The 112,136-nt window shown below is 71.6% G+C and carries 103 protein-coding genes and 1 pseudogene (1 of these 104 running past the window's edge); 40 read left to right on the top strand and 64 right to left on the bottom strand.

The window, feature by feature from the left end; genetic code table 11:
- Positions 1-1,035, bottom strand: the 5' portion of a protein-coding gene (locus ACIBK5_RS05290; RefSeq protein ID WP_399016439.1) for a glycoside hydrolase family 6 protein. The gene continues 687 nt to the left of window position 1, outside the view; only the first 1,035 of its 1,722 coding nucleotides appear in the window; the start codon lies at positions 1,033-1,035; its stop codon lies beyond the left edge, outside the window.
- A 415-nt stretch (positions 1,036-1,450) separates the two neighbouring features.
- Here ACIBK5_RS05290 and ACIBK5_RS05285 point away from each other — a divergent pair, with 415 nt between their 5' ends.
- Positions 1,451-4,369 carry a glycoside hydrolase family 48 protein gene (locus ACIBK5_RS05285; RefSeq protein WP_399016437.1) on the top strand — a complete coding sequence of 973 codons (2,919 nt, stop codon included), beginning with the start codon at positions 1,451-1,453 and terminating at the stop codon, positions 4,367-4,369.
- 211 nt (positions 4,370-4,580) lie between these two features.
- A complete protein-coding gene (locus ACIBK5_RS05280; protein ID WP_399016435.1) occupies positions 4,581-7,235 on the top strand; it encodes a cellulose binding domain-containing protein in 2,655 nt (884 codons plus the stop codon).
- 61 nt (positions 7,236-7,296) lie between these two features.
- On the opposite strand, the gene ACIBK5_RS05275 is transcribed toward ACIBK5_RS05280, so the two are convergent.
- Entirely contained in the window at positions 7,297-9,171 is a 1,875-nt protein-coding gene (locus ACIBK5_RS05275) for a rhamnogalacturonan lyase (RefSeq protein ID WP_399016433.1), read from the bottom strand.
- Positions 9,172-9,209: 38 nt separating this feature from the next.
- On the bottom strand, positions 9,210-10,178 hold the full coding sequence (locus ACIBK5_RS05270; RefSeq protein WP_399016431.1) for a helix-turn-helix transcriptional regulator: 969 nt from the start codon (positions 10,176-10,178) through the stop codon (positions 9,210-9,212).
- A 39-nt stretch (positions 10,179-10,217) separates the two neighbouring features.
- Between ACIBK5_RS05270 and ACIBK5_RS05265 the strand changes: the two genes are divergently transcribed.
- Together ACIBK5_RS05265 and ACIBK5_RS05260 are read left to right on the top strand one after the other, a co-directional pair.
- A complete protein-coding gene (locus ACIBK5_RS05265; RefSeq protein WP_399016429.1) occupies positions 10,218-10,697 on the top strand; it encodes a hypothetical protein in 480 nt (159 codons plus the stop codon).
- Positions 10,694-11,170, top strand: coding sequence for a hypothetical protein (locus tag ACIBK5_RS05260; protein WP_399016427.1), 477 nt, complete (start codon positions 10,694-10,696; stop codon positions 11,168-11,170). Before ACIBK5_RS05265 ends, ACIBK5_RS05260 begins: the two co-directional genes overlap by 4 nt.
- Here ACIBK5_RS05260 and ACIBK5_RS05255 read toward each other — a convergent pair.
- Positions 11,139-11,882, bottom strand: a complete 744-nt coding sequence (locus ACIBK5_RS05255; protein WP_399016425.1) for a class I SAM-dependent methyltransferase — start codon at positions 11,880-11,882, stop codon at positions 11,139-11,141. The two genes, ACIBK5_RS05260 and ACIBK5_RS05255, sit on opposite strands and share 32 nt — an antisense overlap.
- A 4-nt stretch (positions 11,883-11,886) precedes the next feature.
- Entirely contained in the window at positions 11,887-12,192 is a 306-nt protein-coding gene (locus ACIBK5_RS05250) for a 4a-hydroxytetrahydrobiopterin dehydratase (protein WP_399016424.1), read from the bottom strand.
- A gap of 127 nt (positions 12,193-12,319) precedes the next feature.
- Between ACIBK5_RS05250 and ACIBK5_RS05245 the strand changes: the two genes are divergently transcribed.
- Positions 12,320-13,135 (top strand): helix-turn-helix domain-containing protein, encoded by an 816-nt coding sequence (locus ACIBK5_RS05245; protein ID WP_399016422.1) that lies wholly within the window; start codon positions 12,320-12,322, stop codon positions 13,133-13,135.
- Here the strand turns inward: ACIBK5_RS05245 and ACIBK5_RS05240 are convergent.
- Entirely contained in the window at positions 13,117-13,542 is a 426-nt protein-coding gene (locus ACIBK5_RS05240) for a hypothetical protein (RefSeq protein WP_399016420.1), read from the bottom strand. The two genes, ACIBK5_RS05245 and ACIBK5_RS05240, sit on opposite strands and share 19 nt — an antisense overlap.
- A gap of 236 nt (positions 13,543-13,778) precedes the next feature.
- Here ACIBK5_RS05240 and ACIBK5_RS05235 point away from each other — a divergent pair, with 236 nt between their 5' ends.
- A complete protein-coding gene (locus ACIBK5_RS05235; protein WP_399016418.1) occupies positions 13,779-14,642 on the top strand; it encodes a helix-turn-helix domain-containing protein in 864 nt (287 codons plus the stop codon).
- A 93-nt stretch (positions 14,643-14,735) separates the two neighbouring features.
- Positions 14,736-15,203 (top strand): nitrate reductase molybdenum cofactor assembly chaperone, encoded by a 468-nt coding sequence (locus tag ACIBK5_RS05230; RefSeq protein WP_399016416.1) that lies wholly within the window; start codon positions 14,736-14,738, stop codon positions 15,201-15,203.
- 21 nt (positions 15,204-15,224) lie between these two features.
- Here the strand turns inward: ACIBK5_RS05230 and dnaK are convergent, their stop codons facing one another.
- The 6 genes from dnaK to ACIBK5_RS05200 all read right to left on the bottom strand — a co-directional run bounded on the left by dnaK (position 15,225) and on the right by ACIBK5_RS05200 (position 22,630).
- Positions 15,225-17,090 (bottom strand): molecular chaperone DnaK, encoded by a 1,866-nt coding sequence (gene dnaK / locus ACIBK5_RS05225; RefSeq protein ID WP_399016414.1) that lies wholly within the window; start codon positions 17,088-17,090, stop codon positions 15,225-15,227.
- 72 nt (positions 17,091-17,162) lie between these two features.
- On the bottom strand, positions 17,163-17,903 hold the full coding sequence (locus ACIBK5_RS05220) for a glycerophosphodiester phosphodiesterase family protein (RefSeq protein WP_399016412.1): 741 nt from the start codon (positions 17,901-17,903) through the stop codon (positions 17,163-17,165).
- Positions 17,900-19,282 (bottom strand): hypothetical protein, encoded by a 1,383-nt coding sequence (locus ACIBK5_RS05215; protein ID WP_399016410.1) that lies wholly within the window; start codon positions 19,280-19,282, stop codon positions 17,900-17,902. Before ACIBK5_RS05215 ends, ACIBK5_RS05220 begins: the two co-directional genes overlap by 4 nt.
- A 213-nt stretch (positions 19,283-19,495) precedes the next feature.
- Complete coding sequence (locus tag ACIBK5_RS05210) at positions 19,496-19,924, bottom strand: OsmC family peroxiredoxin (RefSeq protein ID WP_399016408.1); 429 nt, start codon at positions 19,922-19,924, stop codon at positions 19,496-19,498.
- A gap of 102 nt (positions 19,925-20,026) precedes the next feature.
- Complete coding sequence (locus ACIBK5_RS05205; RefSeq protein ID WP_399016407.1) at positions 20,027-22,099, bottom strand: phage holin family protein; 2,073 nt, start codon at positions 22,097-22,099, stop codon at positions 20,027-20,029.
- A 129-nt stretch (positions 22,100-22,228) separates the two neighbouring features.
- Positions 22,229-22,630 carry a hypothetical protein gene (locus ACIBK5_RS05200; RefSeq protein ID WP_399016405.1) on the bottom strand — a complete coding sequence of 134 codons (402 nt, stop codon included), beginning with the start codon at positions 22,628-22,630 and terminating at the stop codon, positions 22,229-22,231.
- Positions 22,631-22,713: 83 nt separating this feature from the next.
- Here ACIBK5_RS05200 and ACIBK5_RS05195 point away from each other — a divergent pair, with 83 nt between their 5' ends.
- Positions 22,714-23,487 carry an MBL fold metallo-hydrolase gene (locus tag ACIBK5_RS05195; RefSeq protein ID WP_399016403.1) on the top strand — a complete coding sequence of 258 codons (774 nt, stop codon included), beginning with the start codon at positions 22,714-22,716 and terminating at the stop codon, positions 23,485-23,487.
- Between the two features lie 29 nt (positions 23,488-23,516).
- Positions 23,517-24,137: a DedA family protein gene (locus ACIBK5_RS05190; RefSeq protein ID WP_399017272.1), complete on the top strand. Its 621-nt coding sequence runs from the start codon at positions 23,517-23,519 to the stop codon at positions 24,135-24,137.
- Between the two features lie 75 nt (positions 24,138-24,212).
- Here the strand turns inward: ACIBK5_RS05190 and ACIBK5_RS05185 are convergent, their stop codons facing one another.
- The 5 genes from ACIBK5_RS05185 to ACIBK5_RS05165 all read right to left on the bottom strand — a co-directional run bounded on the left by ACIBK5_RS05185 (position 24,213) and on the right by ACIBK5_RS05165 (position 28,795).
- Positions 24,213-25,274 (bottom strand): MBL fold metallo-hydrolase, encoded by a 1,062-nt coding sequence (locus ACIBK5_RS05185; RefSeq protein ID WP_399016401.1) that lies wholly within the window; start codon positions 25,272-25,274, stop codon positions 24,213-24,215.
- Positions 25,271-26,518, bottom strand: coding sequence for an aminotransferase class I/II-fold pyridoxal phosphate-dependent enzyme (locus tag ACIBK5_RS05180; RefSeq protein WP_399016399.1), 1,248 nt, complete (start codon positions 26,516-26,518; stop codon positions 25,271-25,273). The genes ACIBK5_RS05185 and ACIBK5_RS05180 overlap by 4 nt, the downstream gene beginning before the upstream one ends.
- A 192-nt stretch (positions 26,519-26,710) precedes the next feature.
- Positions 26,711-27,382 (bottom strand): hypothetical protein, encoded by a 672-nt coding sequence (locus ACIBK5_RS05175; protein WP_399016397.1) that lies wholly within the window; start codon positions 27,380-27,382, stop codon positions 26,711-26,713.
- Positions 27,383-27,574: 192 nt separating this feature from the next.
- Positions 27,575-28,369 carry an RNA polymerase sigma factor SigF gene (locus ACIBK5_RS05170; RefSeq protein ID WP_399016395.1) on the bottom strand — a complete coding sequence of 265 codons (795 nt, stop codon included), beginning with the start codon at positions 28,367-28,369 and terminating at the stop codon, positions 27,575-27,577.
- A 234-nt stretch (positions 28,370-28,603) separates the two neighbouring features.
- Entirely contained in the window at positions 28,604-28,795 is a 192-nt protein-coding gene (locus ACIBK5_RS05165; protein ID WP_399016394.1) for a hypothetical protein, read from the bottom strand.
- Between the two features lie 158 nt (positions 28,796-28,953).
- Here ACIBK5_RS05165 and ACIBK5_RS05160 point away from each other — a divergent pair, with 158 nt between their 5' ends.
- From ACIBK5_RS05160 to ACIBK5_RS05150, 3 genes are all read left to right on the top strand, one after another.
- The gene (locus tag ACIBK5_RS05160) at positions 28,954-29,355 is read left to right on the top strand and encodes a DUF2795 domain-containing protein (protein ID WP_399016392.1); all 402 of its coding nucleotides are present in this window, start codon (positions 28,954-28,956) and stop codon (positions 29,353-29,355) included.
- Between the two features lie 84 nt (positions 29,356-29,439).
- Positions 29,440-29,871 (top strand): CBS domain-containing protein, encoded by a 432-nt coding sequence (locus ACIBK5_RS05155; protein WP_382595881.1) that lies wholly within the window; start codon positions 29,440-29,442, stop codon positions 29,869-29,871.
- A gap of 76 nt (positions 29,872-29,947) precedes the next feature.
- Positions 29,948-30,490 carry a type 1 glutamine amidotransferase domain-containing protein gene (locus tag ACIBK5_RS05150; RefSeq protein ID WP_399016390.1) on the top strand — a complete coding sequence of 181 codons (543 nt, stop codon included), beginning with the start codon at positions 29,948-29,950 and terminating at the stop codon, positions 30,488-30,490.
- A 24-nt stretch (positions 30,491-30,514) separates the two neighbouring features.
- On the opposite strand, the gene ACIBK5_RS05145 is transcribed toward ACIBK5_RS05150, so the two are convergent.
- A complete protein-coding gene (locus ACIBK5_RS05145; protein ID WP_382486735.1) occupies positions 30,515-30,772 on the bottom strand; it encodes a DUF6158 family protein in 258 nt (85 codons plus the stop codon).
- A 93-nt stretch (positions 30,773-30,865) separates the two neighbouring features.
- On the opposite strand from ACIBK5_RS05145, the gene ACIBK5_RS05140 reads away from it, so the two are divergent.
- Positions 30,866-31,966: a Vms1/Ankzf1 family peptidyl-tRNA hydrolase gene (locus ACIBK5_RS05140; RefSeq protein ID WP_399016388.1), complete on the top strand. Its 1,101-nt coding sequence runs from the start codon at positions 30,866-30,868 to the stop codon at positions 31,964-31,966.
- A gap of 131 nt (positions 31,967-32,097) precedes the next feature.
- Here the strand turns inward: ACIBK5_RS05140 and ACIBK5_RS05135 are convergent, their stop codons facing one another.
- Positions 32,098-33,717 (bottom strand): ABC-F family ATP-binding cassette domain-containing protein, encoded by a 1,620-nt coding sequence (locus tag ACIBK5_RS05135; protein WP_399016386.1) that lies wholly within the window; start codon positions 33,715-33,717, stop codon positions 32,098-32,100.
- Between the two features lie 112 nt (positions 33,718-33,829).
- Here ACIBK5_RS05135 and ACIBK5_RS05130 point away from each other — a divergent pair, with 112 nt between their 5' ends.
- From ACIBK5_RS05130 to ACIBK5_RS05120, 3 genes are all read left to right on the top strand, one after another.
- Positions 33,830-35,326 carry a bifunctional phosphatase PAP2/diacylglycerol kinase family protein gene (locus ACIBK5_RS05130; RefSeq protein WP_399016385.1) on the top strand — a complete coding sequence of 499 codons (1,497 nt, stop codon included), beginning with the start codon at positions 33,830-33,832 and terminating at the stop codon, positions 35,324-35,326.
- Between the two features lie 106 nt (positions 35,327-35,432).
- Positions 35,433-36,254 (top strand): class I SAM-dependent methyltransferase, encoded by an 822-nt coding sequence (locus ACIBK5_RS05125; protein ID WP_399017271.1) that lies wholly within the window; start codon positions 35,433-35,435, stop codon positions 36,252-36,254.
- 41 nt (positions 36,255-36,295) lie between these two features.
- Positions 36,296-36,466: a hydrophobic protein gene (locus ACIBK5_RS05120; RefSeq protein WP_382486744.1), complete on the top strand. Its 171-nt coding sequence runs from the start codon at positions 36,296-36,298 to the stop codon at positions 36,464-36,466.
- Between the two features lie 27 nt (positions 36,467-36,493).
- Here the strand turns inward: ACIBK5_RS05120 and ACIBK5_RS05115 are convergent, their stop codons facing one another.
- From ACIBK5_RS05115 to ACIBK5_RS05055, 13 genes are all read right to left on the bottom strand, one after another.
- Positions 36,494-36,763: a gas vesicle protein K gene (locus ACIBK5_RS05115; RefSeq protein ID WP_229873118.1), complete on the bottom strand. Its 270-nt coding sequence runs from the start codon at positions 36,761-36,763 to the stop codon at positions 36,494-36,496.
- A 59-nt stretch (positions 36,764-36,822) separates the two neighbouring features.
- Positions 36,823-37,011, bottom strand: coding sequence for a gas vesicle protein (locus tag ACIBK5_RS05110; protein WP_184588487.1), 189 nt, complete (start codon positions 37,009-37,011; stop codon positions 36,823-36,825).
- 16 nt (positions 37,012-37,027) lie between these two features.
- The gene (locus ACIBK5_RS05105) at positions 37,028-37,783 is read right to left on the bottom strand and encodes a GvpL/GvpF family gas vesicle protein (protein WP_399016382.1); all 756 of its coding nucleotides are present in this window, start codon (positions 37,781-37,783) and stop codon (positions 37,028-37,030) included.
- Positions 37,780-38,121: a gas vesicle protein gene (locus tag ACIBK5_RS05100; protein WP_215117553.1), complete on the bottom strand. Its 342-nt coding sequence runs from the start codon at positions 38,119-38,121 to the stop codon at positions 37,780-37,782. Before ACIBK5_RS05100 ends, ACIBK5_RS05105 begins: the two co-directional genes overlap by 4 nt.
- Positions 38,118-39,221, bottom strand: a complete 1,104-nt coding sequence (locus ACIBK5_RS05095) for an SRPBCC family protein (RefSeq protein WP_399016380.1) — start codon at positions 39,219-39,221, stop codon at positions 38,118-38,120. The genes ACIBK5_RS05100 and ACIBK5_RS05095 overlap by 4 nt, the downstream gene beginning before the upstream one ends.
- Positions 39,218-39,862, bottom strand: a complete 645-nt coding sequence (locus tag ACIBK5_RS05090; RefSeq protein WP_399016379.1) for a DNA primase — start codon at positions 39,860-39,862, stop codon at positions 39,218-39,220. The genes ACIBK5_RS05095 and ACIBK5_RS05090 overlap by 4 nt, the downstream gene beginning before the upstream one ends.
- Entirely contained in the window at positions 39,859-40,125 is a 267-nt protein-coding gene (locus tag ACIBK5_RS05085; RefSeq protein WP_399016378.1) for a gas vesicle protein GvpG, read from the bottom strand. Before ACIBK5_RS05085 ends, ACIBK5_RS05090 begins: the two co-directional genes overlap by 4 nt.
- A 4-nt stretch (positions 40,126-40,129) precedes the next feature.
- Positions 40,130-40,906, bottom strand: coding sequence for a GvpL/GvpF family gas vesicle protein (locus tag ACIBK5_RS05080; protein WP_399016376.1), 777 nt, complete (start codon positions 40,904-40,906; stop codon positions 40,130-40,132).
- Positions 40,903-41,337 (bottom strand): gas vesicle structural protein GvpA, encoded by a 435-nt coding sequence (locus ACIBK5_RS05075; protein ID WP_399016375.1) that lies wholly within the window; start codon positions 41,335-41,337, stop codon positions 40,903-40,905. The genes ACIBK5_RS05080 and ACIBK5_RS05075 overlap by 4 nt, the downstream gene beginning before the upstream one ends.
- A gap of 46 nt (positions 41,338-41,383) precedes the next feature.
- Positions 41,384-41,785, bottom strand: a complete 402-nt coding sequence (locus ACIBK5_RS05070; protein WP_399016373.1) for a gas vesicle protein — start codon at positions 41,783-41,785, stop codon at positions 41,384-41,386.
- 91 nt (positions 41,786-41,876) lie between these two features.
- Positions 41,877-42,806, bottom strand: coding sequence for a non-homologous end-joining DNA ligase (gene ligD, locus ACIBK5_RS05065; protein ID WP_399016371.1), 930 nt, complete (start codon positions 42,804-42,806; stop codon positions 41,877-41,879).
- Positions 42,803-44,650: a transketolase gene (locus tag ACIBK5_RS05060; RefSeq protein WP_399016370.1), complete on the bottom strand. Its 1,848-nt coding sequence runs from the start codon at positions 44,648-44,650 to the stop codon at positions 42,803-42,805. The genes ligD and ACIBK5_RS05060 overlap by 4 nt, the downstream gene beginning before the upstream one ends.
- Positions 44,647-46,548, bottom strand: a complete 1,902-nt coding sequence (locus ACIBK5_RS05055; RefSeq protein ID WP_399016368.1) for an FAD-dependent oxidoreductase — start codon at positions 46,546-46,548, stop codon at positions 44,647-44,649. The genes ACIBK5_RS05060 and ACIBK5_RS05055 overlap by 4 nt, the downstream gene beginning before the upstream one ends.
- A 167-nt stretch (positions 46,549-46,715) precedes the next feature.
- On the opposite strand from ACIBK5_RS05055, the gene ACIBK5_RS05050 reads away from it, so the two are divergent.
- Positions 46,716-47,672: an LLM class F420-dependent oxidoreductase gene (locus tag ACIBK5_RS05050; RefSeq protein ID WP_399016366.1), complete on the top strand. Its 957-nt coding sequence runs from the start codon at positions 46,716-46,718 to the stop codon at positions 47,670-47,672.
- Positions 47,673-47,775: 103 nt separating this feature from the next.
- Here the strand turns inward: ACIBK5_RS05050 and ACIBK5_RS05045 are convergent.
- Together ACIBK5_RS05045 and ACIBK5_RS05040 are read right to left on the bottom strand one after the other, a co-directional pair.
- Positions 47,776-48,384 (bottom strand): annotated as a pseudogene (locus ACIBK5_RS05045) (SDR family oxidoreductase); the annotation flags it as partial.
- A 47-nt stretch (positions 48,385-48,431) separates the two neighbouring features.
- Positions 48,432-48,905, bottom strand: a complete 474-nt coding sequence (locus ACIBK5_RS05040) for a phage holin family protein (protein WP_399016364.1) — start codon at positions 48,903-48,905, stop codon at positions 48,432-48,434.
- Positions 48,906-48,953: 48 nt separating this feature from the next.
- Here ACIBK5_RS05040 and ACIBK5_RS05035 point away from each other — a divergent pair, with 48 nt between their 5' ends.
- Complete coding sequence (locus tag ACIBK5_RS05035; protein ID WP_399016363.1) at positions 48,954-49,304, top strand: VOC family protein; 351 nt, start codon at positions 48,954-48,956, stop codon at positions 49,302-49,304.
- Between the two features lie 16 nt (positions 49,305-49,320).
- On the opposite strand, the gene ACIBK5_RS05030 is transcribed toward ACIBK5_RS05035, so the two are convergent.
- From ACIBK5_RS05030 to ACIBK5_RS04960, 15 genes are all read right to left on the bottom strand, one after another.
- Positions 49,321-49,899, bottom strand: a complete 579-nt coding sequence (locus ACIBK5_RS05030) for a GNAT family N-acetyltransferase (protein ID WP_399016361.1) — start codon at positions 49,897-49,899, stop codon at positions 49,321-49,323.
- Positions 49,900-49,924: 25 nt separating this feature from the next.
- Entirely contained in the window at positions 49,925-51,706 is a 1,782-nt protein-coding gene (locus tag ACIBK5_RS05025; protein ID WP_399016359.1) for a CocE/NonD family hydrolase, read from the bottom strand.
- Positions 51,707-51,839: 133 nt separating this feature from the next.
- A complete protein-coding gene (locus tag ACIBK5_RS05020; protein WP_399016358.1) occupies positions 51,840-52,772 on the bottom strand; it encodes an LD-carboxypeptidase in 933 nt (310 codons plus the stop codon).
- On the bottom strand, positions 52,769-54,733 hold the full coding sequence (locus tag ACIBK5_RS05015; RefSeq protein WP_399016357.1) for a S9 family peptidase: 1,965 nt from the start codon (positions 54,731-54,733) through the stop codon (positions 52,769-52,771). The genes ACIBK5_RS05020 and ACIBK5_RS05015 overlap by 4 nt, the downstream gene beginning before the upstream one ends.
- A gap of 4 nt (positions 54,734-54,737) precedes the next feature.
- Positions 54,738-56,051 carry a M20/M25/M40 family metallo-hydrolase gene (locus ACIBK5_RS05010; RefSeq protein WP_399016355.1) on the bottom strand — a complete coding sequence of 438 codons (1,314 nt, stop codon included), beginning with the start codon at positions 56,049-56,051 and terminating at the stop codon, positions 54,738-54,740.
- On the bottom strand, positions 56,044-56,877 hold the full coding sequence (locus ACIBK5_RS05005; RefSeq protein ID WP_399016353.1) for a M55 family metallopeptidase: 834 nt from the start codon (positions 56,875-56,877) through the stop codon (positions 56,044-56,046). Before ACIBK5_RS05005 ends, ACIBK5_RS05010 begins: the two co-directional genes overlap by 8 nt.
- A gap of 71 nt (positions 56,878-56,948) precedes the next feature.
- Complete coding sequence (locus ACIBK5_RS05000; RefSeq protein WP_399016351.1) at positions 56,949-58,043, bottom strand: GDSL-type esterase/lipase family protein; 1,095 nt, start codon at positions 58,041-58,043, stop codon at positions 56,949-56,951.
- A 54-nt stretch (positions 58,044-58,097) separates the two neighbouring features.
- Complete coding sequence (locus tag ACIBK5_RS04995; RefSeq protein WP_399016349.1) at positions 58,098-60,680, bottom strand: FtsX-like permease family protein; 2,583 nt, start codon at positions 60,678-60,680, stop codon at positions 58,098-58,100.
- Positions 60,677-61,357, bottom strand: coding sequence for an ABC transporter ATP-binding protein (locus ACIBK5_RS04990; RefSeq protein ID WP_399016347.1), 681 nt, complete (start codon positions 61,355-61,357; stop codon positions 60,677-60,679). The genes ACIBK5_RS04995 and ACIBK5_RS04990 overlap by 4 nt, the downstream gene beginning before the upstream one ends.
- A gap of 115 nt (positions 61,358-61,472) precedes the next feature.
- Positions 61,473-61,784 carry a hypothetical protein gene (locus tag ACIBK5_RS04985; RefSeq protein WP_399016345.1) on the bottom strand — a complete coding sequence of 104 codons (312 nt, stop codon included), beginning with the start codon at positions 61,782-61,784 and terminating at the stop codon, positions 61,473-61,475.
- A 106-nt stretch (positions 61,785-61,890) separates the two neighbouring features.
- Positions 61,891-62,139, bottom strand: a complete 249-nt coding sequence (locus ACIBK5_RS04980) for a response regulator transcription factor (RefSeq protein WP_399016344.1) — start codon at positions 62,137-62,139, stop codon at positions 61,891-61,893.
- Positions 62,140-62,295: 156 nt separating this feature from the next.
- The gene (locus ACIBK5_RS04975) at positions 62,296-63,021 is read right to left on the bottom strand and encodes a class I SAM-dependent methyltransferase (RefSeq protein ID WP_399016342.1); all 726 of its coding nucleotides are present in this window, start codon (positions 63,019-63,021) and stop codon (positions 62,296-62,298) included.
- 127 nt (positions 63,022-63,148) lie between these two features.
- A complete protein-coding gene (locus ACIBK5_RS04970; RefSeq protein WP_399016340.1) occupies positions 63,149-65,569 on the bottom strand; it encodes a SpoIIE family protein phosphatase in 2,421 nt (806 codons plus the stop codon).
- Positions 65,570-65,713: 144 nt separating this feature from the next.
- On the bottom strand, positions 65,714-68,104 hold the full coding sequence (locus ACIBK5_RS04965) for an MFS transporter (RefSeq protein WP_399016338.1): 2,391 nt from the start codon (positions 68,102-68,104) through the stop codon (positions 65,714-65,716).
- Between the two features lie 163 nt (positions 68,105-68,267).
- Positions 68,268-68,711: an SRPBCC family protein gene (locus ACIBK5_RS04960; protein ID WP_399016336.1), complete on the bottom strand. Its 444-nt coding sequence runs from the start codon at positions 68,709-68,711 to the stop codon at positions 68,268-68,270.
- Between the two features lie 170 nt (positions 68,712-68,881).
- On the opposite strand from ACIBK5_RS04960, the gene ACIBK5_RS04955 reads away from it, so the two are divergent.
- From ACIBK5_RS04955 to ACIBK5_RS04945, 3 genes are all read left to right on the top strand, one after another.
- Complete coding sequence (locus ACIBK5_RS04955) at positions 68,882-69,919, top strand: Rv2578c family radical SAM protein (protein ID WP_399016335.1); 1,038 nt, start codon at positions 68,882-68,884, stop codon at positions 69,917-69,919.
- Positions 69,920-70,055: 136 nt separating this feature from the next.
- On the top strand, positions 70,056-71,633 hold the full coding sequence (locus ACIBK5_RS04950; protein WP_399016333.1) for an alpha/beta hydrolase: 1,578 nt from the start codon (positions 70,056-70,058) through the stop codon (positions 71,631-71,633).
- A 55-nt stretch (positions 71,634-71,688) separates the two neighbouring features.
- Positions 71,689-72,225 (top strand): GNAT family N-acetyltransferase, encoded by a 537-nt coding sequence (locus tag ACIBK5_RS04945; protein WP_399016331.1) that lies wholly within the window; start codon positions 71,689-71,691, stop codon positions 72,223-72,225.
- A 2-nt stretch (positions 72,226-72,227) separates the two neighbouring features.
- Here the strand turns inward: ACIBK5_RS04945 and ACIBK5_RS04940 are convergent, their stop codons facing one another.
- On the bottom strand, positions 72,228-72,803 hold the full coding sequence (locus ACIBK5_RS04940; protein WP_399016329.1) for an adenylosuccinate lyase: 576 nt from the start codon (positions 72,801-72,803) through the stop codon (positions 72,228-72,230).
- Between the two features lie 332 nt (positions 72,804-73,135).
- On the opposite strand from ACIBK5_RS04940, the gene ACIBK5_RS04935 reads away from it, so the two are divergent.
- The 9 genes from ACIBK5_RS04935 to pssA all read left to right on the top strand — a co-directional run bounded on the left by ACIBK5_RS04935 (position 73,136) and on the right by pssA (position 84,048).
- Positions 73,136-74,941 carry a 3-hydroxyacyl-CoA dehydrogenase family protein gene (locus tag ACIBK5_RS04935; RefSeq protein WP_399016328.1) on the top strand — a complete coding sequence of 602 codons (1,806 nt, stop codon included), beginning with the start codon at positions 73,136-73,138 and terminating at the stop codon, positions 74,939-74,941.
- 115 nt (positions 74,942-75,056) lie between these two features.
- Positions 75,057-75,866: a TetR family transcriptional regulator gene (locus tag ACIBK5_RS04930; RefSeq protein ID WP_399016326.1), complete on the top strand. Its 810-nt coding sequence runs from the start codon at positions 75,057-75,059 to the stop codon at positions 75,864-75,866.
- 407 nt (positions 75,867-76,273) lie between these two features.
- Positions 76,274-77,611 (top strand): crotonyl-CoA carboxylase/reductase, encoded by a 1,338-nt coding sequence (ccrA, locus tag ACIBK5_RS04925; protein ID WP_399017269.1) that lies wholly within the window; start codon positions 76,274-76,276, stop codon positions 77,609-77,611.
- Between the two features lie 8 nt (positions 77,612-77,619).
- Positions 77,620-79,647: a protein meaA gene (locus ACIBK5_RS04920; RefSeq protein WP_399016324.1), complete on the top strand. Its 2,028-nt coding sequence runs from the start codon at positions 77,620-77,622 to the stop codon at positions 79,645-79,647.
- Positions 79,644-80,660: an HpcH/HpaI aldolase/citrate lyase family protein gene (locus ACIBK5_RS04915; RefSeq protein ID WP_399016323.1), complete on the top strand. Its 1,017-nt coding sequence runs from the start codon at positions 79,644-79,646 to the stop codon at positions 80,658-80,660. The genes ACIBK5_RS04920 and ACIBK5_RS04915 overlap by 4 nt, the downstream gene beginning before the upstream one ends.
- A gap of 5 nt (positions 80,661-80,665) precedes the next feature.
- Entirely contained in the window at positions 80,666-81,178 is a 513-nt protein-coding gene (locus ACIBK5_RS04910) for a MaoC family dehydratase (protein ID WP_215117585.1), read from the top strand.
- A 2-nt stretch (positions 81,179-81,180) separates the two neighbouring features.
- Positions 81,181-82,386 (top strand): acyl-CoA dehydrogenase family protein, encoded by a 1,206-nt coding sequence (locus ACIBK5_RS04905; protein WP_399016321.1) that lies wholly within the window; start codon positions 81,181-81,183, stop codon positions 82,384-82,386.
- Positions 82,387-82,556: 170 nt separating this feature from the next.
- Positions 82,557-83,213 carry a phosphatidylserine decarboxylase gene (locus ACIBK5_RS04900; protein WP_003994082.1) on the top strand — a complete coding sequence of 219 codons (657 nt, stop codon included), beginning with the start codon at positions 82,557-82,559 and terminating at the stop codon, positions 83,211-83,213.
- Between the two features lie 58 nt (positions 83,214-83,271).
- Entirely contained in the window at positions 83,272-84,048 is a 777-nt protein-coding gene (gene pssA, locus ACIBK5_RS04895; RefSeq protein WP_399017266.1) for a CDP-diacylglycerol--serine O-phosphatidyltransferase, read from the top strand.
- A gap of 217 nt (positions 84,049-84,265) precedes the next feature.
- Here the strand turns inward: pssA and ACIBK5_RS04890 are convergent, their stop codons facing one another.
- Positions 84,266-85,384 carry a glycerate kinase gene (locus ACIBK5_RS04890; protein WP_399017264.1) on the bottom strand — a complete coding sequence of 373 codons (1,119 nt, stop codon included), beginning with the start codon at positions 85,382-85,384 and terminating at the stop codon, positions 84,266-84,268.
- A 201-nt stretch (positions 85,385-85,585) separates the two neighbouring features.
- Between ACIBK5_RS04890 and ACIBK5_RS04885 the strand changes: the two genes are divergently transcribed.
- The 4 genes from ACIBK5_RS04885 to ACIBK5_RS04870 all read left to right on the top strand — a co-directional run bounded on the left by ACIBK5_RS04885 (position 85,586) and on the right by ACIBK5_RS04870 (position 88,791).
- Positions 85,586-86,656, top strand: coding sequence for an ADP-ribosylglycohydrolase family protein (locus ACIBK5_RS04885; RefSeq protein WP_399016319.1), 1,071 nt, complete (start codon positions 85,586-85,588; stop codon positions 86,654-86,656).
- Between the two features lie 275 nt (positions 86,657-86,931).
- Positions 86,932-87,447, top strand: a complete 516-nt coding sequence (locus tag ACIBK5_RS04880; RefSeq protein ID WP_399016317.1) for a hypothetical protein — start codon at positions 86,932-86,934, stop codon at positions 87,445-87,447.
- A gap of 28 nt (positions 87,448-87,475) precedes the next feature.
- A complete protein-coding gene (locus ACIBK5_RS04875) occupies positions 87,476-87,970 on the top strand; it encodes an NUDIX domain-containing protein (RefSeq protein ID WP_399016315.1) in 495 nt (164 codons plus the stop codon).
- A gap of 83 nt (positions 87,971-88,053) precedes the next feature.
- Entirely contained in the window at positions 88,054-88,791 is a 738-nt protein-coding gene (locus ACIBK5_RS04870) for an SIR2 family NAD-dependent protein deacylase (protein WP_399016314.1), read from the top strand.
- Positions 88,792-88,811: 20 nt separating this feature from the next.
- Here ACIBK5_RS04870 and ACIBK5_RS04865 read toward each other — a convergent pair whose 3' ends face one another.
- From ACIBK5_RS04865 to ACIBK5_RS04850, 4 genes are read right to left on the bottom strand one after another with little or no spacing between them, the layout of a single operon-like run.
- Positions 88,812-89,780 (bottom strand): SCO2521 family protein, encoded by a 969-nt coding sequence (locus tag ACIBK5_RS04865; protein WP_399016312.1) that lies wholly within the window; start codon positions 89,778-89,780, stop codon positions 88,812-88,814.
- Positions 89,777-90,805, bottom strand: a complete 1,029-nt coding sequence (locus tag ACIBK5_RS04860; RefSeq protein WP_399016310.1) for an SCO2522 family protein — start codon at positions 90,803-90,805, stop codon at positions 89,777-89,779. The genes ACIBK5_RS04865 and ACIBK5_RS04860 overlap by 4 nt, the downstream gene beginning before the upstream one ends.
- Positions 90,802-91,719, bottom strand: a complete 918-nt coding sequence (locus ACIBK5_RS04855) for an SCO2523 family variant P-loop protein (protein ID WP_399016309.1) — start codon at positions 91,717-91,719, stop codon at positions 90,802-90,804. Before ACIBK5_RS04855 ends, ACIBK5_RS04860 begins: the two co-directional genes overlap by 4 nt.
- 35 nt (positions 91,720-91,754) lie before the next feature.
- Positions 91,755-92,483, bottom strand: coding sequence for an SCO2525 family SAM-dependent methyltransferase (locus tag ACIBK5_RS04850; RefSeq protein WP_399016307.1), 729 nt, complete (start codon positions 92,481-92,483; stop codon positions 91,755-91,757).
- Between the two features lie 320 nt (positions 92,484-92,803).
- Between ACIBK5_RS04850 and ACIBK5_RS04845 the strand changes: the two genes are divergently transcribed.
- Positions 92,804-93,493, top strand: a complete 690-nt coding sequence (locus tag ACIBK5_RS04845) for a hypothetical protein (RefSeq protein ID WP_399016305.1) — start codon at positions 92,804-92,806, stop codon at positions 93,491-93,493.
- Here ACIBK5_RS04845 and ACIBK5_RS04840 read toward each other — a convergent pair.
- Both ACIBK5_RS04840 and ACIBK5_RS04835 read right to left on the bottom strand, forming a co-directional pair.
- Complete coding sequence (locus tag ACIBK5_RS04840) at positions 93,476-93,979, bottom strand: methylated-DNA--[protein]-cysteine S-methyltransferase (RefSeq protein WP_399016304.1); 504 nt, start codon at positions 93,977-93,979, stop codon at positions 93,476-93,478. The two genes, ACIBK5_RS04845 and ACIBK5_RS04840, sit on opposite strands and share 18 nt — an antisense overlap.
- An 18-nt stretch (positions 93,980-93,997) precedes the next feature.
- Positions 93,998-95,467, bottom strand: coding sequence for an AlkA N-terminal domain-containing protein (locus ACIBK5_RS04835; RefSeq protein WP_399016302.1), 1,470 nt, complete (start codon positions 95,465-95,467; stop codon positions 93,998-94,000).
- 131 nt (positions 95,468-95,598) lie between these two features.
- On the opposite strand from ACIBK5_RS04835, the gene ACIBK5_RS04830 reads away from it, so the two are divergent.
- Complete coding sequence (locus ACIBK5_RS04830; RefSeq protein ID WP_189726259.1) at positions 95,599-95,961, top strand: metalloregulator ArsR/SmtB family transcription factor; 363 nt, start codon at positions 95,599-95,601, stop codon at positions 95,959-95,961.
- Positions 95,962-95,988: 27 nt separating this feature from the next.
- On the opposite strand, the gene ACIBK5_RS04825 is transcribed toward ACIBK5_RS04830, so the two are convergent.
- Positions 95,989-99,882, bottom strand: coding sequence for a glycoside hydrolase family 2 TIM barrel-domain containing protein (locus ACIBK5_RS04825; protein WP_399016299.1), 3,894 nt, complete (start codon positions 99,880-99,882; stop codon positions 95,989-95,991).
- Positions 99,883-100,090: 208 nt separating this feature from the next.
- Complete coding sequence (locus ACIBK5_RS04820) at positions 100,091-100,921, bottom strand: alpha/beta fold hydrolase (protein WP_399016297.1); 831 nt, start codon at positions 100,919-100,921, stop codon at positions 100,091-100,093.
- A 161-nt stretch (positions 100,922-101,082) separates the two neighbouring features.
- On the opposite strand from ACIBK5_RS04820, the gene ACIBK5_RS04815 reads away from it, so the two are divergent.
- Entirely contained in the window at positions 101,083-103,128 is a 2,046-nt protein-coding gene (locus ACIBK5_RS04815; RefSeq protein WP_399016295.1) for a SpoIIE family protein phosphatase, read from the top strand.
- 234 nt (positions 103,129-103,362) lie between these two features.
- Positions 103,363-105,027: an ATP-binding cassette domain-containing protein gene (locus ACIBK5_RS04810; RefSeq protein ID WP_399016292.1), complete on the top strand. Its 1,665-nt coding sequence runs from the start codon at positions 103,363-103,365 to the stop codon at positions 105,025-105,027.
- A gap of 74 nt (positions 105,028-105,101) precedes the next feature.
- Here the strand turns inward: ACIBK5_RS04810 and ACIBK5_RS04805 are convergent, their stop codons facing one another.
- A complete protein-coding gene (locus tag ACIBK5_RS04805) occupies positions 105,102-105,551 on the bottom strand; it encodes a hypothetical protein (RefSeq protein ID WP_399016290.1) in 450 nt (149 codons plus the stop codon).
- Between the two features lie 25 nt (positions 105,552-105,576).
- On the bottom strand, positions 105,577-106,017 hold the full coding sequence (locus tag ACIBK5_RS04800; protein WP_399016288.1) for an SHOCT domain-containing protein: 441 nt from the start codon (positions 106,015-106,017) through the stop codon (positions 105,577-105,579).
- A gap of 262 nt (positions 106,018-106,279) precedes the next feature.
- Here ACIBK5_RS04800 and ACIBK5_RS04795 point away from each other — a divergent pair, with 262 nt between their 5' ends.
- Entirely contained in the window at positions 106,280-106,888 is a 609-nt protein-coding gene (locus tag ACIBK5_RS04795; protein ID WP_399016285.1) for a potassium channel family protein, read from the top strand.
- A 3-nt stretch (positions 106,889-106,891) separates the two neighbouring features.
- Entirely contained in the window at positions 106,892-108,298 is a 1,407-nt protein-coding gene (locus ACIBK5_RS04790; RefSeq protein WP_399016282.1) for a DUF2252 domain-containing protein, read from the top strand.
- Between the two features lie 89 nt (positions 108,299-108,387).
- Here ACIBK5_RS04790 and ACIBK5_RS04785 read toward each other — a convergent pair whose 3' ends face one another.
- The 3 genes from ACIBK5_RS04785 to ACIBK5_RS04775 form a co-directional block, all read right to left on the bottom strand.
- Complete coding sequence (locus ACIBK5_RS04785) at positions 108,388-108,585, bottom strand: hypothetical protein (protein WP_399016279.1); 198 nt, start codon at positions 108,583-108,585, stop codon at positions 108,388-108,390.
- 124 nt (positions 108,586-108,709) lie between these two features.
- Positions 108,710-109,240, bottom strand: coding sequence for a hypothetical protein (locus ACIBK5_RS04780; protein WP_399016277.1), 531 nt, complete (start codon positions 109,238-109,240; stop codon positions 108,710-108,712).
- Positions 109,237-111,909, bottom strand: coding sequence for a LuxR C-terminal-related transcriptional regulator (locus ACIBK5_RS04775; protein WP_399016275.1), 2,673 nt, complete (start codon positions 111,907-111,909; stop codon positions 109,237-109,239). The genes ACIBK5_RS04780 and ACIBK5_RS04775 overlap by 4 nt, the downstream gene beginning before the upstream one ends.
- Between the last annotated feature and the right edge of the window lie 227 nt (positions 111,910-112,136).

Raw genomic sequence — 112,136 nt, 5'->3', positions numbered from 1 at the left:
GCCGATCCAGCCGTGGTGCCCGGCGTCGACGTAGTTGTAGACGTTCGCCACGTCGCCGAGCTTGTTCAGCGCGTAGCCGACGCCCTTGACGTAGTTGCCGTTGGCCTTCATCACGTCGCACTGCGGGGTGGCCGTGGGGCGGCTGCCGGTGTTGGTGACGAGGTTCGGCAGCGAGTCGATCTCGACGGTGGTGACGATCCGCAGCGAGGCGTACTTCGAGTCGGCGAGGATCGCCTTGATCGGGTCGATGTACTGCGTCTTGTACCGGTCGATCTCCGTCGGGCCGAGCTCGCCGTTGGAGGCGAGAGCGGCACAGTCACGGCCGGGCAGGTTGTAGATGACGAGCTGGACGACGAGCTCGCCGGAGCCCTTCTGGCGCAGCGCCTCGTCGAGGTGGGCGCGCAGACCCATCTTGCCGCCCGCGCCGTTGATGGCCGCGATACGGTCCAGCCAGACACCCGTGGGCTGGTTGGAGACGCGGCTGCCGCCCGGCTCGGCGGCAGCCTTCGCGGACCACTCCGGGTTCACGTACACCTTGGCGCCGGCATAGGGGTTGTCGACCCGGTTGGACGGGCCGCCGGGGCCCGGCGGGTCGGTCGGATCCGGGTTGCCGCCGTCGTCGACGTTGCAGGTGACGCCGTCGAGGGTGAAGGTGGCCGGGATCGCGTTGCTGCCGCTGTAACTGCCCTGGAAGCCGAAGCTGACCGAAGCGCCGGTCGCGAGCTGGGCGTTGTAGCTCTCGTTGGCCGCGGTGACGGCGGCACCGCTCTGGCTCAGCTTGGCGTTCCAGCCGCTGGTGACCTGCTGGTTGCCGGCGTAGGACCACTTCAGCGACCACGACGACTTGGCGGCACTGTTGTTGGTGACGGTCACGGCGGCGGTGAAGCCGGTGCTCCACTGGTTCTGGATCTTGTAGTCGACGGTGCAGGGGACGGCGGCGATGCCGGCGCCGTCCGGGTCGACGGCGAACGCCGTGCCGGCCGCGCCGGCGACCAGGGCCATGGCGGCCAGTAACGCTGTTCTCGTACGGCTCATGAGTGCGGGTTTCCCTTTCGCTGGTGGGGGTGTCAGCCGTTCAGGGCGCGCTCCGACAGGGACATGAGGGACTGAGGAACCGTGGAACCCGGCATGGCGCTCGCGCAGCAGGGGACGACCGCGCTGGGGCGGCTCAAAGTACTGAACGCGAGAGGTGTCGCATGAGCGACTCCTTGCAGGCCGGACACGCCGTGACGGACGCGTCGACTGATGGAACCGCTCCCACTGGTGTCAAGGAAGGTAGCGCCAAGTGTCTGTAAAGAACAGGGGAGTCGCTGACTTTCGCTCAACATGCGGCGTCGAATCTTTTCGACTCTTCAAGGCCCTTGACCGATACCACAGCCGTCCTCACGATGGGAGCGCTCCCACTGGTTCAAGCCTTGACTTCTCCGAGCCGCAAGGAGGAACCAGCACCATGCATCCCCCACCCCGGAGACGCGGAGCGGTGCGGCGCGTGTGGATCGCCGCCGTCGCAGCTCTCGCGCTTCCGTTGACGATGCTCTCCTCAGGGTCGACTCCCGCGCAGGCGGCCGCACTTCAGTGCAGTGTCGATTACAAGACGAACGACTGGGGCTCCGGCTTCACCGCGGATCTGACCCTCACCAACCGCGGCACGGACGCCATCGACGGCTGGACGCTGACCTACGCCTACTCCGGCAACCAGAGGCTGGGGAACGGCTGGAACGGCACCTGGTCGCAGTCCGGTCAGAACATCACCGTCAAGAACGCCTCCCACAACGCCCGGGTCGCCGCGGGCGCCGCCGTCTCCACCGGCGCCCAGTTCACCTACAGCGGCACCAACGCCGCGCCGGCGTCCTTCTCGGTCAACGGCACCCCCTGCACCGGCGCGCACCAGCCGCCGATCGCCGTGCTGACCAGCCCGTCCGCCGGCGCCGTCTACACCCAGGGCCAGGCGGTCCCGCTGGCGGCCACGGCGGCCGCGGCGGACAGCGCCACGATCAGCAAGGTGGAGTTCTACGACGACACCACGCTGCTGGGCACGGACACGAGTGCGCCCTACTCGCTCTCCGTCTCCGACTTGACCGTGGGCAGTCACTCCCTGGTGGCGAAGGCGTACGACAGCATGGGCGCCTCCGCGAACTCCACCCCGGTCGGCATCACGGTCTCCTCCGGTCCCACCGTCGTCGCCTCGCCGCTCCAACTGGGCGTCCAGTCGGGCAAGTCGGGCACCTACGAGGTGAAGCTGTCCAAGCAGCCGGCGTCCAACGTGACGGTGGCGTCGGCCCGCGCGAGCGGCAACTCGGGCCTGTCGGTCACGGGCGGCGCCTCGCTCACCTTCACTCCGCAGAACTGGAACACCGCGCAGAAGGTGACCGTCACCGCCGCCAACTCCGGCACCGGCTCGGCGGTCTTCGAGTCGACGGCCACGGGCCATGCGAAAGCCTCGGTCACCGTGACCCAGCTGGCGGCGGCGAAGGTCTACGACGCCCGCTTCCTGGAGCTCTACGGGAAGATCACCAACCCGGCGAACGGCTACTTCTCCCCCGAGGGCATCCCCTACCACTCGGTCGAGACGCTGATCGTCGAGGCGCCGGACCACGGCCACGAGACCACCTCGGAGGCGTACAGCTACCTCCTGTGGCTCCAGGCCATGTACGGCAAGGTGACCGGCGACTGGGCCAAGTTCAACGGCGCGTGGGACCTCATGGAGAAGTACATGATCCCCACCCGCGCCGACCAGCCGACCAACTCCTTCTACAACGCGTCCAAGCCGGCGACCTACGCGCCCGAGCTGGACACCCCGAACGAGTACCCGGCCAAGCTCGACACCGGCGCCTCCGTCGGCCGGGACCCGATCGCGGCCGAGCTGAAGAGCGCGTACGGCACGGACGACGTCTACGGCATGCACTGGCTCCAGGACGTCGACAACGTCTACGGCTACGGCAACTCGCCCGGCAAGTGCGAGGCGGGCCCCTCGGACACCGGCCCGTCGTACATCAACACCTTCCAGCGCGGCTCGCAGGAGTCGGTGTGGGAGACGGTGCCGCAGCCGACCTGTGACGCCTTCAAGTACGGCGGCAGGAACGGCTATCTGGACCTGTTCACCGGTGACGCCTCCTATGCCAAGCAGTGGAAGTTCACCAACGCGCCGGACGCCGACGCCCGGGCCGTGCAGGCCGCCTACTGGGCGGACCTGTGGGCGAAGGAGCAGGGCAAGGGCTCGGACGTCTCCGCGACGGTCGGCAAGGCCGCCAAGATGGGCGACTACCTGCGCTACTCCATGTTCGACAAGTACTTCAAGAAGATCGGCAACTGTGTCGGGCCCACGTCCTGCCCCGCGGGCACGGGCAAGGACGCCTCGCACTACCTGATGTCCTGGTACTACGCCTGGGGCGGCGCCACCGACACCTCGGCCGGCTGGGCCTGGCGCATCGGCTCAAGCCACGCCCACGGCGGCTACCAGAACCCCCTCGCGGCCTACGCGCTCGGCAACTACGCCCCGCTGAAGCCCAAGTCGGCCACGGGCGCGGCCGACTGGTCCAAGTCCATGGAACGGCAGCTGGAGTTCTACCGCTGGCTGCAGTCGAGCGAGGGTGCCATCGCCGGTGGCGCGACCAACAGCTGGGCGGGCCGGTACGCGACCCCGCCCGCCGGGAAGTCGACGTTCTACGGCATGTACTACGACGAGAAGCCGGTGTACCACGACCCGCCGTCCAACCAGTGGTTCGGCTTCCAGGCGTGGTCCATGGAGCGGGTCGCCGAGCTGTACCAGCAGACGGGGAACGCGCAGGCCAAGACGGTCCTCGACAAGTGGGTCGACTGGGCGCTGTCCAAGACCACGTTCAACCCGGACGGCACGTTCCGGATCCCGTCGACGCTGCAGTGGTCGGGCCAGCCCGACACCTGGAACGCGTCCAGCCCGGGTTCCAACAGCGGGCTGCGGGTCACCGTCGCCGACTACACGAACGATGTCGGTGTGGCTGCCTCGTACGCCAAGACGCTGACGTACTACGCCGACCGCTCCGGTGACACGGAGGCCGCGGCGGCGGCGAAGAAGCTGCTGGACGGGATGTGGGACAACCACCAGGACGCGCTCGGGATCGCCGTTCCGGAGAACCGGGCCGACTACAACCGGTTCGACGATCCGGTGTACATCCCCAGTGGCTGGACGGGCACGATGCCGAACGGTGACGCGATCAACTCGTCGTCGACGTTCGACTCGATCCGGTCCTTCTACGAGGACGATCCCGCCTGGTCGAAGATCGAGAGTTATCTGGCGGGCGGTGCGGTTCCGTCGTTCACGTATCACCGGTTCTGGGCTCAGGCGGATATCGCGCTTGCCATGGGCTCGTACGCGGAGCTTCTCGAGTAGCCCCCGCCGGGCGCTCCACGGGGTGGGCGGTTCTTCGGCTGCGGGTCCGTTGTGGCTGGTCGCGCAGTTCCCCGCGCCCCCAGCAAGAGGTGCGTCCGAAGCTCCGCGTACGTGGTCCTGCACCTGACGCGGGGCCACCACGGCCGGGCGGCTCCACCCGCACGGGAGCCGCCCGGCTCTCGCACGTTCCCCTCACGGAAGGACCCCCACCGTGCGAAGAACCCGTATCCTCACCGCCGTGCTCGCGCTGGCGGCCGGGCTGTTGTCGGGCGCCCCCTCCGCCCTGGCCGCCGATCCGCCCTCGACGAAGCTCGCCGCCGATACCTACACCTGGAAGAACGCCCGGATCGACGGGGGCGGCTTCGTCCCCGGGATCGTCTTCAACCGCAGTGAGAAGAACCTCGCCTACGCCCGGACGGACATCGGCGGCGCGTACCGCTGGCAGGAGTCGTCGAAGAGCTGGACGCCGTTGCTGGACTCGGTCGGATGGGACGACTGGGGGCACACGGGTGTCGTCAGCATCGCGTCCGACTCCGTCGATCCGAACCGGGTGTACGCGGCGGTCGGGACGTACACCAACGGCTGGGACCCGAAGAACGGCGCGGTCATGCGCTCCTCCGACCGGGGCGCGAGCTGGCAGAAGACGAATCTGCCCTTCAAGCTCGGCGGCAACATGCCCGGGCGTGGCATGGGCGAGCGGCTGGCGATCGACCCGAACCGGAACAGCGTGCTCTACCTGGGCGCACCCAGCGGCAAGGGGCTGTGGCGGTCGACGGACTCGGGGGTCACCTGGTCGCAGGTCACCAACTTCCCCAACGTCGGCAACTACGTGCAGGACCCGAGCGACACGTCCGGCTACGCCTCCGACAACCAGGGCATCGTCTGGGTCACCTTCGACGAGTCCACGGGAACCTCGGGCAACGCCACCAAGACGCTCTATGTCGGGGTCGCCGACGCGGAGAACGCGGTGTACCGGTCGACGGACGCGGGCGCGACCTGGCAGCGGCTTGCCGGACAGCCGACGGGCCAGCTCGCCCACAAGGGCGTCCTCGACGCGAAGAACGGCCACCTCTACATCGCCTACAGCGACAAGGGCGGCCCGTACGACGGCGGCAAGGGCCGGCTGTGGCGGTACGCGACCGGGACCGGCACCTGGACGAACATCAGCCCGGTGGCGGAGGCCGACACGTTCTACGGCTTCAGCGGGCTGACGGTGGACCGGCAGAAGCCGGGCACGGTCATGGCCACGGCGTACAGCGCCTGGTGGCCGGACACGCAGATCTTCCGCTCCACGGACAGCGGGGCGACCTGGACCAAGGCGTGGGACTACACGTCGTACCCCAACCGTGAGAACCGCTACACGATGGACGTCTCGTCCTCGCCGTGGCTGACGTGGGGTGCGAACCCGGCGCCTCCCGAACAGACGCCGAAGCTGGGCTGGATGACGGAGTCGATGGAGATCGACCCGTTCGACTCCGCTCGCATGATGTACGGGACGGGCGCGACGATCTACGGAACCGAGAACCTCACCAACTGGGACGGCGGCGGGAAGTTCACCGTCAAGCCGATGGTGCGGGGCCTGGAGGAGACGGCGGTCAACGACCTCGCCTCTCCCCCGTCCGGAGCCCCGCTGCTCAGCGCGCTCGGCGATGTCGGCGGCTTCCGCCACACGGACCTGACCAAGGTGCCGTCGATGATGTTCACGCAGCCGAACTTCACGACGACCACGAGCCTGGACTTCGCCGAGTCGAGCCCGAACACGGTAGTCCGGACCGGCAACCTGGACTCGGGCCCGCACATCGCGTTCTCGACGGACAACGGCGCCAACTGGTTCGCGGGCACCGACCCTTCGGGAGTCAGTGGCGGCGGCACGGTCGCGGCAGCGGCGGACGGGAGCCGGTTCGTGTGGAGCCCGCAGGGTGCCGGTGTGCACTACGCGACGGGCTTCGGCACCTCGTGGCAGGCCTCCGGCGGGATCCCCTCCGGGGCGGTCGTCGAGTCCGACCGGGTCGACCCGAAGACCTTCTACGGCTTCAAGTCCGGGAAGTTCTACGTCAGTACGGACGGTGGGGCGACGTTCAAGGAGTCACCGGCCGGCGGACTGCCCAGCGGCGACAGCGTCCGCTTCAAGGCCCTGCCCGGCGGGAAGGGCGATGTGTGGCTGGCGGGCGGCGCGAGCGACGGGGCGTACGGCCTGTGGCACTCCACGGACGGCGGGGCGAGCTTCACGAAGCTCTCCAACGTCCAGCAGGCCGACACGATCGGCTTCGGCAAGGCGGCGCCCGGCGCCTCCTACCAGACCCTCTACACGAGCGCGAAGATCGGCGGCGTGCGCGGCATCTTCCGCTCCACGGACAAGGGCGCGAGCTGGACCCGCGTCAACGACGACGCCCACCAGTGGGGCTGGACGGGCGCGGCCATCACGGGCGACCCGAGGATCTACGGCCGTGTCTACGTCTCGACGAACGGCCGTGGGGTCATCTACGGCGACAGCTCCGACGGCGGCTCCACGGACCCGGGGCCTGGCCCCGACCCGGCACCGACGGGCGCCTGCAAGGTGACGTACAAGGTCACCAGCCAGTGGTCGGGCGGCTTCCAGGCGGACGTCCAGGTCACCAACACGGGTACGAGTGCCTGGAGCGGCTGGTCACTGGGCTGGTCGTTCGCGGACGGGCAGAAGGTGTCCCAGGCCTGGAACGCCGAGGTCTCGCAGTCGGGTTCGGCCGTGACGGCGAAGAACGTCGGCTGGAACACCAACGTCGCGGCCGGTGCGTCCGTGGGCTTCGGGTTCACGGCGAACTGGTCGGGGACAAACACGAAACCGGCCGTGTTCAAGCTGGGTGACCAGACCTGCACGGTCACCTGACGGCCCTTGTGCCGTGACCGGTGGGTGCGCGCTCCCCCCGGGGCGCGCACCCACCGGGGTCTCACGGGGTGTAGACCGTCGGCCTCGGAGCCGTCGCCATCCCGTTCCCGAGGAAGAAGCTCGGGTGCGGGGGCTGGTTGTACGCGGTGTTCTGCCACGCGAGGGCCGTGCGGTACTGCGTGTCGTGCAGCAGGGTGGTGATCTTCGTGCTGGTCTCATGCGGCGTGGAGTAGATCCGGAGCGCCTTGTTGTCGCTGGTGCGCCAGACGACCTCCTCGCGCCAGTCGCCGAGGAGGTCGCCGGAGAGGACCGGCGTGGACTTCGTGCCGTTGTTGGAGGAGACGCCGGAGCCGGTGAGCAGTCGGGTGTCGCCCGACGTGCCGTACTTGTCGATGCGCGTGCCGTCGAGGAGTTCGCGGACCGGGTCGCCGTCCCACCAGGACAGGAAGTTGATGGAGGAGGGTTCCCGGCCGAGGGAGGCACCGGTCGCCGAGCGCAGGGTGGTGTCGGAGGCGGACCAGGCCTCGGCGCCCGCGCTGCCGGCGTAGATGTCGGCGGCCACTCCCCGGCCGTTGTCGGCGCCGGAGGCGGTCTTCCAGAGGATCGCGCCGGTGCGGGCGTCGGCCATCCAGGAGCCGGGCTGGCTGGTGCTCTCCGAGACCTTGAAGTACTCCAGGCCCGCGCGGGACGGGTTCAGGTCGCCGACATGGCCGGCGTCGCCATGGCCCGTCTTGGTCGTCCAGAGCCCGTTGCCGTTGTCGTCCACGGTCATCGCGCCGTAGACGATCTCGTCCTTGCCGTCCGCGTCGACGTCCGCGACGGACAGGCTGTGGTTGCCCTGGCCGTCGTAGCCCTTGCCGCTGTTGGTGGAGGAGCTGGTGTCGAAGGTCCAGCGGCGGGTGAAGGAGCCGTTGCGCCAGTCCCAGGCGGCGATCACCGTGCGGGTGTAGTAGCCGCGCGCCATGATCAGGGAGGGGCGGGAGCCGTCCAGGTAGGCCGTGCCCGCGAGGAAGCGGTCGACGCGGTTGCCGTAGGAGTCGCCCCAGGAGGAGACGGTGCCGCGGGCCGGGACGTAGTCGACGCTCTGCATCGCCTTGCCGGTCTGGCCGTTGAACATCGTCAGGAACTCGGGGCCGGACAGCACATAGCCGCTGGAGTTGCGGTGGTCGGCGGAGGAGCTGCCGATGACCGCGCCGGTGCCGTCCTTGGTGCCGTCGGCGGTCTTCATGGCGACCTCGGCCTTGCCGTCGCCGTCGTAGTCGTACACCTGGAACTGCGTGTAGTGCGCGCCGGAGCGGATGTTGCGGCCCAGGTCGACACGCCACAGCCGGGTGCCGTCGAGCTTGATGCCGTCGACGATCGTGTTGCCGGTGTAGCCGGACTGGGAGTTGTCCTTGGCGTTGGTGGGCTGCCACTTCAGGACGATGTCCAGGGCGCCGTCGCCGTCGAGGTCGCCGAGGGAGGCGTCGTTGGCCTCGTAGGTGTACGCCGAGTTGCCCGGAGCGGTGCCGCCGGCGGGCGGGGAGATCGGGATGTCCTTGTAGCCGGTGCGGAACTGGACCGCGTGCACCGAGTCGCCCTGTTCCGTGCCGTTCACGACCGCGCGGACGGTGTAGTCGGCCTGGGCGGGCGCTCCGGAGTGGAAGTAGTTCGTGGAGCCGGTGACCGGTGTGGAGTTGACCTTCGTACCGGCCCGGTAGACGTTGAAGGAGACGTTGTCCGGGTCGGTGCCGAGCCAGCGCCAGCTGACCAGGTTGCCGCTGCCGGTGTGGACGCTGACCACGCCCCGGTCGAGCTTCTCGACCTGCCGGGCGGTGGCGGCCTGGGCGGGGTCGTCGGTGGCGAACGTGGTCAGGCCGGCGCCGGCGAGCGCCGCCGTGGCGACGGCCACCGGGAGGAGCACACGGCGTCTGCGGTGCCTGTGGGGGTGCTTCACGTGACGGACCTCCTGGGAGGACGGGCGGGTTCCGCCTCTCAGTCGCCGCCGGGGGCACGGGAGTTGCCGTACCACTCGGCCAGTTCGGCGACGGTCCGGGCGATGCGAGACCGCAGTTCGTCCGGGGCCAGCACCTCGATGCCCGTGCCGAGGCGCAGGAACTCGGCGTGGGCGTGCTCGACGGACTCGATGGGGACCCTGGCCCGCGTCCAGCCGTCCTCGTCGGTACGCCCCTCGCGCCGGACCGCCTCCCCCGCCGGGCCGGTGAGCGTCGTCCCCGGGGCCAGCCGCACCACCGCCTCACCGCGGTACAGCCGGTCGTGGAAGTCGCGCTGGTACGCCGTCCAGTACGCGGCCAGGTCGAAGTCGCCGGGGCGGGAGAACTCCTCTTCGCCGGTGGCGAGTTCGAGGATCTGGTCGACGCGGAAGGTCCGTGGTCCGGGCCCGGCGACGACGTACCAGCGCCCCGCCTTCAGCACCAGCCCGTACGGCTCAAGGCGGCGCTCCACGTCGGTGGGCTCGCGCCAGCGGCGGTACCGGACGTGCAGCACACGGGAGCTCCAGACGGCGTCGGCGACAGCCGGGAGGTACGGGGTGTCGTCGGCGTCCGTGTACCAGCCGGGGGCGTCCAGGTGGAAGCGGCCGCTGATCCGGTCGGCGTGGCGGCGCAGCTCCGCGGGCAGGGCGGCCCTGACCTTCAGCTGGGCCGCGGCCAGGACGGAGCCGAGGCCCAGCTGGGCGGCGGCGCCCGGGGCACCGGCGAGGAAGAGCGCCTCGGCCTCGCCGGTGGTGAAGCCGGTGAGGCGGGTGCGGTAGCCGTCGAGGAGGCGGTAGCCGCCGGCGTGGCCCGCGTCGCCGTACAGCGGGATCCCGGCGGCGCTCAGGGCGTCCACGTCCCGGTACACCGTCCGCACCGACACCTCCAGCTCCTCGGCGAGCTGGGCGGCGGTCATCCGGCCGCGGGTCTGGAGCAGCAGGAGGATCGAGACGAGCCGGCCGGACTTCACTGACACATGGTGTCAGTGAAGCGGCCTTAGCGTCCCGGCATGGGTTTCACCGAGAAGCTGCTGACCGTGCCGCCGCCGATCATGGTGGCCGGACGGCACATCAAGCGCTACCACGTCACCACCGACCCGGGCGGCATCGCGCCCGAGGTGGAGAAGGCGGCCTACGCGATCCTCCCGGAGTTGCTGCCGGAGCCGGACGGCACACCCCCGGCGACCTTCGTCGTCCTGCACCGGGGCGGCGACGACGGCGCCTACCTGAACGCGTACAGCTGGGTGTGGGACAACGTCCTGCACTTCGGGGGCGCGGCGGCGGGCCAGCCGGTGCTGGGCTGTCCGGACTCCGACCCGACGCGTTTCGTCGTCCCTGGCCGACCCTGGATCGGCTGTGTCTGGGAGCTTCCGCCGATCCTGCACGAGCGGGACGCGTGGGTACGCCATCTGCTCGCGCCCGACACCCCGGACCTGAAGGCCTACCTGGCCGACTCCCTGCCCGAAGGAACCACTGGAGACCGCTCATGAGCAGCCCGCACGACTTCGACTTCTTCCACGGCGACTGGGAGGTCCGCCACCGCCGCCGCACCGACTTCCTCGACCCGGACAGCGACTGGACGGAGTTCACCGGGACCAGCCGCTGCCGGCCGCTGTTCGACGGGGCCGCGAACCTCGACGAGGTCGACATGCCCGTCCTCTCGGCCAAGGGCGCGACGCTGCGGCTGTTCGACCCGGAGACCGAGCGGTGGTCGCTGAACTGGGCCTCCAGCGTGACCGGGACGCTGTTTCCCCCGGTCTTCGGCCGTTTCGAGGGCGGACGCGGCGAGTTCCAAGGCGACGACGCCTACGACAGCAAGGACGTCCGCGTGCGGTTCGTCTGGTCGGGCGTCTCCGCCACGTCGGCCCGCTGGGAGCAGGCGTTCTCCGTCGACGGCGGGGAGACCTGGCTGACCAACTGGACCATGGACTTCACCCGGGCTTCCGGAACGCCCGCAGGCTGAACACCGGGTCGGGGCGGGGCACGTCCTGGTCGGGGAGCTGCGCGAGCCTCAGGGCGAAGCCCTCCGCGAGCGGGTCGCCGGGCGGCAGCGTGACGAACCAGCCGCGTCTGAGGTCGGCCACCGTACGACGGGGGCTGCGGCCCTGCCCGTGGCCCCGGAAGCGGGCCTGTCCGGCCGGGACGAGGCCGTGAGCGGCGGCGCAGGAGACGACGTCCGCCGCCGCGTCCCGGACCGGGCTCGGCGGTCGGGAGGACAGAACGACATCGATGTCACTGCCCACGTTGTGGGAGGCGGCCTTGTCGACCGTGGTGACGTAGACCCCGCCGGGCCGCAGCACCCGGGCGCACTCGCCGACGACGGTCCGCACATCGGCGGGCCCGGCGGCCAGATGGAGCAGCCACACGCTGCTGACGGCGTCGAACTCCCCGTCCCGGAAGGGCAGCCGCCTGCTGTCGGCGAGCACGACCGCACCGGGCAGCCGGGCGGCGGCCTGCCGGGCCATCGCGGCGGCGAGGTCCACGCCGGTCACCCGCATCCCGGCGCGGGCTGCCGCGAGCCGCCGGGTCACTATGCCGGTGCCGCAGCCGAGGTCGAGCAGGCCGCGCGTCTGAGGCGGTACGAGGCTCAGCACCGCTTCCGCGGCGGCGGCCGCCCTGGGCTCGCCGCCGCGCGAGGCGTCGTACCGCTCCGCTTCCTTGTCGTAGTCGAGCACCCGGTCAGTGTGCCCCGTGCCCGGGGGCCAGGTCCTCCACCCTGCGGGCGAGCTCGAAGTCCTTCTCGGTGACGGCACCGGCCGCGCTGTGCGTGTGGACGGACAGGGAGACGGTGTTGTAACCGAGTGTGAGGTCGGAGTGGTGGTTCACTTCCTCCTGGACCTGGGCGATGTGCACGACCATCGCCGTCGCCGCGAAGTGCGAGCCGAGCCGGTAGGAGCGGGTGAGGCGGTCTCCGTCGAGCGACCAGCCCGGCAGCTCGGCCAGCCGGTCCTCGACCTCCTTCTGCGACAGCGGTTCGACGGGCATGGGCTGCGCTCCTTCCCTCGCGCCGGAATCCCCGGTGTCCTCTCAGCCTGCCACAGCGGGACGTCCGAGACCCTGGTCAGAGACGTGTGCCTGTCGGGCACGGCCGGTTCTCGACTACGGTCCTGACATGACCACTCACCCGTCCACGGCCGACCAGGGGGTGGGCCCGCTGCTGCGGGCCTGGCGGGAGCAGCGCCGGGTCAGCCAGCTGGAGCTGGCCCTGCGCGCGGACTCCTCGGCCCGGCACATCAGCTTCGTCGAGACGGGCCGGTCCCGGCCCAGCGAGGACATGGTGCTGCGGCTGGCCGAGCATCTGGACGTCCCCGTACGGGAGCGCAACGCGCTGCTGCTGGCGGCCGGTTACGCCCCGCGCTACCCGGAGACGCCGCTGGACGACCCGGCGCTGGGCGCGCTGCGCGAGGGCATCGAGCGGCTGATCGGGGGCTACGAGCCGTATCCGGCGCTGGTGGTGGACGCGCTGTACGACGTGGTGGCCGCCAACCGGGGGATCATGACGCTGGTCGACGGCGTCTGCGCGTCTCTGCTGGAGCCGCCGTTGAACGCGATGCGGCTCGCCCTGCATCCGCGGGGCCTGGCCCCGCGCATCCGCAATCTGCGCGCCTGGCGCGGTCACCTGCTGGAGCAGATGGAGCGGCAGATCGCGCTGCACCGCTCCGAGCCGCTGCGGAAGCTGTACGAGGAGGTGGCGGCGTATCCGGTGCCGGAGGAGGACCCGGAGGCCGGGCCTGAGGAGCCTTCGGAGCCGGTGCCGTACTTCGCGCTGCCGCTGCGGATCGAGCACGAGGGGCGGACGCTGTCGTTCATCTCCTCGATCTCCACGTTCAACACACCGATGGACGTGACCGTCGCCGAGCTGGCCATCGAGACGCTCCTGCCGGCCGACCCGGCCACGGCCAAGTACCTTCAGTCGCTGCTGTCCTGACGTGCCTTCAGTGCCGTGTGCTGGAGGACGGCGAAGCCGGCCACGGTCAGGGCCTGGAGCACCGTCCACACGGCGCCCGCCGTGCTGGGCGTGAGCCACAGGGCCAGGGCCGCGAGGCTCACCACCGTCCAGGCGAGATTGGCCTCGACGACGGCCCGCACCCCGAGCGCCGGCGGCCGGCGGCCGGCGGCCAGCAGGCCGACGCCCGCGGCGTAGGCTGCGAGGAACGCGCCCAGTGCGAGCAGCAGCGTGGGGCCGACACCGAGGAAGCGTCCGAGCGGGCCGGGGAGCGCGAGGTAGGCGAGGGCGTTGGCGCCGGTCACCATGGCGTCCAGGGCCAGGAAGCGGCGCAGCATCGACTGCGGCTCGGAGGTCCGGGCGAGTGCGGCGAGCTGGATCGCGGACATGGGGCATCACCCTCCGTCGGGTCACATGCGGCTGGAGCCGGGTCCCGGGCCGGAGTGCGCCGGCCCGGGACCCGGTACGTTCACGATCCCGTTCCGGCGGCGCCCGGTCGATTACCCGCGGGGTAATGCCCCGGCGACACGTCCTCTCCCGTGATCTCCTCACCGTCGGCCCTGTGAGACCGTCAGCGGAACGTGACAGACTGTGCGCGGGCTTGGGCACGTTGGGGAGGCGTGGCGTGAGTGAACGACGGGCCGCACCCACCGTGGGCCAGGTGGTGCTGGGCAAGCGGCTGCAAGAACTGCGCGAGGCGGCGGGCATCGGCCGTGACGAGGCCGCCCGGGTGCTGCGCGTCGCCCCCGCGACCGTCCGGCGGATGGAGACCGCCGACGTCGCGCTGAAGATCCCGTACGTGCAGATCCTGCTGACCGCGTACGGCGTGCCCGAGGACGAGGTGAGCGCGTTCGTCGACCTCGCCGAGGAGGCGAACCGGCCGGGCTGGTGGCAGCGGTTCCACGACGTGCTGCCGGAGTGGTTCAGCCTGTACGTGAGCCTGGAGGGCGCCGCCCGGATCATCCGCTCGTACGAGCCGCACTTCGTGCCGGGGCTGCTGCAGACCGAGGGGTACGCGCGTGCGGTGCTGGAGGCCGGCACCATCGCGAACGCGGGACCGGAGGCGGTGGAGCGGCATGTGTCGCTGCGCATGGAGCGGCAGCGGCTCCTGGACCGCGAGAACCCGCCCCACCTGTGGGTGATCATGGACGAGACGGTGCTGCGCCGCCCGGTGAGCGTCGACGGCCGGGTGATGCGCGACCAGCTGGACAAGCTGCTGGAGTACGCCGCGCGCGACCGGGTCACGCTCCAGCTCGCCGAGTTCAAGGACGGCCCGCATCCGGGGACGTACGCCCCGTTCTCGCTGTTCCGGTTCGCCGAGCCCGAACTGCCCGACATGGTCTTCACCGAGTATCTGACGGGCGCGCTGTACCTGGACTCCCGCAAGGAGGTCTCCGCGCATCTGGAGGTCCTGGACCACATGACGGCCCGGGCGGGCTCGGCACAGCGCACGGAGACCCTCCTGCGGGAGTACCGCGAGGGCTTCTGACCCGTACGGGCCCCGTCGGCGGGTGCCCTCCCCGGCCCGCCCCTAGCGTCGGCATCACGCGGCAGGCAAGGGAGCGCACGCGAAGGAGGTCCGATGCCCGGATTCGAGCTGCTGTACCAGGCGGCCGCGCTGTGCCTGATGTACCCCGACGACGACTTCCGCGCCCGGCTGTCGCTGCTGCGCGAAGCCGCCCCGCAGCTGAGGGAGTTCGCCGACCACGCGGCCGTCACCCCGCCCAGGGAGCTGGCCGCGCACTACGTCGAGGTCTTCGAGGCCGGGCAGGACCACAGCCTGTACCTGAGCGTCTGGCGCGAGTCGGCACCGGCGCCCTCCGAGGAGGTGTACCGCGCGCACGGCCTGGAGACCACCGGCGAGGAACCGCCCGACTTCCTGCCCGCTGTCCTGGAGTTCGCGGCCCGCACGGGCAGCATCGAGCTGCTCACGGAGCACCGCGACGGCCTGGACCGGCTCCGGTCCGGGCTCACCGACTTCGGTACGCCCTACGCGACGGTCCTGGACGCGGTGTGCGCGACGCTGCCGCCCTCGCACACCGGTCCCTAGGACCGGCGACGGTGGTCCGGCCTACGCGGCGCCGCCCTTCTCGTCCCGCTGGTCCTTCTCCTCGTCCACGATCTCCGCGTCGACCACGCCTTCCTCTTCCTGCGCGGAGCCGGGAGATTCCCCGGTGGGTGCCTGCTGGGCCTGGGCGTACATCGCCTGGCCCATCTTCTGGCTGACGGAGGCGAGTTTCTCGACGGCGGTGCGCAGGGCGGCCGTGTCCGCCTGCTGCTCCAGCTGTCCCTTCACGTCGGCGACGGCCGACTCGACCTCGGACCTGGTGTCGGCCGGGATCTTGTCGGCGTTGTCGCGGAGGAAGTTCTCCGTCTGGTAGACGAGTTGCTCGGCCTGGTTGCGGGTCTCGGCGGCCTCGCGGCGGCTCCGGTCCTCCTCGGCGTACTGCTCGGCCTCGCGCATCATGCGGTCGATATCTTCCTTGCCCAGGGCCGAGCCGCCGGTGACGGTCATCTTCTGTTCGCGGCCGGTCGCCATGTCCTTGGCGGAGACGTGCATGATGCCGTTGGCGTCGATGTCGAAGGCCACCTCGATCTGCGGGACGCCGCGCGGTGCCGGCGGCAGGCCCGTCAGATCGAAGACGCCGAGCTTCTTGTTGTAGGCGGCGATCTCCCGTTCGCCCTGGTAGACCTGGATGCCGACCGAGGGCTGGTTGTCTGCCGCCGTCGTGAAGATCTCCGAACGCCGGGTCGGGATGGTGGTGTTGCGCTCGATGAGCTTCGTCATGATGCCGCCCTTGGTCTCGATGCCCAGGGACAGCGGGGTGACGTCGAGCAGCAGCACGTCCTTGACGTCGCCACGCATGACGCCCGCCTGGAGTGCGGCGCCGAGGGCCACGACCTCGTCGGGGTTGACGCCCTTGTGGGGCTCCTTGCCGGTGAGTTCCTTGACCAGCTCGGTCACCGCGGGCATCCGGGTCGAGCCTCCGACGAGAATCACGTGGTCGACCGCGGAGAGCTTCACCCCGGCGTCGTCGACGGCCTGGTGGAAGGGCGCCTTGCACCGGTCGAGGAGATCGGCGGTGAGCTCCTGGAACTGGGCCCGGGTCAGCTTCTCGTCGAGATGCAGCGGCCCTTCGGCGGAGGCCGTGATGTAGGGCAGGTTGATCGTCGTCTCGGTGGAGCTGGACAGCTCGATCTTGGCCTTCTCGGCGCCCTCGCGCAGCCGCTGCACCGCCATCTTGTCGCCCGCGAGGTCGACGCCGTTCTGGCCCTTGAAGCGCTTGACGAGGTAGTCGACGATCCGCTGGTCCCAGTCGTCGCCGCCGAGGTGGGTGTCGCCGTTGGTGGCCTTCACCTCGATGACGCCCTCGCCCATCTCCAGCAACGACACGTCGAAGGTGCCGCCGCCGAGGTCGAAGACGAGGACCGTCTGGTCGTTCTCCTTGTCCAGCCCGTAGGCCAGCGCCGCCGCCGTCGGCTCGTTGATGATCCGCAGCACCTTCAGGCCCGCGACCTCACCGGCCTCCTTGGTCGCCTGCCGCTGATGGTCGTCGAAGTAGGCCGGGACGGTGATCACCGCGTCGGTGACGTCCTCGCCGAGGTAGGACTCCGCGTCCCGCTTCAGTTTCTGCAGCACCCGGGCGGACAGCTCCTGCGCCCGGTAGCGGGTGCCGTCCACGTCGCCCTGGTCCGGGAAACGCCAGCTCGCGTCGCCCATGTAGCGCTTGACCGAGCGGGCGGTGCGCTCCACGTTGGTCACGGCCTGCCGTTTGGCGACCTCCCCCACCAGCACCTCGCCGTTCTTGGCGAACGCCACGACCGAGGGTGTGGTTCTGGCCCCCTCCGCGTTGGCGATGACCGTGGGCTCACCGCCCTCCAGCACGGCCACCACCGAGTTCGTGGTCCCGAGGTCGATCCCGACCGCTCGTCCCATCGCCGTCCCCTTCCGTCAGGGCACTCCCCGCTCACTCCCCAGTCTCCAGCACAAAACTTGAGTGCGCTGTTGTCAATGCCGCGAAGGGGTGATCGGCCCGCGCAGGGCCACGGCTCGCCGGGGCCGGTCCGTGACCAGCACGTCCACCCGTGGGTGGGCGAGGAACGCTCGCATCAGGGTGTCGTCGTTGACCGTCCACACCATGGTGAACAGGCCGCGCCGGGTCGCCTCGCGCAGCACGGTGGTCCTGGCCAGCCGCTGGTGCACGGCGACGCCATGGGCCCCGCAGGCACGGATCCGGCGGGCGGGGAACAGCTCGCTCAGCCGGGTCCCCGGCAGCTGTGCCAGGGCCAGGTCCCTGCGGTCGCGCCCCAGGGACAGCGCGGTGCGCACCCCGGGGAAGGCCCGTGTCACGGCGGCGAGGGAACGGTCCTCCAGTGTCGTCACGACGAGTCCGTCCGTGCCGAGCAGGGCCACCGCCCGGTCGACCACCTCCTGCTCGTAGCCCACCTCCTTGAGGTCCAGGTGGGCCACGAGTCTCCCGGCGATCAGCGCCATGACCTCGTCCACCACCGGCACGTCGTAGCCGGCCCGCTCGCTCAGCTCGGCGTGGGTGAGCCGGGACAGCGGCGGCCCGGTGGACCCGACCCGGGGGTCGTGGTAGACGACGAGGACACCGTCGGCCGTGCGGCGGATGTCGAACTCGGCATACTCCGCGCCGGACTCCAGCGCGTCCTTGTACGCCTCCCAGGTGGCGGCGTCGGCGCGCTCGGAGCCGCCCCGGTGGGCGGAGACGGCGGGGCGGGGCGTCATGGTCGGGCGCTCCCGGAGGGCGGGCGTGGCGGCGGTACGGGGACGGCGTCGTCGCCGGACGTGGGCAGCAGGGAGCCGGAGCGGGTGCTGACGCGTCTGAGCAGGACGTATCCGATCACGACGAGGACGACGAAGGGGAGCCAGGCCAGCGCGTAGGCGGTGCCGTAGGCGCGCAGGTCGAGGATGGAGCGGTGGTCGTCGACGTTGGTGCCGTTCACGCCGAAGAAGGCGAGCAGCAGGGTCGGCGGCAGGGCGATCAGGGTGGCGGCGGCGACGAGGCCGGACACGGTGCGGTCGCGGCGCTCGTCGCGTTCGGCGAGTTCGGCGTCCAGGGCGGCGGAGCGGGCGCTGATCACCGAGGTCAGGCGCTCGACCATGCGGGCCGAGTTCTCCAGGCTGTCGCGGATGCCGAGGGCGTCGCGCTGCGAGGACTGGAAGGCCTCCATGACCATCTCGGGGATCAGCAGGCTGTCGACGTAGGCCTCGACGCCGAAGGCGAGGTCCAGCTGGAGTTCGTTGACGCCCGCGGACAGGCGGGAGATCAGGGAGCGGATCTCGGTGGGCGAGTCGGTGAGGGCCTGCTCGTTGGCCTTCATCATCGCGAAGGCGGCGAGCCGGGTGCGCTGGAGCACGGCGAGGGCGGAGACCATGCCGACGGCGACGAGCATCAGGCCGTTCTCGACGTGCGGGGCCCAGCCGGCCTGGACGGAGACGCCCCGGCCGAGGGCGGACAGGGTGAGGCCCTGGTTCCTGAGGTGCGGCGCGAGGCTCGCGTCGTAGGGCGTGGCGGGATTCCAGGGCATCCGGCCGCGGTAGACGATCTCGTTCAGCAGGATCGCCTTGCGGGCCTCGTCGGCGCTGAGCAGTTCGCGGTGTAACCGGCCGCCGGGGAAGACGAGTTGGTGCACGTTCTGGCCGAGGGCGAGCGGGCGGCCGAGCTGCTCGGTCAGCGTCTGGAGGAGCGGGCGGTCGTCGAGTTCGATCCGCTCCCGGTCGAAGCAGGTCGTGGCCAGCCAGGCGGCGAGGTCGCCGGCCGTGGTCTCGCCCGCGAAGGCGCAGTCCACGACCAGGGTGGCGTCGCCGCGCGGGGTGGTGACGACGAGGATCCGCAGGGAGGCGAGGCCCAGGCCGTGGTCGCCGTGCGGCAGCCGCAGCCTGCGGGGCGCGACCTGTTCGTCGAGGACCGGGACGGGGAGCACGTCCTGGCTGGTCATCAGGTGCGAGGTGAAGCGGCCGTAGTCGTAGCGGTCGACGAGGGCGCCGAGGCCGGTGTCCCGGGGGCGGAGCCGTCCGGAGAGGCTGAACAGCAGCAGGACGCGGGTCCGGTCCCGGGTGGCGGAGTCGAGCACCGTCGCGTTCGGGGAGGTTCCCGGCAGCATCGCGTTCCTTCCGGCCCGTCGGTTCCGATGCGTGTGGTTCTACCCCGGCCGGGGGTGGCGAACCGACGACGTCGCGGGGGGCCCCCCGGGGGGGGGGCCCCCCCCCCCCGGGGGGGGGGGGGGGGGGGGCGCGGGGGGGGGGGGCCCCCCCCCCCCCCCCCGCCCCCGCCGCCGGGGGCGCCCCCCCCCCCCCCCCCCCGGGGGTGTGCCTGGTCAGGCGAGCTTGGCGGTCAGCGTGATGGGCGTGGCCTTCAGCGCCTGGCTGACCGGGCAGCCGGTCTTGGCCTCCTCGGCGGCGGCGAGGAAGGCCGCCTCCTCGATGCCGGGGACGGTGCCCTCGACGGTGAGGTGGATGCCGGTGATGCCCTCACCGGGCTGGAAGGAGACGTCGGCGGAGGTGATGAGCTTGGTGGGCGGCGTCCCGGCCTTGTTCAGGATGTTGGAGAAGGCCATGGAGTAGCAGCTGGAGTGGGCGGCGGCGATCAGCTCCTCGGGGCTGGTCTTCCCGTTCGCCTCCTGGGCGCGCGACGCCCACGTGACCGGCTGCTCGCCGATCGCACCGGAGGTGTCGAAGGTGACGACGCCGTTGCCCTCGAGCAGGCTGCCTTCCCAGACGGTGTGTGCGGAGCGCGTGGTAGCCACGGTTCTTCCTTTCGCGTGCGGACTCGCGGTGGGGCCCGTCTCCGGGTCCCGTACCCCCATCCGATCACACCCGTGGCGCCGCGTCCGCGTACGCCCCGAATTTCAGGCCGCGCGTTCCTCGCTGCTCTCCAGCGGCACCTGGGGGCCGTTCGACTCGCGCAGCCAGCGGCGCAGGACGCGGTGGACGTGCTCGGCGCCGACGAGTTCCGCCCCGTCCGCCACCGGCGCCGAGAGGACGAGCGGGGACAGCAGGAAGGGTTTGCCCTGGGCGCCGCCGAGGCCGCCGTGGGAGCCGATCTGCTCCTCGAAGGCGAGGACTTCGCCGTCGGCCGGGTCGTGGAAGGAGTTGACCATGATGTCGGCGGTGTGCGGGAAGGAGTGCGTACGGCGCACCGCGTCGGCCGCGCCCGGCCCGAACGCGGCGAGCGGGCCCGGGTCGTCGTCGAGGCCGGCCAGCGGGATCTCGGCGCCGTTCGCGCCGAGGACGAGCCCGCCGTGCTCGTCGCTGCGGACCAGCAGGAAGCCGATGCCGGGGTGGTTGGCGAGGGTCGGCAGCAGCGCGGGGTGGCGGGCGTCGATCTCCTCCTTGCTCATCCGGTGCGTGACGTCCGGGAAGGAGACCAGGCCCAGGTTGCCGGAGGCCAGCACGATCGGCTCCGGGCGGCGCGCGGGTCGGTGCCGCTCGCCGCCCTCCTCGACCGGGATGCGCAGGGCGGCGCGCACGGCGGCCCGGGCCTCCGCCCCGCTGCGGGTGCGCTCCGCCCTGCGCGACACGGGCAGTCCGCAGCCGGCCCGTACCAGGTCACCCAGGGTGAGGCCGTAGCGGGAACGGAAGGTCTCGCCGGGGCTCTGGCCGTGGTCGGACAGGACGACGATCCGGTAGGGGCGCGGGGCGTGCTCGGCGACGTTCTCGATCAGGGCGAGCGACCGGTCGAGTTTCTCGAGGACCTTCTGCGCGTCGCGGCTCGCCGGGCCGGAGTGGTGGGCGACCTCGTCGTAGGCCACCAGGTCGGCGTAGACGGCGGTGCGGCCGACGAGCATGTCGCCCGTGACCGAGGCGACGACGACGTCCCGCTCGACGACCGTCGCGAAGGCCCGGACGAACGGGTAGAGGCCCGCGCGGGAGACCCTCGGGCGCTGCTTGCGGAGGCGGGCCCGGGTGGACTGGCCGATCTCCCGGCCGACGTCGGCGACGAAGGACAGGGCGGTGCGCACGGCGTTGGCCGGATCCGAGAAGTAGGCGAAGTAGCCCGCCCGGGAGCGGTTCTCGCGGCTGCGGCGGCGGGTGGCGATGGACAGCACGAGGGCCTGCTGTTCGGCGCCGCCGCTGAACAGGTTGCCGCGGCTGGCGCCGTCGACGGTGAGCAGCCCGCCGTGTCCGGCGTATCCGACGGCGCGGCGCTGGAGTTCGGCGGCGCTGGTCGGGCGGTTGCACACGACCACCTCGCGGGTGTCCTTCTCGTACCAGCGGAACGCGGGGATGTCGTGGTTGCTGCCGTGCAGGATGCCGAGCTGGCTGGCGCCGGTCTGGCTGGACCAGTCGGTGCGCCAGGGGGTGAGGCGGTGGGTGGAGCGGCCGCCGTCGCCGTGGTCGAGCCAGCGGGCGACGGTGGGCATCAGGCCCTTGCCGACCGCGTCCAGCAGGACGTCGTGGCCGACGCCGTCGAGCTGCAGGAACACCGTGCCGGGGCTGGAAGGGCTGGGCGGTCCGGACCGGCGGCGGCGGTCGGAGAGGCGGTACAGCCTGCGGCGGTAGGCGTCGTCGTCGCGCACGGCCAGGGCGGCGCCGGTGGCGGACGCCACGGCGGACATCACGGCGGCGACCACGACGGCGGTCTCCGGGGCGGCGGCGCCGCGCTCGGCGGGGTTGAGCCGCAGGGCGAGCAGCAGCAGCGCGCCGTTGAGGAAGAACACCAGCAGCCCGAGCACGAGCGCCGGTACGAGGAGCAGGAGCCGGACGAGCAGCGGCCAGACCACGGCCGACAGCAGACCGAAGGCGCCGGCGCCGAACGCGGCCGTGACGGCGATGTCGGTGGCGCTGTCGCCGTCCGCGGACCGGAGCCGGAAGTCCGGCAGGATCCCGGCGAGCAGGAGCAGGGTGACGGTGGAGACCGCCCACACGGCGACGCTCCGCCCGACCTGACTGGCGACCCGCCGCCACCGCACGCCCCGCACGCCCAGCCACCTCACGTCCCGGCCCGCCGCCGCGGGGCCCTCGTCCACCCTGTCACAACGCCCGGGGAGCGCCTTTCGTCCCTCGCACCGCCGGGCGGTGCCGAGGGCACGCGGTTCGCCGTCGCCGCGTCAGCGTCCGTCGTACCCGGCCGTCGGCATCGACAGCCGGCGGTGCACGCAGGCCTTCATCGCCGCGTCGTACGCCGGCTCCGCGTGCCCCACCGTCTCGACACGCACCCCGCGCTTCGCGCACTCGGCGGTGAACTCCTCGACGGACGCGAGCGCGCTCTCGAGCACCCGTCGGCTGGGAGCCACGAACAGGTCGAGGCCGGGCCGGACGCCGTCCCACAGGGCACCGTGGTCGGGACGCAGTCCACGGACAAGTAACTCCCGGCTGACCACATAGCCCCGCTCGGCGGCCCAGCGGGAGCACATCGCGTGCTGGCTGCGGGAGTCGACCAGGAACGGATCGTCGTCCAGCTCCTCCAGCGGCGTCAGACTCGCGATCGCCGTGACCCGGACCGGCACCATGGCGTCCCCCCTCACCTCCGGTTTCGCCGCCGACCCTACTCCTGCCCGTAGGCTTCGGGGAGTCGCGCGAAGGAGGCAAAGAGGTGCCGGTGGAGATCACCTGGTGGGGTCACGCCACTTGCACAGTGGAGGACTCGAACGTGCGCGTGCTCACCGATCCCCTGTTCGCACGCCGGCTCGCGCACCTGCGGCGCCGGCGCGGGGCCCTGCCGCCGCCCGGAGCCCTGGAAGCGGACGTGGCCCTGGTCTCTCATCTGCACGCCGACCATCTGCACGTGCCCTCGCTGATGCGGCTCGCCCCGGGCACGCGCCTGCTCGTGCCCCGGGGCGCGCGCCGGGCGGTGCCCGCACTGCGCCGGCTCACGCACCTGCGGGTGAGCGAGGTGGCGCCCGGGGACGAGACCCCGGTCGGCGACGTCGTCGTACGGGCCGTGCCCGCGCGGCACGACGGGCGGCGGCTGCCGCTCGGACCGCACCGCGCCCCCGCGCTCGGCTATGTCATAGCCGGCGAGGCCCGCACGTACTTCGCCGGGGACACCGGACTGTTCGACACGATGGCCGAGGAGGTCGGGCCCGTCGAGGTGGCGCTGCTGCCGGTCGGAGGCTGGGGGCCGTACCTCGGCGAGGGACACCTGGACGCGGGACGGGCGGCGGAGGCGCTGGCACGACTGGCGCCGTGCAGTGCGGTGCCGGTGCACTACGGCACGTACTGGCCGATCGGGATGGACGCCGTGCGCCCCCATGAGTTCCACGCGCCGGGCGACGAGTTCGTACGGCTGGCGGCCGGCCGCGCACCCGCTGTGGCGGTGCACCGGCTCGGGCACGGGGAGAGCGTGCGGCTGAAGGGCACGCGGTGACCTGGACCGCGCCCGTGGCGCAGGCCGGTCTGCCCCTGCTGGCGGCATCCGCCGTCACCCCCGCGTCCATCGTGCCGACCTCCACCCAGCAGGCGGTCGGCTATCCGACGCTCTTCCTGCTGGTGCTGGCCGGGGCGCTGGTGCCGGTGATTCCGACGGGGGCGCTGGTGAGTTCGGCGGCCGTGGTCGCCTTTCACCAGACGTCGCCCCTCTCGCTGGCGATGGTGTTCCTGACGGCGTCGGTGGCGGCGTTCCTCGGGGACGCGACGCTGTACTGGCTGGGGCGGCGCGGGCTGAGGTCGAGGAACGGCTCGCGCTGGCTGGAGGCGATCCGGTCGCGGGCGCCGGAGGACCGGCTCGCCCGGGCGCAGGAGAAGCTCGCCGCGCACGGTGTCGCTGTGCTGGTGCTGTCCCGGCTGGTGCCGGCCGGGCGTATCCCGGTGATGCTCGCCTGTCTGCTGGCGGAGTGGCCGTTGCGGCGGTTCTCCCGGGGGAATCTGCCGGCGTGTCTGGCGTGGACTTTGACGTATCAGTTGATCGGGATTCTCGGGGGGTCGCTGTTCGACGAGCCGTGGGAGGGTGTGGTGGCGGCGATCGCACTGACGCTGGTGATCAGCGCGGTGCCGGGTGTTGTGCGGCGGGTTCGGTAGCGCCGTAGGGGTTGTGGTTGTTCGTGGAGTGCGGGTTGGTCGTGGTTGATCGCGCAGTTCCCCGCGCCCCTTGGGTCACTTTCCCTGAAGCACCTTTGACGCGCCGACCGGCATGTCCCACAAGTCTTCCCGGGGCAGGCCCGCCTTTTCCCAGGCCGCTCGTACGCGATGGAGGGGCTCCAGGACGGGCTCCGCCGAGAGGACGAAGGTCGCCCAGTGCATGGGGGCCATCCGGCGGGCGCCCAGGTCCTGGGTGGCGCGGACCGCCTCCTCCGGGTCGCAGTGGACGTCGCTGAGCCACCAGCGCGGGTCGTAGGCGCCGATGGGGAGGAGGGCGAGGTCGATGCCGGGGTAGCGGCGGCCGATGCGGGAGAACCAGTGGCCGTAGCCGGTGTCGCCGGCGAAGTAGACGCGCTGTCCGTCCCGGTCGGTGAGCACCCAGCCGCCCCACAGGCTGTGGCAGGTGTCGGTGAGGGTGCGCTTGGACCAGTGGTGGGACGGGACGAAGTCGAAGCGGACGCCGTCCAGTTCGGCCGCCTCCCACCAGTCGAGTTCCGTGACGCGGGTGAAGCGGCGGCGGTGGAACCAGCGGGCGAGCCCGGCCGGGGCGAACACGGGGGTGTCGCGCGGGAGCCGGCGCAGGGTGGGGGCGTCCAGGTGGTCGTAGTGGTTGTGGCTGATGACGACGGCGTCGACCCGCGGCAGCGCGTCCCAGGGGACGCCCACGGGGGTGATGCGGGCGGGGGTGCCGAGGATCCGGCGGGACCAGACCGGGTCGGTGAGGACCGTGAGGCCGCCGACGCGCAGCACCCAACTGGCGTGCCCCGCCCAGGTGACGGCGATCGTGCGGGCGTCGACGCGGGGCAGCGGGCCGGGGGCGTAGGGGAGCCGGGGAATGTCGGCGAGGCCTTGGGGGCTCGGTCTCACGGAGCCTTCGCGGGCGAAGCGGGCGATGGCCTTCAGGCCGGGGAGCGGGGCGGTCAGCCGGTCGTGGAAGGTGCGCGGCCACACTCTCCGCTCGGCCAGCGGCCGGGGTTCGGCCAGGGGCGGGTACGGGGGCGCGAGCGGGGACGGGAGTGCCGGGTCGCCGGCTTCCCGGGTGGTCGTACCGGTGGTCGACTCGGACTGCTGCGTCATCGAGGAGGCTCCCATCGCTGAGCTTCGTCACGGAGGTCGTCGAAGACCGACTTCAGCCGGAGCAACGCCCGTCGCACATGCGTCAGTTCCAACGGTGCGGGTGAGGTGAGGCATTCCGCGCGTTCCGGGTCGGAGGCGGGCAGCAGTGCGCCGGTGGAAAGCCGCACGCGCGGGGCTTCGAGGTCGTCGCCGAAGCGGTGGCCGCCCGGCGCGGGCATGCCGAGGCGGGCGGAGAGGAAGTCCTCCAGTTCCTGCGCGTCGCCCACGCCGTGCGCGGTCAGCGCGGGGCGCAGCGGGGCGAGGTCCACGTACAGGTGCCGGCCGGCCCGCGGGGGCCGGGAGAGGGCACCGGCGGTGACGACGGCGGAGTGCGCGGCGGCGGCCACGCGCGCGTGCAGGCGTACGGTGGCGGCCACGCGCTCCGTGACCGGGTCCGGTTCGGCCAGGGCGTACCCGGCTGCCGCGGCGACCGGGGCGGCGACGCGGGCGTCGAGCGCGGTGAGGACATCGAGCACGCGCGCGTGGAGGCCGTCGCCGTCCTCGCCGGCCGGGAAGCGGGCCACGGCGGCGGGCCAGCCGGGAGGGAGCAGGGAACCGGCCAGGTCGGTGACGACGGTGACCCGCTCGGGCAGCATCTCGGCGGGGCTGAGCAGCACGGTGTCGTGGGGGTCGTGCAGGGTGTCGCGCCAGGTCTCGTCGCTGACCAGGTGCAGGCCCTCCCCCTGGGCGGCCTCTACGGTCTCGTGCAGCAGCTCGGGAGGGGCGACGGTCGCGGTGGGGTCGTCGGCGACGGACAGCACCAGCAGACGCGGGTCGCCGCCCTCGGCGCGGACCCGGCGCACGGTCTCCAGCAGGGCGTACGGATCGGGGACGCCGCCGCTCTCGGGCGGGGTCGGCACATGGAAGGCGGGCCGCCCCAGCAGGCGTGCGTACGGCGCCCACCAGGCCGCGCAGGGCCTCGGCACCAGGACGTCACCGCCGAGTGCGGCGGTCAGCGCGAGCAGCAGGGAGGGGGCACCGGGGCCGGCGGCCGCACGGTCGGGGGCGCAGTGCAGTCCGCGCCGGTCCCAGTAGCCGCAGGCGGCCTCCCGCAGCGCGGAGCCGCCGCCGACCGGCTCGTGGTCACCTCGGGACGCCGCCGCGGCGAGCACCGCGGACAACTCCGGCAGCACCGGCAGTCCGTCCTCGGGGAGCGGCGGCCCGAACCGGACGGGGCCGTGGCCTTGCGGGTCCGTCCGCCGCATCCGTACCTCCGCAGTGCCTGGTGCCGCTGTGTTCCGGTGATCCGTACGGTGCGGCTCGTGCCCTCGGCCAGTGAGTACCCAGGGTGCCGCCGCCCCATGGGCGCCCCGCCGGGTTGTGACGGTCACAGCATGAGCGGGCCGGGCCGGGGAAGCGGGGCGATTCCGGGGGCGCCGCGGAACGGTCCCGGCAGGTCAGCGGTGGGGATCGCGCTCCCGGTCGCGCAGCCGGTGCGCGGCGGCGCCGAACGCGCCGGCGATCAGCAGCCCGCCCGCGACCAGGGCCGGCACGGAGTCGCTGAAGGCCCCGCCGTCGCCGGCCCGTACCCCGCGCTGGATCACCGCTCCACCGCACTCGGTGTCGTGGGCGTGGTGGGATTCGGGGCAGGGCTTGTGGGTGGGCCGGTGCGTGGGCCGGTGAGACGGCTTGTGGTGGCCACCGCCGCCGTGGGCCACCGTGAACGTCGCGCTCCACTCCTTGCCCTGACCTCCGGGAGCGGCCGGGCAGGTGCCGTCGACGGTCCACGCCGAGTCCTCGCCGAGGGCGTCCGGGTCGCCCTCGAAGTTCTCGGCGGACGCGATGCGGGCCGTGCCCCGGTAGGCGGGCCCGGACACCTTGTCGTCGTTGCCGGTGACCCTGCGCAGCGGGACCGTGCCGTCGTCGAAGGCCTGCGAGGTGGCGTCGATCGTGTCGGGCGGCGGCCCACCGGTCGGATCACAGCTCACCGAGACGGTGAGCGTCCCCCCGGGCTCGACGGTGGCGGGACTGACCTCGGCGGCGGGTTCGGCGAAGACGGCGGGTGCGAAGCCCGCCAGGGCGGACCCGGCGAGAACGGCGACGGACAGGGCGTGAAGGCTGCGGCGCATCGAGGGGACTCCTTCGGTAGTCATGCCCCTCTGCCATCACAGCCCGCCCACGACAGGGCCGCGCGAAACCGGACCCCATTAGCGGGACAGCACCCCCCAACAGAGTGAACCGCAACCCCCTAGGGGCGCGGGGAACTGCCCGACCGGCCACGACCGGCCCGCACGCGCCGGCGCACCGCGCCCCCTACGGCGCTACGCCACATCCCGCATCACCTGCTCGCGAACCTTCCCACAGCACCGGCTGATCAGCCGGGACACATGCATCTGCGAGATCCCCAGCTCCTCGGCGATCCGGCTCTGCGTCATGTCGGAGAAGAACCGCATGTAGAGAATCGCCCGCTCCCGCTCCGGCAGCGCGGCCAGCCGGTCCTTCACCGCCTCACGGTCCACGACCGTGTCCAGCGCGGGATCCGGCGACCCGAGCGCGTCGCTCAGGGAGTACCCGTCCTCGCTGCCGGGCAGCTCCGCGTCCAGGGAGAGGGCGGTGAAGCTCTCCAGCGCCTCCAGGCCGGTCTTCACGTCCTCCTCGCTCAACTTCGCGTGCTCGGCGATCTCGGCCACGGTGGGCCTGCGGCCGGAGATGGTCTGGGACAGGTCCTGGGAGGCGAACCGGACACGGTTGCGCAGGTCCTGGACCCGGCGGGGAACGTGCAGGGTCCACATGTGGTCACGGAAGTGCCGCTTGATCTCGCCGGTGACGGTGGGCACGGCATAGCTCTCGAAGGCGTTGCCGAGTTCCGGGTCGTACCGGTCCACGGCCTTGACCAGGCCGAGGGCCGCGACCTGGCGCAGATCGTCCAGGCTCTCGCCGCGGCTGCGGAAGCGCCCCGCGATGCGGTCCGCCATGGGCAGCCAGGCCTCGACGATCTCGTCGCGCAGCGCGTCGCGTTGCGGGCCGGCGGGGAGGGCGGCGAGCCTGCGGAAGGCCTCGGCGGTGTCGGGGGCGTCGTCGTGGGGGTGCTGCTTCGTGCTCGTGTGAGTCGGCATGATGCGTCGCAATTCCCTTGCAGGTGCTCTGGGTTGGACCGTCACCGTGGGAGCGCATCCGCTGCGGGACAGGGGCGCCGCTGGCGACGCTTCACGCCGCTCCCACGGACGTGCCTCCTGTCCGAAGCACTTAAGGGCGCCTGCCCCGGGCCCTCACACACAAACCCGGAGAGGTTCTCCGCCGTCGCGCAGGGTGACCCGACGCGGACCGACGAGCCGCGGCCGAGCTGGGCTTCAGGGCGAAGGGGCGGACGTTCCCGCCGGGGCGGGAGAGGGGGCGGCGGCCGCGGAAGCGGGGGGTACGGGTACGTCGGCCGGTTCGCGCCGGCCGGCGTTCTCCTGGGGCAGCAGCAGTTCCTCGTACCGGCCCAGAACGAGCACTGCTCCGAGCATGAGCAGCGGGATGAGCACAGCGAGCATCGCCATGGCGGGTCCTTCCCCAGGGAGGTGTGGGGGGTGTGATCCGGGTCTCCCTCAGGCTCTGGCGCAAACCACGGCGGGTGTGGCGATCCGGTGTGCCGATCCCGTGTCGGCTCCCGGTGTTCGGGTACGCGGTGCGGACCCCCGAAGGTCTGGAGGGAGACATGCAGCGAGGCAGCGACCGGCTGAGCGTCCACCGGGACGACGAGATGAAGCACGAACTGCAGGGTCTGCTCAGGTCCGGGCACCCCACCCGCAGTGAGGAGTGGCACGACCCGGAGCCGGCCGCCGAGGACGACCCCGAGGTCGCGTACGGGCCGGTGACACCGAGCCGTGCGCCGACGTCTCTGGAGTCGGTGCGGCTGGATCTGGCCCGGCTCCTGGGCCGCAAGGCGTTCCCCGCGAGCGCGCGTGACCTGGCCCGCGAGCTGCGCGGCCACCAGGCGCCCGACACCCTCGTCGAGGCTCTGGAGCGACTGCCGCGGCAGGAGCGCTACGGCAATGTCCAGGAACTGGCCCAGGCCCTGGTCCGGGCCCGCGAGACCGGGCCTGAGGAATACGCGTAGTGACCGCGCCAGGGGTACCGCGGCGTGCCGGCCGGTGCGCCGCGGTACCCCTGCCGACCTGGGAACGGAGAGAGGGCCCCAGTGATGGCCGAGTTGGTGAAGGACGTGATGACTCCGGGTGTGGTGGCCGTGCGCCCGGACGCCTCGCTCGTCGAGGCGGCACAGTTGATGCGCACGCAGAACATCGGCGACGTGGTGGTCGCCGACGGGCAGGACGTGATCGGAGTACTCACCGACCGTGACATCGCGGTGCGGGCCGTCGCCGACGGCGCCGATCCGATGACGGTGAGCGCGCAGACCGTGTGCACTCCGGATCCGGTGACGGTGTCACCGGACGACCGAGTGGCGACCGCGGCCACGCTGATGCGCGAACACGCGGTGCGCCGGCTGCCGGTGGTGGAGAACGGGCTGCCGGTCGGCATGGTGAGCCTCGGCGACCTGGCCGAGGCCGAGGACCCCGCGTCGGCGCTCGCCGACATCAGCCGCGCCGAGCCGGACGCCCGGGGCGGTGCATGAGCACGCTCCAGGGCCTCAAGGACATCCCGGGTCTTACGCCCAAGAGGACCCGTTACGGGAAAGGACGTTGAGCAAGATGCGTATCGCGTTTCTGGTCGCGCCCGAGGGCGTCGAGCAGATCGAGCTGACCGATCCGTGGCAGGCGGCGAAGGACGCCGGTCACGAGCCCGTGCTGGTGTCGACGAAGCAGGGGAAGATCCAGGCGTTCGACCACCTCGAAAAGGCGGACACCTTTCCCGTGGACGAGGTGGTGGGCGAGACCGCGCCCGACTCGTTCGGCGGACTGGTGCTGCCCGGCGGTGTCGCCAACCCGGACTTCCTGCGGACGGACGACAGGGCCGTCGCGTTCGTCCGGGACTTCTTCGAGCACGGCCGCCCCGTGGCCGCGATCTGCCACGCGCCCTGGACGCTGGTCGAGGCGGACGTCGTACGCGGCCGGGAGCTGACCTCCTGGCCGAGTCTGCGCACGGACATCCGCAACGCGGGCGGCACCTGGGTGGACAAGCAGGTCAAGGTCTGCGACCACGGCGCGGGCAAGCTGGTCACCAGCCGCAAGCCGGACGACCTCAAGGCGTTCTGCGAGACCTTCCTGGAGGTGTTCGCCGAGCAGGACGGCTGAGCGCGCTGCGCGGGTCCCAGGGGCTCAGGTGCCGGGGGTCGTGGGAGTCGCCGACTCTCCGCTCCCCCGCTCCCGGGCCCCTTCGCGAGTGCGGCCCGCGGCCACCGGGCGGCGCGGGTTGCGGCGCAGGTACTCGCCCTCGAGCTGCGCCATGCGCTCGTTGTGGGCCCGCAGCGCGTCGTTCGACCCGTACAGCAGCGTGTCGTGGCGCGTGCGGTGGATGGTCTCCAGCTCCTTCATGAGCTGCTGGTCGTCCAGCCGGTCAGGGTCCACTCCGGTCATGGTGTCGCCCCGCTCGTCGTGTTCGTGTCCGCGGTACGGGTACCCGCCCGGTGCAACTGAGCACTACACCCGATCGGCACCCGGGAGGGAGCCATGGATCTCGCCTTTCTGCACCCACTCTACGAACACTCGGGCCCCTGGGCCTCTGTGTACGTCGACACCTCCCGGCACACGGAGGACACGCCTCACGAGCGGCAGCTGACGGCCCAGGCCATGGCCAGGCAGCTTGCCGCGCAGGGCGCGGACGAGGCGACCTGCGGGGCCGTGCAGAACGCGATCGAGGATCTGCGACACTCCTCCGAACCACACGGCCGGGCCTTTTTCGCGCGCGACGGCGAGGTGGTCCTCGACCTGCCGCTGGCCCACCCCCCGCAGGCCGGCGACTGGGCCGAGTGTGCCCCGCTGCCGCGCGTCACGCCCCTGCTGGAGCTGGCCGGCGAGGACCCGGTCTGCGTGGTCGCCTACGTCGACCGCAAGGGCGCGGACTTCGAGCTGCGCAGCGCGCTGGGCAGGGAGGACTCCGGGGGCGTCACCGGGCGGCAGTGGCCGGTGCACCGGACGAGCTCCGCGGACTGGTCCGAGCGGCATTTCCAGCTGCGGGTGGAGAACACCTGGGAGCACAACGCCGCGGAGATCGCCGACGCGCTCGCCGTGTGCCAGGAGGAGACCCGGGCCGACCTGCTGATTCTCGTCGGCGACGACCGTGAGCGGCGGTCCGTGCACGAACGGCTGCCCAAGCGGCTGCACGGCCTGGTGGCCGAGGCGCCGCACGGCAGCGGCAGCCGGCTCCTCGACGAGGACGTGGAGCGGGCCCGCGCCGAGCATGTGGCGCGGCAGGCCGAGGCGGAGCTGGAGCGGTTCCGGGCCGGCCGGAACCCGGACGACGAGGGCCGGGCCCGGGCCGTGGAGGGCGTGCCCGCGCTGATCGAGGCGGCACGTGAGCACCGTATCGACGAGCTGCTCATCAGGCCGAACGGGCCGGACGCGCACCGCGAGGTGTGGATCGGCGAGGATCCGGACCAGGTGGCCGTGCGGCGCACGGATCTGAAGATCCTCGGTGAGCAGCACTCGTGGCCGGCCCGGGCGGATGACGCGTTGATCCGGTCGGCGGTGGCCACGGACGCGCATGCGCTGGCGGTTGCGGAGGAGGAGGCGCCGGTGGGGGGACTCGGGGCGTTGCTTCGCTGGAAGTGAGCAGAGCTGTTCGGCGCCCAGCCGCCATTGGGGTGAGCCCCCTGTTGCGTGTGCGGGTGCGTTGCGGCTGGTCGCGCAGTTCCCCGCGCCCCTGAGGGGCGCAGCCCCGGGCGCGCCCCTGGGCTGCGCCCCTAGCGGGCGCGTTCCACTCTGCGTTCGTCCCAGACCGGGGCCGGGGTCTCCCTGACCCGGCCGTCGCTGCCGAAGACCAGGTAGCGGTCGAAGGAGCGGGCGAACCAGCGGTCGTGCGTGACGGCGAGGACCGTGCCCTCGAAGGCCTCCAGGCCCTCCTGGAGCGCCTCGGCGGACTCCAGGTCGAGGTTGTCGGTCGGCTCGTCGAGCAGCAGCGCCGTCACGCCCTGGAGCTCCAGCAGGAGGATCTGGAATCGGGCCTGCTGACCGCCGGACAGCCGGTCGAACGTCTGCTCGGCCTGGTTCGTGAGCTCGTAGCGGCGCAGCCGGGACATCGCGGCGCCCCGGTCCTGCGCGTGCTCCTTCCACAGGATGTCGAGGAGCGTGCGGCCCTCCAGCTCCGGGTGGGCGTGGGTCTGTGCGAAGTGGCCGGGCACGACCCGGGCGCCCAGCTTCCAGTGGCCCGTGTGCGCCACGTCGCCGCCGGCGAGCAGTCGCAGGAAGTGGGACTTGCCCGAGCCGTTGGAGCCGAGGACGGCGACGCGTTCGCCGTAGAAGACCTCCAGGTCGAAGGGCTTCATCAGGTTGGTGAGTTCCAGGTGCTCGCAGGTGACCGAGCGGACGCCGGTGCGGCCGCCCTTGAGGCGCATCCTGATGTCCTGCTCGCGCGGCGGCTCCGGGGGCGGGCCGGCCTCCTCGAACTTGCGCAGCCGGGTCTGGGCGGCCTGGTAGCGGGACGCCATCCCGTCGCTGTTGGCGGCGGCCTGACGGAGGGTCAGCACCAGCTTCTTCAGCTGGGCGTGCTTCTCGTCCCAGCGCCTGCGCAGCTCCTCGAAACGGGAGAAGCGTTCGCGGCGGGCCTCGTGGTACGTCGCGAAGCCGCCGCCGTGCATCCAGGCGTCGGCGCCGGCGGGGCCGGGTTCCAGGGAGATGATGCGCTGGGCCGCGCGGGCGAGGAGTTCGCGGTCGTGGGAGACCAGCAGCACGGTCTTGCGGGTCTCGGCGAGCCGCTCCTCCAGCCAGCGCTTGCCGGGCACGTCGAGGTAGTTGTCGGGCTCGTCGAGCAGCAGCACCTCGTCGGTGCCGCGCAGCAGCGCCTCCAGCACGAGCCGTTTCTGCTCGCCGCCGGAGAGGGTGCGCACTTGCCGCCACTGGGCCCTGTCGTACGGGATGCCCAGGGCCGCCGTGGTGCACATGTCCCACAGCGTCTCGGCCTCGTAGCCGCGCGCCTCGGCCCAGTCGGCGAGGGCCTGGGCGTACGTGAGCTGGGCGGCCTCGTCGTCGACCGTCATGATGGCGTGCTCGGCGGCGTCGACGGCACGGGCCGCCTCGCGGATGCGGGGCGTCGCGACGGACACGAGCAGGTCGCGCACGGTCGTCTCGTCACGTACGGATCCGACGAACTGCCGCATCACCCCCAGGCCGCCGCCGACGGTGACGGAACCGCCGTGCGGCTTCAGTTCACCGGCGAGCATGCGCAGCAGGGTGGTCTTCCCGGCACCGTTGGGCCCCACGAGGGCCACGACGGCGCCCTCACCCACCCGGAAGGACACATCGCCGAGCAGCGCCCTTCCGTCGGGCAGGTAGTACTCCAGGTGCGCGGCTTCGAGGTGACCCATGGGCACGGATTCTGCGGCGTCGGGCCGTGTGGGGCAAACGCATTTGGCGCGGGGGACGCCGGACACCGCGAAGCGACGGTGTGCCCACCCCCCTCCGGGTACCCGCAGCCCCATGACTACCCCCGACCTGGACCTCACCACGACGAAGCCCGGGCACCATCCCCTGCGCGACCGCGTCCTCGCCCTGGACCGCCGGCTCTTCGAGTCCGCGGCCGGCCGGCGCTGGCCCGGCGCGGACCACGTCCTGCCCCGCCTCTCCCGCGGCGCGAACCACGGCGTCCTGTGGTTCGCGACCGCGGCCGCCCTCGCGGCGAGCCGTACGCCCCGCGCCCGCCGTGCGGCGACGCGCGGGCTGGCCTCGCTGGGCCTCGCCTCCCTCGCCGTCAACACCCTCGGCAAGCGGTCGGTGCGCCGCCCCCGCCCCGTGCTGGACGCGGTCCCGCTGATCAGGCGGCTGAAGCGGCAGCCGATCACCACGTCGTTCCCCTCCGGGCACGCCGCTTCGGCCGCCGCCTTCGCGACCGGTGTCGCCCTGGAGTCCCCGTCCTGGGGCGCGGTCGTCGCCCCGGTGGCCGCCTCGGTCGCCCTCTCCCGCGTGTACACCGGTGTCCACTTCCCGAGCGATGTCCTGGCGGGCGCGGCCCTGGGCGCGGGCGCCGCGTTCGCCGTGCGGGGCCTGGTGCCGACACGGTCGCGGGCCGTCCCGCCGGCGCGCCCCCGTGCCGAGGTCCCGGCGCTGCTGGAGGGCGAGGGGCTCGTGCTCGTGGCGAACACCGCCGCGGGAACCGCCGAGCGTGGCCGCGCCCTGCGCGACGAACTCCCGCGGGCCGAGGTCGTCGAGTGCGAACCGCAGGACGTGTCCGCCGAGTTGGAGAAGGCGGCCGGCCGCGCCCGGGTCCTCGGGGTGTGCGGCGGCGACGGCACCGTGAACACCGCCGCCCGCATCGCCCTCGGGCACCGGCTGCCTCTCGCCGTACTGCCCGGCGGCACCCTCAACCACTTCGCCTACGACCTGGGAGTGGAGGACGCGCGCGACCTGGCCCGTGCGCTGCGCCAGGGCGATGCCGTACGCGTGGACGTCGGACGGTTCTCCTGCGGTGAGGAGCACGGCGTCTTCCTCAACACCTGCAGTGTCGGCGTCTATCCGGAGCTCGTGCGGGAGCGGGAGCGCTGGTCGCACCGGATCGGCGGCTGGCCGGCCGGTGTGCTCGCGGCCCGGCGCGTGCTGCGCGCGGACCGGCATCCGCTGGAGGCCGAGTTCCAGGGCCGTACGCGTCCGCTGTGGTTGCTGTTCGCCGGGAACGGCACCTATCACCGCGTGGGGCTCGCGCCCGGGCGCCGGCTGGACCTCGCGGACGGGCAGCTCGACGTGCGGGTCGTGCACGGCGGGCGCCGGCCCGCCGCGCGACTGCTGGCCGCCGCCCTCGCGGGACCGCTGACCCGTTCCCCCGCCCATGCGGCCGTCCAGGTGGGGCGGCTGCGCCTGGACCACGTGGCGCCGGGCACGCTGCTCGCCTACGACGGCGAGGTCATCGACGTCGAGGGCCGCGTGACCCTGGAGAAGCTGCCCGAGGCGCTGACCGTGTACCGGCCAGTCACCGGCTACTGACTGACGCCCCGTCAGTCCATATAGCAGGATACGGGTCTCATCATGCGGCCCCGGTGCGTACGGTGATCCCATGCCGACCGGAGGAACGGAAGGGGTGGGATCCGCCATGCCGGAACCACGGGAGACCGCCGTCTACACGCACGGGCACCACGAGTCGGTGCTCCGCTCGCACACCTGGCGCACCGCCGCCAACTCGGCGGCATATCTGCTGCCCTCGCTCGAGCCCCGCATGAGGATCCTCGACATCGGCTGCGGCCCTGGCACGATCACCGCCGACCTGGCTGAGCTGGTGCCCGGCGGGCGGGTCACCGGTGTCGACCGGGCCCCGGAGATCCTGGAGCAGGCCCGAGCCACCGCGGCCGGGCGGGGACTGGACAACATCGACTTCGCCGTCGCCGACGTGCACGCCCTGGACTACCCGGACGACACCTTCTGCGTGGTCCACGCCCACCAGGTGCTCCAGCACGTAGGGGACCCGGTGCGGGCCCTGCGGGAGATGGGGCGGGTCGTCAGGCCCGGTGGGATCGTCGCCGTGCGGGACGCCGACTACGCGGCGATGACCTGGTATCCGGCGTCCGCGGGGCTCGACGCCTGGCTGGACCTCTACCGACGGGTCGCCCGGGCCAACGGCGGTGAGCCGGACGCCGGTCGCCGGCTGAAGGCCTGGGCGCTGCGCGCCGGGCTCACGGACATCACGGCGAGCTCCGGGACGTGGACCTTCGCCACAGCTCAGGAGCGGGCCTGGTGGAGCGGGCTGTGGGCCGATCGCACCCTGGCCTCGACGTACGCGGACCGGGCCCGGCTCGGCGGGCACGCCGGCGAGGAGGAACTACGGGCGGCGGCCGGGGCCTGGCGCGAATGGGGCGAGCAGGAGGACGGCTGGTTCAGCGTCCTGCACGGAGAAATTCTCTGCCGAAAGGAAGCCTGAAACAGAATTTCGGGGACACCCTGAATGCAGGAGGTCATATTATGGTTCCCATCCTGCTGGTGCTGCTTCTGGCTTTGGTTCTGTTCGGTGCCGGATTTGCAGTAAAGGTACTCTGGTGGATCGCGTTGGCGGTTCTCGTCCTGTGGCTGCTGGGATTCTTCGTGCGGGGCACGTCGGCAGCCGGGAGCCGAGGCCGGTGGTACAGGTGGTGAATCAACCCGCTGATTCAGCAGGCTGATTCAGCCCCCGTCGCGGGGAAGCAGCGGTCCGAGCGGCCCGAGGTCCAGATTGAGGTCCTCGGGCCGCAGTCCGTAGCGATCGCGCAGCTCCGCCATACGTTCCTCGAGCAGCATCAGCGTGAGCCCGACCCGCTCCTCCTGCTCCTCGGTCAGATCCCCCACGTCGAACCTGCGCACCGCCTGGCGCTCCATGAGCTGGCGCAGCAGTTCCACCACCGTCAGCACGAGTTTGACCAGGTCGCGCTCGACGGTGTCGGGCTCCAGGTCCATCCGGTTGCGCTGCGGACGAGGGTGGGGCCGGGGGGTGGGACGGGGGCTGTCGGCTGACGTCACAGCAACTCCTCGAACGGCGAGGACACCTGGGCGTTCACCGAGCTGATGAGCGCGTTGAGGTCGATCCGGACCAGGTCGACGTCGGCGATGCGCAGCGTGATGTCCCCCGTGATCACGACGCCGCCGGCGAGCAGCCGGTCGAGCAGGTCCACGAGGGCGACCTCACGGCGTTCCACTACGGTCACTGCTTCTCTCCGTCGGTCATGTGGGCTCCCCGGCGAACGAATAGGCCGCCCAGGGGCCGGTGAGTTCTATGCGCATTCCGGGAACCTCGCCCTTCGTGCGGTCCACCAGTTCGACGAATTCCTCGGAATTCGCGCGCGGCACCAGATATGCGGCATTCAATACGTTCCGCCCGGTCGCCTTGGAAAGCGCGGGATTCTGCGGAGGGTGCAGCCGGGAATCCTCCGCGAATGCGGAAAGGTTTTCGTGCAGTCGGGTCGAGAAATGCTCGGCCTTCTGCCACATCTCCTCGTGCGACCTGGTCTGCTGGCGCCGCTGCCGCAGATAGTCCCGGCCCGACGCGGCTTTCTGCACGGGCCGGGAGCTTTCCCGCTGTTCGGACTCGGCGTACACCTTCACGCCCCACTCGACCCGGCCCTCCAGCCGGTCGAGGGTGCGCTGGAAATCCTCTTCGCGGGCCTCCATCATCATCCGGACCCCGCTGTCGTCCCGGAAGACGGTGCCGAGCCGCAGCGGCAGCGGGGTCGTGACGGTGGTGAGCGCGTCGATCACCCCCTGGTGGGCGCGGGCGGTCTCGGTGAGCCAGTCCAGGTCCTCCAGATGGCGGTGGAGCGGTTCTTCGGCGAAGTCCCGCTCCGGCACATGGCTCACCACGGCGACGAGACCGTGATGGGTCAGCGCCCGGGGCGGATCGCCCGCCACCCCGGACAGCTGGGACTGGAGCGGCGTACCGAAGGGGCGGCAGACGGCGTAGACGTACCGCAGTCCGGTCACGGGGCCTCCTTCTTCTCCGCGCGGCCGGGCTCCAGCTCCTCCAGCCGGGCCAGCCTCTCGCGCAACTCGGCGTTCTCACGGGTCAGTTCATCACGGCGGGCCCGGGAGCTGAGGTTCGGGTCGCTCTCCCACCAGTCGATGCCCATCTCCTTGGCCTTGTCCACGGAGGCGACGATGAGCCGGAGCTTGATCGTGAGGAGTTCGATGTCGAGCAGGTTGATGCGGATGTCGCCCGCGATGACGATGCCCTTGTCCAGCACCCGTTCCAGGATGTCAGCGAGGTTGGCGCTGCTTCCCTGGCCTCCGTAGGGTTCGGGCATCCTGCTGGGCGTGGTCATCGACGGCTCCCTGCCTCGGCTTCCTCTTCGTCGTACTCGTCGTCCTCGTACTCGGCCTCGGGCTCGTCCTCCGCCTCCTCCTCGGGCTCGTCCTCTACTTCGTATTCGCCCTCGGCTTCGTCCTCGTCCTCGTACTCGCCTTCGGGCTCTTCTTCCTCTTCCTCTTCCTCGTACTCGCCCTCGGGCTCCTCGCCCTCGACGCCCTCTTCGGGCTCCTCCTCGGACTCCTCCTCGGCGAGCGCGTCCTCGTGGCTGCGGACGACCTCGCCGTCGCGGATCTCGCCGCGCCAGCCGTCCTCGGCCTCACCCTTGATCGTGATGAAGCGGACGTAGTTCTTGAGGTCGAGCCGGGCACGGCGGCCCTGGGCGCGCCAGATGTTGCCGGTCTTCTCGAAGAGGCCGGAGGGGTAGTACTCGATGACCAGCAGCACACGCGTGAGGCTGTCGGTGATCCGGTGGAAGGAGACGACGCCCTTCGTCGTGCCCTTGGCACCCTCCGACGTCCAGGCGATGCGGTCGTCCGGCACCTGCTCGGTCGTCTTCGCCTTCCAGCTGCGGTTGGACCAGAAGACCTTCAACTGCCAGTCGGAGCTGGTGTCGTCGGCGCGGCTCGCGCTCTTGACGCCCTTCGCGAAGGTGGAGAAGTCCTGGTACTGCGTCCACTGGTCGTACGCGGTGCGCAGGGGTACGCCGACATCGATGTGCTCGATGATGACGGTGGGCTTGTTGCCGCTCCGGCCCTTGCCCTTGCCCTTGCCGCCCAGGTTCTTCAGGGCACCCGTGACCTTGTCCTTGAGGCGTGAGCCGCCGGTCTCCATGGCGACGCGCAGCGGGCCCTTGCCCTCTGCGAGCTTGCGGCCGCCGTCGAGGGCGAGCTTCGCGAAGCCGGGGCTGTTGCCCTCGGCGATGTCGTTCAGTTTGCCCGTGGTCTCGCCGAGCTTGCGGCCCACGCCGGTCAGCATGCGCGTGGCCTGGGCCGCGAGATACTCCTGCAGCTCGGCCTTCAGCCGGTCGGCGGCCTCGCTGTGGGCGACGTCGGCGAGCGGGTTCTTCGTCGCTCCGTTCGCGGCGGACTTCGCCGATCCGAGGGTGTCGGTCATTCCTCACCGCCTCCCTTCGGCAGCCGGGACCGGGCGCTGCCGCCCCTGTTCCGGGCAGAGGTCGCCGTCTTGGCGGCCGTGGTCTTCTTCGCCGCCGGCTTCCGGCCCGCCGTCTTCTTCGCGGGGGCCTTCTTGGCCGGGGCCTTCTTGGCGGGAGCCTTCTTCGCCGTCTTCTTCGGGGGTGCCTTCTTGGCGGGGGTCTTCTTCGCCGCCGGCGCCTCGTCCTCCTCCGGACCGGAGTCCTCGGGCTCCTCGTCCTCGGGCTCCTGGGACTCCTCGTCCTCGGCGTAGCCGGCGTCCTCGGCGCCGAGCCCGCCGGGCACCGCGCCCGTGAGCTGGTCACGCACCTGGGCCGTTCGGCCGTGCAGCCGGTCGGCGAAGGCGTCGAGCTGGCGCTCGACCATGGCGCCGGAGGCGGCCTTGCCGACGCCGCGCAGATCCTCGCGCAGCTGGTCCCCGATCTCCTTGAACTGCGGGTTGTTCTGCAGCTGCTGCTGGATCAGTTCCGCGACCATGCGCGGACTCAGGTTCAGCTTCTTCCCGGCCACCAGTCCGCCGATGGCTATGGCCATCTTCAGCTTTTTGGTACGCCCCAGAAGGTATCCGGCCCCCACCGCGAGGCCCAGTCCCGTTCGGTTCATTGTGCCGTCCCTTGTTGGCCTGTTCCCGCGTTCCTGCGCGAGGCGGTCTCCAACCGGTCGAGGAGTTCGTCCTCAAGACGGTCGAACTCCTCGTCCGTGATCTCTCCGGCCTCCAGCCGCTCCTCGAGGCGGGCCAGTTCGGCCTGGACCGTGGCGGGGTCGTAGTAGATCCGCTCGGCTTCCTGTAGCACCTGATTGATGGCCCAGGCGCTGCCGCGCACGGGTGCGAGTGGCAGCAGCAGCACCTCGGAGATCAGGCCCATGTCGTCACCCCGCTCCGGTGGTGTCCGTGCCGCTCGCCACGGTGCCCGCCGGCTCGGCCGGGCCGGGCTCGACGAAGCTGTACGGCGGCAGCGGGCCGTTGACCCGCACCTCCAGGTGCGGCATGTCCTTGCGGGCCTGCTCGACCGCGGCCAGGAACTGCTCGGCCGACTCCCGGTCCACCAGGTACGACACGTTGGCCAGCCAGCCGGTGGACTCGGGGCCCGTACTCACGTCCTCGGCGGAGGAGTCCAGCACGCTCCGGAGTGCGGCGGCGTCGTCGGCCTCCCTGGCCTTGACCGCGGCCGCGACCAGCTCGCCGAGCCGGATCTTGTCGTCGTAACTGCCGCCGCCGGACTGCCGGTTGGCCTCCGCGAGTCCGCGGATGTCGGGGCTCTGAGCCATCACCTGGTGCAGGACGGCCTCTTCGACGTGGTTGGCCTTGACGTTGTACTCGACCCGGCCTTCCAGCGCCCGCAGGCGTTCCTTGTAGTGCTCGGCCCGCTCGGCGAGCACCCCGGTGATCGAGTTGTCGTCCGGGGCGACGCTGCCGAACCGCATGGGCAGCACGCAGCCGGCCGCACCGGCTTCGCTGAGCACGTTCTGGTGGGCGAGCAGGTCCCTGCGCTTGGGCCGCAGCCCCTCGGGCGCCTCACTGACGACGGCCGCCAGCTCGCCCTCGCGCAGGATGCGCACCGGGCGGGGCGGATCGCCCACGCCGCCCATGCCCTCGGGCAGCGCCGGGTGCGCGGTCGCCGCGATGCCGTAGACGTAGGTGCTCACTCCTGCTCCTCCTTCCGGCGGGCGGACGTGCTCTTTCGGGCGCGCGGACGGGACTCGCCCTGGCGCTCGGAGCCCTCGTCACGCGCCTGCTTGAAGGCGTCGGAGATGGTCTCGGCGGCGCCGGACAGCGCCCCCTTGGACTTGCCGCGCGCGCCGGACTCGGTGATCTCCCCGACCAGGTCGGGCAGGCCCGGGTCCTTGCGCGGCCCGGCCTCCAGGTCGAGCCGGTTGCACGCCTCGGCGAAGCGCAGATAGGTGTCGACGCTGGCGACGACGACGCGTACGTCGATCTTCAGGATCTCGATGCCGACCAGGGAGACTCGCACGAATGCGTCGATGACGAGCCCCCTGTCCAGAACAAGTTCGAGCACGTCGTAGAGACCGCTGCTGCCGCCTCCGCCTCCGGTCTGCTGTGCCGGTACGACAGTCATGCCGGGTGTTCCTCCTCGTGTGTGGGTGCGGGTCCGGTCGGGCGGCCTAGCGGCCGCCGGGCCTGCGCGCGTCGGATCGACCGCGTTCGTAGCGGCGGACGCGCCGGTAGCCCGTGAGCTGCCCCTCGGCGTCGAGCTCCACCTGGTAGCTCGCCATCAGGCTCATCGTGTCGGGCACGCGCTCGAGCTCGAGGACCTCGACCTCAAGCGCCCAGCCCTCGTCCGTCTGCTCGAAGGACGACACGGACTCGGCTTCCATGCCGGTGAGTTCCGCGAGCTGGCCGCGCGCCTGGCGCAGCACGTCCATCGGGCTCGGCCGCTTCGGGGCCGCCTTCTTCCGGGCCGGCTGCTTCTGGGCCGTCTGCTTCTCGTTCGGTTTGCTCGAATTCTGAGAGTCCTGGGGTTCCTGTGAACTCTGTGACTCTTGCGTGTCTCTTGTGTTCGACATGGCCACCTCCCCCTCCGTGTGGCCGCAAGAGTGTTCGCCAAACCTCTGGGGTCTCATGCATCTGCCACCCGCCCGGTGAGGCGGGTGGGGTTCAGCCGCGCAGGGCGTTCAGCCGCCGCCGGGCCGGGCCGAGCGCCCGGCCGCGGCCGAGCAGGCCGGACCAGGGGTTGGCGCGGGCCTGCTCGACGGCGTCGGCGACGGTGTAACTGCGGGCGTTCAGCTCCGGGTCGTCGAGCTGGTCCCAGGTGATGGGGGTCGCCACGGGCGCGCCCGGCCGGGGCCGGACCGTGAAGGGCGCGACGGCGGTCTGGGCGTAGGCGTTGCGCTGCACGTCCAGGTAGAGCCGCTCGCCGCGGTCCTTCTTGCGGGCGGCGGTGGTGAGCCGGCCGGGGTGGGCGTCGGCGAGGGTGCCGGCGACGTCCCGGGCGAAGGCACGCACCTCGTCGAAGTCGTGCCGTCCGTTCAGCGGCACGATCGCGTGCAGTCCGCGGGAGCCGGTGGTCATCAGCGCCGAGGGCAGCTCCAGCTCGTCGAGGAGTTCCCCGAGCAGCCGGGCCGCCTCGCGCACGGCCTCGAAGTCGTCACCCGCGGGGTCGAGGTCGAACACCATCCGGTCGGGGTGGTCGACGCTGTCGGCGCGGGACAGCCAGCGGTGCAGGGCGATGCTCGCCTGGTCGGCCAGGTAGAGGAGGGTGGCGGTGTCGTCACAGACGGTGTGCAGGACGGTGCCGCCCTCCTTGGCCACCTCGACGCGGGTGATCCACTCCGGGTAGGAGTCCGGGGTGTTCTTCTGCATGAACCTCGGACCGTCGAGCCCGTCCGGGTGCCGCTCCAGCATCAGCGGACGGCCGCGCAGGTGCGGCAGCATGAAGGGCGCGACGGCCCGGTGATAGTCCACCAGGTCGCCCTTGGTGTACTCCTTGGCGTCCGCGCCGCCGGGGAAGAGCACCTTGTCCGGCCGGTGGACCGTCACGGTACGACGGCCGGCCCGCACCCGGCGCGGGCCGTCGCCGCCGCTCACGGCACGACCGCCTCCTCCACCAGCAGCCGCCCGGCCGCGGCGATCGACTCGGCGTCGATGCCGGCGGCGTGCAGCGACTCGGCCGGGGACGCCGAGCCGGGCATCGACCGTACGGCGAGCCGCACCAGGCGCGGGACGGGCCGTCCGTCGGTGAAGGCGTCGAGGACGGCGTCCCCGATGCCGCCCTCCGGGTGGTGGTCCTCGACGGTCACCAGGCAGCCGGTCTCCTCGGCGGCCCGGCGCAGGGTGGCCCGGTCGACGGGCTTCACGGAGTACAGGTCGATCACCCGCGCCTGGATGCCCTCCCGCTCCAGGGCGTCGGCGGCGGCCAGTGCCTCGTGCACGGTGACGCCCGCCGCGACGAGGGTCAGCCGGTCGCGCTCGGAGGAGCGCAGCACCTTGCTCCCGCCGACCGGGAACTCCTCGTCGGGGCCGTAGAGCACCGCGCTCTCGCCGCGCGAGGTGCGCAGATAGCGGACGCCCTCCAGGCCGGCCATCGCGCCGACGAGCCGGGCGGTCTGGTTGGCGTCGCACGGGTACAGCACGGTCGAGCCGTGCACCGCCCGCATCATCGCCAGGTCCTCCAGGCCCATCTGGCTCGGCCCGTCCTGGCCGATGGCGACGCCGGCGTGCGAGCCGACCAGGTTGATGCCGGCGCCGCTGACGGACGCCATCCTGATGAAGTCGTGGGCCCGGGTCAGGAAGGCGGCGAACGTGGCGGCGTACGGCATCCAGCCGCGCGCGGCGAGCCCGACCGCCGAGGCGACCATCTGCTGCTCGGCGATGTAGCACTCGAAGTAGCGGTCGGGGTGCTCCTTGGCGAAGAACTCGGCGCGGGTGGAGTCGCCCACCTCGCCGTCCAGGGCGACGATGTCGCCGCGGCCGGTGCCGAGGGCTGCGAGTGCCTCGCCGAAGGCGTTGCGGGTGGCGACCTCCTCGCCCTTGTCCCATTTGGGGAGTTCGTAGTTCCCGGTGTGGACGGCGTGCAGCATGCGGGCGGCCGGTGGTTCCTGCACCGCTACGCGGATGTCGCGCGGTCCGCCGAGTTCGGCGATCGCCTCCTCGGCGTCGGGCAGCGGCTTGCCGTGCAGGCCCTCGCGGTCCTGGACGCCCTCCACGCCCTTGCCCTTGAGGGTGCGGGCGAGGATCGCGGTGGGCTGGCCCTTGGTGGAGGCGGCCTCGCCGTAGGCACGGTCGACGGCGTCCACGTCGTGCCCGTCGACCTCGATGGTGTGCCAGTCGAAGGCCTGGAAGCGGCGGGCGTAGGCGTCCAGGTCGTGGCCGTGCCGGGTCGGGCCGCGCTGGCCGAGCCGGTTGACGTCGACGATCACGGTGAGGTTGTCCAGGTGCTCGTAACCGGCGTGCTCGGCGGCCTCCCACACGGATCCCTCGGCCAGCTCGCTGTCGCCGCACAGCACCCAGGTGCGGTAGCCGGTGCGGTCCAGCCGCTTGCCGGCCAGCGCGATGCCGACACCGACCGGCAGGCCCTGCCCGAGCGAGCCCGTGGCCGTCTCGACCCACGGCAGGCGCTGCGGTGTGGGGTGCCCTTCGAGACGGCTGCCCAGCTTGCGGAAGGTGAGCAGTTCCTCGTCGTCGATGGCGCCGGCCGCCTTGTACGCGGAGTACAGCAGCGGCGAGGCGTGTCCCTTGGACAGCACGAAGCGGTCGTTGCCGGGGTGGGCGGGGCGGTCGAAGTCGTAGTGGAAGTGGTGTGCGAGCAGTACGGCCATCAGGTCGGCGGCGGACATCGAGGACGTCGGGTGCCCGGAGCCCGCGGCGGCGGCGGCGCGGACACTGTCCACGCGCAGCTGCCGGCCGAGATCGGTGAGTTCACCGGTGTTCATGAGTCTCCTTTCGCGGAGTGGTCCGGCGGGTCGGAACGCTTGACGGGGCCGGGGGCTATGTCGGGGCCCGGGGGTGGTTGATCGTCAGGGGGCTGGGGAGCGGACACGGGCTGGTTCTTGGCGGGCTCGCCACCGGGCTGGTTCCTGGCGGGCTCACCGCCGGGCTGATTCCGCGCCGGTTCACCACCGGGCTGGTTCTTTGCGGGCTCACCACCGGGCTGGTTCTTTACGGGCTCACCACCGCGCCGCTTCCCGGCGGACTCGCCACCGGGCCGGCTCCGCGCCGGTTCACCACCGGGCCGGCTCCTGGGCCGCGTATCGCCGAGCGGGCCCTTCGCGGGGCTGTCGGCGGGCCAGGTCCTGGCCGGCTCTCCACCCGGGCGGCCCTTGGCGAGCTCCGTTTCCGAGCGCCGCTCCGCGGCCCCGGATCCGGACCGCACCTGCGTCACCCCGGATCCGGGCTGCCCCTTCGCGGGCTCGTCTCCGGCCCGGCCCGTTCCGGACCCGGTGCCGGTCCCCCCGTCGTAGGTGTCGGCCTCGATCGCGGCGCCCGGCCCCGAGCGGGCGCTCGCCTCCCGCCGTGTCCCGGGCCCGCCCGGCACCCGGGCCACCTCGGGCGACGACGTGTCCAGGGGCACGGACCAGGACCGTACGAGCCCCAACTGCACGGCCTGACGCGGCAGTACGGCGTCCAGCAGCCAGTCGGCGGCGACCCGGACCCGGTTGCCGGGCATGGCGGCGAGATGGTAGCCACGCGTCACCGCACCGGCCGGCACCCCGGACAGCGCAACGCCGAGCGGATTGGCCGCGGCCTTCGCACCGCCCAGGTCGACGACGAAACCCCGGTCGCGATGGCGGTACGGCTTGCACTCCCCGCCGAGCCCCAGCGACGCGGCGACGTTCTCGGCCGCGACCTTGCCGTGCCGCCAGGCGTGCTGCGCGGTCATCGGCGTATAGCTCCCCGGCTTCTCCAGGTCGGGCACCGCGGCCGCGTCACCGCACGCGAACAGCTCCGGCCGCCCGGGCACCTGGAGGTGCGGATCGACGAGCAGCCGCCCCTTCTCCAATGGCAGCCCGAGGGACTCCACCAGCGGGTCGGGCCGTACGCCCACGCACCACACCAGGGTCCGGGTCTCGACGAACTCGCCGTCGCTCAGTACGACCCCGTCGGGCGTGGCCTCCTTCACGGAGGTCCCCGTCCGCACGTCCACACCCCGCTGCCGCAGCACACGACCGGCCGTCGCGGACAGCTTGCCGTCCATCTCCGGCAGCACCCGCGGCGCCACGTCCAGCAGGATCCAGCGCGGCCGCATGCCCTGCCGCAGCGGATGCCTGCGGACCTGCGCGTCGGTGAACAACTGCCCGTGCGCGGCGACCTCGGTTCCGGTGTATCCGGCGCCGACCACGACGAAGGTGCAGCGCGCGGCGCACGACTTCGGGTCCTCGGCGACGGCTGCCAGTTCCACCTGCCGGGTCACGTGGTCGCGCAGGTACAGCGCCTCGGGCAGCCCGCGGAAGCCGTGCGCGTGCTCGGCGACGCCCGGGACGGGCAGCAGCTTGTTGACGCTGCCGGCGGCGAGCACCAGCCGGTCGTAGGCGAGCGTGCCGCCGTCGCCCTCGGGTCCGGTGTAGTGCAGGGTGCGTCCGTCGAGGTCGATCCGGTCGGCCTCGCCGAGCACCAGTCGTACCTGGGGCAGCGTGTCCGAGAGGGAGACCGTGACCCGGCGCGGCTCCAGGATGCCGGCGGCGACCTGGGGCAGCAGCGGCAGGTACAGGAAGTAGTCGGTCGGATTCACCAGGGTGATGCGGGCCCTGCCCCGGGTCTGCCGGGCCAGGGTGCGCGCCGCGCGGTAGCCGGCGAAACCGGCACCGACGATCACGATGCGGGGTCGACTCACGGTTCGCCTCCGGCGCTGTCGCGTACCTCGGGAGCCTTCCGCGTCCCCCTGGCCAGGGCACCCAAACGTCCGACGGCCCCTCCCGGGCGCAACCCCGCCGGTTTCCGGACCAGGGCCCGGGTACCCGGGGCGGGACACGGACGCCTACGTCGCGGAGGCACTCCCCCATGCCCGAGTACGGATACTTCCTCTCGTGCGAGCAGTACGGCCCCGCCGAGCTGATCGAGCAGGCGCGGATGGCCGAGCAGGCCGGATTCCAGGCGCTCTGGATCTCGGACCACTACCACCCGTGGAACGACGAGCAGGGCCAGAGCCCGTTCGTCTGGTCGGTGATCGGCGCGCTGTCCGAGGCGGTGTCCCTGCCGATCGAGACGGCGGTGACCTGCCCGACCGTGCGGATGCACCCGGCGGTGGTGGCGCAGGCCGCGGCGACCAGCGCGGTGATGACCGACAACCGCTTCCGGCTCGGCGTGGGCTCCGGCGAGGCGCTCAACGAGCACATCCTCGGTGACCACTGGCCGCCGGCCCATGTCCGTCTGGACATGCTGGAGGAGGCCATCCAGGTGATGCGCCGGCTGTTCACGGGCGAGGAGGTCAACCACCACGGGCCGCACTACACGGTGGAGAACGCCCGCCTGTACACGGTGCCGGACGAGCCGATCCCGATCGACATCTCCGGCTTCGGCCCGGCGGCGACCCAGCTGGCGTCCCGCGTCGGCGACGGCTACATCAGCGTCGCGCCGGACGAGACGATGGTGGAGCAGTACCGCAAGGGCGGAGGCGGCGGAAAGCTGGTCAGCGGCGGCACCAAGGTCTGCTACGACACCGACGCGGACGAGGCCGTACGGACCGTCCACCGGCTCTGGGCGAACGAGCAGCTGCCGGGGGAACTGGGCCAGGTGCTGCCCTCCCCGAAACACTTCGAGCAGGCACAGCGACTGGTCACCGAGGACATGGTGCGCGAGAACCGGGTGTGCGGCGACGACGTGGACGACCACGTGGCCGAGCTGAAGCAGTTCACCGACGCGGGCTTCGACCGGGTCTACGTCAACCAGATCGGCCCCGACCTGCGCGGCTTCTTCGACTTCTACCGCACGAAGATACTCCCGCAGCTGGAAAGCTGACGGCGGACCGGCCCGGCCAGTCCGCGTACGGCGAGGATCCCCGCTCCCACGATCAGGGCCGCGCCAAGTCCTGCTGCGCGTCGAAGTTCGTACGGGCCAGCTAGCGGTCCAGCAGCCCGGGGACGACCGCGTTGGCAATGAGGGTGGCCGCGGTCGAGCCGCCCACCCAGTACTCCCGGCGCCGCCCGTGCGACGCCGCGTGCACGACGGCCCGGGCCGCGACCTCCGGCTGGTACACGGGGGTGACGGGCCGGGCTCCTCCCGCCATCCGGTTCAGCACCCAGTCGAACTGCGGGGTGTTGAGCCCCGGCAGCTGCACCATCGTCGTGCGCACCCCGCTGCGGGCGTGCCGCAGTTCGCAGCGCAGGGACTCGTTGAACCCCCGGATCGCGTGCTTGGCCCCGCAGTACGCCGACTGCGGGGGAATGCCCCGGTAGGCGAGCGCGGAGCCGACCTGCACGATGGTGCCGCGGTCGCGCGGCCGCATATGGCGCAGCGCGGCCCGGGTGTCGAACACACAGCCGAGGTAGGTCACTTCGGCCACCCGGCGGAACTCGTCCGGGGCGACCTCCGTGACCGGCGCGAAGACTCCGGTGAAGGCGTTGTTGACCCAGACGTCGATGTGGCCGAAGGCGTCGGCGACCCGGTCGCCCCGGGTGGCGAAGGCCCGGGCCGTGGCCCGTCCGACACCGCCCGTGGCTCCGGTCACCACGACCACGCGACCGTGCCGGTGCGATGACCGATTCCCGCGCACCCGTGTCACGCCTCGCGGCGCGGTACGTCCGGGTCGTCCGTCGGCCGCGGGGGCACGGTGCCCGGGGTGGGCTCGCCGGGCGGCGCCGGCGGTACGGGCGGGTACGGCAGACCACCGGCAGCCGCGGCGGCCTGGCCCGCGGCCTCGTGGCCCGGGACCGCACCGGCCCCGTGCCCGGGACCCGGGCGGGCCGGCCGGGCCATGCCGCGCAGCACATAGGCCGCGGCGCCCAGGAGCACGGCGGTGATCAGCGCCGCCGCCCAGTCGGGCAGGCCGAGGGCGAGGGCCAGTCCCACGGCGAGTGCGAGGGCCGCGCCCGCGTACAGGGCGAGGGCGCCGGACGCGGCGTACAGCGTGGCCCTGCGGCGCTGCTTGCGTGTCTGCTCGCGCAGTTCGTCCCGTACGGTCTCACGCGCCACCTGTGCCAGCTCGTCAACCAGATGCTTGTCCAGATGCTCCAGGTGATCCATCGGCTTCATACCCGGCCGGGTACCCGCGCCCCCTGGGGCGTAACTAGGCTCGTCCTCATGGAGATTCTGGGTGCCACACTGCGCGTCTGCGTCGACGACCTCGAGACCGCGATCCCCTTCTACGAGCGGCTGGCCGGCGGCAGCGCCCAGCGCTTCGAACGGGGCGGTGTCGAGGTGGCGGCGATCGGCTGCTTCCTGCTGATGAGCGGTCCCCCGGCCGAACTGGAGGTGCTGCGCAAGGTCTCCGCGACGATCGCCGTCAAGGACGTCGACGACACCCACCGGGTGCTCACCGAACTGGGCGCGCACATCGTCGCGGGCCCGATCGCCTCGCCGGCCGGCCGCAATCTGATCGCGCTGCACCCGGACGGGTCGATCTACGAGTACGTGGACCGCAACCCGGGATGACCGCCGGGCCGGGGGCTCAGCGCCGCCCCGGCCCCGTGACCGTCTCGGCGGTGATCGCCCAGCGTTCGTGGTCGCGCCAGGCCCCGTCGACGAAGAGCATCTTCGGCGAGAAGCCCTCCAGCCGGAATCCGCAGCCGCGGGCCAGGGCGATCGACGCGGCGTTCGCGGGCTGGACGTTGATCTCCAGCCGGTGCAGCCGCATCGGGCCGAACGCGTGCCGCACGACGAGGTCGAGACCTTCGCGCATCAGCCCCCGCCCGGCGGCGTGCGCGAAGGCGCCGTAGCCGAGCGCCCCGCACTGGAAGCCGCCCTCGACGATGTTGTTGATGTTGATGAACCCGGCGATGGCCCCGGCGCCCCGCTCACCGACGTCGTCCTTCTCGCAGACGAGGAAGCCGGCCTTGGACGGGTCCTCGATCAGCCGGCCCGCGTACGCGGAGTAGGCCTGGGCGCTCTCGGGCGGGAAGAGCCAGGGGTGGTGCAGGTCCTTGCTCTCCCGCGCCCGGGCGGTGAACTCGGCGCCGTCCCCGTAGGTGAAGTGGCGTATGCCCACCCGGGGGCCTTCGGCGAGGTAGCGGGACGCGTTGTGGGGCACCCCGCCACAGTAGCCGTGCCTTGGGTCAGGAGCCCGCGACGGGCAGCCGCAGCACCCCGGTGTTCCGCGGCCCGCTGACCACGGTCACCGGTTTGATCCCCCGGTTGCCGAAGTACGCGTCGTCGCTCGCCGCGATCACGAAGCTCAGCCGGTGCCCCTTGTCGTACCGGTGCACGATCCCGGGCAGCGTGACGGTGAAGCTCTTGGTCACGTCCGGTACCCGGACCGGCGCGACCAGGCGGCGCACCAGGGTGCGGGTGCCGTCGGGGGCGATGTCGTAGAGCTTGGCGAACAGGACGAGCTTGTCGGCGGCGTCGCCGGAGTTCTGGGTGCGCTCGGCCTTCGGGGAGCGCACCTCGAGCGTGGCCCGGGGCGCGCCCACCACGTCGAGGGGGCGTGACAGCGGCGCGCTGGTCCAGTCGAGGTAGGTGCCCTCGGTGTCATGCGGTGGTGTGTCGGGCAGCCCGATGAGGCCGGCCAGGGAGCTCTCCGAATGGCTGGTGGGGGTCAGCCAGTTGGTGTAGCCGCGGCTGCCCCGGGCCACCTTGTTCCGGTTGTCGACGAGCTTGCCGTCGCCGGAGAGATACAGCGTGCGGCTCGGCTCGGGGAGGCGGTCGGCGGTGGCGTAGGCGCGGTCCGGGTCGGTGATCCAGTCCCGGTGGTAGGCGAAGGCCGGTCCCGTGTCGGTGTGCGTCCGGCCGCGCAGATGGCGGTCGAACCAGGCGAGGACACGCCGGCCGACGTAGCTGGTCTCCAGGTTGCCCTTCGACAGATCGAGTTCACCGGCGCCGGGGCCGGTGAGCCCGGCACTGTGGCCCCAGGACTGCCAGATCATCTTCGCCGGGGTGCCCTGTGCGCGCAGCGTCCGGTACGTCGCCGTCGCCTCGTTGAGGTTGAAGAGGGTGTCGGCCTGCCCCTGGACCAGCAGGGTGGGCGCTTTGACGCGGTGGAGGTAGGACGCCGGGGAGACGCTGCGGGCGAACGCGAGCAGCTCGGCGGTCCGGCCGGCGGGGTAGGCGCCGGAGTTGAGTGTGTGGACGGTCCGGCAGGCCTTGGTGACGAAGTGCAGGCAGGACATGGAATTGATGCGGGACGGGTCGAGGCTCGGCTGGAGCAGGGGCTGGCCTTCGCCGATGAGATAGAAGCCGTTGGTCCACTGCCACTTGAAGACGCCCGGGACGCCGGTGCCGCCGGTGGCGTTGTTGGGGGCCAGCGCGTAGGCCAGGTCGTTCCAGGTGATCATGGGGACGAGCGCGTCGAGGCGGTGGTCGACGGCGGCCGTGGCGAGCTGGACGGCGCCGCCGTAGGAGCCGCCGATCATGCCGACCCGTGGATCGCCGGGCCGGTCGAGGGTGACGAAGTCGGCGGTGGTGCCGTCGTCGGCGGCGCGTTCGCCGCCGAGGAAGTCGATCAGCCGCGCGGCGGCGGCGCCGTCGATGGCGGGGTCGTCGAGGGAGATGAGACAGCCGCTGCGGCCGAATCCGAGCCCGGAGTAGATGAGGGAGACATAGCCGCGCTGGGCGAAGGCCTTGCCGATGGCGTCCGTGGAACCGTCCGACTTGCTGCCGCCGAAGCCGTTCGTGCCGAGCACGGCGGGCGCCCGGTGGTCCCGGTCCACGCCCGCCGGGCGGTACAGGTCGGCGTCGACCGTGCAGGGCCGGCCCCCTGCCCGGACGGTGAACTTGAGCGGGGTGACGGTGTAGGAGTCCGCCGCGGTGGCGGGCGGAGTGAGGGCGAGGGGGGCGGCCAGGGCGGCGCCCAGAGCGAGAGCGAGCGGCGCGCGGGATCTGGGCACGCGTCGGGACACACGGACCTCCACGAGGGGGACAACCCGAATACCGACCAGTAGGTACTTGGTCGGTAGTCATCGTGTGACACGTGTCAGGGAGCGTCAATCACCGAAACGAGGGTTTCTTGACAGGATTTCAGTAACAGCATGCTCAGCTCAGGGCCGGTTCGTCGAACGTCAACGTGCCCGTTCCGGCGTCCAGTTCGGCCATCATCCCCAGGGGCATCGTCAGCGCGCCCTCGCCGTGCCCGAACCCGAACTCCTCCACGACCGGCACACCGAGTCCGCCGAGCCGGTCGGCGAAGACCGCGCGCAGGTCCTCGTACGGCCCGCACGTCGCCCAGGACCCGAGCGCGATCCCGGCGACCCCGTCCAGCCAGCCGGCGCGCAGGAGTTGGGTCAGATACCGGTCCAGGCGGTACGGGCTCTCGCCGACGTCCTCGATCAGCAGCAGTCCGTCCCGGGCCGCCGCGTGGGCGTGCGGGGTGCCGAGATCGCTCGCGAGCAGGCTCAGGCAGCCGCCCAGCGTGACGCCCCGGGCCCGTCCGGGCACCAGCGCGCCGCCGCCCTCGGGCACCGCCGGGACGGTCCGCACGGACTCCGGCTCGAAGAGGGTCGCCCGCAGATGCTCCTGGGCCCGGGCGCTCTTGAGGAAGTCGACGCCGGCGACCGCGGGACCGTACAGGGTGACAAGGCCGAGGCGGGTGGCGAACGCCTGGTGCAGGACGGTGATGTCGCTGAACCCGGCGAACACCTTCGGGCCCGCCGCCCGCATCGCCGCCCAGTCGAGCAGGTCCACCATGCGCTGCGCCCCGTACCCGCCCCGGGCGCACAGCACCGCGGCGACGGACGGGTCGCACCAGGCGCCCTGCAGATCGGCGGCCCGCTCGGCGTCCGTGCCAGCCAGGTAGTCCAACGCGCGGTGTCTGCCCAGCACATGGGGTGCCACCACGGGGTCGAGGTCCCAGCCGCGCAGGATGTCGAGCCCGGACTGGAGCCGCTCCTCGGGCACGGGCCCGCTCGGCGCGACGACGGCGACCCGGGCGCCGGGGGCGAGCCGGGGCGGTCGCGACAGTTGGTTCACCTGACGAGCTCCAGAGTCGGGATGCCATGCGGATCGAGTCGGAACACCTGGGCGTACAAGGAGAGTTCGGCCTCCAGGGCGCGCACCATGGTCTCCGCCCGCCGGAACCCGTGCCCCTCCCCCTCGAAGGCGAGATAGGCGTGCGGCACCCGCCGGCCCTCCAGCCGGGCCAGGAACCGCTCGCACTGGACGGGCGGGCAGATCACGTCGTCCAGGCCCTGGAGCAGCAGGAACGGCACGCCGAGGCGGTCGGCGTGGCCGGCCGGCGAGCGCTCCGCGTAGCGCGCGGGCACCTCGGCGAGCGGCCCGATCAGGCTCTCCAGATACTGCGACTCGAAGTCGTGGGTCTCCCCCGTGCCCCAGCCGGTGAGATCCAGGATGGGGTACTTGATCGTGCCGCAGGCGTAGACGTCGGTCGTGGTGAGGGAGGCGGCCGCGGTCCAGCCGCCGGCGCTGCCGCCCCGCACGGCGAGGCGGCCGCGGTCGGCGGTGCCCTCGTCGGCGAGGGCCAGGGCGACGGCGGCGCAGTCCTCGACGTCCACCACGCCCCACTGCTCGCGCAGCCGCTCGCGGTAGGAGCGGCCGTAGCCGGTGGAGCCGCCGTAGTTCACCTCGGCGACGCCGATGCCACGCGAGGTGAAGTAGGCGATCTCCAGGTCGAGCACGAGCGGTGCGCGGCCGGTGGGCCCGCCGTGCGCCCAGACGACGTACGGCGGCAGTTCGCCGCCGGGCGCGACGCAGCCGGGGTGGTGCGGCGGGTAGATATGGGCGTGGATGTCGCGCCCGTCCGGGCCGGTGAAGGCACGGATCTGCGGCTCGGGGTAGTAGGCGGGGTCCACGGCGTCGTCGTGCTCGGCGCCGATGACGCGGGCGTGGCCGGTGGCGGCGTCCAGTTCCACGACCTCGTAGGCGCTGCGCGGGCTGGCCCCGACGGCGACGACCCGCTCGCCGTGCGCGGCGAGGGTGGGCGCGAACTCGGTCCAGGGCCCGGCCGCGTCGACGACCTCGCCGGTCTCGGGGTCCAGAATGCCGAGGGCGGTGGCGCCCCGGCCGTGCACGACGGCGATCAGGCCGCTGTCGAGCGGCGCGAACCATCGCATGCCGAGCTTCCAGAGCGCCCCGCCGAACTCCTCTTCGCGCGGGCACAGCGGTTCCCCGTCGAGGTGGAGGTTCCACCAGCCGCTGCGGTCGCTGGCGTGCAGGAGGCGGCCGTCGTGGGTCCAGTCGGCCTGGGCGATGGACTCGCCGGGCCCGCCGGCCACGGTCCGGGCGTCGTGCAGGACGCCGTCGGGGCCGACGTCGGCGAGGACCAGTTCGGTGCCGTCCCAGGGCATGCGCGGATGGTCCCAGGCGAGCCAGGCCGCCCGCCGCCCGTCGGGGGAGAGCTTCGGGCCCGTCACGAAGCGGTGCCGGGCGCCGGTGAGTTCGCGCACGGCGCCGCGGTCCTGGGCGGCGGATCCGTCGAGCGGGACCGCGGCCGGGACGCGGCGCACATCGGTGGGGCCGTCGCCGGTGAACTCCTCCAGCACGCACCACACCTCGCCCCGCTCGGGCAGGGGCAGCGGCTCGGCCCAGCGCAGGCCCGCGCCCACGGGAGACACCGGCGTGAGCGGGCGGGGCTCTCCGCCCGGCTCGTACCGGTACAGCCGCTGGTCGGCGAAGTTCACGAACACCACCAGCGGGCCGTCGTCGCCCGCCTGCGCGGCCCACGGATGGCCGCCGTACTCGATGACCCGGCTGCGCACGTTCCACGGCGCGGGCAGCACCGGCTCCTCCGTGCCGTCGGTGTGCCGCCGCACCAGGGTGCGCCGGCCGCCCTCGGCGGGGCGGGGCTCGGTCCACCACACCTCGTCGCCGACGAAGCCCAGGTACTCCGGGTGCCCGTCGTGCGCGGCGGCCAGGGCCGCGTCGATGGGCGAGGGCCACGCCCCGTACGCCAGCGTCCGCACTCTCTCCCCCACTCCCCTAGGCCGTCCGCAGGAACCGGTCGAGTACCCGCACACCGAAGTGCAGCGCCTCGACCGGGACCCGCTCGTCGACCCCGTGGAACATGGCCCCGTAGTCGTAGCCCTCCGGCAGCTTCAGCGGTGTGAAGCCGTAGCCGGTGATGCCGAGGCGCGAGAACTGCTTGGCGTCCGTGCCGCCGGACATGCAGTACGGCACGACATGCCCCTCCGGGGCGAACTCCTCGACGGCGGCCCGCATCCGGGCGAACGTCGCCGAGTCCACCGGCGATTCGAGGGCGACCTCGCGGTGGTGGAACTCCCACTCGACATCCGGACCGGTGAGCCGGTCGAGGGTCTCGCGGAACTCGTCCTCGCCGCCGGGCAGATACCGGCCGTCCACCTGCGCCACGGCCTCCCCGGGGATCACGTTGACCTTGTAACCCGCGTTCAACATCGTCGGGTTGGCGCTGTTGCGTACGGTCGACTCGACGAGCTTCGCGGCGGGGCCCAGCTTGTCGAGCAGCGCGTCGACGTCCGTCAGGTCGCTGTCGATGCCGTAGAGCGCGGCGAGTTCGGAGAGCGCCGCGCGTACGGTCGCGGTCGGCCGCAGCGGCCATTCGTGCTCGCCGATCCGCGCGATCGCGGCCGACAGCCGGGTCACCGCGTTGTCCCGGTTCACCTTGGAGCCGTGCCCGGCGCGTCCGCGCGCGGTGAGCTTCAGCCAGGCGGTGCCGCGTTCCCCGGCCGCGATCGGGTAGATCTGGCGGCCGTTGCCGTCGTGGAAGGTGAAGGCGCCCGACTCGCTGATGCCCTCGGTGCAGCCCTCGAACAGGGCGGCGTGCCGGTCGGCGAGGAATCCGGAGCCGTCCTCGGCGCTGGCCTCCTCGTCCGCGGTGAACGCGATGACGATGTCCCTCCGGGGCCGTACGCCCTGCCGGGCCCAGCCGCGCAGCACGGCGAGGATCATCGCGTCCATGTTCTTCATGTCGACGGCGCCGCGCCCCCAGACGACCCCGTCGCGGACCTCCCCGGAGAACGGGTGCACGCTCCAGTCGGCGGCCTCGGCCGGTACGACGTCCAGATGGCCGTGGAGCAGCAGCGCGCCGGCTCCTGGGTCGGTGCCCTCGACGCGGGCGACGACATTGGTCCGGCCCTTGGCGCGCTCCAGGAGCGTCGGTTCGATCCCGGCGTCGGCGAGCCGCGCGGCGGCGTACTCTGCGGCGGGCCGCTCCCGGCAGTCGCCGCCGCCCCGGTTGGTGGTGTCGATCCGGATCAGGTCGGACGTGTACGTCACGACCTCGTCCAGCGCCTGCCCGTCCACCTGCTCAGCCATACTGCTCCTCCACCGCGGCCGAGACGATCGTGGTGACCGCCTTGAAGGCGCGGATGCCCTCGTACATGGTCTCGCTCGTGTATGCCACCTTCCGCTCCCCGATCCGGTCCACACCCGGCACGACGGTGGCGGCCATCGCCAGATGCTCCGCGTCGAACTCGACGGCGACGGTGAACGGACCGCCGCGCACGGGTTCGTGACGCACCGCCAGCCCGGCGGCCTCCTTGGCGGCAGCCCGGATGTCGGCGGCTGTCCGGGCGGGCGTACGGCACACGGCCGCGTACCGCGACACATGGTCCTTCACCGCGACCTTCAGCGCCTCGGGCGCGTACCCGAGCGCGTCCTCGCAGGCGATGTCGTCCCCGGTGACCAGCACGACCGGGACCCCGAACTCGGCGGCGACATGGGCGTTGAGCAGCCCCTCGCTCGCCCGTACGTCGTTCAGCCACACACCCGTGATCTGGTTCGCGAGGTAGGTGTGGGCGAGGACGCCCTCCATGCCGGCGCCCGCGTGGTAGCCGACGAACGCGATGCCGTCGACGTCGCCGTGCTGCACGCCCTCCACCATGGAGAGCGCCTTGTGCCGCCCGGTGAGCAGTTGGGCCCGTTCGTCCAGCCGCTCCAGCAGCAGATTGCGCATCGTCGCGTGCGCCTCGTTGATGATCACCTCGTCGGCGCCGCCGTCGTGGAAGCCGAGCACGGCGGCGTTGACGTCGGAGGTGAACAGCGAGCGGCAGCGCTCCCACTGCGCGGCGCCCGGCACCACGTCGTCCGGCCAGGTGACCCCGGTGGCGCCCTCCATGTCGGCGCTGACGAGGATTCTCATGACGAGCCGTCCCGGATGGAGATCTTCATGGTTCGTCACGTTACGCGCTGCGGGCCGAACCGGCTACGACGTCACCAGCGGATCGGCAGACCGGCGAGGAACGAGGTGAGCCGTTCGGCGAGCAGCCGGTGGTCGCGGGCCGAGTAGTGCCAGTGGCAGCCCGTGTGGTCCAGGTTCGTGTCGTCGAGCCGCCAGTAGCGGACCCGGCGGTCGCCGGCGCCGGTGCGCTCCCGGACCACCTGCTCGACATGGCCGGCGAACGGTCCGGCGCCGACGGCCAGAAGGGTGGTCCCGGGGCCGTAGCGTGTCCGCAGCTTCTGGAGGAAGCCGCTGTAGGCGCTCCGGTACGCGGCGGCGAGGCTCTCGTCCGTCCAGGGCTCGCCCGGGTTGACCGGGGTCGAGAAGTCGTTGGTGCCGAGGTGGACCACCACGAGGCCCGGCCGCCAGGTGCCCGGGTTCTGCCAGACGTCGCCCGGCACGTTCAGCAGCGCGCGGTCGTAGAAGGTGCGGTAGTTCTCCTCCGGCGAGCCTCCGTTGTAGTTGCGCACCATGCCCCGGCCCGAGTACGCGTTGATCTGGAAGTCGGCGCGCAGCCGCCGGGCGGTGAGGGCGGCATAGCTCACGTCGGCGTTGGTGGTGCGGGCGACCTGCTCGCCGGTGCAGTCGCGGGAGGCCGAGAGGTTGCCGTAGCCCGCCGTGAGGGAGTCCCCGACGAACTCGATCTGGCGGCTGCGCGCGACCGGCCGGGCCAGTACCGCGCCGCCCGGCGCGGCGACGAAACCGCCGAACGCGCTGGTGGCCCAGGGGGTGTCGTTGCGTTTGACGAGCCGGACGGTGTGCACCCCCTTGGGCAGGCCGGTCACCCAGTGTGTGATCTTGCCCGGCGTGACGAGGGTCGCGACGGTGGCTCCGTCGACCTGGACGTCGTAGTCGGCGGCCGGGTCGTCGAGCACGATGCCGACGCCGGTGCCCCTGATCCGGCCCTCGAAGTACACGCCGGGCCAGCTGTACCGGAGCACGTCCCCGCCGTCCTTGACCCGCCCGGCGGTGTGCGCGCTCGCCGCCACGCCCTTGTCGTCCGGGGCGGCGGTGGCCACGGCGGATGTGCCGAGCAACAGCATCGAAGCGGCGGACGCGACCAGCATCCGGGTCCAGGGCGACGGCATGACTGTCCTCCGGAAGACGGGGTCAGGTGCACGGACGAAGGAGCGGTGACCGGCTCACTGTGCGCTCCTCAGCAGTGTGGTCACCCGGGAGCCGCCGAGGCAGCCCGCCGCCACCGCCGCCGCCACGGCTCCCGCGGAGGCGGCGGCGAGCCCCAGCCACGGCCACAGCGACCAGCCGATGTCCAGAGAGAACAGCAGAGCGGGGGTGGCGACGGCGGTCACCCCGACGCCCATCAGCACTCCGAGGAGCGTCACCTGACCGGCGTACACACCGGTGAGCCAGGACCGGAACCGCCGGTCGGCGCCCGCGGCGGCCAGTGCCGACAGATCCGGCCGCATCTCCTGGGTGGCGAGGCCCACGGTGAGGAAGGCCAGCGTGGCCGCCACGAGCATCAGCACCACCGCGCTGCCCAGAGTCGTGGCCCTCAGCACCTCGGCGGCGACCGGGCCCCGTTCCACCTCCAGCGTGAAGTAGCCACTGCCGATGTCCGAGGCGAGCGCTCCGCGCGCGCGGTCCTCCTGTTCCGCGGAGATCGAGCCGTCCGGCGCGGGAAGGTAGAAGTAGGCGGAGTTGGGCTGCTCGACGCCGCCGAGCGCCTTGAGTCCGGCCGCGCTGATGTAGATGGCCGGCAGGTTGCGGTACTCCGAGCGCCGCTGCGCCGCGACCGCGTCGAGGCTCTTGGTCTCCAGCTCCGTTCGGCCCGTGTCCATGACGGGGGACTTCGGCGCGGTCACGGTCAGCCGGCCGCCCGGTGCGAGCCGCTCGTCCAGGACGACGGCGCCACCGGCGGCGAGCGCCCCGCGCTCCCGGGCGGTGGGTTTCCTGCCGAGCACCGTGGCCAGGTCCGCCTCACGGATCACCATGACGGCGGAGGGCCGGTCGGGCAGGGGTGAGGCGGCCTGGTACTCGCCCCAGTAGGACCACGCGGTGCCGTCCGGGGCCGTGCCCTCCGGGGCCGGCGGGCTGGCGATGGCCATGGCCGTCAGCCGCTCGCCTCCGAGGGCCTCTTCCATGGCGGCGACGGTGGCGGGCCCGGGCACCTTCGTCGCGTAGGCGAAGGCCGAGCCGTGCGGGGAGTTGGGCTCGTAGGACTTGCCCACTTCCGCCGTGAGCCCTCCCATGGCCGCCAGGACGAGCCCGGTCAGCACCGTGAGGCTGGCCACCACCGTTCCCATGGTCGCCGAGCGGGACGCGGAACGCGCCAGGAGCCGGGCCCCGATGCGCTGCATCAGCCGCAGGCCGTCGGCGCGGCCGGCGCTCGACGGCAGCAGCCTCCGTACGAGAACGCCCGTGCCGATGACCAGGCTCAGCGCGCCGATCATGACGGTGAACGGGGCATCGAGGGACGCACCGGCGACCGCCAGCAGCAGCCCGCAGGTCAGCAGGACGCCGAGCAGCACCTGCCCGCGGCGCGGCGCGCGGTCCTCGAAGCCGGCCTGGTCCCGCAGGGCGGCGACCACATCGCCGCCGACTCCGCGCGCCGCGACCCGGGCCGCGATCGCCGGAGTGAGGACGCCGAGCAGTGCCAGGACCGCCGTCGGCCAGACGTCCAGACGCAGCCCGCCCCAGAGCTGGCCTTGGCGCTCCGCCGCCCAGGGCTTCAGCAGCCAGGCACCGGCCACACCGGCCCCTACGGCGAGTCCGGTGGCGAGAAGTCCCACCAGGACCCCCTGGTGGGTGATGACCGACCGCCTGGTCCTCGGTCCCGCGCCCGCCGCGGCCAGCAGGGCGAGTTCGCGTCGGCTGCTGCGGACGACGATCGCGTAGACAGCCCCCATCACCAGTCCGAGTTCGCCGAGCACCAGGACCGCCAGTCCGAGGACCCAGGCGGCTGCGGACTCCTCGGGAAGCAGGGAGTCCGGGGCGTCACGGGCGACGTCGAAGGCGGTGGAGCGGGGTTCGATGCGCCAGCCCTGCCCGTTCATGGCCCGCTGTGCCCCGGGCGTGAGCGCCTCCGGGGTGTGCCAGACGACGACGGTGCCGTCCTGCGCGGCGGCCATGGAGCTCTCCTGCCCGGGCTTCGGCAGAGCCGGTGCCTGGCCGGCGACGACGGCAGGCAGGGCCACCACGAACTTCCGCAGGGTGTCGGTGGGAATCGCCGCGATGCCTGTGACCTCGGCCTTGGCGCCGCCCTCGCCGAGGTCCACCCGGTCTCCCAGCCGTACCCCGAGTCGTGCCACCACGCTCGGGGAGAGGGCGACCTCGTCCGGTGCCCGCGGCGCCCTGCCGTCGGTCAGCACGAACCGGCCCCGGTGCAGCGGCCGGTCGAGTTCGAGGCCGTAGCCGAAGGAGTCGACCTGCAGACCGTCCGAGGAGACGGCGAGCGGGCCGTTGACCTCGGGGACGACCTCGATGTCCTGACCGACCGCGTCGGCCAGCGCCCGCGGCCCTTCGGCCAGGGCGCGCTCCGCGCCGCGTTCCGTGACGAAGTCGAGGTTGCGCAGCACCCCCTGCGACTGGCCGATGAGCGTGCCGACCCGTTCGTCCTCGGGGATCTCGCTGGTGGCCCGGAGCGTGACCAGCGTGACGGCCAGGGTCAGCGGAACCAGCAGCGCCGCCGTGAGGGCCAAGGTCCGCTTGCGGTCACGCCGTACGCGCCGCAAGGCGACCCGGAGGGCGATCCTGCGTGCGCTCACGCGGCGGCTCCGGTGTCTTCCCCGACGACGCCGTCGCGCATCCGGACCACGCGGTCGGCCCGGGCCGCGACCGCCTCGTCATGGGTGACGATCACGCAGGTCGCCCCGGACCGCACCAGCGACTGGAGGCTGTCGAGTACCTGGGCGGCGCTGTCGCTGTCCAGCGCCCCGGTCGGCTCGTCCGCGAGGATCAGTCCGCGGCCGCCCGAGAAGGCCCGGGCCAGGGCGACACGCTGTTGCTGCCCGCCGGAGAGCGAGTCCGGGTAGCGGTCGGCGTACTCGTCCATTCCCACGGAGGCGAGCGCCTCGCGCGCCTGCGCACGGGCCTTGCGGCGGGACATGCCGTCGAGTTCGGCGGGCAGAGCCACGTTCTCCGCCACGCTGAGGATGCGGACCAGGTTGTAGTCCTGGAACACATAGCCGATATGGCGGCGCCTGTGCTGGTAGAGCTCCGTCTCCGCGAGCGTGTCGATGCGCACTCCGGCGACCGTGACCGTGCCGGTGTCCGGGGGCTGCAGTCCGCCCGCCATGGTGAGCAAGGTGGACTTGCCGCATCCGCTGGGCCCCATGACCGCGGTGAGGGTGCCCTCGCCGGCTGTCAGACTCACCCCGCGCACCGCCTGGACCTCGACCTCGCCACTGCGGTAGCGCCGGGTCACGCCGTCCAACACCAACACCTGTGTACCTCATTCATCCGTACTCGACGAGGGCTGCGAAACTGGATGAAGGCTGCCGGGCTGCTTTCCTCAGCCCGGCAGCCGTCAGTCGTGCTTCACCGCCGTTTCACACCGGTCAGCGGTGCTGGAAGCCCGACTCGCCCACGCCCCACGTGCAGCCGGGGGTGGAGAAGCTGGCTCCCGAGAAGCTCCCGCCCTTGTAGGGCGAGTACACGGCGAACGGAGACAGGTCGCACTCGCCGTACAGACGGACATCGTGGCCTCCGCTGTGCGAGCAGCCGCTGGCCCACGCGTTGCCGCCGTTGCCGGAGTTGTGGCTCTGGCTGCTGCAGGACACAGTGCCCGCCTGGGCGGGCAGCACGGTGGCGGCCGTCACTCCGCCGGCGAGCGCGGCCCCGATGGCCAGAGACGCCAGAAGACGCTTCATGCGATACCCCCTCAAGATCCGCTGACCGATGTTCCCCAACAGCGGACCAGGTGTGCACGGCCGGACCCTCCGACCGTCAGGTGCCACTTTCGCAACCAGCGCCTCGCTAGCCCATCGGACCTTTGGGTATTGCCCCAAGGTCCGATAGCGCTTTCTGGGATCTCTGTGCTAGAAGTGCCGCTTCCACTCTGGACTCGACACCGAGCTTGCGCATCAGACTCGTCAGATGGGCCTTCACCGTGCGCTCGGCAATTCCGAGTCGTTGGGCGAGGCGCCGGTTCGATTCACCTGTGACCAGCAGGGACAGAACTTCCAGTTCACGACTGGTCAGTTCGTTGAACTGATCCGATCCCATGTATTTCCCCCGATCATGTCGCTCTTCTGAGGTGTGGCACAGTGCCCCGTTGTGCCTCTGCGATCGGTGAATCGTAGTCAGTCGGAAAGAATTGATACACGGGTTGCGCAACAGGCGCGAAAACCAGCCACAAAGGAAGCTTGAAACAGATACTTGTTACACCGTGCGCCGGGCCACCACCCACGTCGAGGGCAGCTCCACCCGAGTGCCGTCGGCCGCGTACTCCGTGGTGGCGAGGGACATCCGGCCACTCGCCAGGACCGTGAGGCCGGCCGAGCGCAGATACTCGGGCAGGGCCTCGTCGGAGACCTCGCCGGGTGCGATGCCGTGCCGGAACACCGGCGCGAGCTTGGGCGGCGGACCGTCGGGGCCGCTCGCCAGACCCATCAGCACCGGCTTGGCGGCACCGGAGAGCTCCACCAGGAAGGCCCGGCCGCGGTCGCCGACCAGCGTCGCGATCCCGTCCACCAGCGACTGGCGGTCGTCCGGTTCGCACTGGTGCAGGACGCCCCGCACATAGACGTTGGTGTCGCCGAGCTCCGCGTGCAGGGTCTGCGTCTCGCTCTTGTCGGCGGCGTCCAGCTGCCGGTACGTGGCCTGCCCGGCCGGGTCGGCGCGCCGGGCGTGGTCGAGGGCCGCGGCCGACAGATCGGCGCCCACGACCCGCGGGAAGCGGTCGGCGAGGTAGCGGGTCTGGGTGCCGTTGCCGCAGCCCAGGTCCACCATCGGCAGTGCCGGATCGGCCACATGCGGTTCGAACAGGGCGAGGTGCGGGCCGGCGGTCAGGACCGGCTCGGCGTCCCAGAACACCGCCCCCGGTTCGGCGGACGCCGCACGCCAGAACCCTTCCCAGGCCTCCCGGTACCGACTCGTCACGCTCATGCCCAACTCCCCAGGGTGCGAACGAATCCCGCCATCCGGCGGGCGAGTACGGTGTACCGCGCGGCGCGGGCCACGACAAGCGGCCGGCGTGTTCTTTCACGGCTCGTTCGAGAGGGGCCGAGGCGGATCAGCGCCTGGGCAGCGTCAGTTCGAACCACACGGTCTTGCCCGCCTTGGTGCGGCTGGTGCCCCACTCACGGGACAGCGTGCTGACGACACGCAGACCGCGCCCGGCGTCGTCGAGAGATCCGCTGCTCAGCAGCGTCGGCAGCTCGTGGTCGTCGTCGTCCACCTCGCACAGCAGGGTGTCGCAGCGGACGAGGCGCAGTTCCACGGGGCGTGCGTGGGAGTGCCGTACGGCGTTGGTGACGAGTTCGCTGACCATCAGCTCGGCGGACGCGACCAGTTTCGCCAGGCCCCAGTCGTGCAGCTGCTCGCGGACCACCGCACGGGCCCGGCCGGCCTCGGCCGGGTCGAGGGCGAGCCGCCACTCGGCGACGTCGTCCGGCTCGATGCCGTTCAGCCGGGCCATCAGCAGCGCCACGTCGTCCTTGCGCCCGCCCTGGACGTTGAGGGCGCGGATGATGGTGTCGCAGGCGTCGTCCATGGACGCGGCGGGGTGGGCTGCCGACTCGCAGAGCGTCGCGAGGCCCACGCCGATGTCCTCGCCGCGCACCTCGACCAGGCCGTCGGTGCACATCACCAGCCGGTCGCCGGGCTCCACGCGCATCCGTACCGCCTCGAAGGGCACTCCCCCGACGCCGATCGGCGCTCCCGTGGGCAGGTCCAGCAGTTCGCTGCGCCCGTCGTCGGCCCGGACCAGAACGGGCGGGATGTGCCCGGCGTTGGCGAGGCGCAGCTCGCTCGCGATCGGGTCGTACACGGCGTACAGGCAGGTCGCGAGGTAGCTGTCGCCGAGGCGCTGGGCGAGGTCGTCGAGGTTGCGCAGCAGCTGGGCGGGCGGCAGATCGAGCCCGGCCATGGTCTGCACGGCCGTCCGCAACTGGCCCATCATCGCGGCCGAGTTCAGGCCGTGTCCCATGACGTCGCCGACGACGAACGCGGTACGCCCGCCGGGCAGCTTCACCGCGTCGAACCAGTCGCCGCCGACCCGCCCGAGCAGGGTGCCCGGCAGATAGCGGGTGGCGATGTCGCAGCCCGCCATGCGGGGCGGTATGTGCGGCAGCATGCTGTCCTGGAGCGTCTCGGCGACGTTCTCCTGGAAGGTGTACATGCGCGCGTTGTCGAGCACGAGGCCCGCGCGGGCGGCGAGTTCGGCGCCGGTGACGCGGTCCATGTCGTTGAAGACGGGCCGCTCCGGGTGCCGCAGCAGGATCATGAAGCCGAGTACGACATGGCGGGCCTTCAGGGGCACGACCAGCATGGAGCGGCCCGTGATGAGCGGCCGGATGTCGCGCTTGTCGAACTGCGCGGCGATGGCGTGGCCCATCTCCTCGCTGATGCGCGGCACGAGGACGGGTTCGCCGGAGGTCATGCACTGGAAGAACGGCGTGTGCGCGGGGAACGGCATGGCCTCCCCGACCGGTACGACGTCGTCCCAGCGGCCGGGCTCGTCGGTGTGCTCCAGGGCGACCCGGTGCCACATGGTGGTCGTGTCGGGCACCCCGTCCGGGAACCCCTCACCGGCGACGACCTGTTCGCGCAGATACGTCCCGGCGACGTCGGTGAACCGGGGCACGACGGCCCTGCTGACCTCGATGATCGTGCGGGACAGGTCGAGGGAGGTGCCGATGCGGCCGCTGACCTCGTTGAGGAACTCCAGATGCTCGCGGACGGCCGCGTACTCCAGGTCCTCGCCCTCGTCGCGCAGTTCCTCCGGGACGGGCTCGCCGGCCGCCAGGGCCCGCGCGGCCCGCTCCCGGCGGGCCTTGCGCTCGGCGCGCCGGGCCACGCCCCAGTCGGGAGTGACGGGCACCCGCTCGTTCTGGCTGAACTCCAGGATCGGATAACCGAGTTCGAGGACCTGCGCGACGATGCGGGCGCTCTCGCCGACGCTCATGCTGGGCAGGATCTCGGGCAGCCGGCGGGCGAGATCCTCAGAGCCGGGGAAGTCCGTGTGCAGCGCGAAGCCGGGCGCGATCCGCTCCAGCGCCCCCTCGTCCCCGCGCAGCCCTTCGGCGTCGGCGGCCAGCACGAGCAGCCGCTCGGGCCCGGGCGTCACCAGCGGGTAGGCCCACCACAGGATGTCGACCCGGCCGCCCCCGGACGCGGTGAGCCGGGCGCGGCCCGCCGCCGGGTAGGACAGGCCTCCGTCGAGGGACGATTCGAGGTCGGGCCCGAGACCGTCGTAGGCGGCGTGCGGGGTGGTGTCCCGCTCTTCGGACAGGGCGCCGGAGACGGGGAGCAGGTCCAGGGCCGTGCGGCCGATCGCCTCGTCCTTCGGGACGCCGAACAGGCGCCGTGCGCCCCGGCTCCAGTGGGACACGAGACCGTCGCGGTCGACCACGACGACGGCCAGGGGGACGCGGCCGGGCTCGTCGGGTTCCGTCGCCGTGCCCTGCTCAGCCCTGTCGGTGCCACGGTCCATGGCCCAGGCCCTCTCTCCCCACGGATCCGCGAGTTCTGTGCAGCCGTCACCACCGTACGGCGCCCGCAGGTCGCGATGTGAGGCAATGCGGGAATTGCTCGCGCGGGCCTCGCACCGGCGTACGACCCCGCGCGCCGGTGTGTCTCAGTCCTCGTGCCCCAGCTGGAGATCCCGCTCGGTGCGACCGCCTCCGGCCACCTGGAGAACGGTGGCGACGGGCGGGTACCCGGCGGCGATGACGGTGTACTCGCCGGAGGACAGGTCGACGAACCGGAACGTCCCGTCGGGGCCGGTGGTGAGGGTGTCGACGACATTGCCCGCCACGTCCAGCAGGGTCACCCGGGCGTCCTCCACGGGCCGGCCGCCGCCCGCCCGGACCGTGCCGCGCAGGACGGCGCCGCCGGCCAGCTCGATGTCCCGGCGGGTCTCGCGATCGGCCTGCACGGTGACGAGCAGCGCGGCCGGGCGGAAGGCGGGCGCTCCGGCGGCGAGGGTGTACTCCCCGGCGACCAGTTCGGTGATGACGTAGCCGCCTTCCCGGCCGCTGCGGGTGGTGGCCACGACCGCGCCGTGCGCGTTGGTGAGCGTGACGGTGGCGTCCCGCACGGGGGTGCCGTCGGCGGTGACGACACTGCCGACGAGGTTCCCGGCGCCGCCGAGGACGATGTCCAGTTCGACGGGGCGTTCGCCGACCGTCACGGAGACCGCCTGCGGCTGGTGGCCGCCCGCGGCGGCGATCAGCACATAGGCGCCGGGGCCCGGGGTGGCCAGCGTGTAGCGCCCGTCCTCGCCGCTCGCGCCGCGCCCGGTCTGCTGCCCTGTGACGTCGATGAGCGTGAGCGCCGCGCGGGGCACGACGGTCCCGTCGTGGTGCTGCACCGAGCCGCAGACGGGCATTCCGGCCGCGTGCGGTGCACGCGCCTGCGGGATCGCGGCGTTCCCCGGCGCCGTGTCCGGGTCGGTGGCGGAGGCGTAGTGGGACACCAGTGGTTTCTCCTTGAGGAAGAAGGCGATGACCAGTCCGAGGACGAGCACCGGCACCAGGTAGAGGAAGATCCGCGGCATGGCGTCGGCGTACGCCCTGACATAGCCGTCGCGCAGTGCCGGAGGCAGCGTGTGCACGAGCTGCGGGGTGATGGACTCGGGCTCGGGCAGCCGGCCGCCCGCCTGTGCGGGGAGGCGCCGGGCCAGCGCGTCGGCGAGCCGGCCGGCGAAGAGCGTGCCGAAGACGGCCGCTCCGACGCTGCCGCCGATCTGCCGGAAGTAGTTGTTGGCGCTGGTGGCGGTGCCGAGGTCGGCAGGCCGCACGGAGTTCTGCACGGCGAGGATCAGAACCGGCATCACCATGCCGATACCGGCGCCGAGGACGGCCATCCAGATGCTGTAGTGCAGCCGGGGCGTGCCGGCGTCGAGGCGGGAGAGCAGCCACATGCCGGCGACGGAGAGGGCGCCGCCGAGGATCGGGTAGGCCTTGTAGCGGCCGGTGTGGCTGATGAGCTGGCCGACGATGATCGAGGCGCCGACGATGCCGCCCGTCATCGGCAGCATGAGCAGGCCCGACTCGGTGGCGGAGGCCCCGTCGACCATCTGCAGCCAGGTCGGCAGGTAGCTGGCGGCGCCGAACAGTCCGGCTCCGATGACCAGGCCGACGAGGCCGGTGACGTTGAAGACGGAGTCCCTGAACAGCCGCAGCGGGATGAGGGGTTCGACGGCGAAGCGCTCGACGACGAGGAAGAGCACGACCGCCGCGGCCGCTCCGGCGCCGAGGCCGAGGATCATGCGCGAGTCCCAGGCGTACTCGGTGCCGCCCCAACTGGTGAGCAGCACCAGGCAGGTGGAGGCGGCGGTCAGCAGCAGCGCGCCGAGGACGTCCAGCCGGGCCCTGACGGCCGGCTTCGGGAGCTTCAGTGCGACGGCGACGACGGCCAGCGTGAGCAGGCCGAAAGGCACGTTGACGTAGAAGCACCAGCGCCAGGAGAGGTGGTCCGTGAAGTAGCCGCCGAGCAGCGGTCCGGCCACGGAGGCGAGGCCGAACGCGGCGCCGATCAGGCCCATGTAGCGGGCGCGCCGCCGGGACGGCACGATGTCCGCGATGATCGCCTGGACACCGATCATGAGGCCGCCCGCGCCGGCGCCCTGGAGGGCGCGGAAGGCGATGAGCTGGTCCATGGTCTGCGCGCGGCCCGCGAGCGCTGAGCCGGCGACGAAGACGACGATGGCGAACTGGAAGACACCCTTGCGGCCCAGCAGATCGCCGAGCTTGCCGTAGATCGGCAGTCCGACGGTGGCGGTGAGCAGGTAGGCGGTGATCGTCCAGGACATCCGGTCCAGGCCGTGCAACTCACCGACGATCTTCGGGAGCGCGGTGGCGACGATCATCTGCTCCAGGGCGGCCAGGAGCAGGGCCAGCATGAGCGCGAGGAAGATCAACCGGACCCGGCGGGGGCTCAGTCCGGCGGCCGGGGCCGGTGGCGGGGCGGGGGTGTCGGGTGGCGCCACCGCCGGTTCGTCCTGCGCCAGAGTGATACCGCCCACCTACCGCTCCCCTCGTCGCGCTGCCGCACAATTCCCGCGTAAAAGCGACAACTATGAGCAAGCACGACGAGTTACGGCATGCGGCGGGTCCGCCCGGAGATCACCCGAACCGGTGAGGGGTCACAACAACCCCCGCCGGGTTGGATCTTGGGGAGGCGGGTGGTTACTTCTCGACCTCGGCGGCGAGCTTGGCGAGCATCGCGTCGTAGATCCGGCCGAGGCCCTTGGGGGCGAAGGTCTTCTCGAAGAAGCCGCCGATGCCGCCGGCGCCGGTCCAGGTGGTGGTCACGACGACCCGGGACTTGCCCTCACCGGCCGGGGTGACCCGCCAGGTGGTGACCATGGAGGAGTTGCGGTCCTTCTCGACCAGCTCACCGTCGGTGGGCTCGCTGACCTCCAGGAGGCAGTCGCGCACGCGCTTGCTGGTGGCCTGGAGCTTCCAGTGGACGAGGGTGCCCTCGCCGTCGCCGCCCTCGCGCACCTCGTACTCGCTGAAGTGCTCGGGCAGCAGCTTCTCGCGCGTGCCGCTGTAGTCGGCGAGGGCGTCGAACACCGTCTCCGCGTCCGCCGCGACGATCCGCTCCGTAGTGGCCTCGACCTGCGCCATCAGGTTCCTCCAGGACATGGTTTCTCGGGGGTCGGGGCAAGCCAACCACCCCGCTGCCCGGCCCCCCAAATCGGGGTCCCCGAACCCGGTCGAACACGTTCGTAAACCACCCTCGCACGATCAAGGGAACATGTGTTCTATTCTGTGGGCAGTGCTACCGAGGAGGCGTCATGCGCTGGGAGAACCTCACAACGGACTCCGGACACAGCCGGGCCGACTCCGCGCTGTTCGGCGCGGACGCGGTGACGACCCGCACCATCGACACGCCGGAGTTCGCGGGCATCACCTTCCACGAGATCCGGGCCCGTTCGATCATCAACCGGGTGCCGGCGGTCTCGCGGATGTCGTTCCAGTGGACGGTCAACCCCTATCGCGGCTGCTCGCACGCGTGCGTGTACTGCTTCGCGCGCAAGACGCACAGCTACCTCGACCTCGACACGGGCCTCGGCTTCGACACCCAGATCGTGGTCAAGATCAACGCCCCCGAACTGCTGCGCCGGCAGCTCGGCTCGCGGCGCTGGCAGGGCGAGCACATCGCGATGGGCACGAACGTCGACTGCTACCAGCGCGCCGAGGGCCGCTACCGCCTGATGCCGGGGATCATCTCGGCCCTGCGCGATCACGCGAACCCGTTCTCGATCCTGACCAAGGGCACGCTGATCCTGCGCGACCTGGACCTGATCAGGCAGGCCGCGGAGGTCACCGACGTCGGCATCTCCGTCTCGGTCGGCTTCACCGACCCCGAGCTGTGGCGCACGGTCGAGCCGGGCACACCCGCGCCGGAGCGGCGCCTCGACGTCGTGAGGACCCTGAACGAGCACGGCATCGGCTGCGGGGTGCTGATGGCGCCGGTGATCCCGTTCCTGGGCGACCGGCCGGCCCAACTGCGGGCCACCGTGCGGGCGATCGCGGCCTCCGGCGCCACGTCCGTCACCCCGCTGGTGCTGCATCTGCGGCCCGGCGCACGCGAGTGGTTCATGTCCTGGCTGGGGCAGCACCATCCGTACCTGGTGGCCCGCTACGAGCGGCTGTACGCGGAGGGCGCCTACGCCCCGAAGTGGTACCAGCGCCGGATCACCCGTCAGGTCCACGAGCTGGCGGAGGAGTACGGCATCGGGCCCACGCGCGCGGACCTGCCGCGCCGGATCCGCCCGCCCGAACCGGCCGAGCCGCCGACGTCGGAACCCACCCAACTGTCGCTCATATAGGAGCGTTCGAGCGCATCTCGCGGCCCAATCGGGTCAAGTCTTGACAGAACACGTTCTTCCGGAGCCGCTTGCCGGGACGAATCGGCGATGACCGTGAACTCCGCGGTCCGACGCCTCTCCGCCCTGGAAGGACGCCATGAGAACACGCGCAGCCGTGCTGTGCGGTGCTGCCGTCGTGCTGGCCGGGAGCATCGCGGCCGTGCCCGCCGAGGCGAGCGCACCGCACTCCGCGGGAACCTTTCGCACCGCGAAACCCGCCTGGAAGAAGTGCGGCACCACCGACTATCCGATGCTCCAGTGCGCGTCCCTCAAGGTGCCGCTCGACCACGCGAACCCGCGCGGTCCGCAGATCAGCCTCGCGCTGTCCCGCGTCCCGCACACCGCCGAGCGGTTCCAGGGCCCGCTGCTGGTCAACCCCGGCGGCCCCGGCGGCGACGGTCTGACGCTCGCCGGTTTCGTAGCGACCTCACTGCCCAAGGAGGTCGCGGCCCAGTACGACATCATCGGCTTCGACCCGCGCGGAGTGGGCCAGAGCAGGCCCGCGCTGGACTGCGAGCCCGGCTACTTCGGTCCGGTGCGCCCGGACTCCGTGCCGGGCACCCCCGAGGTCGAGCGGGCCAACCTCGCCCGCGCCAAGTCCTTCGCCGTCGCCTGCGGCGAGAAGTACGGGCATCTGCTGCCGCACATCAACACGGTGAGCGCCGCGCACGACATCGAGGCGATCCGGCGGGCCCTGGGCGCGCGGAAGATCAACTACTTCGGATACTCGTACGGCACCTATCTGGGCGCGGTCTACGGGAGGCTGTATCCGCAGCACGTCCGGCGGATGGTCCTGGACTCGATCGTCGACCCCACCGACGTCTGGTACACCGCCAACCTCAACCAGGACCACGCCTTCAACGACCGCCACCGCGCCTTCATGGCCTGGGTCGCCAAGCACGACGCGCGGTTCCGGCTCGGCACCGACCCGGAGAAGATCGAAGCCACGTGGTACGCGATGCGGGCGGCGCTGGCCAAGAACCCGGCGGGCGGCAGGGTGGGCGCCGCGGAGCTGGAGGACACCTTCGTCCCGGGCACCTACTACAACGGCTACTGGCCCTATCTGGCGGAGGCGTTCGCGGCCTATGTGAACCGCGGGACCAGCGCCCCACTGGTCGAGGTGTACAAGAATTTCGGCGCGATCGACGCCGCCGACGACAACAGCTACAGCATCTACACCGCGGTGCAGTGCCGGGACGCGTTCTGGCCGCGTGACTGGCACCAGTGGCGCAAGGACAACTGGGCGGCGTACGAGAAGGCGCCGTTCATGACCTGGAACAACGCCTGGTACAACGCACCGTGCGCGTTCTGGCCGACGGACGGGGCGCGTCCGGTGAGCATCGCCAACGGTCAGCTGCCTCCCGCCCTGCTGTTCCAGGCGACGAACGACGCGGCCACTCCCTACGAGGGTGGCGTCACCGTCCATGACCTGCTGGCACGCTCCAGCCTGGTGGTCGAGCAGGGCGGCGGCAACCACGGCATCACACTGAGCGGAAACGCCTGCCTGGACAAGTACCTGGCCACCTATCTGTCCGACGGCACCGTCCCGCGCGGCATCGGCACCCGGGACGCGACCTGCGACGCCCTCCCGGACCCCGAGCCACTGACATCGAAGACGGCATCGATGTCCGCCCGCGGCTCGACCCTCCACCGCCTGCTCGGCTTCCGCGGCTGAGCCCCTGACCGTCCGCCGGGCGGGCACTGTCGGACCCGTGGTCCACTATGGGCTCATGAGTGAGCTGAAGGGGCTTCGGGTCCGGGAGATGACGCTCGCCGACTGCGAGCGTGTCGCGGAGATCCGCACAGCCGGCTGGCAGAGCGCGTACCGGGGCCTCATACCGCAGTCGTATCTGGACGGGCTGAGCGCTGCCGAGGACACGGAGCGCCGCCGTGCGTACTTGGCGCAGGCCGACGACAGCGTAGTGAACCTGGTCGCCGAGGACGCCGGCGGTGAACTCGTCGGCTGGGCCTGCCACGGCCCGTACCGGGACGGTGAAGTCCTGACGCCGGACGCCGAGTTGTACGCCATCTACGTCCACCCGGAGCACCTGGGACACGGCGTGGGACGGGCGCTGCTCGCGGAGTCGCTCGAGCGCTGCTCCCTCGCGGGCCACGGCCGGCTGCTCCTGTGGGTCCTCAAGGGGAACGGCCGGGCCCGCCGTTTCTACGAACGGGCCGGCTTTCTCGCGGACGGCGCCGAGGAGCCCTTCGAGGTGGAGGGCACCACCGTCCCCGAGGTGCGCTACGCGAGACCGCTCCTCCGCTGACCTCACCGCTGCTTGGGAATCCTCCCCAGCGCGCGCACCGCCGCCTCGGCGAGCACCGGATGGGCGAGGGCCTCGTCCAGGACGGGCCTGGCCCGGGCGTCGCCGAGCGCGCCGAGTCCGTCCACACAGGCGAGGGCCACCCGGCGGTAGGGATCGTGCGGCCGCAGCCGCCGCCGCAGGGTGGTGATCAGCGCGGGCACGGCCTCCGGGGCACGCAGCTCGACCAGAAGCCGTACGGGGTGGAAGGCGTAGGCGACACGCAGTTCATTGGTGGCGAGGGCGGCGGCCGCGCGGGCGGTGCGCGGGTCGCCGAGCCGGGCGAGGGCGTAGGCGGCGGAGGCGCAGCGCGGCGGGTCACGGTGGTTCAGCAGCAACACCAGGGCCTCGAAGGCCCGCCGGTCCCTCGCGAGCCCGAGCCGGAACGCGGCCAGTTCCCTCGCCCACAGCTGCTGCCCGGGTTCGGTCAGCACACCTGCCAGGGCGTCGACGTCATCGGTCGCCACAAGCCGCTCGAACGCGGGCACCGCCCCCGACTCCTGCCGTAAGCGCAGCGTGAGTGATCGCAACTCTTCGTCCATGACTGAGAGGGTAGGTGCGGCACGAGCTGCGCGGGACGTACATCACAAAGACGAGGGCTGGCGCGCTCGTTACCCGCCAGTTAAGCTCAGACGAGCGAGTTACCCACTCGCATTTTCCTCGCGGCGGTCTGGTGACGCGGCCGTCGTGAGAGCAGTCGGTTCGGTGCTTCAGGTACCGAGGTGCGACTCGGCCCCGGGACAGGGCCGGTCCTCCCTTCACCGGGCGTGTGCGCTTGCGGCCCGGTAACACCCGCACTTCTCACGCACCCGGTGCGCCCGTCGGCGCACCCGGGCGTGTTCCCCGTCGTCACCCTCATTCCTGGAGTCCCGCGATGGCCACTCCCCTTTCCGACCCGTCCCAGTCCCCGCTCCAGACCATCGCCGTCGTCGGCCTCGGCACGATGGGCACCGGCATCGCCGAGGTCCTCGCCAAGGCCGGCCGCGAGGTCGTCGGCATCGACATCAGCGAGGCCCAGGCCGCGAAGTGCGTCGCCGCCCTGGAGGCCTCCACCGCCCGTGGCGTCGAGCGCGAGCGGCTCACCGAGCAGGACCGTACGGACATCCTCGCCCGGGTCCGCACCTCCACCGACCTCGGGGCGGCGGCCGACGCCGACCTGGTCATCGAGGTGGCGCCCGAGTCGTACGAGGTCAAGCAGCAGATCTTCCGGGAACTGGACGGGATCGTGCGCCCCGGGACGATCCTGGCGACCGGCACCAACGCCCTGTCCGTCACCCGGCTGGCCGCCGAATCCTCCCGCCCGGAGCGGGTGCTGGGCCTGCACTTCTTCAACCCGGCCCCGGCGATGAAGCTGGTCGAGATCGTCTCCTCGGTGCTGACCGCGCCTGCGGCCGTCACGGCGGTCACCGACCTCGCCCTGGACCTGGGCAAGGAGCCCGTCGCGGTCGGCGACCGCCCGGGGTTCGTCGCCGACGGCCTGCTGTTCGGCTACCTCAACCAGGCCGCCGCGATGTACGAGGCGAAGTACGCCTCCCGCGAGGACATCGACGCCGCGATGCGGCTGGGCTGCGGGCTGCCCATGGGCCCGCTGGCGCTGCTCGACCTGATCGGTGTCGACACCGCGCGCACGGTCCTGGAGGCGATGTACGCCGATTCGGGCGACCGTCTGCACGCACCGGCACCGATCCTCGCGCAGCTCAGCGAGGCCGGTCTGACCGGCCGTAAGGCGGGGCGTGGTTTCTACACCTACGAGGCGCCGGACAGCCCCGTCGTCGTGCAGGACGCGCTGACCCCGCTGGAGGGTGGCGACTCGACCGCCGGCCGGGAGATCCACTCGGTCGGCGTCGCGGGCTCGGGCACCATGGCCTCCGGGATCGCCGAGGTCTTCGCCAAGGGCGGGTACGACGTGGTCCTCGCGGCGCGCAGCGAGGAGAAGGCGCAGGCCGCGAAGGCGCGGATCGGCAAGTCCCTGGCCCGCTCGGTCGACAAGGGCCGGATGACCGCCGAGGCCGCCGCGCAGACCCTGGAGCGCATCACGCCGACGGGCACGTACGACGACTTCGCCGACGTCGACCTGGCCGTGGAGGCGGTCGCCGAGGACCTGGAGGTCAAGCGGCAGCTGTTCGCCGCGCTGGACAAGGTCTGCAAGCCGGGTGCGGTCCTGGCCACCACCACCTCGTCACTGCCGGTCGTCGCCTGCGCCCGGGCCACCTCGCGTCCGCAGGACGTGATCGGCATGCACTTCTTCAACCCGGCGCCGGCCATGAAGCTGGTCGAGGTCGTGCGTACGGTGCTGACCGCCGACGACGTCCACGCGACGGTCCGTGAGGTCTGCGGACGGATCAGGAAGCACGCGGTCGACTGCGGTGACCGGGCCGGCTTCATCGTGAACGCGCTGCTCTTCCCGTACCTGAACAACGCGATCAAGATGGTCGAGGAGCACTACGCGTCCCTCGACGACATCGACGCGGCGATGCGGCTGGGCGGCGGGTACCCGATGGGCCCCTTCGAGCTGCTGGACGTCGTCGGACTCGATGTCTCGCTCGCCATCGAGAAGGTCCTGCACCGCGAGTTCCGCGACCCGGGGCTCGCCCCGGCGCCGCTGCTGGAGCATCTGGTGGCCGCGGGCTGCCTCGGCCGCAAGACCGGCCGCGGCTTCCGCGAATATGCCAAGCGCTGAGGGTCCCGGCGACTGGTTCCGGTCCGGCGCCGAGTGGGGTGGCCTGCTCGGCCCGGACCGGTTCCACGAACCAGGCCATGCGCAGCGAGCTGCGCACATGCAGTACGTTCAGGGCATGCCCCAGCCCGCCAAGTCCTCACGTACACCAGCTACGACCGACGCGCCGGAGAGTGCCGCAGGCTCTCGCGCCGCCGCCCAGCGGCTCAAGATGCGCCGGGAACTGGCGGCCGCCGCGATGGAGCTGTTCGCGACCAAGGGGTACGAGGCGACCACCGTCGACGAGATCGCGGCGGCGGCCGGGGTCGCCCGCCGCACGTTCTTCCGCCACTTCCGCTCCAAGGAAGAGGCGATCTTCCCCGACCACGACGACACCCTGATCCGCGCCGAGGCGGTGCTCAACGCCGCGCCCGCGCACGAGCATCCGCTCGACACGGTGTGCCGCGGCATCAAGGAAGTCATGAAGATGTACGCGGCCCGGCCCGAGATCTCGGTCGCCCGCTACAAGCTGACGCGCGAGGTGCCCACGCTGCGCGAGGCGGAGATCGCCTCGGTGGCCCGCTACGAGCGCCTCTTCACCCGCTACCTCCTCGGCCACTTCGACGAGCGCGCGCACGCCGACGACGCCAACGACGACCCGCTGCTGGCGGAGGTAGCCGCGTCCGCCGTGGTCACCGCGCACAACCACGTCCTGCGGCGCTGGCTGCGGGCCGGCGGGCAGGGGGACGTGGAGACGCAGCTCGACCACGCCTTCGCGATCGTGCGCAAGACCTTCGGCACGGGCATCGGGGCCGGGCGCTCCACGGACCCGCAGCCGGCCGCCGCCACGGCCTCGACCCAGGGCGAGGTGCTGGTGACCGTCGCCCGTACCGACGCTCCGCTGGACGAGGTCATGAGGACGATCGAGCAGGCACTCAAGGAGCGCTGAGCGGCTCGCGAGGGAGCACGGAGCAGCTCGCGACACTGTGATGACGGCCACCCCACGGGGTGGCCGTTTTGCCATGTCAGGGGCCGTTTTGACATGGCCCGGCGAGGCCATTCGATCGATCATCGCTCATTTGTTACGTAAAGATTTCATCTGAGAGCAAGTTCTGGCACTCAGTGCCTTGCGGGGTGACACGCGGTGTCATACGTTGAAGAGGTCCGGGCGACGTCCCAGCAAGCCCACCGCCTGCTCGCCCGGACGCCTGCGTCACAGGCAACCTCCCGCGCCACCAGCGCTGCCGAACAGCACCACCGCCGAACCGACGGCACACCCTCAACCCTCAGCAGCACCGCCGTAACCCTCAGCGCCCCTCCCTCAGGGCGCACACCGCCGGAGGCAACACCGTGACCATGAAGGACATCCTGGCCGCGATCCAGTCGCCCGACTCCGTGTCGGAGGACTTCGCCGCCCTCCCGCTCCCCGAGTCGTACCGCGCGATCACCGTGCACAAGGACGAGACGGAGATGTTCGCGGGCCTCACCACCCGCGACAAGGACCCCCGCAAGTCGATCCACCTGGACGAGGTCCCGGTCCCGGAGCTCGGCCCGGGCGAGGCCCTGGTGGCCGTCATGGCCTCCTCGGTCAACTACAACTCGGTGTGGACCTCGATCTTCGAGCCGCTGTCGACCTTCGGGTTCCTGGAGCGCTACGGCCGCACCAACGAGCTGGCCAAGCGCCACGACCTGCCGTACCACATCATCGGCTCCGACCTCGCGGGCGTCGTCCTGCGCACCGGCCCGGGTGTCAACGCCTGGCAGCCCGGCGACGAGGTCGTCGCGCACTGCCTCTCCGTCGAGCTGGAGTCCAGCGACGGCCACAACGACACGATGCTCGACCCCGAGCAGCGCATCTGGGGCTTCGAGACCAACTTCGGCGGCCTCGCCGAGATCGCGCTGGTCAAGTCCAACCAGCTGATGCCCAAGCCCGACCACCTCAGCTGGGAGGAGGCCGCCGCCCCCGGCCTGGTCAACTCGACCGCCTACCGGCAGCTGGTCTCCCGCAACGGCGCCGGCATGAAGCAGGGCGACAACGTGCTCATCTGGGGCGCGAGCGGCGGACTCGGCTCCTACGCCACCCAGTTCGCGCTGGCCGGCGGCGCCAACCCGATCTGTGTCGTCTCCAGCGAGCAGAAGGCGGACATCTGCCGCTCGATGGGCGCCGACGCGATCATCGACCGCAACGCCGAGGGCTACAAGTTCTGGAAGGACGAGAACACCCAGGACCCCAAGGAGTGGAAGCGCTTCGGCAAGCGCATCCGCGAACTCACCGGCGGCGAGGACATCGACATCGTCTTCGAGCACCCCGGCCGCGAGACCTTCGGCGCCTCGGTCTTCGTCACCCGCAAGGGCGGCACCATCACCACCTGCGCCTCGACCTCGGGCTACATGCACGAGTACGACAACCGCTACCTGTGGATGTCGCTGAAGCGGATCATCGGCTCGCACTTCGCCAACTACCGCGAGGCCTGGGAGGCCAACCGGCTCATCGCGAAGGGCAAGATCCACCCGACGCTCTCCAGGGTCTACTCCCTGGAGGACACCGGCCAGGCCGCCTACGACGTGCACCGCAACCTCCACCAGGGCAAGGTCGGCGTGCTCGCGCTGGCCCCCGAGGAGGGCCTGGGCGTGCGCGACCACGAGAAGCGCGCCAAGCACATCGACGCCATCAACCGCTTCCGGAACATCTGAGGTCGTCCATGAGTGAGCGTCAGAAGGACCGGCCGTGGCTCATGCGCACCTACGCCGGTCACTCCACGGCCGAGGCGTCCAACGAGCTGTACCGGCGCAACCTCGCCAAGGGGCAGACGGGTCTGTCGGTGGCGTTCGACCTGCCGACGCAGACCGGCTACGACTCCGACCACATCCTCGCCCGCGGCGAGGTCGGCCGGGTCGGTGTGCCGATCGCGCACCTCGGTGACATGCGCCGGCTGTTCCAGGACATCCCCCTGGAGCAGATGAACACCTCGATGACCATCAACGCCACGGCCATGTGGCTGCTGGCGCTCTACCAGGTCGTCGCCGAGGAGCAGGGTGCGGACATCACCCAGCTCCAGGGCACGACCCAGAACGACATCGTCAAGGAGTACCTGTCCCGGGGCACCCATGTGTTCCCGCCGGGGCCGAGCCTCCGTCTGACGACGGACATGATCGCGTACACGGTCTCCCACATCCCGAAGTGGAACCCGATCAACATCTGCAGCTACCACCTGCAGGAGGCGGGCGCCACGCCGGTGCAGGAGATCGCGTACGCGATGTCCACCGCGATCGCCGTGCTCGACGCCGTGCGCGACTCCGGCCAGGTGCCGCAGGAGCGCATGGGCGACGTCGTCGGCCGCATCTCGTTCTTCGTGAACGCGGGCGTCCGTTTCGTCGAGGAGATGTGCAAGATGCGCGCCTTCGGCCGTATCTGGGACAAGGTCACCCGTGAGCGGTACGGCATCGAGAACCCCAAGCACCGCCGCTTCCGCTACGGCGTCCAGGTCAACTCCCTGGGCCTGACGGAGGCTCAGCCGGAGAACAACGTCCAGCGGATCGTGCTCGAGATGCTGGCCGTGACCCTCTCCAAGGACGCACGCGCGCGTGCCGTGCAGCTCCCCGCCTGGAACGAGGCGCTGGGCCTGCCCCGCCCCTGGGACCAGCAGTGGTCGCTGCGCATCCAGCAGGTGCTGGCCTACGAGAGCGACCTGCTGGAGTACGAGGACATCTTCGACGGCTCGAAGGTCATCGAGGCGAAGGTCGGGGAACTGGTCGAGTCCGCCCTCGCGGAGATCGACCGCATCCAGGAGATGGGCGGCGCGATGGCGGCCGTCGAGTCCGGCTACCTCAAGTCCCAGCTGGTCTCCTCGCACGCGGAACGCCGGGGCCGGATCGAGTCCGGCCAGGAGAAGATCATCGGTGTCAACGCCTTCGAGGGCACCGAACCGAACCCGCTGACCGCCGATCTGGACACCGCGATCCAGACGGTCGACCCGGCGGTGGAGGCCCGCGTGATCGCGGGTCTGCAGAACTGGCGCGACAACCGCTACCAGCCGCCCTTCAACCACCCGCGCCCCTGCAAGGCGCTGGAGAAGCTGAAGGAGGCCGCCCGCGGCACCGAGAACCTCATGGAGGCCACCCTGGAGTGCGCCCGCGCCGGGGCGACGACCGGCGAGTGGGCCGGGGCCCTGCGCGAGGTGTTCGGCGAGTTCCGCGCCCCGACGGGCGTCTCGTCGGCGCCCGTGGCCGTCCCGGTCGAGGAGGGCAGCACGCTGGCCCTGGTCCGCCGCAAGGTGGATCTGACGGCCAAGGACCTGGGAGTCGGCAAGCTGCGCTTCCTGGTCGGCAAGCCGGGCCTGGACGGGCACTCCAACGGCGCGGAGCAGATCGCCGTGCGCGCGCGTGACGCCGGCTTCGAGGTGGTCTACCAGGGCATCCGGCTGACGCCCGAGCAGATCGTGGACGCGGCCATCGACGAGGACGTGCACGCCGTCGGCCTGTCCATCCTGTCCGGCTCGCACGCCCAGCTGGTCCCGGACGTACTCGAACGGCTCCGTGTGGCCGGTGCCACAGATATTCCGGTGATCGCCGGTGGCATCATCCCCAACGGTGACGCCGAGCAGCTCAGGGCCGCCGGAGTGGCCGCCGTCTTCACCCCGAAGGACTTCGACATCACCGGAATCATCGGCCGCATCGTCGACGAGATCCGGAAAGCGAACAAGCTCGACCCCCTGGAGGTCCCCGCATGACCGCCCACCCGTCGCCCGCCACCACCCTTCCAACGGGCGGCTCCGCCGCGCACCCTTCTTTTAACCGCCTTCGCCCCCGGCGTTCCTGCCTGGCGGTACCGGGCTCGAACCCCCGCTTCCTGGAGAAGGCACAGGGCCTCCCGGCCGACCAGGTCTTCCTCGACCTGGAGGACGCCTGCGCCCCGCTCGCCAAGCCCGAGGCGCGGCACACCATCGTCAAGTTCCTCAACGAGGGCGACTGGACGGGCAAGACGCGCGTCGTGCGGGTCAACGACTGGACGACCGAGTGGACCTACCGGGACGTCGTCACGGTCGTCGAGGGCGCCGGCCAGAACCTCGACTGCATCATGCTGCCGAAGGTGCAGACGGCCCAGCAGGTCGTCGCCCTCGACCTCCTGCTGACGCAGATCGAGAAGACGATGGGCTTCGAGGTCGGCAAGATCGGCATTGAGGCGCAGATCGAGAACGCGCAGGGCCTGAACAACGTCAACGAGATCGCGACGGCCTCCCCGCGCGTCGAGACCATCATCTTCGGCCCGGCCGACTTCATGGCCTCCATCAACATGAAGTCGCTGGTCGTGGGCGAGCAGCCGCCCGGCTACCCGGCGGACGCCTACCACTACATCCTGATGAAGATCCTGATGGCCGCCCGTGCCAACAACCTCCAGGCGATCGACGGCCCCTACCTGCAGATCCGCAACATCGACGGCTACCGCGAGGTCGCCCAGCGCGCTGCCGCGCTCGGCTTCGACGGCAAGTGGGTGCTGCACCCGGGCCAGGTCGAGGCGTCCAACGAGATCTTCTCGCCCTCGCAGGAGGACTACGACCACGCCGAGCTGATCCTGGACGCGTACGACTACTACACGTCCGAGGCCGGCGGCAAGAAGGGCTCCGCGATGCTCGGCGACGAGATGATCGACGAGGCCAGCCGCAAGATGGCCCTGGTCGTCTCCGGCAAGGGACGCGCCGCCGGCATGCAGCGCACCAGCAAGTTCGAGATCCCGGAGGCGTGACGACGATGCAGTTCGGACGCACCTACGAGGAGTTCGAGGTCGGGGCGACGTACAAGCACTGGCCCGGAAAGACGGTCACGGAGTACGACGACCACCTGTTCTGTCTCCTCACCATGAACCACCACCCGCTCCACATGGACGTCAACTACGCCGAGAAGACGACCGACTTCGGTAAGAACGTGGTGGTCGGGAACTACATCTACTCCCTCCTGCTCGGCATGTCCGTGCCGGACATCTCCGGCAAGGCCATCGCCAACCTGGAGATCGAGTCGCTCAAGCACGTGGCGCCGACCTTCCACGGCGACACGCTCTACGGCCAGACGACCGTGCTCGACAAGTGGCCGTCCAAGTCGAAGAACGACCGCGGCATCGTCTACGTCGAGACCAAGGGCTACAAGCAGGACGGCACGCTGGTCTGCGTGTTCCGCCGCAAGGTGATGGTGCCGACCGAGACGTACATCAAGGAGCGCGGCGGCGAGCAGCCGGGCCGCCCCGAGCTCAAGGAGCAGGAGAAGTAGCCATGGCGCGACTCGCCCAGACCGCCGGTCTGACCGACATTCAGCAGGAGATCCTCTCCACCGTCCGCGACTTCGTGGACAAGGAGATCATCCCGGTCGCGACCGAGCTGGAGCACCGCGACGAGTACCCGCAGCAGATCGTCGACGGGCTGAAGGAGTTGGGCCTGTTCGGCCTGATGATCCCCGAGGAGTACGGGGGCCTGGGCGAGTCCCTCCTGACGTACGCGCTGTGCGTGGAGGAGATCGCCCGCGGGTGGATGTCGGTGTCCGGCATCATCAACACCCACTTCATCGTGGCGTACATGCTCAAGCAGCACGGGACGCAGGAGCAGAAGGACCATTTCCTGCCGAAGATGGCGGCGGGCGACATCCGTGGCGCGTTCTCGATGTCGGAGCCGGCCCTCGGCTCGGACGTCTCGGCGATCACCTCGAAGGCGGTCCGGGACGGCGAGGAGTACGTCCTCAACGGCCAGAAGATGTGGCTGACCAACGGCGGAACGTCGTCTCTGGTGGCCGTTCTGGTCCGAAGTGACGAAGGTCACCCCGAGGGCACCGCGCCCCACAAGTCGATGACGACCTTCCTCGTCGAGAAGGAGCCCGGCTTCGGCGAGGTCCGCCCCGGCCTCACCATCCCCGGCAAGATCGACAAGATGGGTTACAAGGGGGTCGACACCACCGAACTCATCATGGATGGCCTGCGGATTCCCGCGGATCGCGTGCTCGGCGGGGTCACCGGCCGCGGCTTCTACCAGATGATGGACGGGGTCGAGGTCGGGCGCGTCAATGTGGCGGCACGTGGCTGTGGCGTCGCTCAGCGTGCGTTCGAACTGGGCGTCCAGTACGCGCAGCAGCGTCATACCTTCGGGAAGCCGATCGCCCAGCACCAGGCAATCCAGTTCAAGCTGGCCGAGATGGCTACCAAGGTCGAGGCCGCGCATGCGATGATGGTGAATGCAGCTCGCAAAAAGGACTCCGGGGAGCGAAACGACCTCGAGGCCGGGATGGCGAAATACCTCGCCTCCGAGTACTGCAAGGAAGTCGTCGAGGACGCCTTCCGGATCCACGGCGGATACGGCTTCTCCAAGGAGTACGAGATCGAACGCCTCTACCGTGAGGCGCCGATGCTGCTCATCGGTGAAGGTACCGCCGAGATCCAGAAAATGATCATCGGTCGGCGACTGCTCGAAGAGTATCGATTCCAGGGCTAGATGTCCGGATACGGGGTGTTTTCTTGGAGAAGAAGATCACACCCCGTCAGCACTCTTCAGCCGCCGACTCGGCTGCCTGGCTTACCCAGTTACGGCCCCGAGCCGCTACGATCGCCGGAAAGCCGCCGTCCCCCGTCAGAGTGCGGCCTCATCCGCTACGAAGGTCATCCATGCCCCACAGCCAAACCTCTGCACCACGCGACAGCCGGGCCGGCGTACGCCTCGCGCGCGGAGCATCGCCGTGGCTCCTTCCGACCGTCGCCACCGCAGCCCTCAGCCTGGCCCGTGCCCGCCGCTCCGGCGCCGCCAAGGCCGTCGCCGTTCCCGCCACCGCGCTCGCGGCGGGAATGCTGTGGTTCTTCCGCGATCCCGAGCGCGAGATCACCCAGGGCCGGGTCATCTCGCCCGCCGACGGTGTGGTGCAGAGCATCATGCCGTGGAAGGACGGCCGCACCCGCGTCGCGATCTTCATGAGCCCGCTCAACGTGCACGTCAACCGCGCGCCGCTGGCCGGCACGGTGACGTCGGTCGAGCACATCCCCGGTGGCTTTGTTCCCGCTTTCAACAAGGAGAGCGAGAACAACGAGCGGGTCGTGTGGCACTTCGACACCGAGCTCGGCGACATCGAGATGATCCAGATCGCCGGCGCGGTCGCCCGTCGCATCGTTCCCTACGTGCCCCAGGGCACCAAGGTCGAGCAGGGCGAGCGGATCGGCCTGATCCGCTTCGGCTCGCGTGTCGACCTCTACCTGCCCGAGGGCGTGGAGGTCGCGGTCGAGGTCGGTCAGAAGACCGTGGCTGGGGTGACTCGCATTGACCGTGATTGATCCGGATACCAAGGCCGGCTGGGTCCCGGAGGCCGACGAGGTGGACGAAGAAGAGGAGATGCCTCTCTCTCTTCGCCTCTCGATAGCGGACACCCTGACGCTCGGCAACGCCACGTGCGGGTTCATGGCGGTGTACTTCACCACCACCGGCATCCTCATCCCGCACCTCTCCGGTGACGAATTCGGCATGGCCCGCAACAGCGCGGCCACGGCCGTGATCCTGATGCTGTGCGCGGCGGTCTTCGACCTGTTCGACGGCCTCGTCGCCCGCAAGCTGCGGTCGTCGCCGATGGGTGCGGAGCTGGACAATCTCTCCGATCTGATCAGCTTCGGTCTGGCGCCCGCGTACTTCGTGCTCGTGTACGGCATGGTCGCGCGGGACGCGCATGAGCGGGTCGCGGCGGTGGGCGCGATCGTTGTGCTGCTGGCGGTGGTGCTGCGGCTTGCGCGGTTCTCGTGCGTCACCGTGAAGGACGGGACGTTCCAGGGCATGCCGTCGCCGTTCGGGGCGCTGACGGTCGTCTCGATCGTGCTGCTCGAGCTGCCCTTCGTGGCGACGCTGCTGGCGATCCTGGGTACGGCGTGGCTGATGGTGAGCCGGGTCGAGTACCCGAAGCCGCGGGGGCGGCTCGCCGTGGCGATGCTGTCGTGGATCGTGCTCAGCATGGGGCTGCTGGCGGCGTGGGCGTTCGACGCGCCGAGCGGGCAGCTGCTGCTGCAGACGGGGTGTGCGCTTCAGCTGGTCATGGGTGCGGTGATTCCGCTGTTCGCGACGGCTCGGCGGGTGAACAACTTCCGCGGTAACCGGCGGGAGGCGCGGGCGGCGCAGCCGTAGCGTTGCACTGGCTTGGTTGGGCCCCGGACCGGGATTCGGTTCGGGGCCCTTTGCTTGTCTAGGTTCCGGGCATCGGCTGCGGCGCCGTCGTGGCCGGTCGCGCGGTTCCCCGCGCCCCTGGGGCGGCGTCGCCCTGGGGGCGCGGGGGAACTGCGCGAACAACCCCCACCGGCCCGCACCCCGCCCGCCGCCCGAATCGGTCGGACAGGACGTCCGCTCAGGTCAGGAAGTCCCTCGCGATGCGCTCCGCAACCCGTTCCAGGATCGGGCCCGCCTCGGCGATGCACTTCGCCACGTCCGGCTCGGCGTCCGTCAGGGGGTAGGCCCTGCGGAAGCCGGAGCGGCCCAGGACCTCCGGGGGGAGGGCGAGGCGGCCGCAGACCGCCACGACGTCCTTGCCCGCGGCGCGGGCCGCCGCCGCGACGCCCGCCGGGGCCTTGCCGTGCAGGGTCTGTTCGTCGAGGGAGCCCTCGCCGGTGATGACCAGGTCAGCGCGGTCCAGCGCGGGTGCGAAGCCCAGGACGTCGAGCATCACCTCGATGCCGGGGCGGAACCGGGCGCCCAGCAGCAGGGCGCCGTAGCCGATGCCGCCGGCCGCGCCCGCGCCGGGCGAGGCGGCGTACTCGGCGGCCTTCGGACCGGCCGGCCCCTCCAGCACCTTCGCGAAGTGCGCGAGGGCGGTGTCCAGGGCCGCCACGTCGTCCGGTGAGGCGCCCTTCTGTGGGCCGTAGACCGCGGGCGCGCCCTTCGGGCCGGTCAGCGGGTTGTCGACATCGCTGGCGAGGACCAGTTCGACCTCGGTGAGGCGCGGGTCGAGGCCCGACAGATCGGCCGAGGCCAGCTCGGCGAGGCCGCCGCCGCCCGGCGGTACCGGCTCGCCGTCGGCGTCCAGGAACCGGGCGCCCAGCGCGGACAGCATGCCGGCGCCGCCGTCCGTGGTGGCGCTGCCGCCCACCCCGAAGACGATCGTGCGGGCACCCGCGTCCAGGGCGGCCCGCAGCAGCTCGCCGGAGCCGTACGTGGACGCCGTGAGCGGGGCGAAGACGCCGGCGGGCAGCCGCTGGAGCCCGCTCGCCTCGGCCATCTCCACGACGGCGGTGCCGTCGCGCAGCGCGAACGCCGCCGTCACCTCACCGCCGAGGGGGCCGGCGACCCGTACCTCCCGGCGCTCGAACCCGGCCGCGACCGCCGCGGCCACGGTGCCGTCGCCGCCGTCGGCCACGGGCAGCGCCTCGACCTCGAGGCGCGGCACGGCCCGGCGGAGCCCGGCCGTCACCCGCTCGGCGACCTCCACGGCCGTCAGCGACCCCTTGAACTTGTCCGCGGCGACGAGCACCCGCTGCGTCGTTCGGGTACCGCTCACTGCAGCGTCCGCCACTTGCACTCCCCTTGCTCTCCGGGCCCTCACGCACGTCAGGGCCAGTCGCGCCGCTGCGACCTTAACCTCAGGACGCCCCGGCCGTCAGCATCTGCCCGACTCCTGGACCTGCGGCCCCACCTGCTCGGGCGATCCCGTGGAAACGGGTAGACCGTAACCATGACGCTCGTCGACACCGAAGCAGCGCTCGCCGACCGCATCCTCGGCGGCTGGCTGGGCCGTATCGCGGGAAACATGCTCGGCAAACCGGTCGAACAGGGCGAGGTCTGGACCCGTGACCGTATCGACCGCTACCTCAGAAAGGCCGCTGCGCTCCCGCTGACCGACTATCTGCCCGAGCCCACGGGCGACGACGAGACCGCGCTGCGGCCCGAGTGGCGCCAGTGTGTGCGCGGCCGGATCCACGGCAGCTGCCGTGACGACGACGTCGACTACGCGATCCTCGGCCTCCATCTGCTGGAGACCCACGGCTTCGGCTTCAGCACCGAGCAGGTCGGCGACCTGTGGCTGCTGCGGCTGCCGTACCTGCAGACGTTCACCGCCGAGCGGGCCGCGTACCGCAATCTGGCCGACGGGCTCAAGCCGCCGCTGACGGCGACGTACGACAATCCCTACCAGGAGTGGATCGGGGCGCTGATCAGGGCCGACATCTACGGCTGGACCTGCCCTGGCGTGCCGCGCCGGGCCGCCTCGCTGGCCCGGCGGGACGCGGTGCTGTCGCACACCGGCAACGGCGTCTACGGGGCGATGTGGGCGGCGGCGCTGATCTCGGCGGCCTTCACGGCACCCAGCGTGCGACATGCGGTCGACCAGGCCCTGACCGTGATCCCGGCGAGCAGCCGGCTGGCCCGGACGGTGCGCCGGGTGGTCTCCCTGCACGACGCCCGGATGTCCTGGGAGGACACGCTCACCACGATCGCCGAGGAGACCGTCGGGATGGGCTGGATCCACACCGTTCCGAACGCCGCCGTTCTGACCGCCGGCCTGCTCTACGGAGACGGCGACTTCACGCGGACCATCACCCTGACGGTCCGCGGTGGCCTGGACACCGATTCCAACGGGGCGACCGCCGGTTCGGTGGCCGGCGTGTTCGGCGGGGCGGACGGCATCCCGGACCACTGGAAGGCGCCGCTGGAGGACACGGTCCGCAGTGCGGTGTTCGGCTTCGACGGGGTGCGGATCAGCGAGCTGGCGGAGCGGACTCTGCGGCTGGCCGAGCCGGTGGCCTGACCGTGGGAACCGGCCATTCGCGGCCGGTGGCGGTGCCGGACTCGTTCCTCCGCTTCAGGATCGGGGCTCATCGGGGCACAGTGTCGGCCACGACTTCCGGCCGCTCCCGGCCGTTCCGCTTGAAAGTGCTTCCATTCGGCTGATTCCGGCCACTTACTCGTCACCTGACGATGTCGATCAAACCCGACCGTACAGTGATCTGGCCATCGACTCAGTCGATCATTTTCAGTCACCCGGTCCGCGTCCCCGCGCCTGACAGAAAGCGTCTGCTTGTCATGTCTCGTCTCAGAACCGCTCTGCGTGCCGCCGCCTCCGCGACCGTCCTGTCCGCCGCCGTGCTCACCGCTCCGCAGGCCGTCGCCGTCGAACAGCCCTCGGTGCCGCTCTCCGCGAAGGCCGACGCCGAGACCGTGGCCCTCGCCCAGGCCGACCCGGCCGCCGCCGCGGCCGCGGCCAACGTCTGCGGCACCGGCTACACGCTGAAGAAGGGCATTCCGCTGCCCCTCGGCACCGACCCCGCCGAGCGCCTGGCGACCCTCTTCTCCTACGAGAACGGTGGCAAGGGCTGCGTCATCCTCGACAACAACGTCGGCAAGTCGCAGTACATGTTCGTGCAGGTCTGTAAGGTCGGCGGCACGTCCTGCGCCAAGGACCCGGGCAACTTCAGCGAGTACGCCGGTCCGGTGTACGTCTCCAGCTTCGCCTGCGCCCCGGTGACCGCCAAGATGGGCTCGACCTCCAGCAGCCTCTACATCGACTACAAGTCCGACCGCGTCTTCCCCTGCGGCTGAGCCGGCATCCGGTGGTTACCCTGCCCCAATGACCACCTCCGCTGACTTCGCCGCCTATATCGCGTCCCTGCCCCGCGTCCTCGCCGGCGCCGCCGCGCTGTTCCGGGACGGCGAGGGCAGGGTCCTGCTCGTCGAGCCCAACTACCGGGACGGCTGGACGCTGCCCGGCGGCACGATCGAGTCCGACGAAGGCGAGACCCCACGGCAGGGCGCGCGGCGCGAGACGGCCGAGGAGATCGGCCTGGACCGTGAGCTCGGCCGGCTGCTGTCGGTGGACTGGGTGCACGGCCCGGGGCGTCCGCCGCTGGTGGCGTATCTCTACGACGGCGGGGTGCTCGGCGAGGACGCCCTCAAGGCGATCCGCCTCCAGGAGGAGGAACTGCTGTCCTGGCGCCTCGTACCACGCGAGGAGCTGACCGAGTACCTCCCGGGCGCTCTCGGCCTCCGCGTCCTCACCGCCCTGGACGTCCTGGCGGACGGCTCGGGCACGGCGGAGCTGGAGAACGGCCACCGGGTCGGCTGACGGGGCGGCGGGGGCTCAGTCGCTGGGCACGTCTCTCGGATACCCCTTCGCTCCCGGTGGCTCCGGCGTCCTACCCTCGGATCATGGCCAAGCCCCTCGTCGCCCTGCTCACCGGTGCCGGTATCAGCACCGACTCCGGGATCCCGGACTACCGCGGTCCCAACGGGCTGTGGCGGCGGGATCCGGAGGCCGAGAAGCTCGTGACGTACGAGTACTACATGGGCGATCCGGAGATCCGGCGGCGGTCGTGGCAGATGCGGCGCAAGAACCGGACGCTGCGGGCCGAGCCCAATGCCGCCCACCAGGCCATCGCCGACCTGGAGCGGTCGGGGGTACCGGTGCGGGTGATCACGCAGAACGTGGACGGGCTGCACCAGCTCGCCGGGATGCCCGCCCGCAAGGTCCTCGAACTGCACGGCACGGCACGGAGCTTCCTGTGCACCGGATGCCACGTCCGCGGCCCGATGCAGGACGCGCTCGCGCGGGTCGAGGCCGGGGAGGACGATCCGCCGTGCCGGGAGTGCGGTGGTGTCCTGAAGTCGGCGACCGTGATGTTCGGCGAGCGGCTCGACCCCGTCGTCCTCGGCGAGGCGGCCGCCATCAGCAAGGCCTGCCAGGTGTTCGTCGCCGTCGGCACGACCCTCCAGGTCCAGCCCGCCGCCGGCCTCGCCGGTGTCGCCGCCGACCACGGCGCCCGTCTGATCATCGTCAACGCCGAGCCGACACCGTACGACGAGCGAGCCGACGAGATCGTACGGGAACCCATCGGCACGGCGCTCCCGGCCCTGCTGCGGCGGCTCGGTGAGGCCGGAGGAGTCTGACGGTTCGGGCCCTGACCGGGTCAGCCCGGCCCAGGACCGGTGGGCAGCCGTGACTCGAGCAGTGCCAGCCGATCGCGGATACGGTCCACGCACGCGCTCCACTGACGCGTGAATCCGGCGTGGGCCTCCCACTGGTCCCAGATCTCCTGGAAGCCGGGCGCGACCACGGCGCCGGGCATCCACAGGTGGACCAGGTCGTCGACCACCGGGCGCAGACGCATCAGGCCGATTGCGGCGCCGCGGCCTGCGCGGGGCCGGTCAGCGGCGGTCGCGACCGTGGTCAGCAGCCAGTCGTGGAAGGCCAGATCCTCACAGAGAAGGGTGATCTGGTCCGGCGATGCCCCGGCCGATGACGGAACCACGATCCGGAACGTGCGGAGCTCGTCGCCGACCAGCGTGAAAGTGCCCCCGAAGCGAGCGGAGCCGTCGTCCACGACAGCCGACCAGCGCAGCCGGGTGCGTCTCGTGCGCAACGGCGGGCGCTGGTCCAGCAGCCGGGAGCGCTGCAGCCGGGCGAGCAGCAACGCGTTTGCCGCGCCCGGCTCCAGGCTGTCGGGGCCGCACCCGGCCACGAACCGCGCCGCGAGGTCCGCGGGTGTGCCACGGCCGGTCACCTCGACCACGCCCGGCCGTTGCACATAGTGCGTCCAGGGCAGTCGGAGGCCGCTCCCGGTCTCCAGAACGGCACGTGTCGAGCACTGCAGAACACGACCGCCCACCACACGGCCCCGCGCTTGCAGGGTGCCGGTCCCCCGCAGCCGGGTGCCCGGTGCCGTCGACAGCCGGCAGTCCACGCCGTGGAGGAGGTCAGGGGAGACGGAACTGCGTACGGGCCGTTCGCAGGAGCGCACCCGTTCGCCCGCCACGACGCTCAGCAGTTCGGTGACCGCCCTCGTCGGCAGGGCCACCCGGTTCATGACCAGTCCGGTACGGATCTCGCCCACCATGATCAGGGAGCGTCTCAAGCCGTCGCGGGCCGGTCCGGTCATGCGCCGCCGCCTCGGCCGCTCGCCGAGGCGACGAAGGCGTACATGACGCGTTCGGACAGGCCCGAGGGCACGGGCACTCCCTCCCTCGCGCTGCGCTCGGCGACCTGGGCCAGCGCGTCGGCATCCGCGGCCGCATGGTCGAGGATCACCCGCACGGCGTGTTCGACCGGCAGGAAGCGGCTGCCCAGTATCGAGAAGGTCCGGTAGGCGCAGAACGGCGCCGCATCGCGTTCGAGCCTGATCAGCGGTGGCAGGGCGTCCCACTCCTCGGGGAACGCCTCCTCGGACCAGGTGTGCACGGGCAGGACCGCTTCGCCGCGGTCTCTCAGCAGTCCCAGTCTGAGCATCTGCCATACCGCGCCGAGCAGGGGGCACGCCCACCGGCGCGTATCACCGGGGCCGTCGGCCCAGAGTTCCGCATCGAGGAAGATCGAGTGGCGGCGCGCTCCGAACTCGAGCGGCGGCTCCCACGCGGAAGCGGGGGACATGGCTTGCGGCGTGCCCACGCCCGGGGATCGGGTGCCGTTCGCCAGCCAGCCGGTTTTGGTCGTGGAGGGCCGTCCCGCGTCGCCGCCCGCAGGTGGCGAGGCGACCAGCCGGGCCAGGAGCAGGGCCGCGATCTCGACGCCGTCGGCCGTGGCGCATCCCGACTCCCGCGCGATGTAGTCGACGCGCAGTCCGGCCCGGGCCGCGGCGTCGGTGACCAGGGGGATGATCTCAGCGGGTGAGGAGAAGCGGGTGAAGTAGTCGTCGATCAGGAAGCAGGTGCTGATTCGTGGCTTTCTCGGTTCCGCTGTCCGGGCGAGGGCGCGGGCGGCCGTCTCCGCCCAGGGTGCGACCTGGGTGAAGTAGGCGAGCAGCCGTTGTGGCCCGGCGGCGAAGTCCTCCATGTACAGGTGGCCGAGCTCCACTGAGAGGTGGGAGTAGGGGACCGCCTGGGTCGGTGGCTCGGCCGCTCCCTCCCGGAAGATCCAGTCGGCTGCGTGTCCCGAGGGGTCCGTTCCTCCCGCCGCTCGACCGGTCACGGCGCCTCCCGGCCCGTGCCGCGGGCCAGGGCGTCGGCGAGTTCCGTGAACGCCCGTGCCGTCTCCTGGCCGCCCGCGGGTGAGACTGCCGCGTCCTCGTGGGTGATGAGTTGCTCGCTCCATTGCAGTACGGGGTCCAGCGGCACCGTGCCCAGGGTGGCCGTGCGGTCCAGCTTCAGGCGGACCGCCAGGGCCTTCAGGTCGGCATCGCGGGCCCTCAGCCAGGTCGCGCTCCCGGCGGCCTCTCCCCCGTCCTGCGGGATTCCGGGCCCGGGGACCGCGGTGCGGACATACCGGATCCGCTCCGAGAGTGCCGCTTGGTCGTGCCCCCACAGGACTCCCGCTCGCAGGATCCCGCGGTCTCCGTGCACGAGGCCCACCGCTCCCGCGATGTGCTGACGGGTCCAGCGGTGGAAGACGAGCCACCGGGTCGGGACGTACCGCAGTTCCGGTCGCGCGGTGGTCCGCAGGGCGAGGTCGACGGCGTACGACCGGCCGGCCCTCAGGTCGACGATCGTCAGGTCGAACTCCTCCTCCAGGGCCAGCAGCAGTTCCGCACACCGTCGCGCCTCGCAGGCGCCGACGGGGAACTCGCCCCCTCCGTGGTCACCCGGTACGAGGCAGAGCCGGCCGGATTCCATCGGGGCGCCCCGCAGCTCCTCTCGCCGGGAGAGGGACCACACATCGAGGCGTGCGGGTTCACAGACGCGTCCTTGGAGGTACGAGTGCACTCCTGGGTCCGGAACATCGCGTACGACCGCATCGAGTTCGAAGACGGCTGCGGCGCCAGGTGAACCGAAGTCGAAGTCGGCGTACGCGACGTCGTCACCGGCCAGGGAACGGCGGTAGGCGATGTTGGCGCACGTGACGGAGCGGCCGGTGCCGCCCTTGTCGGAGGTCGCAAAGATGATCACCGGTCTCGGTCTCCTCTGGCGCCCCGTGGTGCCTGCTACTTGACGTACCCGTGCACGAGGATCATGCCGCTGTAGCCGTCCCTGAGGGGTTCGGGCCCGACGCCGAACCGGTGGAACTCCATCCCGTATCCCAGTCCGCACATCTCGTCCCGCAGATCACCCATGTCGATGCCGAGAGCCGGGAAATGGCGGCCTCCCACCTCGTAGCCTTTGGAGTTCTCCATGAAGGTCATGACGAACGGCGCTCCGGGCTTCAGCAGGGAGCAGAACCTTTGGAGAGCGGTGGTGAATTCCTCGCGGAATGTGGTGATCGACTCCGCGACGAAGAACATGGTTCCCAGATCCCACTGCGTGTCCGGGACGGAACCGAGGATGTCCCACTTCTGTACGGAGGTGCGCCGGTACAGGCAGTCGCGTGGCCGGTCGACCGTGCGATACGCCTCCCGCTCGGCCAGCACCCGCCAGAACCTGTCCCAGTTCTCGGAACAACAACGAAGCTGGCTCGAGAGCCACCTCCGGTTCGCCTCGGACAATTCAAGCAGGCTGATCCGGTCGCAGAACGGGAGCATCGCGAGAGCCGGATAGAGATTGGTCCCCGTCCCCACATCCACGCCTCGGGTGTCGGCGTCGAATGACTGACCGCACAGAAAGTCCCGGACGATTTCCAGGATGCGCCGGTCCTCATCATGCAGCTCGGCGTAGTTGTGTGCCAGGTAATCGTCCGAGTCGAATGCGTCCCAGTCGTACGCAGCGTTCCCTGCCATGCGTCTCCCTGGAGCGAGGTTCCTGAAAAGACCGACGTACTACCAACTCGCGTGCCCTGGTGCTAGTTTGTGGGGCTCTGCGCCACTCCCACGAGCAAAGATCAAGCCGTTGCCCATTCTTGCCGAAACGGGCGCCGGCGAAACTTTCTGATTCTGTCCGGGCTGACGAATTGATGGGCGGAAGGTCTGCTCGACGACGGCACGCGCCGTACCGGCTGGGACACGGGGGATGAGAGATGTCCAGGAGAAACGGCACGGGAACAGACGGAGACGACAGAGCGGGTGCGGCCCGGGCATGGCTCATTCTGGCGCTGGGAATCGTGACCACCGGTTTCGGTGTCTCCTTCGCCGCGGCCACCGAGGACGACGGCAAGATCTCCTTGGTCAATCAGGAGATCTCCGGTGTGCTCACCGCCGTCGGTGGCGGGATCGTCGGCGCCGTCATCAGCATCCTGGTGGCCAGAGCCTCGAACCAGGAGACCCTCCAGCGCATGACGGGCGTGCTGGAGGGTTCGCTGACGAGCACTCTCAGATCGGACAACGCGCGCCTGGCTCCGGTGCGGCACCTGTGGCACCACTACTTCGTGACCACCGTGCGCGGCAGGAGCGTCTGGCGCTACGAGCAGTACCCCTTCCACCTCAGTGCCCACGTCGGCTCCCTGGCTGTGGAGATCGACGTCGAATCGGACATGGGAATCGTCAACAAATACCTGGTGGAAGCCTTCGTGCGGCATGAGCGGCTGATCGTCGTGAGCCACAAGGCGCACGACGAGTCCAATGTCTTCGTCGAGGTCTACCCGCAGTTCGGGGGAGAGCTCTCCGAGTACTTCGGCCTTGGCTTCGTGAGGACCTGGGACTCGACGAACATCGTCACCAAGGTGGTCGTCAGCCGCCTGCCCCTGGTGTCCGGCTCGATAGGAACGCTCACCGAGCAGGACTGCGCGGAACTGGAGCAGATCTGGGAACTGGGTTTCAGACGCCAGAACGAGGTGTTACCGGACTGCGGATGAGGCGGCACGGGGGCGCGGTGTGCTCTCGAACTCCAGCAGCCGGCGCTTGCGGTCCAGGCCGCCGCCGTAGCCCGTGAGGCTGCCGTTCGCGCCGAGGACTCGGTGGCAGGGGATGATGATGCCGACGGGGTTGCGGCCGTTGGCGAGGCCGACCGCCCGGGAGGCGGTGGGGGTGCCCAGGGTGGCGGCGAGTTGGCCGTAGGAGCGGGTCTCGCCGTACGGGATGCGGCTCAGTTGCTCCCAGACGGTGCGCTGGAACGGGGTGCCCGTCAGGCGGAGTTCGACGGTGAACTCCTTGAGCTCGCCCGCGAAGTACGCCTCCAGTTGTTCCTCCGCCTCCGCGAACAGGGTGTCGTCGCGGGTGCCGAAGGTCTCCTCCGGCGGGCGGTGGCGCTGGTCGGTCATGTAGAGGCCGCACAGGACTCCGTCGTCGGCGACGAGGGTGAGGGGGCCATAGGGGCTGTCGGTCACGGTGTGGTGCTTCATCGAACGTCCTTGTGGTCCTTATACCGGGAGGAAGTTGATCGGGTGGCTGTCCGTCGCCCAGAGGTACTGGACGGCGTAGGCCCGCCAGGGGCGCCAGGCGGCCGCGCGTGCGGTGAGCGCCGCGGGCGTGGACGGCAGGCCGAGTTCCTGTGCGGCGCGGCGGATGCCGAGGTCGGTGGGGAGGAAGGCGTCCGGGTCGCCGAGTGCCCGCATGGCGATGACGTCGGCCGTCCAGGGGCCGAAGCCGGGCAGGGCGAGGAGCTGGGCGCGGCTGCGCGGCCAGTCGCTCTCCACTCCCAGGTGGAGTTCGCCCTCGGCGAGTTGCCGGACCAGGGTGGTGAAGGTGGTGCGGCGGCTGCGCGGCATCGCCAGTGACTGGGGGTCCAGCGCCGCGAGGGCCTCGGGTGCCGGGAAGAGGTGGGTGAGGCCGCCCTCGGGGTCGTCGACCGGTTCGCCGTGCGCGGTGACCAGGCGGGCGGCGTGGGTGCGGGCGGCGGCGGTGGAGACCTGCTGGCCGAGCACGGCCCGGACGGCGAACTCGGCCTCGTCCACCGTGCGCGGGACACGCCGTCCGGGTGCCTTGTCGACCAGCGGCGCGAGGACCGGGTCGTCGCGCAGCTGGTCGTCGATCGCGACCGGGTCGGCGTCCAGATCGAGCAGGCGGCGGCAGCGGCTGATGGCGACGGTCAGATCGCGCAGGTCGCTGAGGGTGAGGCGGCAGGCGATGTGGTCGGGGGCGGGGGTGAGGGCGACGATGCCGTGGCCGTACGGGAGGCGCAGGGTGCGGCGGTAGGAGCCGTCGCGCCACTCCTCCACCCCGGGTACGGCCGTCGCGGCGAGGTGGCCGAAGAGGTTGTCGGGGTTGAGCGGGGTCCGGAACGGCAGCCGCAGGGCGAGCGCGCCGGGTGTGCTCGCGCCCTGCCGCTTCGGGGCGCGGGTGCGCAGCTCGCTCGGGGACAGGGCGAAGACCTCGCGGACGGTGTCGTTGAAGGTGCGGATCGAGGCGAAGCCGGCGGCGAAGGCGAGCCGCGCCATCGGCAGGGTCGTCGTCTCGATGAGCAGCCGGGCCGTCTGGGCGCGCTGAGCCCGGGCGAGCGCGAGAGGGCCCGCGCCCAGTTCGGCGAGCAGCTGCCGCTCGACCTGCCGGGCACTGTAGCCGAGCCGGCCGGCGAGGCCCGGCACGCCCTCGCGGTCCACGACGCCGTCGGCGATCAGGCGCATGGCGCGGGCCACCAGGTCGGCGCGCTGGTTCCACTCCGGGGAGCCGGGGCTGGTGTCGGGCCGGCAGCGCTTGCAGGCCCGGAACCCGGCCTGCTGGCAGGCCGCCGCGCTCGGGTGGAAGACCATGTTCTCGGGCTTGGGCGGTACGACCGGACAGCTGGGACGGCAGTAGATGCGGGTGGTCAGGACGGCCGTGAAGAACCAGCCGTCGAAGCGCGCGTCCTTGGACCGGACGGCGCGTACGCAACGCTCGGTGTCGGTGTGCATCCCCATCTGCATACGTCCAGCATCGGTCACCGCGAGCGGGCGGGTCTGGCGAGAATCCGACATCGACCTGCCCGGACTGGGACAGATGAAGATTCATTCATGTGTTCGTGTGTGCCCGGTACGATGACGTCATGGGTCATGGAGCCGTCACCACCGCGCAGGACGCCGGCGAGCGCGTACGTCTGGACGCGGACAACGTCGCGAAGGTGGCCACCACGCTCCAGGCCCTGTCCACGCCCTCCCGCCTGCTGATCCTCGCGCGGCTGCGGGAAGGTCCGCTGCCCGCCACGGAGTTGGCGGCGGAGGTGGGCATGGAGCAGTCGGCCTGCTCGCACCAGCTGCGGCTGCTGCGCAATCTGGGTCTGGTGGTGGGCGAGCGACAGGGCCGTTCGGTCGTGTACGCGCTGCACGACCACCATGTCGCCGAGCTGCTCGACCAGGCCGTGTACCACGTGGAGCATCTGCGGCTGGGGATCAGCGACACCGCCGACTGAGGCGGCGCCGCTGTCCCACCGTTCGTGCTATTCGGTCGCCGTGTGCCGGCGTGAGGCCTCCATCGCCTCACTCACCCGCGTCAGCGGACGCAGCCGGTAGGTGAACGCGTAGTCGCGGTTCGCGAGCAGCTTGAACTCGTCGTGCGTGTGCGCGCCCCAGCTGTTGTCGCCGCCCACGCCCATCTGGCGGTGGTTGATCCGCAGGACCACCGCGTCGCGCGGGGTGAGCTGGTAGTCGTGACGGGCGCCGACCGACAGGTCCTCCGGGGTGAAGCGCGAGGCGTTGATCTCCAGCAGCGGCTCGGCGGAGACGAGCAGTCCGCGTCCGCCGCCGTCCGTCAGCGCGGCCCAGCGGACATCGGTCTTGTTGCCGTTCTCCTGGGGGCGCAGATAGGAGGTCCACTGCCCGGAGACGGTGCCGGAGTACAGGCCCACGTCGGTGCTGTTGTTGCGGTCCCACATGTTCTCCTCGGGGCCGCGTCCGTAGTAGTGCAGCCGGTCAAGACGGCGCGGCAGGAACAGCAGGGTGCCGACCTCGGGGATGTACGGGAGGTTCGAGGCGCCCGGGTGCAGGGTGGTGTCGACCTTGATCTCGCCGTTGCCGAAGACCGTGTACGTGGTGGAGTACGTGGACTCCGTGCCGGTGGGCAGCGTGCCGGTGACCGTGACCTCGACGGCCCGGTCGCCCAGGGGCCGCACCCGTACGTCCGTCACCTTCCGTTTCGCCCCGGCGTCGCGCCACACCTGGTTGCGGGTGTGGTGGCCGTTGCCCCGGTCGTTGTCGGTGGGCGCCCGCCAGAAGTTCGGGACGGGGCCTGAGGTGATCAGAGACGTGCCGGCCGCCTCGTACGAGGTGATGGTGCCGGTGCTCTTGTCGAAGGTGACCGAGAAGTTCCTGCCCTTGACCGAGAGGGTCTTGTCCCCGTCCGTGTGGCGCAGGGCCGGCACGCTGGTGATCGGCGCAGGATTCACCGCAGGACTGCCCGCGTCGAGGGCCAGTTGCTGCTTGGCCACCTCGAAGCCGGCCTTGGCCCACTTGGTGCGTTCCCTGGTGGTGAAGGAGAGCTGGAGGAAGTACTCCGTGCCAGGCTCGGGCTTGGCCGGCAGCCGTACCGGCAGCTTGATGTCCTTGCCGGTCAGCGGCGCCACATCGAGCTGTTCGCGGGTCAGCCGGCCGCGCTGGACGACCTCGCCGTCGGCGACGAGGGACCAACGCCCGTCGAACTCACGGAGGTTGGTGAACAGGTACTCGTTGGTGAGCTTGACGGCGCCGGGGCCGCCCGAGGCCGGGGCGGCGTTGATCGCCTGGTAGATCTGCTTGACCTCGGCGGACTTGCCCGTGAGACCTCGGTCGGCGGTGATGATGCCGTCGCCGGCGAAGGCTCCGTCGTTGGGGTTGTCGCCCCAGTCGCCGCCGTAGGCGTAGAAGGTCTTGTCGCGCGGGCGCTTCTCGGTGAGTCCGGCGGTGGCGGCGTCGAACCAGAACCGTACGCCCTCGTCACCGGGCTTCCGGCTGTCCGAGGCCAGCTCCGTCGCGCTCAGCGGGCGGGCGTACACGCGAGCGCGCCGGATGGTGCCGCTGAACTCCCGGGTCGGGTTGTCGACGTCGGTGGCGAGCGCCAGCGACGCCGTGTTGTCGCTGGGGCGCCGGGTGGTGGTCCGGGTACCGCGGACCTGGCCGTCGACGTACAGGGTGAGCGTCCCCGCCTCCGCGTCGAAGACACCGGCGACGTGATGCTCCTTGCCCGTCCAGTCGTCGGGCAGCGCCCAGCTCGCGGTGACCCACTGGCCGCCGCCGTGGATGAAGAACTCCAGCGTCCTGTCGGACTGTTTGAGGGCGTACTGGGTGTCGCCCTTGGCGATGATGGGCTGGTGGTAGCCGGTCACATGCGGGGTGATCCAGGCCTCCAGCGTGAGGGAGCCGGTGAGGTCGAGGCGGGCGTCGCGGGGGAAGACGGTGCCTCCGGAGACGCCCTTGGCGCGGTCGAAGGTGCCGGCGGGCGCGATGATCTCGCCGCGCAGCGCGCCCGGGCCGGACTCGGTGAGCAGCTTGCGGGTGGGGGTGGGCCAGCGCAGGGCCTGGTCGACGAAGTCCCAGATCCAGCCGCCCTGGAGGACGTCGTGGCGGCGGACGATGTCCCAGTACTTCTTGAAGTTGCCGTTGGAGTTCCCCATGCCGTGGGAGTACTCGATCATCACGTACGGCCGTTTGTCGCTCGTGTCCTTGGCACGGGCCTCGACGCGCTGCGGGCTGTCGTACATCTCGGAGCGGATGTCGCTGATGCCCGGGCGGTCGTCGCCCTCGTACTGGATGACGCGGGTGGGGTCGTAGCCGCGGATCCAGTCGTACATGGCGTTGAAGGTGGTGCCGCCGCCCGCCTCGTTGCCGAGGGACCAGATGACCACCGAGGCGTGGTTCTTGTCGCGGTGGACCATGTTCTGGGCGCGGACCACGCACGCCTCGGTCCACTCGGGGTGGCCGCTGCCGGGGAACTTGTCGCGGATGCCGTGGGTCTCCAGGTTGGTCTCGTCCACGAGGTACAGGCCGTACTCGTCGGCGAGCTCCAGCCACAGCGGGCTGTTGGGGTAGTGCGAGGTGCGGACGCTGTTGATGTTGAGGCGCTTGATGATCTCGATGTCCTCGATCATCTGGGCCCTGGTGAGCGCCGAGCCGGTGACGGGGTGCATCTCGTGCCGGTTGGTGCCGCGGAAGGACACGGGCTTGCCGTTGATGCGCATCAGGCCGTCCTTGAGCGCGAACTCGCGGAAGCCGACCCGGTGCGAGAGGGTCTCGACCACCTTGCCGGCCGGGTCGCGCAGTCGCAGCACCGCGGTGTAGAGGTCCGGGTGCTCTGCCGACCAGAGTTTCGGCGAGGGGACGGCTCTGGACGCCTCGGTAGTGGCCTCGTCGCCGGCCGGGACGTCGACGGGCTGCTGGAGCGGCCGGGACCAGACGGCGTGGCCGCGGGCGTCGTAGAGCTGGGTCTCGACGGTGTAGCGGCCCGCGCCCTCGCCGCCGTAGTCGCGGACGTGCGCGGTGACCTTGAGGTCGGCGGAGGTGTGGTCGTCGCCGAGCGGGGTGTCCAGTTTGAAGTCGCGCAGGTGCACGGAGGGCGTGGAGTACAGGTGGACCGAGCGGAAGATGCCGCTCAGCCTGATCATGTCCTGGTCCTCGAGCCACTCGGCGTCGGAGTAGCGGTACACCTCGACGGCGATCTGGTTGGTGCCCGGCTTGAGGTGGCGGGTGATGTCGTACTCGGCGGGGGTGTAGGAGTCCTCGTGGTAGCCGGCCAGCTCGCCGTTGATCCACACGTAGTGGGCGGACTTGACGCCCTCGAAGTGCAGGAAGGTGCGCCGGCCCGACCAGTTCCCCGGCACGGTGAACGTACGGCGGTACTGGCCGACGGGGTTGTAGCGAGTCGGGGCGGCCGGCGGCTGGGCGTCCTCGCCGCCGCCGTTGGGGCCCCACCAGGGGTAGGTGATGTTGACGTAGATCGGGAAGTCGTAGCCCTGCAACTGCCAGGCCGAGGGCACGGGGATGGTGTCCCAGCCGGAGTCGTCGACGTCGGTGCGGTAGAAGTCGGTGTCCCGGTCGTCGGGCCGGTCGGCGTAGGCGAACTTCCACTTGCCGTCGAGGCTCTGCCGGTACGGCGAGCGTGTGCGGTCGGCGTCCAGTGCCTGCCCGAGGTCCGCGTACGGCATGAGCGTGGTGTGCGGTGGCTCGGTACCCACCCGGTACACGGCCAGTCCGTCGTTCCACTCCGGAGGGCCGTCCGCCGCCGGGCGCCGGCCGGCCGCGTGCGCTGCGGTGGGCGACGCCGAGAGGGCGAGCGCGCCGAGCACGGCGGCGCCCCCTTCGAGCAGACGGCGGCGGCTGACTACGGGCCGGGCGGGAGACGGGAGCGGGTGCGGGTGCGGCATGACCGTGGCCTTCCTCGGTTCGACAGATGCGGTGCTGCACGGACTGAGGGCACGTCAGCCACGATCCTCAACTGCACACCCTCGGTGGGTGTTTCTGTTGGGATGCGTGTCAACTGACGGTGACGGAGCAACTGCTGAGCAGGCACACCCTAGGACTCGCACACAATCGAAGCAATGACCGCGTCGGACTTTGTGCGGTCCTGATGGTTCAGGCCCCGAGGAAGCCCAGCAGCGCGCTCGTCAGCCGGGCGGGCGCGTCCAGGGGCACGAGGTGGCCGGCCTCCGGGACGGGCACCAGCCGGGCGCCGGGGATCAGGTTGGCCAGTTCCTGGCCCTTGGCGAAGGGGATCCAGGTGTCCTCGGTGCCCCAGCACACGGTGACAGGAAGGTCGATCGTGGGGTACAGCGGCTGGATGTCGTCGGTGTAGCGCTGGTCGGCCTGCGCGATCTGGCGGTAGAAGGCGGCCTGACCCCGCTCCCCCGTCCACGGCCGGACCAGCGCGTCGAGCGCGGCGGGACACAGGCCGAGATGGCTCGCGGACGTCACGTACTCCCGCACCAGGGCCTCGTGCAGCGGCGCGGGCAGCTGCTCGAAGACGTGGCTGTGCCCGGCGACCAGCCGGAAGAAGGGGGATCCCCAGGGTTCCAGGGCCACCGGGTCGACCAGCGCGAGCCTGCGGTAGCGGGCCCCGTGCAGCAGATGGGCGCGCAGGGCCACACAGCCGCCGAAGTCGTGCGCGACGACGGACGGCTCCCGAAGGTCCCAGTGCGCCAGCAGCTCGGTGAAGACCTCGCCCTGGGCACCCAGCGAGACGTCCTGCTCCGGGTACATGCCGGACGTGCCGTAGCCCGCCATGTCCCACACGTGCACCCGGTGCCCGGCGGCCGCGAGAGCGGGGGCGATCTCGTGCCACACGTACGACGAGAAGGGCGTCCCGTGCAGCAGCACGACCGGCTCGCCGCCGGGATCGCCGAGCCGGTCCCAGCGGACGGTGCCCGACGCCGTGTCCAGACTCTCCCGCAACGACCAGTCACCCAAGACGGCACTTCCTCTCAGCGGATCGAACCTTGTACCGACCCTCGATTTTTTGTCATTTCGGCGCGACAGTGTCGCTCCACCGACCGTACTGTGACCTCATCGGACAGCCTGCGCAACGGATCTTGGCCGGACCTTTTGCCGCGCCGGAAGGAGCGGCTCGCATGAACGGGTATGCGACCTCGGATCGCGACGCCGTCACGGCCGCGCCCGGCGGTCTGCTGGACCTGCTGAAGGTCGCGGCCGTGGTCCTGGACTCGGGCGGGCACATCGCCCTGTGGAGCCCCGAGATCGAGCAGTTGCTCGGCTACACCCCGGCGGAGGCCCTGCGCCAGCGCGCCGACACGCTCCTGGTCGCGCCCGAGAACCGGCCCCGGGGCAGGGAGCTGTTCGCCCAGGTCAGCTCGGGTGCCCGCTGGGCCGGTGTCTTCCCGCTGCGGCACAAGGACGGCACGGACCGGGCCGTGGAGTTCCGCACGATGCGTCTCCTCGACCCCGACGGGCAGCCCCATCTGCTGGGCCTCGCCACGGACGCGACGACCGTACGGATCGTGGAGCGGGACCTCGCCCTCTCGCACAGCCTCGTCAACCAGACCCCGCTCGGCATCGCCGTCTTCGACAACGACCTGCGCTGGGTCGGGGTCAATCCCGCGCTGGAGCGGATGAACGGCGTGCCCGAGGAGGCCGTGCTGGGGCGCCGGGTCGGCGAGGTGCTGCCGGACCTCGACGTGGCGGCCATCGAGGCCCGGATGCGGCACGTCCTGGAGACCGGCAGACCCCTGCTCGACCAGCAGACCATCGGCCGTACGGCGGCGGACGTCCAGGACCGCGCGTACTCGGAGTCGTACCACCGCATCGAGGACACCGACGGGCGGGTGCTGGGCCTCGCGATGGCCGTTCTGGACGTCACCGAGCGCCAGCAGGCCGCGGCCGAGGTCGCCCAGGCCCGCCGGCATCTGTCGGTGATCGCCGACGCCGGGGTGCGGATCGGCACCACGCTCGACCTCCAGCAGACCGCCCGGGAACTGGCCGACGTGGTGGTGTCGCAGCTCGCGGACCTGGCCGCCGTGGACGTGCTGGAGTCCGTCGTGGCCCACGGCACCATCGCGCCGGTGTCGGGCGGCGCCCCCGCCGAGTTCAGAGCGCTGGCCGTCGCCGCCGGCTACCCCACCGACGCCATCCACGCCGCCGACCCGGTCGGCGAGCTCGCCACCTACGGTTCGTCACGGATCATCACGCAGTGCGTCCGCAGTGCCCGTCCCGTCCTGGTGGAGCGCGTGGACGCGAAGATGATGCGGCGCATCGCCCGGGACGGGCGGGCCGCGCAGACCCTGCGCGAGGCCGGCGCGCACTCCTACATGGCGGTGCCGCTGATGGCCCGCGGCAAGGTGCTCGGCACGCTCACCCTGTACCGCACGGTCGACGAACGCCCCTTCGACGACCGGGACCGGGTGCTCGCCTCGGAGCTCGCCGCGCGCGCCGCCATCTGCATCGACAACGCCCGCCTCTACGGACGCGAGCGCGGCACCGCCCTCACCCTCCAGCGCAGCCTGCTTCCCGCCGCGCCCGCCGAGCAGGAGGGGCTCGACATCGCCGCCCGCTACCGTCCGGCCCTCAGCGAGGTCGGCGGCGACTGGTACGACGTGCTGCCGCTGGGCCCGGGGCGCACCGCGCTCGTCGTCGGGGACGTCATGGGCAAGGGCGTCCAGGCCGCGGCGATCATGGGGCAGCTGAGCACGGCGACGCGGGCGCTGGCCCGGCTGGACCTGCCGCCCGCCGAGCTGCTGCGGCACCTCGACGACATCGCCGGCTCGCTCGGCGACGCGATCGCCACCTGCGTGTACGCCGTGTGCGACCTGGGACGCGGCACCTGCGCCCTGTCCAGCGCGGGGCACCTGCCGCCCGTGCTCGCCGGGGCGGACGGCAGCGCGAAGCTCGTCGACGTGCCCGGCGGTGTACCGCTCGGGGTGGGGGGCGTGGAGTTCGGCACCGTGGAGGTGGAGCTTCCCCCGGGCTCGCTGCTCGCCCTGTACACGGACGGACTGGTCGAGAACCGCGGGGAGCCGATCGACACCGGGCTCAGCACGCTGACCCACCTCCTGCGGAACGCGGGCCCGAACCTGCAACGGACCAGCGACAGCCTCCTCAGCGCGCTGAGCCCGGAGCCCGACGACGACGTGGCGCTGCTGCTGGTCCGCACGCGCGTCTGAGCACTCGCGGCGGCAACTGTTAGCATATTTGTGTGAGTTACGTTCTCTACCTCTGATCCGGGCCTCCGGCTCCGCCCTCGCACGCCGTGTCGAACACGGGCCGAGGCGCCGGGAGCCGCGACGTCTCCCACGGCCCGCCCTGTGCTGGGCCCGGCCGTCCGTCGGATCCGATGGCCCGCTCGCATCCCCGCTCCAACCGGGGGTGAAGTGTGCCTCCTCACGGAGGAAGAGAACGTGACCAACCTTGTTCTGCCTGCCCGCGACCGGGCCCAGCTGACCTGCGCCTCCATCCGCGTCGACCGCGGTGGCCGCACCGTGCTGCACGACGTCGACATGAAGGTCTCCCCCAGGTCGCGCTGGGGCGTCGTCGGCGAGAACGGCCGCGGCAAGTCGACCCTGCTGCACGTGCTGGCCGGGCTCCTGGCCCCGGACGAGGGGACCGTGCACCGCGTGGGCACCCTCGCCCTGGCCGAGCAGGAGATGCCGGCCGGGGACGAGCGCACGGTCGGCGACTTCATCGACGACCACCTGGCCGACGCCCGCGCGGCCCTGCGGGAACTGGACGCCGCGGCGGACGCGCTCGCGGCGGAACGTCCCGGGGCCGAACAGGCCTACGCCGACGCCCTGGAGGTGGCGCAGGCGCTGGACGCCTGGGACGCCGACCGGCGGGTGGACGTCGCCCTGGACGGACTCGGTGCGGTGAGCGACCGGGCCCGTGCGCTGGCCACGCTGTCGGTCGGCCAGCGCTACCGGATCCGGCTGGCCTGTCTGCTGGGTGCCGAGTACGACTTCCTGCTCCTGGACGAGCCCACCAACCACCTGGACCTGGCGGGGCTCGAGTACCTCACCGCCAGGCTGCGCGCCCATGCCGGCGGCGTCGTGCTGGTCAGCCACGACCGGGCGCTCCTCGCTGACGTGGCCACCACGATCCTCGATCTCGACCCCACCCGCGACGGCCGGCCGGGCGTGTACGGCGGCGGCTACACCGGCTATCGCGAGGGACGGGAGGCCGAACTGGTCCGCTGGGAGGAGGAGTACGAGCAGCAGCGGACCGAACACGTCCGTCTGAAGCAGGCCCTGTCCGAGGCACAGAACCGGCTGAGCACCGGCTGGCGCCCGGACAAGGGCACCGGCAAGCACCAGCGCGCCACCCGGGCCGGTGCGCTGGTGCGTTCCGTCCACCGGCGCCAGGACGATCTGGACCGGCACAAGGTGACCGCGCCGGTGCCGCCCCAGCGTCTCTCGCTGCCCGAGCTGCCCGCCCGGCCGGGTGTCGTCCTGCTGCGGGTGGAGGAGGTGACGGTCGGCGGGCGGCTGCACGACTCGACCAGCCTGTCGGTGGCGTCCGGCGACCGGCTGGCCGTCACCGGCCCGAACGGGGCGGGCAAGTCCACGCTGCTGTCCGTCCTGGCCGGGCGGCTGGCCCCCGGCTCGGGCCGGGTGCACCGGGCGCGCAAGGTGCGGCTGCGGCTGCTCGGGCAGGAGTCGCCGCGGGCGACACACCGGCGGGCGCGTGACCTCTACGAGGCGCACACCGCCGAACTCGTCACGGCCGGCGTGCTGAAGGAGGGCGAGGTGGTGGGGCTCGGCTCACTGGGCCTGCTCACCTCACGCGACACCGACAAGCCGGTGGCCGAGCTGTCGATGGGTCAGCAGCGGCGTCTCGACCTGGCCCTGGCCCTGGCCGCCCGACCGCACGTCCTGCTGCTGGACGAGCCCACCAACCATCTGTCCATCGCCCTGGTCGACGAACTCACCGAAGCGCTGCACACCACGGAGGCGGCCGTGGTCCTGGCCACACACGACCGCCAGTTGCGGCGTGACATCGCCACGTGGCCGCGCGTCGCGCTGTCGCAGCGGCGGTCGGCGGAGACGGGGGTGGGCACGACGACACGCTGACGGCCGCGCCCGGACCGGCACGGCCTGGGGCTCCGGGCGGGCTCAGCCGCCTGCCCGGAGCACCGGGAGGGATCTCACGGATTGCTCGGGGTCTCTTCGAACGGCTCCCAGGCGTCGTCCTTCTTCACCGTGCACAGGGCCCAGATGATGAACCCGGAGATGGCGATCATCACGACCGACCAGACCGGGTAGGCCGGCAGGGAGAGGAAGTTGGCGATGATGATGAGTCCGGCGATGCCCACGCCGGCGACGCGTGCCCACGTCGACGCCTGGAACAGCCCCATGCTGACGAGCACGGCGACCGCGCCCAGGACCAGGTGGATCCAGCCCCAGCTCGTGAGGTCGAACGCGAAGACGTAGTTGGGGGTCGAGAGGAACACCTCGTCCTCGGCGATCGCCGCGATGCCACGCATGATGCCCAGGATCCCACCGATCATGAGCATGACGGCGGCGAAGACCATCAGACCGACGGCCCATTCGCGTTTCGCCGTCGAGCGCGCGTGCGTAGGGTGTGTGGCGGTCATCCTGCTGCCTCGTTTCTGTCGGGGGCTAGGGTTCCGACGGGCCGGAGCCGCTCAGGACCAGCTCTTTCGCCCTGCGGAACTCGTCGTCCGTGATGTCGCCGCGGGCGCGGATCTCGGACAGCCTGGCGAGTTCGTCGACGCTGCTCCCCCGTCCTTCGCCGCCCTTGGCGGTCTCCCTTATGTAGCTGTCGAAGGCCTCCTGCTGCGCGCGGGCCTGGGACACTTCCCGGCGGCCCATGTTCTTGCCGCGTGCGACGACGTAGACGAACACGCCGAGGAACGGCAGGACGATGCAGAACACCAGCCAGCCGGTCTTGGCCCAACCGCTCAGATCGTCGTCACGGAAGATGTCGAAGACGACCCGGAAGAGCAGCACGAACCACATGATCCACAGGAAGAACCACAGCATCGCCCAGAAGGCGCTCAGCAACGGAAAGTCGTAGGCCAGGTAAGTCTGCGCACTCATGTCGGTCCTCCGTCCCGGGCGCACGTCGCCCGGCAAGCCGTTCCGTGCCGTTCTCAGCGTGCCCATGTCCGGCACGGGGCCGCCTCACCCGGGACGGGTGAGCGTGCCGGACACCGGCCGGACCGGTCCGGCCGGCAGCGGCAGCGCGGCTGCGGCCGTCGCGCGCCCCGCCGGCCGCAGGGTCACCCGCGCCGGGTGATCCGTTCCCGGCGCCGTGGCGGTGAGGTGGAGAGGGCACCCGACCGGACCGAGAGAGACCGAGATGAACGATCCAGCCACCGCCCGGACCGAGTCCGCCCGGCCCCGGCAGGAGCGGGAGCCGCGAGAGGGACCGAGGCAGCACGCGAAATCCGCCGTCCTGGTGCGCGCGGCGCTCATCGCGACCGGGCTCGTCACCGTCTACTACGTGCTGCCCCTGGACGGCCGCAGCACCGGCACCGGCACCTCTGTGCTGCTCGCCTGCGGCCTGCTGCTGGTCGTCCTGGTCTTCTGGTGGGAGGTGCAGGCCATCGCCCACTCGCCGTTCCCCCGGCTGAAGGCCGTCGAGGCCCTGGCCGCCACACTCGTCCTGTTCCTCCTGCTCTTCGCGGGCACCTACTTCCTGCTGGAGCACTCCAACCCGGGTTCCTTCAGCGAGCCGCTGACCAAGACGGACTCCCTGTACTTCACACTCACCACGTTCACCACCGTCGGGTACGGCGACATCACCGCCCGTTCCCAGACGGGGCGGGTCCTGACGATGCTTCAGATGGTCGGCGGGCTGCTGCTGGTGGGCGTGGCGGCACGGATCCTCGCCGGCGCGGTGCAGGCCGGTCTGCGCAGGCGGGGCCACGATCCGGCGGAGGACTTCTCCTCACGGCGGGAGGGCTGAACCATGACCGTATCGAGCCCCACCACTACGTTCCTGTCCCCGGCGGAGCGGGCGGAGTCGGGCCGGGGCGTGCGGCGGCGGGTGCCGCGCTCGTCCCACGGCCGGTTCGAGGCGGGGCCGGAGCGGCCCGACCCGGTCGAGGTGGTGGAGCGCCAGTCGGCCACCCGGGTACAGGAGTTGGTGCCGGTCCGCTACGGCCGCATGCTCGAGTCCCCGTTCCGCTTCTACCGGGGCGCCGCGGCGATCATGGCCGGCGATCTCGGGGCGGCCGCGGACACCGGGCTGTGGGTGCAGCTGTGCGGGGACGCCCATCTGCTGAACTTCCGGTTGCTGGCCTCGCCGGAGCGCCATCTGGTGTTCGACATCAACGACTTCGACGAGACCCTGGCCGGGCCGTTCGAGTGGGACGTCAAGCGGCTGGCGGCCAGTTTCGCCATCGCGGGCCGGGCCAACGGCTTCGACACCGCGGAGCAGAACGGCGCGGTGGAGACATGCGTGCGCGCCTACCGGCAGCGGATGCGGGAGTTCGCCGGCATGCGCAACCTGGACATCTGGTACGCGCAGGACGACGCCGACCACATGCGGGAGCTGATGGCCGCGTCGATGACCAAGGAGGCCAGGCGCCGCACCGCCGAGGCCACGGCGAAGGCCCGCACCCGCACCGGCCTCCAGGCCTTCGCGAAGCTCACCGGGACCACGGACGAGGGGCGGCGGATCACACCGGACCCACCGCTGATCACCCCGCTGCGGGATCTGGTCTCCGACTCCTCGCCCGACCAGGAGAAGGAGCTGCTCACCGTCCTGGAGGGGTACGCGGGCAGTCTGTCGTCCGAGCGCAGGCACCTGTTGCGCCGCTACCGCCTGGTGGACATCGCCCGCAAGGTGGTGGGGGTCGGCAGTGTCGGCACCCGCTGCTGGATCGTGCTGCTGCTCGGCCGGGACGACGACGATCCCCTGCTCCTCCAGGCCAAGGAGGCACAGCATTCGGTGCTCGCCGCCCACACCGGCGGGGACAGCTACGACAACCAGGGCCGCCGCGTGGTGGCGGGACAGCGGCTGATCCAGACGACCAGTGACATCCTCCTGGGCTGGACGCACGCCCTCGGCCTCGACGGACACGAGCGGGACTTCTACGTACGCCAGCTGCGGGACTGGAAGGGCATCGCGCGTGCGGACACCATGGACCCGGCCATGCTCCGCCTGTTCGCGCGGCTGTGCGGGGCGAGCCTGGCGCGGGCCCACGCCCGCTCGGGCGACGCCGTCGCCATCGCGGCGTACCTGGGCGGCAGCGACCGGTTCGACCGCGCGCTCGCCGTCTTCGCCCAGTCGTACGCCGATCAGAACGAGCGCGATTTCGCGGCGCTGGGCGCGGCCGCACGCTCCGGGAGGATTCCCACGGCGGTCCTGTGACCCCCGCCCCGGCATCTGCTGAGCCCCGCCCGCCCGGCATCGGCTGAGCCCGCCCGGCACCGGCTGACCCCCGCCCGGCACCGGCCCGCTCACTCCGGCAGCTGGCGCATCTCCACGACCCGGAGGCCCAGCGACTGGAAGCGGCTGAGCAGCCCGTAGAGATGGGCCTCGTCGATGACGGAGCCGAACAGGACCGTCTGACCGGACATCACCACGTGATCCAGCTCCGGGAAGACCTTGGCCAGCGTCTCCGACATATGTCCGTCGACGCGGATCTCGTAGCGCATGAGCTGCTCTCCCGCGGGCGGCGTGGGGCGGGCCGTGCACGCCCTTCCCTTGCGATGGTCCGCCCCGGCACGCCGTCCGCCCTCACCCGGCGCAGGTGAACCTGTGCCCGTCCTCACCCGCTCCTCATTCCTTCAGGACGATCTTGAGAAGGATGATCAGCAGACCGAGCAGCAGGTTCACCGCGGCGGAGACGGCCATCTGCCTCCGGGACGCGCCGGCCCGGGCCGCGGCGGCCATCGACCAGCCGACCTGCCCCGCCACCGCCACGGAGAGCGCCAGCCACAGGGTGCCCGGCATGTCCAGGGGCAGCAGCGCGCTGATCGCCACGGCGGCGGCAGACGGAACGGCGGCCTCCAGGATCGGCCACTCCTCGCGGCACACCTGCAGCACGGCCCGGCGTCCCACGGCCCCCTGCGCCAGGCGCGCGCCGAACAGCTGCGCGTGCACGTGCGCGAGCCAGAACACCGCACCGGTCATCAGCAGCAGCACCACGAGTTCCACCCGTGGCAGCGAACCCAGGGTTCCGACGCCGATCACCACGGAGGCGGCGAGCATGGAGCCGTAGATGCCGCCGGTGTAGTCGGCCCGGGACCGCCGCTCGGCGCCGCTTGCCCGCCGCGCGGCTCCACCGGCCGTGGTCGGGGTCCCTCTCACAGGAGCCGCCGTTCGCGCGCCCGGCGGACGGCGTCGCCGCGCCGGGTGACGGCGAGCTTGCGGTAGATGCTCTTGAGGTGGGTCTTCACGGTGTTCACGGACACGTGGAGGTCGGCGGCGATCTCCTCCGTCGACATCATCTCGGCCACGCGCCGCAGCACGTCACGCTCGCGGGCGCTCAGCTCCTCGACGGCGAGCTCCGGGGGCCCGTCCGGTGCGGCGGGCCCGGGGGCGCGGTACCGGCCGGGGCCCGGCAGAAGCCAGCCGGATGCCAGTTCCCGCGGCCGGCCGGTGCTCAGCAGCGGACGGATCCAGGGGCCGGCTTCGAGGAACGGGCGACGCAGCTGCTCGCGCCGGCCGTCCAGGAGGGCCCGGGCGACCAGGCGACGGGCGGTCGTGGGGTCCCCGGTGTCGAGGGCGGCCCGGGCGCGTACCAGCGTGGCGCGGACGGTGACGGCCGGGCCCGGCCGGTCGTTCTCCGGCAGGCTGTCGAGCAGGTCGAGCGCGCCTTCGGGGTGGCCCGCCGCGAGCCGGACACGGGCCGCCTCGACCGCGCACGCGCTGTGGTGGTGCGCCACCCTCTCCACGGCCTGCCGGGCGGGCTCGGGATGTCCCTGGGCCAGGTGGGCGGCGGAGGCGAGCAGGGCGGCGTGGTCCTCCGCCCAGGGTGAGCTCACGGCCGCCGGGACGGTCGCGTCCGCCGCCGCCAGCGCGGCCCGGGCGTCCCCTCGGGCCAGGAGCAGCCGCCCCCGGGTGAGGGTGCGTCCGGCCTCCACCACGGGGTCCTCGACGAGCGAGTGGGAGACGGCCGCTTCGTCGAGGAACGCCTGCGCCTCGTCGAGTTCGTCGCGGTCGATGGCCACGGCGGCCAGGACCAGCGGGGCGATGCCGGACCGGGAGCGCCGCGGGAGGCTGTAGCGCTCCGCCTGGCCGGCCGCCGCAAGGGCCTTGTGCTCCGCCGGGCCGGGCCGGCCGTTGAGGTAATCGATCAGTGCCAGGTGGCCGAGGGCCTCCCACCGGGGCAGGGCCGTGGCCGCTCCGTCCGGGGATCCGGCCACCGCCGACAGGGCGGTCCGGGCGTCGTCGAAGCGCCCGGCCCACAGGCGGGCCGAGCCCAGATGGGTGAGCAGGAGGGCGGTGAGTTCCGGGTGCTCGTCGAGGAGCTGCCCGGGGACCTCCCGCTGGAGGAGCCTCGCCTGCTCGGCGGCGCGCTCCGCTCGGTCCGGGGAGCCGGTCAGCCGGGCCGCCAGGGCTTCCAGGAGGGCGCAGGTGAGCCGCACCGGTGCGGCACCGGCTCCGTCCTGGCCCAGTTCCTCCTCGGCCCGGCGCAGATGGGCCAGCCCGTGTTCGAGATCGCGCCGGCCCAGCTCGCGGGCGGCGCGCACGAGGTCGGGCGCCGGGCCGGTGACCTCGGGGCTCATCCCCGCGAACAGGGCGGACAGCTCCTCGCAGCGCAGCCCGGTGAAGAGCTGCCCGATCGCGAGATCGTCGACCAGGATGCCGGCGGTGAACTCCCAGTCGTCCGCCGCGGCCCCCTGGACGAGCGCGTCGGGCAGGGCTCCGGATCGCCGCAGCCACTGCGCGGCCCGGCCACGCAGCTCCGGCTCCAGGCCGGGGAAGCGCTCCCTCAGGTGGGCTCGGAGGATCTCCGCGAACAGGGGGTGCAGGCTGTACCAGGAGTGTCCGAGGTAGTGGACGAACGCGTTCTCGCGCTGCAGCGCGGCCAGGATCGGCTCCGCGTCGGTGCGCAGCGTCAGCGCGTTCACCAGGTCGGGGCAGCAGCGGTCCAGGACGCTGACGCGCAGCAGCAGGTCCTGGGTGCCGGGTGTCTGCCGGTCGAGCACCTCGGCCAGCAGGAAGTCGGCGACCGCGCTGTGGTCGGCTTCGAACTGCTTCAGGTAGGCGTGGGGGTCCGTGCCCTGCCGGGCGGCCAGGGCGCACAGCCGGAGTCCCGCGGCCCAGCCCTGGGTCCGCTCCACCAGGGCCCGCACGGCGCCGGCCCGCAGGTGCAGCCCGTGCCGCGACAGCAGGTCATGGGCCTCCTCGGAGGTGAAGGCCAGCTCGGCGTTCCGGATCTCCGTGATCTCGCCCGACGCCCGGTAGCGGTGCAGCGGCAGCAGGGGTTCCGTGCGGGAGACGAGGACCAGGCGCATCCCTCGTCCGGCGTGGTGCAGGACGAACTGCAACTGCCGCGCGATCTCGGGGGAGGTCACCCGGTCGAACTCGTCGAGTACGACGACGGTGGTGTGGTCCCGGCGCTCCAGGTCGGCGGCCAGGCGGGTCAGTGTCCGCTGGTCGACATGGGCCGCCTCCGCCGGGCAGCCGACATCGCCCCTCACCGGTACACCCGCGGCGCGCAGTGCCTCCAGCAGATAGGCCCAGAAGATCCCGGGGGCCAGGTCGGCGGTGTCGGCCGTGAGCCAGGCGACCGGTTCCTCGAGGCCGGCGGCCCAGTCGGCGACCAGGAGGGTCTTGCCGGCGCCGGCGGCCCCGTTGACCATCGTCAGGGGTGTGCCGAGAGCCTGGTCGAGGTGCCGGACCAGGCGGGCGCGGCGTACGAACGTGGCGGGCCGCTTCGGCAGGGCGAACCGGGTGCGCAGCAGCGGATCGCCCGTGGGGTCGACGCCCGCGGACGCCGGTTCCGCACCGGTCTCCTCGGTCACGGCCATGGAGCCCACCCTGTTCGCCGTCCGACGGATCACAAGCAGCGCTCGTACCACCCAGGATCTCAAGCTTCACCCCCCGGGGGGGGGGGGGGGGGGGGGGGGGGGGGGGGGGGGGCGGCGGGGGGGGGGGCCCCTCGCCTGAGCCCGTGGTGGCAGAGGCAGAAGGAGAGGCAGAACCTGCGGGTGCGGGTGCGGGTGCGGCTGTGGTTGCGGTTGCTGACGGGCCGGCT

The organism is Streptomyces sp. NPDC050546, assembly GCF_044457425.1.
In the GTDB taxonomy this organism is placed as follows: domain Bacteria; phylum Actinomycetota; class Actinomycetes; order Streptomycetales; family Streptomycetaceae; genus Streptomyces.
The sequence above is the reverse complement of the archived record's forward strand: the minus strand, read 5'-3'. Positions and strand labels throughout refer to the sequence as shown.

Coding starts and splice junctions, on each gene's coding strand:
- ACIBK5_RS05285 (WP_399016437.1), top strand. CDS start 1,451: ATGCATCCCCCACCCCGGAGACGCGGAGCGGTGCGGCGCGTGTGGATC.
- ACIBK5_RS05265 (WP_399016429.1), top strand. CDS start 10,218: ATGGGTTTCACCGAGAAGCTGCTGACCGTGCCGCCGCCGATCATGGTG.
- ACIBK5_RS05260 (WP_399016427.1), top strand. CDS start 10,694: ATGAGCAGCCCGCACGACTTCGACTTCTTCCACGGCGACTGGGAGGTC.
- ACIBK5_RS05250 (WP_399016424.1), bottom strand. CDS start 12,192: ATGCCCGTCGAACCGCTGTCGCAGAAGGAGGTCGAGGACCGGCTGGCC.
- ACIBK5_RS05245 (WP_399016422.1), top strand. CDS start 12,320: ATGACCACTCACCCGTCCACGGCCGACCAGGGGGTGGGCCCGCTGCTG.
- ACIBK5_RS05240 (WP_399016420.1), bottom strand. CDS start 13,542: ATGTCCGCGATCCAGCTCGCCGCACTCGCCCGGACCTCCGAGCCGCAG.
- ACIBK5_RS05230 (WP_399016416.1), top strand. CDS start 14,736: ATGCCCGGATTCGAGCTGCTGTACCAGGCGGCCGCGCTGTGCCTGATG.
- dnaK (WP_399016414.1), bottom strand. CDS start 17,090: ATGGGACGAGCGGTCGGGATCGACCTCGGGACCACGAACTCGGTGGTG.
- ACIBK5_RS05220 (WP_399016412.1), bottom strand. CDS start 17,903: ATGACGCCCCGCCCCGCCGTCTCCGCCCACCGGGGCGGCTCCGAGCGC.
- ACIBK5_RS05215 (WP_399016410.1), bottom strand. CDS start 19,282: ATGCTGCCGGGAACCTCCCCGAACGCGACGGTGCTCGACTCCGCCACC.
- ACIBK5_RS05200 (WP_399016405.1), bottom strand. CDS start 22,630: ATGGTGCCGGTCCGGGTCACGGCGATCGCGAGTCTGACGCCGCTGGAG.
- ACIBK5_RS05185 (WP_399016401.1), bottom strand. CDS start 25,274: ATGACGCAGCAGTCCGAGTCGACCACCGGTACGACCACCCGGGAAGCC.
- ACIBK5_RS05180 (WP_399016399.1), bottom strand. CDS start 26,518: ATGCGGCGGACGGACCCGCAAGGCCACGGCCCCGTCCGGTTCGGGCCG.
- ACIBK5_RS05175 (WP_399016397.1), bottom strand. CDS start 27,382: ATGCGCCGCAGCCTTCACGCCCTGTCCGTCGCCGTTCTCGCCGGGTCC.
- ACIBK5_RS05170 (WP_399016395.1), bottom strand. CDS start 28,369: ATGCCGACTCACACGAGCACGAAGCAGCACCCCCACGACGACGCCCCC.
- ACIBK5_RS05165 (WP_399016394.1), bottom strand. CDS start 28,795: ATGGCGATGCTCGCTGTGCTCATCCCGCTGCTCATGCTCGGAGCAGTG.
- ACIBK5_RS05160 (WP_399016392.1), top strand. CDS start 28,954: ATGCAGCGAGGCAGCGACCGGCTGAGCGTCCACCGGGACGACGAGATG.
- ACIBK5_RS05155 (WP_382595881.1), top strand. CDS start 29,440: ATGGCCGAGTTGGTGAAGGACGTGATGACTCCGGGTGTGGTGGCCGTG.
- ACIBK5_RS05150 (WP_399016390.1), top strand. CDS start 29,948: ATGCGTATCGCGTTTCTGGTCGCGCCCGAGGGCGTCGAGCAGATCGAG.
- ACIBK5_RS05145 (WP_382486735.1), bottom strand. CDS start 30,772: ATGACCGGAGTGGACCCTGACCGGCTGGACGACCAGCAGCTCATGAAG.
- ACIBK5_RS05140 (WP_399016388.1), top strand. CDS start 30,866: ATGGATCTCGCCTTTCTGCACCCACTCTACGAACACTCGGGCCCCTGG.
- ACIBK5_RS05135 (WP_399016386.1), bottom strand. CDS start 33,717: ATGGGTCACCTCGAAGCCGCGCACCTGGAGTACTACCTGCCCGACGGA.
- ACIBK5_RS05130 (WP_399016385.1), top strand. CDS start 33,830: ATGACTACCCCCGACCTGGACCTCACCACGACGAAGCCCGGGCACCAT.
- ACIBK5_RS05125 (WP_399017271.1), top strand. CDS start 35,433: ATGCCGGAACCACGGGAGACCGCCGTCTACACGCACGGGCACCACGAG.
- ACIBK5_RS05120 (WP_382486744.1), top strand. CDS start 36,296: ATGGTTCCCATCCTGCTGGTGCTGCTTCTGGCTTTGGTTCTGTTCGGT.
- ACIBK5_RS05115 (WP_229873118.1), bottom strand. CDS start 36,763: ATGGACCTGGAGCCCGACACCGTCGAGCGCGACCTGGTCAAACTCGTG.
- ACIBK5_RS05100 (WP_215117553.1), bottom strand. CDS start 38,121: ATGACCACGCCCAGCAGGATGCCCGAACCCTACGGAGGCCAGGGAAGC.
- ACIBK5_RS05095 (WP_399016380.1), bottom strand. CDS start 39,221: ATGACCGACACCCTCGGATCGGCGAAGTCCGCCGCGAACGGAGCGACG.
- ACIBK5_RS05090 (WP_399016379.1), bottom strand. CDS start 39,862: ATGAACCGAACGGGACTGGGCCTCGCGGTGGGGGCCGGATACCTTCTG.
- ACIBK5_RS05085 (WP_399016378.1), bottom strand. CDS start 40,125: ATGGGCCTGATCTCCGAGGTGCTGCTGCTGCCACTCGCACCCGTGCGC.
- ACIBK5_RS05075 (WP_399016375.1), bottom strand. CDS start 41,337: ATGACTGTCGTACCGGCACAGCAGACCGGAGGCGGAGGCGGCAGCAGC.
- ACIBK5_RS05070 (WP_399016373.1), bottom strand. CDS start 41,785: ATGTCGAACACAAGAGACACGCAAGAGTCACAGAGTTCACAGGAACCC.
- ACIBK5_RS05060 (WP_399016370.1), bottom strand. CDS start 44,650: ATGAACACCGGTGAACTCACCGATCTCGGCCGGCAGCTGCGCGTGGAC.
- ACIBK5_RS05050 (WP_399016366.1), top strand. CDS start 46,716: ATGCCCGAGTACGGATACTTCCTCTCGTGCGAGCAGTACGGCCCCGCC.
- ACIBK5_RS05040 (WP_399016364.1), bottom strand. CDS start 48,905: ATGAAGCCGATGGATCACCTGGAGCATCTGGACAAGCATCTGGTTGAC.
- ACIBK5_RS05035 (WP_399016363.1), top strand. CDS start 48,954: ATGGAGATTCTGGGTGCCACACTGCGCGTCTGCGTCGACGACCTCGAG.
- ACIBK5_RS05010 (WP_399016355.1), bottom strand. CDS start 56,051: ATGGCTGAGCAGGTGGACGGGCAGGCGCTGGACGAGGTCGTGACGTAC.
- ACIBK5_RS05005 (WP_399016353.1), bottom strand. CDS start 56,877: ATGAGAATCCTCGTCAGCGCCGACATGGAGGGCGCCACCGGGGTCACC.
- ACIBK5_RS05000 (WP_399016351.1), bottom strand. CDS start 58,043: ATGCCGTCGCCCTGGACCCGGATGCTGGTCGCGTCCGCCGCTTCGATG.
- ACIBK5_RS04985 (WP_399016345.1), bottom strand. CDS start 61,784: ATGAAGCGTCTTCTGGCGTCTCTGGCCATCGGGGCCGCGCTCGCCGGC.
- ACIBK5_RS04980 (WP_399016344.1), bottom strand. CDS start 62,139: ATGGGATCGGATCAGTTCAACGAACTGACCAGTCGTGAACTGGAAGTT.
- ACIBK5_RS04975 (WP_399016342.1), bottom strand. CDS start 63,021: ATGAGCGTGACGAGTCGGTACCGGGAGGCCTGGGAAGGGTTCTGGCGT.
- ACIBK5_RS04970 (WP_399016340.1), bottom strand. CDS start 65,569: ATGGACCGTGGCACCGACAGGGCTGAGCAGGGCACGGCGACGGAACCC.
- ACIBK5_RS04960 (WP_399016336.1), bottom strand. CDS start 68,711: ATGGCGCAGGTCGAGGCCACTACGGAGCGGATCGTCGCGGCGGACGCG.
- ACIBK5_RS04955 (WP_399016335.1), top strand. CDS start 68,882: ATGCGCTGGGAGAACCTCACAACGGACTCCGGACACAGCCGGGCCGAC.
- ACIBK5_RS04950 (WP_399016333.1), top strand. CDS start 70,056: ATGAGAACACGCGCAGCCGTGCTGTGCGGTGCTGCCGTCGTGCTGGCC.
- ACIBK5_RS04945 (WP_399016331.1), top strand. CDS start 71,689: ATGAGTGAGCTGAAGGGGCTTCGGGTCCGGGAGATGACGCTCGCCGAC.
- ACIBK5_RS04940 (WP_399016329.1), bottom strand. CDS start 72,803: ATGGACGAAGAGTTGCGATCACTCACGCTGCGCTTACGGCAGGAGTCG.
- ACIBK5_RS04935 (WP_399016328.1), top strand. CDS start 73,136: ATGGCCACTCCCCTTTCCGACCCGTCCCAGTCCCCGCTCCAGACCATC.
- ACIBK5_RS04930 (WP_399016326.1), top strand. CDS start 75,057: ATGCCCCAGCCCGCCAAGTCCTCACGTACACCAGCTACGACCGACGCG.
- ccrA (WP_399017269.1), top strand. CDS start 76,274: ATGAAGGACATCCTGGCCGCGATCCAGTCGCCCGACTCCGTGTCGGAG.
- ACIBK5_RS04920 (WP_399016324.1), top strand. CDS start 77,620: ATGAGTGAGCGTCAGAAGGACCGGCCGTGGCTCATGCGCACCTACGCC.
- ACIBK5_RS04915 (WP_399016323.1), top strand. CDS start 79,644: ATGACCGCCCACCCGTCGCCCGCCACCACCCTTCCAACGGGCGGCTCC.
- ACIBK5_RS04910 (WP_215117585.1), top strand. CDS start 80,666: ATGCAGTTCGGACGCACCTACGAGGAGTTCGAGGTCGGGGCGACGTAC.
- ACIBK5_RS04905 (WP_399016321.1), top strand. CDS start 81,181: ATGGCGCGACTCGCCCAGACCGCCGGTCTGACCGACATTCAGCAGGAG.
- ACIBK5_RS04900 (WP_003994082.1), top strand. CDS start 82,557: ATGCCCCACAGCCAAACCTCTGCACCACGCGACAGCCGGGCCGGCGTA.
- pssA (WP_399017266.1), top strand. CDS start 83,272: ATGCCTCTCTCTCTTCGCCTCTCGATAGCGGACACCCTGACGCTCGGC.
- ACIBK5_RS04885 (WP_399016319.1), top strand. CDS start 85,586: ATGACGCTCGTCGACACCGAAGCAGCGCTCGCCGACCGCATCCTCGGC.
- ACIBK5_RS04880 (WP_399016317.1), top strand. CDS start 86,932: ATGTCTCGTCTCAGAACCGCTCTGCGTGCCGCCGCCTCCGCGACCGTC.
- ACIBK5_RS04875 (WP_399016315.1), top strand. CDS start 87,476: ATGACCACCTCCGCTGACTTCGCCGCCTATATCGCGTCCCTGCCCCGC.
- ACIBK5_RS04870 (WP_399016314.1), top strand. CDS start 88,054: ATGGCCAAGCCCCTCGTCGCCCTGCTCACCGGTGCCGGTATCAGCACC.
- ACIBK5_RS04865 (WP_399016312.1), bottom strand. CDS start 89,780: ATGACCGGACCGGCCCGCGACGGCTTGAGACGCTCCCTGATCATGGTG.
- ACIBK5_RS04850 (WP_399016307.1), bottom strand. CDS start 92,483: ATGGCAGGGAACGCTGCGTACGACTGGGACGCATTCGACTCGGACGAT.
- ACIBK5_RS04840 (WP_399016304.1), bottom strand. CDS start 93,979: ATGAAGCACCACACCGTGACCGACAGCCCCTATGGCCCCCTCACCCTC.
- ACIBK5_RS04835 (WP_399016302.1), bottom strand. CDS start 95,467: ATGCACACCGACACCGAGCGTTGCGTACGCGCCGTCCGGTCCAAGGAC.
- ACIBK5_RS04830 (WP_189726259.1), top strand. CDS start 95,599: ATGGGTCATGGAGCCGTCACCACCGCGCAGGACGCCGGCGAGCGCGTA.
- ACIBK5_RS04825 (WP_399016299.1), bottom strand. CDS start 99,882: ATGCCGCACCCGCACCCGCTCCCGTCTCCCGCCCGGCCCGTAGTCAGC.
- ACIBK5_RS04815 (WP_399016295.1), top strand. CDS start 101,083: ATGAACGGGTATGCGACCTCGGATCGCGACGCCGTCACGGCCGCGCCC.
- ACIBK5_RS04805 (WP_399016290.1), bottom strand. CDS start 105,551: ATGACCGCCACACACCCTACGCACGCGCGCTCGACGGCGAAACGCGAA.
- ACIBK5_RS04800 (WP_399016288.1), bottom strand. CDS start 106,017: ATGAGTGCGCAGACTTACCTGGCCTACGACTTTCCGTTGCTGAGCGCC.
- ACIBK5_RS04795 (WP_399016285.1), top strand. CDS start 106,280: ATGAACGATCCAGCCACCGCCCGGACCGAGTCCGCCCGGCCCCGGCAG.
- ACIBK5_RS04790 (WP_399016282.1), top strand. CDS start 106,892: ATGACCGTATCGAGCCCCACCACTACGTTCCTGTCCCCGGCGGAGCGG.
- ACIBK5_RS04785 (WP_399016279.1), bottom strand. CDS start 108,585: ATGCGCTACGAGATCCGCGTCGACGGACATATGTCGGAGACGCTGGCC.
- ACIBK5_RS04775 (WP_399016275.1), bottom strand. CDS start 111,909: ATGGCCGTGACCGAGGAGACCGGTGCGGAACCGGCGTCCGCGGGCGTC.